This is a genomic window from Amycolatopsis sp. CB00013 (assembly GCF_001905755.1).
Classification (GTDB): Bacteria; Actinomycetota; Actinomycetes; order Mycobacteriales; family Pseudonocardiaceae; genus Amycolatopsis; species Amycolatopsis japonica.
In genome coordinates this window covers 4,957-118,060 of the sequence record NZ_LIWC01000003.1, presented here as the reverse complement: position 1 = coordinate 118,060, position 113,104 = coordinate 4,957, and the positions used below count along the sequence as shown (strand labels likewise).

General features: G+C 69.0%; 106 protein-coding genes and 3 tRNA genes (1 of these 109 cut by a window edge). 46 read left to right on the top strand and 63 right to left on the bottom strand.

Annotated features, from left to right (window positions below):
• Positions 1–3,823 carry the 3' portion of a HAMP domain-containing protein gene (locus tag AMK34_RS20225; protein ID WP_038524094.1) on the top strand. 803 nt of this gene lie to the left of the window's left edge, so only the last 3,823 of its 4,626 coding nucleotides appear in the window; its start codon lies beyond the left edge, outside the window; the stop codon is at positions 3,821–3,823.
• A gap of 145 nt (positions 3,824–3,968) precedes the next feature.
• Here the strand turns inward: AMK34_RS20225 and AMK34_RS20220 are convergent.
• Positions 3,969–4,042 (bottom strand) — tRNA-Gly (locus tag AMK34_RS20220).
• Positions 4,043–4,126: 84 nt separating this feature from the next.
• Here AMK34_RS20220 and AMK34_RS20215 point away from each other — a divergent pair.
• The 9 genes from AMK34_RS20215 to AMK34_RS20175 all read left to right on the top strand — a co-directional run bounded on the left by AMK34_RS20215 (position 4,127) and on the right by AMK34_RS20175 (position 12,295).
• Positions 4,127–4,200, top strand: a tRNA-Pro gene (locus AMK34_RS20215).
• A gap of 216 nt (positions 4,201–4,416) precedes the next feature.
• Positions 4,417–4,857, top strand: coding sequence for a GNAT family N-acetyltransferase (locus AMK34_RS20210; protein WP_073847126.1), 441 nt, complete (start codon positions 4,417–4,419; stop codon positions 4,855–4,857).
• A 60-nt stretch (positions 4,858–4,917) separates the two neighbouring features.
• A complete protein-coding gene (locus tag AMK34_RS20205; protein ID WP_073846424.1) occupies positions 4,918–6,084 on the top strand; it encodes an ROK family protein in 1,167 nt (388 codons plus the stop codon).
• Positions 6,085–6,174: 90 nt separating this feature from the next.
• Positions 6,175–7,194 carry an ABC transporter substrate-binding protein gene (locus AMK34_RS20200; RefSeq protein WP_038517331.1) on the top strand — a complete coding sequence of 340 codons (1,020 nt, stop codon included), beginning with the start codon at positions 6,175–6,177 and terminating at the stop codon, positions 7,192–7,194.
• Positions 7,191–7,952, top strand: a complete 762-nt coding sequence (locus AMK34_RS20195) for an ABC transporter ATP-binding protein (protein WP_073846423.1) — start codon at positions 7,191–7,193, stop codon at positions 7,950–7,952. Before AMK34_RS20200 ends, AMK34_RS20195 begins: the two co-directional genes overlap by 4 nt.
• Positions 7,952–8,791, top strand: a complete 840-nt coding sequence (locus AMK34_RS20190; RefSeq protein ID WP_073846422.1) for an ABC transporter permease — start codon at positions 7,952–7,954, stop codon at positions 8,789–8,791. The genes AMK34_RS20195 and AMK34_RS20190 overlap by 1 nt, the downstream gene beginning before the upstream one ends.
• Positions 8,788–10,110: an LLM class flavin-dependent oxidoreductase gene (locus AMK34_RS20185; RefSeq protein WP_274534438.1), complete on the top strand. Its 1,323-nt coding sequence runs from the start codon at positions 8,788–8,790 to the stop codon at positions 10,108–10,110. Before AMK34_RS20190 ends, AMK34_RS20185 begins: the two co-directional genes overlap by 4 nt.
• Positions 10,107–11,009: a TauD/TfdA dioxygenase family protein gene (locus AMK34_RS20180; RefSeq protein ID WP_073846421.1), complete on the top strand. Its 903-nt coding sequence runs from the start codon at positions 10,107–10,109 to the stop codon at positions 11,007–11,009. The genes AMK34_RS20185 and AMK34_RS20180 overlap by 4 nt, the downstream gene beginning before the upstream one ends.
• Before the next feature lie 71 nt (positions 11,010–11,080).
• On the top strand, positions 11,081–12,295 hold the full coding sequence (locus AMK34_RS20175; RefSeq protein ID WP_073846420.1) for an RNA polymerase sigma factor: 1,215 nt from the start codon (positions 11,081–11,083) through the stop codon (positions 12,293–12,295).
• On the opposite strand, the gene AMK34_RS20170 is transcribed toward AMK34_RS20175, so the two are convergent.
• Complete coding sequence (locus tag AMK34_RS20170) at positions 12,292–12,738, bottom strand: nuclear transport factor 2 family protein (RefSeq protein WP_038517344.1); 447 nt, start codon at positions 12,736–12,738, stop codon at positions 12,292–12,294. The two genes, AMK34_RS20175 and AMK34_RS20170, sit on opposite strands and share 4 nt — an antisense overlap.
• A gap of 3 nt (positions 12,739–12,741) precedes the next feature.
• The gene (locus tag AMK34_RS20165) at positions 12,742–13,617 is read right to left on the bottom strand and encodes a TIGR03619 family F420-dependent LLM class oxidoreductase (protein WP_073846419.1); all 876 of its coding nucleotides are present in this window, start codon (positions 13,615–13,617) and stop codon (positions 12,742–12,744) included.
• Positions 13,618–13,728: 111 nt separating this feature from the next.
• Here AMK34_RS20165 and AMK34_RS20160 point away from each other — a divergent pair, with 111 nt between their 5' ends.
• Positions 13,729–14,517, top strand: coding sequence for a hypothetical protein (locus AMK34_RS20160; protein WP_073846418.1), 789 nt, complete (start codon positions 13,729–13,731; stop codon positions 14,515–14,517).
• Positions 14,518–14,605: 88 nt separating this feature from the next.
• On the opposite strand, the gene AMK34_RS20155 is transcribed toward AMK34_RS20160, so the two are convergent.
• A complete protein-coding gene (locus AMK34_RS20155) occupies positions 14,606–15,415 on the bottom strand; it encodes an Fpg/Nei family DNA glycosylase (RefSeq protein WP_073846417.1) in 810 nt (269 codons plus the stop codon).
• Position 15,416: 1 nt separating this feature from the next.
• Complete coding sequence (locus AMK34_RS20150; RefSeq protein ID WP_007034718.1) at positions 15,417–15,890, bottom strand: ribose-5-phosphate isomerase; 474 nt, start codon at positions 15,888–15,890, stop codon at positions 15,417–15,419.
• 45 nt (positions 15,891–15,935) lie between these two features.
• Here AMK34_RS20150 and AMK34_RS43860 point away from each other — a divergent pair, with 45 nt between their 5' ends.
• From AMK34_RS43860 to AMK34_RS20140, 3 genes are all read left to right on the top strand, one after another.
• Positions 15,936–16,106 carry a hypothetical protein gene (locus tag AMK34_RS43860; protein WP_338020564.1) on the top strand — a complete coding sequence of 57 codons (171 nt, stop codon included), beginning with the start codon at positions 15,936–15,938 and terminating at the stop codon, positions 16,104–16,106.
• A 110-nt stretch (positions 16,107–16,216) separates the two neighbouring features.
• The gene (locus AMK34_RS43855) at positions 16,217–16,480 is read left to right on the top strand and encodes a hypothetical protein (RefSeq protein WP_338020563.1); all 264 of its coding nucleotides are present in this window, start codon (positions 16,217–16,219) and stop codon (positions 16,478–16,480) included.
• Positions 16,477–17,280 (top strand): MBL fold metallo-hydrolase, encoded by an 804-nt coding sequence (locus AMK34_RS20140; protein ID WP_073846416.1) that lies wholly within the window; start codon positions 16,477–16,479, stop codon positions 17,278–17,280. Before AMK34_RS43855 ends, AMK34_RS20140 begins: the two co-directional genes overlap by 4 nt.
• Here the strand turns inward: AMK34_RS20140 and AMK34_RS20135 are convergent.
• Complete coding sequence (locus tag AMK34_RS20135) at positions 17,277–17,897, bottom strand: mycothiol-dependent nitroreductase Rv2466c family protein (protein ID WP_037347628.1); 621 nt, start codon at positions 17,895–17,897, stop codon at positions 17,277–17,279. The two genes, AMK34_RS20140 and AMK34_RS20135, sit on opposite strands and share 4 nt — an antisense overlap.
• Positions 17,898–18,064: 167 nt before the next feature.
• On the opposite strand from AMK34_RS20135, the gene pepN reads away from it, so the two are divergent.
• Positions 18,065–20,638, top strand: coding sequence for an aminopeptidase N (gene pepN / locus AMK34_RS20130; protein WP_038517357.1), 2,574 nt, complete (start codon positions 18,065–18,067; stop codon positions 20,636–20,638).
• Positions 20,639–20,722: 84 nt separating this feature from the next.
• Here pepN and AMK34_RS20125 read toward each other — a convergent pair whose 3' ends face one another.
• From AMK34_RS20125 to AMK34_RS20110, 3 genes are all read right to left on the bottom strand, one after another.
• Positions 20,723–21,205 carry a DUF5130 family protein gene (locus tag AMK34_RS20125; protein ID WP_038517360.1) on the bottom strand — a complete coding sequence of 161 codons (483 nt, stop codon included), beginning with the start codon at positions 21,203–21,205 and terminating at the stop codon, positions 20,723–20,725.
• Positions 21,192–21,455 (bottom strand): aa3-type cytochrome oxidase subunit CtaJ, encoded by a 264-nt coding sequence (gene ctaJ / locus AMK34_RS20120; RefSeq protein WP_037347636.1) that lies wholly within the window; start codon positions 21,453–21,455, stop codon positions 21,192–21,194. The genes AMK34_RS20125 and ctaJ overlap by 14 nt, the downstream gene beginning before the upstream one ends.
• A gap of 762 nt (positions 21,456–22,217) precedes the next feature.
• On the bottom strand, positions 22,218–22,712 hold the full coding sequence (locus tag AMK34_RS20110) for an HNH endonuclease (protein ID WP_007034711.1): 495 nt from the start codon (positions 22,710–22,712) through the stop codon (positions 22,218–22,220).
• A 409-nt stretch (positions 22,713–23,121) separates the two neighbouring features.
• Between AMK34_RS20110 and AMK34_RS20105 the strand changes: the two genes are divergently transcribed.
• Genes AMK34_RS20105 through AMK34_RS20095 form a run of 3 tightly spaced genes read left to right on the top strand, consistent with a single transcriptional unit; the run spans position 23,122 to position 26,071 of the window.
• A complete protein-coding gene (locus tag AMK34_RS20105; protein WP_038517363.1) occupies positions 23,122–24,102 on the top strand; it encodes a mechanosensitive ion channel family protein in 981 nt (326 codons plus the stop codon).
• Positions 24,103–24,122: 20 nt separating this feature from the next.
• Complete coding sequence (locus AMK34_RS20100) at positions 24,123–24,518, top strand: globin (protein ID WP_038517366.1); 396 nt, start codon at positions 24,123–24,125, stop codon at positions 24,516–24,518.
• Positions 24,518–26,071, top strand: a complete 1,554-nt coding sequence (locus tag AMK34_RS20095; protein WP_073846415.1) for a glycoside hydrolase family 13 protein — start codon at positions 24,518–24,520, stop codon at positions 26,069–26,071. Before AMK34_RS20100 ends, AMK34_RS20095 begins: the two co-directional genes overlap by 1 nt.
• Positions 26,072–26,150: 79 nt before the next feature.
• Here AMK34_RS20095 and AMK34_RS20090 read toward each other — a convergent pair whose 3' ends face one another.
• Positions 26,151–27,605 carry an LVIVD repeat-containing protein gene (locus AMK34_RS20090; RefSeq protein WP_038517371.1) on the bottom strand — a complete coding sequence of 485 codons (1,455 nt, stop codon included), beginning with the start codon at positions 27,603–27,605 and terminating at the stop codon, positions 26,151–26,153.
• An 87-nt stretch (positions 27,606–27,692) separates the two neighbouring features.
• On the opposite strand from AMK34_RS20090, the gene AMK34_RS20085 reads away from it, so the two are divergent.
• Positions 27,693–28,334, top strand: coding sequence for a DUF305 domain-containing protein (locus AMK34_RS20085; protein WP_038517373.1), 642 nt, complete (start codon positions 27,693–27,695; stop codon positions 28,332–28,334).
• Here the strand turns inward: AMK34_RS20085 and AMK34_RS20080 are convergent.
• The 8 genes from AMK34_RS20080 to AMK34_RS20040 all read right to left on the bottom strand — a co-directional run bounded on the left by AMK34_RS20080 (position 28,331) and on the right by AMK34_RS20040 (position 42,043).
• Positions 28,331–28,609: a hypothetical protein gene (locus tag AMK34_RS20080; RefSeq protein ID WP_073846414.1), complete on the bottom strand. Its 279-nt coding sequence runs from the start codon at positions 28,607–28,609 to the stop codon at positions 28,331–28,333. The genes AMK34_RS20085 and AMK34_RS20080 overlap by 4 nt on opposite strands.
• A 63-nt stretch (positions 28,610–28,672) precedes the next feature.
• Positions 28,673–29,308, bottom strand: a complete 636-nt coding sequence (locus AMK34_RS20075; RefSeq protein WP_037347649.1) for a hypothetical protein — start codon at positions 29,306–29,308, stop codon at positions 28,673–28,675.
• Entirely contained in the window at positions 29,301–29,720 is a 420-nt protein-coding gene (locus tag AMK34_RS20070) for an acyl-CoA thioesterase (RefSeq protein WP_038517375.1), read from the bottom strand. The genes AMK34_RS20075 and AMK34_RS20070 overlap by 8 nt, the downstream gene beginning before the upstream one ends.
• Positions 29,720–34,693: an NAD-glutamate dehydrogenase gene (locus AMK34_RS20065; protein ID WP_073846413.1), complete on the bottom strand. Its 4,974-nt coding sequence runs from the start codon at positions 34,691–34,693 to the stop codon at positions 29,720–29,722. The genes AMK34_RS20070 and AMK34_RS20065 overlap by 1 nt, the downstream gene beginning before the upstream one ends.
• Before the next feature lie 340 nt (positions 34,694–35,033).
• Positions 35,034–37,607 (bottom strand): hypothetical protein, encoded by a 2,574-nt coding sequence (locus AMK34_RS20055; protein ID WP_073846411.1) that lies wholly within the window; start codon positions 37,605–37,607, stop codon positions 35,034–35,036.
• A 16-nt stretch (positions 37,608–37,623) separates the two neighbouring features.
• Entirely contained in the window at positions 37,624–39,300 is a 1,677-nt protein-coding gene (ettA, locus tag AMK34_RS20050; protein WP_007034699.1) for an energy-dependent translational throttle protein EttA, read from the bottom strand.
• Positions 39,301–39,396: 96 nt separating this feature from the next.
• The gene (locus AMK34_RS20045) at positions 39,397–39,825 is read right to left on the bottom strand and encodes a single-stranded DNA-binding protein (protein ID WP_241832812.1); all 429 of its coding nucleotides are present in this window, start codon (positions 39,823–39,825) and stop codon (positions 39,397–39,399) included.
• Positions 39,826–40,015: 190 nt separating this feature from the next.
• A complete protein-coding gene (locus tag AMK34_RS20040; RefSeq protein WP_038517383.1) occupies positions 40,016–42,043 on the bottom strand; it encodes a cytochrome c oxidase assembly protein in 2,028 nt (675 codons plus the stop codon).
• A 42-nt stretch (positions 42,044–42,085) separates the two neighbouring features.
• Between AMK34_RS20040 and AMK34_RS20035 the strand changes: the two genes are divergently transcribed.
• Entirely contained in the window at positions 42,086–42,724 is a 639-nt protein-coding gene (locus AMK34_RS20035) for a histidine phosphatase family protein (RefSeq protein ID WP_073846409.1), read from the top strand.
• Here the strand turns inward: AMK34_RS20035 and AMK34_RS20030 are convergent.
• Both AMK34_RS20030 and AMK34_RS20025 read right to left on the bottom strand, forming a co-directional pair.
• Complete coding sequence (locus AMK34_RS20030) at positions 42,698–43,825, bottom strand: sensor histidine kinase (RefSeq protein ID WP_443111212.1); 1,128 nt, start codon at positions 43,823–43,825, stop codon at positions 42,698–42,700. The genes AMK34_RS20035 and AMK34_RS20030 overlap by 27 nt on opposite strands.
• Before the next feature lie 110 nt (positions 43,826–43,935).
• Entirely contained in the window at positions 43,936–45,114 is a 1,179-nt protein-coding gene (locus AMK34_RS20025) for an MFS transporter (protein ID WP_073846407.1), read from the bottom strand.
• Positions 45,115–45,235: 121 nt separating this feature from the next.
• Between AMK34_RS20025 and AMK34_RS20020 the strand changes: the two genes are divergently transcribed.
• From AMK34_RS20020 to AMK34_RS20010, 3 genes are all read left to right on the top strand, one after another.
• Positions 45,236–46,285, top strand: coding sequence for a LacI family DNA-binding transcriptional regulator (locus tag AMK34_RS20020; protein WP_073846406.1), 1,050 nt, complete (start codon positions 45,236–45,238; stop codon positions 46,283–46,285).
• Between the two features lie 188 nt (positions 46,286–46,473).
• Complete coding sequence (locus AMK34_RS20015) at positions 46,474–46,863, top strand: peptidase inhibitor family I36 protein (protein WP_073846405.1); 390 nt, start codon at positions 46,474–46,476, stop codon at positions 46,861–46,863.
• A 242-nt stretch (positions 46,864–47,105) separates the two neighbouring features.
• Positions 47,106–47,179, top strand: a tRNA-Arg gene (locus AMK34_RS20010).
• A gap of 307 nt (positions 47,180–47,486) precedes the next feature.
• Here the strand turns inward: AMK34_RS20010 and AMK34_RS20005 are convergent.
• The gene (locus AMK34_RS20005) at positions 47,487–47,843 is read right to left on the bottom strand and encodes a hypothetical protein (protein WP_143202526.1); all 357 of its coding nucleotides are present in this window, start codon (positions 47,841–47,843) and stop codon (positions 47,487–47,489) included.
• 282 nt (positions 47,844–48,125) lie between these two features.
• On the opposite strand from AMK34_RS20005, the gene AMK34_RS20000 reads away from it, so the two are divergent.
• A complete protein-coding gene (locus AMK34_RS20000; protein WP_073846403.1) occupies positions 48,126–48,782 on the top strand; it encodes an MFS transporter in 657 nt (218 codons plus the stop codon).
• On the opposite strand, the gene AMK34_RS19995 is transcribed toward AMK34_RS20000, so the two are convergent.
• A complete protein-coding gene (locus AMK34_RS19995) occupies positions 48,753–49,163 on the bottom strand; it encodes a MarR family transcriptional regulator (protein WP_038517397.1) in 411 nt (136 codons plus the stop codon). The genes AMK34_RS20000 and AMK34_RS19995 overlap by 30 nt on opposite strands.
• Before the next feature lie 87 nt (positions 49,164–49,250).
• On the opposite strand from AMK34_RS19995, the gene AMK34_RS19990 reads away from it, so the two are divergent.
• The 4 genes from AMK34_RS19990 (at position 49,251) to AMK34_RS19975 (ending at position 52,442) form a co-directional block, all read left to right on the top strand.
• On the top strand, positions 49,251–50,327 hold the full coding sequence (locus AMK34_RS19990) for a substrate-binding domain-containing protein (RefSeq protein ID WP_274534437.1): 1,077 nt from the start codon (positions 49,251–49,253) through the stop codon (positions 50,325–50,327).
• Positions 50,328–50,411: 84 nt separating this feature from the next.
• Positions 50,412–50,921: an AmiS/UreI family transporter gene (locus AMK34_RS19985; protein WP_338020562.1), complete on the top strand. Its 510-nt coding sequence runs from the start codon at positions 50,412–50,414 to the stop codon at positions 50,919–50,921.
• 27 nt (positions 50,922–50,948) lie between these two features.
• Positions 50,949–51,947 carry an aliphatic amidase gene (locus tag AMK34_RS19980; RefSeq protein WP_073846401.1) on the top strand — a complete coding sequence of 333 codons (999 nt, stop codon included), beginning with the start codon at positions 50,949–50,951 and terminating at the stop codon, positions 51,945–51,947.
• A 30-nt stretch (positions 51,948–51,977) separates the two neighbouring features.
• Positions 51,978–52,442: an SRPBCC family protein gene (locus AMK34_RS19975; protein ID WP_073846400.1), complete on the top strand. Its 465-nt coding sequence runs from the start codon at positions 51,978–51,980 to the stop codon at positions 52,440–52,442.
• On the opposite strand, the gene AMK34_RS19970 is transcribed toward AMK34_RS19975, so the two are convergent.
• Positions 52,382–53,875, bottom strand: a complete 1,494-nt coding sequence (locus AMK34_RS19970) for an MFS transporter (protein ID WP_443111208.1) — start codon at positions 53,873–53,875, stop codon at positions 52,382–52,384. The genes AMK34_RS19975 and AMK34_RS19970 overlap by 61 nt on opposite strands.
• Positions 53,876–53,924: 49 nt before the next feature.
• Between AMK34_RS19970 and AMK34_RS19965 the strand changes: the two genes are divergently transcribed.
• Positions 53,925–54,353: a winged helix-turn-helix transcriptional regulator gene (locus AMK34_RS19965; RefSeq protein ID WP_083649928.1), complete on the top strand. Its 429-nt coding sequence runs from the start codon at positions 53,925–53,927 to the stop codon at positions 54,351–54,353.
• Positions 54,354–54,361: 8 nt separating this feature from the next.
• A complete protein-coding gene (locus AMK34_RS19960; RefSeq protein WP_073846399.1) occupies positions 54,362–55,336 on the top strand; it encodes an ROK family transcriptional regulator in 975 nt (324 codons plus the stop codon).
• On the opposite strand, the gene AMK34_RS19955 is transcribed toward AMK34_RS19960, so the two are convergent.
• From AMK34_RS19955 to ligD (AMK34_RS19935), 5 genes are all read right to left on the bottom strand, one after another.
• The gene (locus AMK34_RS19955) at positions 55,314–56,702 is read right to left on the bottom strand and encodes an amino acid permease (protein ID WP_073846398.1); all 1,389 of its coding nucleotides are present in this window, start codon (positions 56,700–56,702) and stop codon (positions 55,314–55,316) included. The genes AMK34_RS19960 and AMK34_RS19955 overlap by 23 nt on opposite strands.
• A 32-nt stretch (positions 56,703–56,734) precedes the next feature.
• On the bottom strand, positions 56,735–58,099 hold the full coding sequence (locus AMK34_RS19950; protein ID WP_073846397.1) for a pyridoxal phosphate-dependent decarboxylase family protein: 1,365 nt from the start codon (positions 58,097–58,099) through the stop codon (positions 56,735–56,737).
• Between the two features lie 85 nt (positions 58,100–58,184).
• Positions 58,185–58,712: a MarR family winged helix-turn-helix transcriptional regulator gene (locus AMK34_RS19945; RefSeq protein WP_143202581.1), complete on the bottom strand. Its 528-nt coding sequence runs from the start codon at positions 58,710–58,712 to the stop codon at positions 58,185–58,187.
• A 114-nt stretch (positions 58,713–58,826) separates the two neighbouring features.
• Positions 58,827–59,099 (bottom strand): hypothetical protein, encoded by a 273-nt coding sequence (locus AMK34_RS19940; protein WP_073846396.1) that lies wholly within the window; start codon positions 59,097–59,099, stop codon positions 58,827–58,829.
• Positions 59,100–59,159: 60 nt separating this feature from the next.
• Positions 59,160–60,077 carry a non-homologous end-joining DNA ligase gene (gene ligD / locus AMK34_RS19935; protein WP_143202525.1) on the bottom strand — a complete coding sequence of 306 codons (918 nt, stop codon included), beginning with the start codon at positions 60,075–60,077 and terminating at the stop codon, positions 59,160–59,162.
• 46 nt (positions 60,078–60,123) lie between these two features.
• Between ligD (AMK34_RS19935) and ligD (AMK34_RS19930) the strand changes: the two genes are divergently transcribed.
• The gene (ligD, locus tag AMK34_RS19930; RefSeq protein ID WP_073846394.1) at positions 60,124–61,089 is read left to right on the top strand and encodes a non-homologous end-joining DNA ligase; all 966 of its coding nucleotides are present in this window, start codon (positions 60,124–60,126) and stop codon (positions 61,087–61,089) included.
• On the opposite strand, the gene AMK34_RS19925 is transcribed toward ligD (AMK34_RS19930), so the two are convergent.
• Positions 61,067–61,462, bottom strand: coding sequence for a VOC family protein (locus AMK34_RS19925; protein ID WP_073846393.1), 396 nt, complete (start codon positions 61,460–61,462; stop codon positions 61,067–61,069). The genes ligD (AMK34_RS19930) and AMK34_RS19925 overlap by 23 nt on opposite strands.
• Positions 61,459–62,301, bottom strand: a complete 843-nt coding sequence (locus tag AMK34_RS19920) for a sigma-70 family RNA polymerase sigma factor (RefSeq protein WP_073846392.1) — start codon at positions 62,299–62,301, stop codon at positions 61,459–61,461. Before AMK34_RS19920 ends, AMK34_RS19925 begins: the two co-directional genes overlap by 4 nt.
• 106 nt (positions 62,302–62,407) lie before the next feature.
• Here AMK34_RS19920 and AMK34_RS19915 point away from each other — a divergent pair, with 106 nt between their 5' ends.
• Positions 62,408–62,821, top strand: coding sequence for a VOC family protein (locus AMK34_RS19915; RefSeq protein WP_038517424.1), 414 nt, complete (start codon positions 62,408–62,410; stop codon positions 62,819–62,821).
• A 142-nt stretch (positions 62,822–62,963) separates the two neighbouring features.
• Positions 62,964–63,779 (top strand): DUF4097 family beta strand repeat-containing protein, encoded by an 816-nt coding sequence (locus tag AMK34_RS19910; RefSeq protein ID WP_073846391.1) that lies wholly within the window; start codon positions 62,964–62,966, stop codon positions 63,777–63,779.
• Between the two features lie 280 nt (positions 63,780–64,059).
• Here AMK34_RS19910 and pip read toward each other — a convergent pair whose 3' ends face one another.
• Positions 64,060–64,998, bottom strand: a complete 939-nt coding sequence (gene pip, locus AMK34_RS19905; protein ID WP_073846390.1) for a prolyl aminopeptidase — start codon at positions 64,996–64,998, stop codon at positions 64,060–64,062.
• Positions 64,999–65,133: 135 nt separating this feature from the next.
• Here pip and AMK34_RS19900 point away from each other — a divergent pair, with 135 nt between their 5' ends.
• On the top strand, positions 65,134–66,231 hold the full coding sequence (locus AMK34_RS19900) for a carboxylate-amine ligase (protein ID WP_038517433.1): 1,098 nt from the start codon (positions 65,134–65,136) through the stop codon (positions 66,229–66,231).
• A gap of 11 nt (positions 66,232–66,242) precedes the next feature.
• Here the strand turns inward: AMK34_RS19900 and AMK34_RS19895 are convergent, their stop codons facing one another.
• The gene (locus AMK34_RS19895; protein ID WP_038524115.1) at positions 66,243–66,848 is read right to left on the bottom strand and encodes a response regulator transcription factor; all 606 of its coding nucleotides are present in this window, start codon (positions 66,846–66,848) and stop codon (positions 66,243–66,245) included.
• A gap of 457 nt (positions 66,849–67,305) precedes the next feature.
• Here AMK34_RS19895 and AMK34_RS19890 point away from each other — a divergent pair, with 457 nt between their 5' ends.
• On the top strand, positions 67,306–68,004 hold the full coding sequence (locus AMK34_RS19890) for an AraC family transcriptional regulator (protein ID WP_083649927.1): 699 nt from the start codon (positions 67,306–67,308) through the stop codon (positions 68,002–68,004).
• Between the two features lie 78 nt (positions 68,005–68,082).
• On the opposite strand, the gene AMK34_RS19885 is transcribed toward AMK34_RS19890, so the two are convergent.
• Positions 68,083–69,078 carry a DUF1702 family protein gene (locus tag AMK34_RS19885; protein ID WP_073846389.1) on the bottom strand — a complete coding sequence of 332 codons (996 nt, stop codon included), beginning with the start codon at positions 69,076–69,078 and terminating at the stop codon, positions 68,083–68,085.
• A gap of 421 nt (positions 69,079–69,499) precedes the next feature.
• Between AMK34_RS19885 and AMK34_RS19880 the strand changes: the two genes are divergently transcribed.
• The 3 genes from AMK34_RS19880 to AMK34_RS19870 all read left to right on the top strand — a co-directional run bounded on the left by AMK34_RS19880 (position 69,500) and on the right by AMK34_RS19870 (position 71,784).
• Positions 69,500–70,105 (top strand): response regulator transcription factor, encoded by a 606-nt coding sequence (locus tag AMK34_RS19880; protein ID WP_038517437.1) that lies wholly within the window; start codon positions 69,500–69,502, stop codon positions 70,103–70,105.
• 167 nt (positions 70,106–70,272) lie between these two features.
• Complete coding sequence (locus AMK34_RS19875; protein ID WP_073846388.1) at positions 70,273–71,052, top strand: AfsR/SARP family transcriptional regulator; 780 nt, start codon at positions 70,273–70,275, stop codon at positions 71,050–71,052.
• A 45-nt stretch (positions 71,053–71,097) separates the two neighbouring features.
• A complete protein-coding gene (locus AMK34_RS19870; RefSeq protein WP_038517440.1) occupies positions 71,098–71,784 on the top strand; it encodes a winged helix-turn-helix transcriptional regulator in 687 nt (228 codons plus the stop codon).
• Positions 71,785–71,827: 43 nt separating this feature from the next.
• On the opposite strand, the gene AMK34_RS19865 is transcribed toward AMK34_RS19870, so the two are convergent.
• The gene (locus AMK34_RS19865) at positions 71,828–72,448 is read right to left on the bottom strand and encodes an L-threonylcarbamoyladenylate synthase (RefSeq protein WP_005154159.1); all 621 of its coding nucleotides are present in this window, start codon (positions 72,446–72,448) and stop codon (positions 71,828–71,830) included.
• 355 nt (positions 72,449–72,803) lie between these two features.
• Here AMK34_RS19865 and AMK34_RS19860 point away from each other — a divergent pair, with 355 nt between their 5' ends.
• On the top strand, positions 72,804–75,125 hold the full coding sequence (locus tag AMK34_RS19860; RefSeq protein ID WP_083649926.1) for a sensor histidine kinase: 2,322 nt from the start codon (positions 72,804–72,806) through the stop codon (positions 75,123–75,125).
• On the opposite strand, the gene AMK34_RS19855 is transcribed toward AMK34_RS19860, so the two are convergent.
• The 24 genes from AMK34_RS19855 to AMK34_RS19750 form a co-directional block, all read right to left on the bottom strand.
• Positions 75,122–75,730: a response regulator transcription factor gene (locus AMK34_RS19855; protein ID WP_083649925.1), complete on the bottom strand. Its 609-nt coding sequence runs from the start codon at positions 75,728–75,730 to the stop codon at positions 75,122–75,124. The genes AMK34_RS19860 and AMK34_RS19855 overlap by 4 nt on opposite strands.
• Positions 75,731–75,973: 243 nt before the next feature.
• Positions 75,974–76,165, bottom strand: coding sequence for a hypothetical protein (locus AMK34_RS19850; protein WP_038517444.1), 192 nt, complete (start codon positions 76,163–76,165; stop codon positions 75,974–75,976).
• A 259-nt stretch (positions 76,166–76,424) separates the two neighbouring features.
• Positions 76,425–76,979, bottom strand: a complete 555-nt coding sequence (locus tag AMK34_RS19845) for a carboxymuconolactone decarboxylase family protein (protein WP_073846387.1) — start codon at positions 76,977–76,979, stop codon at positions 76,425–76,427.
• Positions 76,951–77,427 (bottom strand): DUF6187 family protein, encoded by a 477-nt coding sequence (locus AMK34_RS19840; protein WP_073846386.1) that lies wholly within the window; start codon positions 77,425–77,427, stop codon positions 76,951–76,953. The genes AMK34_RS19845 and AMK34_RS19840 overlap by 29 nt, the downstream gene beginning before the upstream one ends.
• Positions 77,420–78,739, bottom strand: coding sequence for an FAD-dependent oxidoreductase (locus AMK34_RS19835; RefSeq protein ID WP_073846385.1), 1,320 nt, complete (start codon positions 78,737–78,739; stop codon positions 77,420–77,422). The genes AMK34_RS19840 and AMK34_RS19835 overlap by 8 nt, the downstream gene beginning before the upstream one ends.
• Before the next feature lie 8 nt (positions 78,740–78,747).
• On the bottom strand, positions 78,748–79,233 hold the full coding sequence (locus AMK34_RS19830) for a DUF6423 family protein (protein ID WP_038524120.1): 486 nt from the start codon (positions 79,231–79,233) through the stop codon (positions 78,748–78,750).
• A gap of 239 nt (positions 79,234–79,472) precedes the next feature.
• Positions 79,473–79,781, bottom strand: coding sequence for a DUF6235 family protein (locus tag AMK34_RS19825; RefSeq protein WP_038517455.1), 309 nt, complete (start codon positions 79,779–79,781; stop codon positions 79,473–79,475).
• A 106-nt stretch (positions 79,782–79,887) separates the two neighbouring features.
• Complete coding sequence (locus AMK34_RS43210) at positions 79,888–80,037, bottom strand: hypothetical protein (RefSeq protein ID WP_167551721.1); 150 nt, start codon at positions 80,035–80,037, stop codon at positions 79,888–79,890.
• Positions 80,038–80,408: 371 nt separating this feature from the next.
• Complete coding sequence (locus tag AMK34_RS19820; RefSeq protein WP_321167106.1) at positions 80,409–80,585, bottom strand: acyl-CoA carboxylase epsilon subunit; 177 nt, start codon at positions 80,583–80,585, stop codon at positions 80,409–80,411.
• A gap of 27 nt (positions 80,586–80,612) precedes the next feature.
• Positions 80,613–82,154, bottom strand: a complete 1,542-nt coding sequence (locus tag AMK34_RS19815; protein ID WP_378417006.1) for an acyl-CoA carboxylase subunit beta — start codon at positions 82,152–82,154, stop codon at positions 80,613–80,615.
• A gap of 158 nt (positions 82,155–82,312) precedes the next feature.
• Positions 82,313–82,480, bottom strand: a complete 168-nt coding sequence (locus AMK34_RS43205; protein WP_167551722.1) for a DUF6222 family protein — start codon at positions 82,478–82,480, stop codon at positions 82,313–82,315.
• Positions 82,481–82,506: 26 nt separating this feature from the next.
• Positions 82,507–83,079: a flavin reductase family protein gene (locus tag AMK34_RS19810; protein WP_073846383.1), complete on the bottom strand. Its 573-nt coding sequence runs from the start codon at positions 83,077–83,079 to the stop codon at positions 82,507–82,509.
• 1 nt (position 83,080) lies between these two features.
• The gene (locus AMK34_RS19805; protein ID WP_038517464.1) at positions 83,081–83,521 is read right to left on the bottom strand and encodes an acyl-CoA thioesterase; all 441 of its coding nucleotides are present in this window, start codon (positions 83,519–83,521) and stop codon (positions 83,081–83,083) included.
• A gap of 1 nt (position 83,522) precedes the next feature.
• On the bottom strand, positions 83,523–89,342 hold the full coding sequence (locus tag AMK34_RS19800) for a type I polyketide synthase (protein WP_073846382.1): 5,820 nt from the start codon (positions 89,340–89,342) through the stop codon (positions 83,523–83,525).
• Positions 89,343–89,608: 266 nt separating this feature from the next.
• Positions 89,609–90,559: a carboxymuconolactone decarboxylase family protein gene (locus tag AMK34_RS19795; protein ID WP_073846381.1), complete on the bottom strand. Its 951-nt coding sequence runs from the start codon at positions 90,557–90,559 to the stop codon at positions 89,609–89,611.
• A gap of 2 nt (positions 90,560–90,561) precedes the next feature.
• Positions 90,562–92,214: a GMC family oxidoreductase N-terminal domain-containing protein gene (locus AMK34_RS19790; RefSeq protein WP_038517472.1), complete on the bottom strand. Its 1,653-nt coding sequence runs from the start codon at positions 92,212–92,214 to the stop codon at positions 90,562–90,564.
• Entirely contained in the window at positions 92,211–92,768 is a 558-nt protein-coding gene (locus tag AMK34_RS19785; protein WP_038517475.1) for a DUF5987 family protein, read from the bottom strand. The genes AMK34_RS19790 and AMK34_RS19785 overlap by 4 nt, the downstream gene beginning before the upstream one ends.
• 5 nt (positions 92,769–92,773) lie before the next feature.
• A complete protein-coding gene (locus tag AMK34_RS19780; protein ID WP_038517477.1) occupies positions 92,774–94,126 on the bottom strand; it encodes a cytochrome P450 in 1,353 nt (450 codons plus the stop codon).
• Positions 94,123–95,118, bottom strand: a complete 996-nt coding sequence (locus tag AMK34_RS19775; RefSeq protein ID WP_198941706.1) for an enediyne biosynthesis protein — start codon at positions 95,116–95,118, stop codon at positions 94,123–94,125. The genes AMK34_RS19780 and AMK34_RS19775 overlap by 4 nt, the downstream gene beginning before the upstream one ends.
• Positions 95,115–97,079 (bottom strand): CRTAC1 family protein, encoded by a 1,965-nt coding sequence (locus tag AMK34_RS19770; protein ID WP_073846380.1) that lies wholly within the window; start codon positions 97,077–97,079, stop codon positions 95,115–95,117. Before AMK34_RS19770 ends, AMK34_RS19775 begins: the two co-directional genes overlap by 4 nt.
• Positions 97,076–98,029, bottom strand: coding sequence for a DUF1702 family protein (locus AMK34_RS19765; RefSeq protein WP_274534444.1), 954 nt, complete (start codon positions 98,027–98,029; stop codon positions 97,076–97,078). The genes AMK34_RS19770 and AMK34_RS19765 overlap by 4 nt, the downstream gene beginning before the upstream one ends.
• Positions 98,030–98,190: 161 nt before the next feature.
• On the bottom strand, positions 98,191–99,072 hold the full coding sequence (locus tag AMK34_RS19760) for a helix-turn-helix transcriptional regulator (RefSeq protein WP_038517485.1): 882 nt from the start codon (positions 99,070–99,072) through the stop codon (positions 98,191–98,193).
• A gap of 255 nt (positions 99,073–99,327) precedes the next feature.
• Positions 99,328–100,773 carry a SagB family peptide dehydrogenase gene (locus tag AMK34_RS19755; RefSeq protein ID WP_073846378.1) on the bottom strand — a complete coding sequence of 482 codons (1,446 nt, stop codon included), beginning with the start codon at positions 100,771–100,773 and terminating at the stop codon, positions 99,328–99,330.
• Between the two features lie 42 nt (positions 100,774–100,815).
• On the bottom strand, positions 100,816–103,086 hold the full coding sequence (locus AMK34_RS19750; RefSeq protein ID WP_073846377.1) for a TOMM precursor leader peptide-binding protein: 2,271 nt from the start codon (positions 103,084–103,086) through the stop codon (positions 100,816–100,818).
• Positions 103,087–103,295: 209 nt separating this feature from the next.
• Here AMK34_RS19750 and AMK34_RS19745 point away from each other — a divergent pair, with 209 nt between their 5' ends.
• The 4 genes from AMK34_RS19745 to AMK34_RS19730 all read left to right on the top strand — a co-directional run bounded on the left by AMK34_RS19745 (position 103,296) and on the right by AMK34_RS19730 (position 106,890).
• On the top strand, positions 103,296–104,135 hold the full coding sequence (locus AMK34_RS19745; protein WP_174492052.1) for an AfsR/SARP family transcriptional regulator: 840 nt from the start codon (positions 103,296–103,298) through the stop codon (positions 104,133–104,135).
• 40 nt (positions 104,136–104,175) lie between these two features.
• A complete protein-coding gene (locus tag AMK34_RS19740) occupies positions 104,176–104,862 on the top strand; it encodes a winged helix-turn-helix transcriptional regulator (protein ID WP_038517493.1) in 687 nt (228 codons plus the stop codon).
• Between the two features lie 118 nt (positions 104,863–104,980).
• On the top strand, positions 104,981–105,559 hold the full coding sequence (locus AMK34_RS19735) for a hypothetical protein (RefSeq protein WP_073846376.1): 579 nt from the start codon (positions 104,981–104,983) through the stop codon (positions 105,557–105,559).
• The gene (locus AMK34_RS19730) at positions 105,556–106,890 is read left to right on the top strand and encodes a copper resistance CopC/CopD family protein (RefSeq protein ID WP_073846375.1); all 1,335 of its coding nucleotides are present in this window, start codon (positions 105,556–105,558) and stop codon (positions 106,888–106,890) included. Before AMK34_RS19735 ends, AMK34_RS19730 begins: the two co-directional genes overlap by 4 nt.
• Here AMK34_RS19730 and AMK34_RS19725 read toward each other — a convergent pair whose 3' ends face one another.
• Positions 106,891–107,586: a maleylpyruvate isomerase family mycothiol-dependent enzyme gene (locus tag AMK34_RS19725; protein ID WP_051972639.1), complete on the bottom strand. Its 696-nt coding sequence runs from the start codon at positions 107,584–107,586 to the stop codon at positions 106,891–106,893.
• Between the two features lie 212 nt (positions 107,587–107,798).
• Here AMK34_RS19725 and AMK34_RS19720 point away from each other — a divergent pair, with 212 nt between their 5' ends.
• Positions 107,799–108,467, top strand: a complete 669-nt coding sequence (locus tag AMK34_RS19720) for a M protein (RefSeq protein WP_073846374.1) — start codon at positions 107,799–107,801, stop codon at positions 108,465–108,467.
• Here AMK34_RS19720 and AMK34_RS19715 read toward each other — a convergent pair.
• Positions 108,464–108,826, bottom strand: coding sequence for a YciI family protein (locus AMK34_RS19715; RefSeq protein WP_073846373.1), 363 nt, complete (start codon positions 108,824–108,826; stop codon positions 108,464–108,466). The two genes, AMK34_RS19720 and AMK34_RS19715, sit on opposite strands and share 4 nt — an antisense overlap.
• 168 nt (positions 108,827–108,994) lie before the next feature.
• Here AMK34_RS19715 and AMK34_RS19710 point away from each other — a divergent pair, with 168 nt between their 5' ends.
• Positions 108,995–109,276 (top strand): metal-sensitive transcriptional regulator, encoded by a 282-nt coding sequence (locus tag AMK34_RS19710; RefSeq protein WP_007034631.1) that lies wholly within the window; start codon positions 108,995–108,997, stop codon positions 109,274–109,276.
• Here the strand turns inward: AMK34_RS19710 and AMK34_RS19705 are convergent.
• From AMK34_RS19705 to AMK34_RS19700, 3 genes are read right to left on the bottom strand one after another with little or no spacing between them, the layout of a single operon-like run.
• Positions 109,227–111,455, bottom strand: coding sequence for a heavy metal translocating P-type ATPase (locus AMK34_RS19705; RefSeq protein WP_274534436.1), 2,229 nt, complete (start codon positions 111,453–111,455; stop codon positions 109,227–109,229). The two genes, AMK34_RS19710 and AMK34_RS19705, sit on opposite strands and share 50 nt — an antisense overlap.
• Positions 111,452–111,616 (bottom strand): hypothetical protein, encoded by a 165-nt coding sequence (locus AMK34_RS43200; RefSeq protein WP_198941705.1) that lies wholly within the window; start codon positions 111,614–111,616, stop codon positions 111,452–111,454. The genes AMK34_RS19705 and AMK34_RS43200 overlap by 4 nt, the downstream gene beginning before the upstream one ends.
• Complete coding sequence (locus AMK34_RS19700) at positions 111,613–111,819, bottom strand: heavy-metal-associated domain-containing protein (RefSeq protein ID WP_038517508.1); 207 nt, start codon at positions 111,817–111,819, stop codon at positions 111,613–111,615. The genes AMK34_RS43200 and AMK34_RS19700 overlap by 4 nt, the downstream gene beginning before the upstream one ends.
• A 96-nt stretch (positions 111,820–111,915) precedes the next feature.
• Here AMK34_RS19700 and cobF point away from each other — a divergent pair, with 96 nt between their 5' ends.
• Positions 111,916–112,686 carry a precorrin-6A synthase (deacetylating) gene (gene cobF, locus AMK34_RS19695; RefSeq protein ID WP_073846372.1) on the top strand — a complete coding sequence of 257 codons (771 nt, stop codon included), beginning with the start codon at positions 111,916–111,918 and terminating at the stop codon, positions 112,684–112,686.
• Positions 112,687–113,104 lie beyond the last annotated feature (418 nt).

The following is a 113,104-nucleotide window of genomic DNA, read 5'->3' as shown; positions in this document are numbered from 1 at the left end:
GTGGCGCGACCTCACCGACTCGGTGAACCTGATGGCGGACAACCTGACCGACCAGGTCCGCAACATCGCCCAGGTGGCCACGGCGGTGGCGAAGGGCGACCTCTCGCAGAAGATCAACGTCGACGCCAAGGGCGAGATCCTCGAACTCAAGAACACGCTGAACACGATGGTCGACCAGCTGTCGTCGTTCGCCGACGAGGTCACGCGGGTGGCGCGCGAGGTCGGCAGCGAAGGCCGTCTCGGCGGCCAGGCGACCGTGCCGGGCGTGGCCGGGACGTGGCGCGGGCTCACCGATTCGGTGAACCAGATGGCCGACAACCTGACCGACCAGGTCCGCAACATCGCCCAGGTCACCACGGCGGTGGCGAAGGGCGACCTGACGCAGAAGATCACGGTCGACGCGCGCGGCGAGATCCTCGAACTGAAGACGACCGTCAACACGATGGTGGATCAGCTCTCGTCGTTCGCCGACGAGGTCACCCGTGTCGCCCGCGAGGTCGGCACGGAAGGTCAGCTGGGCGGCCAGGCGCAGGTGCCGGGGGTCGCCGGGACGTGGCGCGACCTCACCGGGTCGGTCAACTTCATGGCGAACAACCTCACCGCGCAGGTGCGCAACATCGCCCAGGTGGCGACCGCGGTGGCGAAGGGCGACCTGTCGCAGAAGATCGCCGTCGACGCCAAGGGCGAGATCCTCGAACTGAAGAACACGCTGAACACGATGGTGGATCAGCTGTCGGCGTTCGCCGACGAGGTCACCCGCGTCGCCCGCGAGGTCGGCAGCGACGGAAGGCTCGGCGGTCAGGCGCAGGTGCCCGGCGTGGCCGGGACGTGGAAGGACCTCACCGACAACGTCAACTTCATGGCGAACAACCTGACCGACCAGGTCCGGAACATCGCCCAGGTCACCACCGCCGTCGCGAAGGGCGACCTGACGCAGAAGATCATCGTCGACGCGCGCGGCGAGATCCTGGAGCTCAAGAACACCGTCAACATCATGGTCGACCAGCTTTCGGCGTTCGCCGACGAAGTCACCCGGGTGTCGCGCGAGGTCGGTACCGAAGGCAAGCTCGGCGGCCAGGCGCAGGTGCGCGGCGTCGCCGGGACCTGGAAGGACCTCACCGACAACGTCAACGTCATGGCCACCAACCTCACCGACCAGGTGCGGAGCATCGCGACGGTGACCACCGCGGTGGCGAACGGCGACCTGTCGAAGAAGATCTCGATCGACGCGCAGGGCGAGGTCGCCGTCCTCGCCGAGACGATCAACAGCATGGTCGAGACGCTGCGCGCGTTCGCCGACGAGGTCACCCGCGTCGCCCGCGAGGTGGGTACGGAAGGCATCCTCGGCGGCCAGGCCCGCGTGCCGAACGTGGCGGGCACGTGGAAGGCGTTGACGGACAACGTGAACGTCATGGCCGACAACCTGACCGGACAGGTCCGCAGCATCGCGACGGTGACCACCGCGGTGGCGCAGGGCGATCTGTCGAAGAAGATCGACATCGACGCGCGCGGTGAGATCCTCGAACTCAAGACGACCATCAACACGATGGTCGACCAGCTCTCGGCCTTCGCCTCCGAAGTCACCCGCGTCGCCCGCGAGGTCGGCACGGACGGCACGCTCGGCGGTCAGGCGGAGGTGCCCGGCGTCGCGGGCACGTGGTCGCGGCTGACCGAAAGCGTGAACCAGCTGGCCGGGAACCTGACCACCCAGGTGCGCGCGATCGCGCAGGTGGCCACCGCGGTGACCGCCGGCGATCTGACCCGGCACATCACCGTCGACGCGTCCGGGGAGGTGGCCGAACTCAAGGACAACATCAACCAGATGATCGCGAACCTGAAGGAGACCACCCGGGCGAACCGCGAGCAGGACTGGCTCAAGACCAACCTCGCGCGGCTGTCCGCGCTCATGCAGGGGCACCGCGACCTCGCGTCGGTGGCGACGCTGATCCTGTCCGAACTGACGCCGCTGGTGTCCGCGCAGCAGGGCGCGTTCTTCCTGGCCCGCGAAGACGAGCAGGAAGAAGTGGTCCTGGAGAGCATCGCCACCTACGGGCTGGCGAAATCCCAGAACGGCCTGCGGTTCTCCCCCGGCGAATCGCTCATCGGGCAGGCCGCCGTCGACCGGCGCACGATACTGGTCCACGAAGCGCCGCCGGAGTACGCGCTCATCTCGTCGGGACTGGGTTCGGCCGCGCCGGTCAACGTGATCGTGCTGCCGGTGCTGTTCCAGGGCGAGGTGCTGGGCGTGCTGGAACTGGCGACCATCAACGCCTTCAGCACCGTGCACATCGACCTGCTGGAACAGCTGAAGGAGACCATCGCGGTCAACGTCAGCACCATCCAGTCCAACTCGCGCACCGAGGCCCTGCTGACCGAATCCCAGCGCCTGGCACAGGAACTGCGCGCCCGGTCCGAGCAGTTGCAGGCGCAGCAACGGGAACTGCGGCGGTCCAACACGGATCTGGCGGAGAAGGCGGCGCTGCTGGCGCAGCAGAACCGCGACATCGAGGTCAAGAACAGCGAGATCGAGCAGGCGCGTCAGGAGCTCGAAGAGCGTGCCGGGCAGCTGACCATGGCGTCGCAGTACAAATCCGAGTTCATGGCGAACATGTCGCACGAACTGCGGACGCCGCTCAACAGCGCGTTGATCCTCGCGAAACTGCTCTCGGAGAACCCGGACGGGAACCTGTCGGAGAAGCAGATCCAGTTCGCGCGGACGATCTACTCCGCGGGCAGCGACCTGCAGCAGCTGATCAACGACATCCTCGACATGGCCAAGGTCGAGGCAGGCCACCTGGACCTGCAGATGTCCGACGTCACGCTGCCCGAACTGGTCGAGTACGTCGAATCGATCTGCCGTCCGCTCACGTCGGACAAGGGCCTGGAGTTCGCCGTCCTCATCGACCCACCGGTGCCGTCGTCGATCCACACCGACGAACACCGCGTGCAGCAGGTGCTGCGGAACCTGCTGTCCAACGCGGCGAAGTTCACCGACGAAGGCGGTGTGCGCCTGCACATCCGGATGGCCGACCCGGGCGAGGTCGAAGCCGACTCGCTGCGCAACGCCCCCGGCGTCCTCGCGTTCGCCGTGGAGGACACCGGGATCGGGATCGCGCCGGACAAACTCGCGATCATCTTCGACGCGTTCCGCCAGGCCGACGGCACCACGAGCCGCAAGTACGGCGGCACCGGGCTGGGTCTGTCGATCAGCCAGCAGCTGACGGAACTGCTCGGCGGCGAACTGCGGGTCCGCAGCGATCCCGGCAAGGGCAGCACGTTCACCCTGTATTTGCCGGTGAGCGCGTCGAACCTGGTGGTCCCGACCTCCGCCGCGGCGAGCGGTGTCCCGCTGATCATGGCCGTGCCGCAGGTGATCCCGGTGACGCCGTCGCAGCGGTTCCACGGCGAGAAGATCCTGATCGTCGACGACGACCTGCGCAACGTCTTCGCGCTGGCCGCCGTACTGGAACGCAACGGCCTGGAGGTCATCTACGCCGAGACCGGCGTCGCGGGCATCCGGGCGCTGGAACGGCACGAAGACACCGCGCTCGTCCTGATGGACGTGATGATGCCCGAACTGGACGGCAACGCCACGATCACCGCGATCCGCGCCGAGGCCGCGCACGAAGACCTGCCCGTGATCGCCGTCACCGCGAAGGCGACCGCGGAGGACAAGGCGCGGACGCTCGCTTCGGGCGCTGACGACTACGTGACCAAGCCTGTGGACACGGACAAGCTGCTGGACCTGATCGCGGCCCATCTGGAGGCGGATGCCGCCTCCAGCGGCCTCTCGCAGGCCGTGACACCCGCCGAGTCCGACTGAGCTTCGGGTCTCGCTGCTGAGTGTCCTGAATGCCCCCTTTGAGACGTTGGATGTCTCAAAGGGGGCCTTCAGGACACGCGGACTTCCGCCCCAGGAACGAAAGAACCCGCAGGCCAGAAGGCCTACGGGTTCGGATGTGGAGCTGTGGAGCGGGTGACGGGAATCGAACCCGCGTAGCTAGTTTGGAAGACTAGGGCTCTACCATTGAGCTACACCCGCGTGCCCCCGAAGTACCGGGTGCGAAAACAGCTTAGCGTGACCCGCTAGGCTGTGCGCACACCCCCCGGGAAGATCGGGGAGTCACGGGATGTGGCGCAGCTTGGTAGCGCATCCGCTTTGGGAGCGGAGGGTCGCAGGTTCAAATCCTGTCATCCCGACTCAAGGTCCTCGACCTGCGGTTTCACCGCGGGCCCGGCACCCGGATCTCGCGTGTTTCCAGCCGGATCTCGCGTGTCCGTAGCCGGAAGACACGCCGCGGACGCGACTCCGGCGTGTTCCGCCTCCAATCACGCGTGTACCGGGCCTGGACACACGAGTCACGCCGAATCCGCACACCCCTCACTCCGAGTCAGAGGCCGGGCATGATGGCGATCATGGAGATCCGCCACGCCCGCGCCACCGACGCCCCCGCCGTGACCACCCTCCTCGCCGAACTCGGCTACCCGGACAACGACGAGACCGACGTACGCGGCCGGCTCGAACGCTGGGCCCGCCATCCCGAAGGCGCCGCGTTCGTCGCCGAATCGGACGGCACCGTGGTCGGGGTCATCGCGGTGGTCGCGATCCCGCTTCTCGAGCGGGAAGGCGCCGTGGGACGGATCGTGGCCCTGGTGGTGGACGAGACCCAGCGCGGCACCGGCGTCGGACGCGCGCTGATCACCACCGCCGAGGAGCAGGCGCTGCGGTGGGGCTGCGGCGCGATGGAGGTCAGCAGTTCCCGCCGCAGGACCGGCGCGCACGCCTTCTACCGGGCGCGGGGGTACGAGGACCGTTGTGAACGCAGCGCCAAGTTCTTCCGCGAACTGACCGCCTGACCAGCTCCCGGATGCTGAGAGCCCTAGGCCCACCGCCACCCGCTTGCGAACATCGGCACCGTGACCGGCAGGCGGAGCGCCAGTGCCAGCGCGGTGCTCCGCGTGGTGCTGGACGAAGGGGCGATAGCGCGCAGCACCATCGCGCGCCGCACCGGGCTGAGTGCCGCGGCCGTCACGGGGCATGTCGCGGAGCTGATGCGCCGCGGGTTCCTCGTCGAGCTGCCCGAGGTCGCGGGCGCGGTCGGCAGGCCGTTTGTGCCGCTGGAGCTCGACACGGAGCGGTTCGTGGTGTGCGGAGCGCATGTCGCGGTCGACCATCTCACCGTCGGGCTGCTCGATCTGCGCGGGAAAGTGTTGGCACAGCTGGAAGCCCCGCATCACGGCGCCGAGCCCGCGGTGCAGGCCGCGCAGATCGCGGAGCTGCTCGACGACCTCCTCGTCGGACACGCGCCGGAGCGGACGCCGCTCGGGCTGGGGGTGGCGACCGGCGGGTGGGTCGACGAGGCCTCGGGAACGGTGGTGGAGCACGGGTTGCTCGGCTGGCGCGGGGTTCCGTTGCGCGAACTGCTCACGGAGGTCACCGGTCTCGACGTCCGCGTCGACGGGCATTCGCGGGCGCTCATCCACGCCGAACGCCTGCTGGGGCAACCGCGAGCGCGGAGCAGTGTCGTGCAGTTGTTCACCGGCAACGTGGTCGACGCCGCCTTCGCGACCGGGGACACCGTCCATCATGGACCGAGGTCGGCGGCGGGCGCCGTCGCGCATTTGCGGGTCGACGACAGCGAGGAACCCTGCCGTTGCGGGCGATCCGGCTGTCTCGAAGCGACGGTGTCCGAGCGCACGATCGCCCGTAAGGCCGTCGAAGCGCACATCATCGAAGAACCGGATTTCACCGATGTGCTCCATTTGGCGGCATCGGGGAACAAAAGCGCCATCGCCCTTTTCCAGGAACGTGCGAGAATCATCGGACAGGCCGCCGCCTTGCTGTTCGACGTCCTCAATCCGGAAATCCTCATCGTGCTCGACCAGAGTGTACGCGACGTCGAAGGATGCCTTTCCACGATCCGGGACGAGGTCGCCCAGCGCTCGTGGATCTGCCAGGACGCGGAGAAAAACGTTGTGGCGTCAAGCTTTTCGGGTACCGAGCTGGCGACGGCCGGCGCGGCGGTCATGCTGAACGCCCTCTACGAAGATCCGCTTTTCACGAACCTCGCCAACGCATCCTGAGTTACTTCACTAAATCGCAAAATTGACGCTCCGCACCGGGCCTGCGAAGAATCTTCTTCAACGACGCGAACCCGAACGAAAGAGCCCACCGTGAAGAAACCAGTGCCCTTGATCGCCGCGCTCCTCGCCGGATTGGCGCTGTCGGGCTGCGGCGCCTCCGCGACCCCGGCGGGCGTGGCCGGGCAGCCGGAGAAACTCGAACTCCGCTACCAGGGGTCGGCGAACAACGTCACCTTCCCCGAACTCGCCGAAGACCTCGGCTACTTCGGCCCGGTCAAACTCAAATGGGTCGGCAACACGATCAGCGGACCGCAGGACATCCAGTCCGCCGCGACCGACCAGACCGACTTCGGCGGCGCCTTCACCGGTGCGGTCGCCAAACTCGTCGACGCCGGCGCCCCGATCAAGGCCGTCGTCAACTACTACGGCTCCGACGACAAGACCTTCTTGGGTTTCTACGTCAAGGAAGACAGCCCGATCCGCACCGCGCGTGACCTCATCGGCAAGAAGGTCGGCGTCAACACCGTCGGCGCGAACCTGGAGGCCGCCCTCGACACCTGGCTCAAGCGCAACGGCCTCACCGACGCCGAGATCGACCAGGTACAGCTCGTCGTCCTGCCCCCGATCAACACGGAACAGGCCCTGCGCAACGGCCAGATCGACGTCGCCGCGCTCAACGGCGTCCTGCAGGACCGTGCTCTCGCGGGAGGCGGCGTGCGGCCGATCGTGAAGGACGTCGAGGCGTTCGGACCGTACAACGGCGGGCCGTACGTGCTGCGGACCGACTTCATCAAGAAGTACCCGGAGACCACGAAAACCTTCGTCACCGGCGTGGCCAAGGCGATCGAGTGGGCGCGTACCACTCCGCGCGAGGAGGTGATCGCCCGGTTCACCAAGATCATCCAGAACCGCGGCCGCAACGAGAACACCGAAACGCTCAAGTACTGGAAGAGCACCGGTGTCACCAAGGGCGGGCTGATCTCCGACAACGACTACACGCTCTGGACGGACTGGCTCAAGCAGTCCGGGTTCATCAAGAACGACCAGCTCGACCTCAAGAAGATCTACACCAACGAGTTCAACCCGTACCGCGAAGGCGGTGGCGCATGACCGTCAAGATCAGCCTGCGCTCGGTCACCAAGACCTTCGGCGCGTTGACCGCACTCGACGACGTTTCCCTCGACATCGAGGACGGCACGTTCCTCTCCCTCGTCGGGCCGAGCGGTTCCGGCAAGTCCACGCTGCTCGATCTGCTCGGCGGGCTCGCGAAACCCACCTCCGGCGAGGTCCTGATCGACGGGAAACCCGTCACCGGACCGGGACTGGATCGCGGGGTCGTGTTCCAGCAGTACGCGCTGTTCCCGTGGCGCACCGCGCGGGCCAACGTCGAGTTCGGCCTCGAAGGCGGCACCCTGAACAAACGACAGCGCGCCGAGCGAGCGCGGGAATTCCTCGACCTGGTCGGGCTTTCCGGCTTCGAAGACCACCTCCCCCATCAGCTTTCCGGTGGCATGAAACAACGTGTCGCGATCGCGAGGAGCCTCGCGTACGACCCGGACGTGCTGCTGATGGACGAGCCGTACGCCGCACTGGACTCCCAGACCCGCGAACTCCTGCAAGAGGAGCTGCGCCGGATCTGGAAACGCACCGGCAAGACCATCGTCTTCATCACCCACAGCATCGAGGAAGCCGTCTATTTAGGACAGAAGGTCGCGGTGCTCACGTCCCGGCCGGGCAGGCTCAAGGACGTCGTCGACATCGACCTCGGCGACCGCTCGAACGACGACCTGCGCTCGGCGCCCGCCTTCGTGGCCCATCGCCATCGGCTGTGGGAACTGCTGCACGACGAGATCCGGAGGGCCGCCTGATGACCGCCACCCTCGAAGCGCCGAAAGTCCACACTGGACTGAAGGCCGCCGAGAAACCCCGCAAGAAGAAGAACCCGTTACGCAAGGCTTTCCGTAGTTCGGCGGCGATCCTGCTCTTCCTCGCCCTCTGGGAGCTCGCTCCCCAGTACCTGCTCGACGAAGGCACGAGGACCTTCCTCCCGCCGCTGTCGGAAGACCTCGTCGCGCTCTGGGAGCTGATCCTCAACGGGCAGCTGGCCGACCATCTGCTGGCGAGCCTCGGCCGGTCCGCCGCCGGATTCGTCATCGCGGTGGGCGTCTCGGTGCCGCTCGGCCTGCTGATCGCCTGGTACCGGCCGCTCGCCGAGTTCCTGAACCCGTTGCTGGAACTGGCCCGCAACACCGCCGCGCTGGCCCTGCTGCCGGTGTTCACGCTCCTGCTCGGCATCGGCGAGGTGTCCAAGATCGCGCTGATCGTCTACGCCTGCGTCTGGCCGGTGCTGCTCAACACGATCGCTGGGGTGAACACCGTGGATCCGTTGCTGGTCAAGGCCGCGCGCTCGCTCGGGCTGTCGAGCCCGAGCCTGTTCCGGAAGGTGATCCTGCCGTCGGCGGTGCCGACCATCTTCACCGGCATCCGGATGGCGGCGGCGTACTCGATCCTCATCCTCATCGCCGCCGAAATGGTCGGCGCCAAAGCCGGGCTCGGCTACCTGATCAACAACTCGCAGGTCAACTTCCAGATCCAGCAGATGTACGCCGCGATCATCACGGTGTCGGTGCTGGGCCTGGCCATCAACGCGGGCTTCGTCGCACTGGAGCGGCGGTTCTCCACCTGGCGTGTCAAGGAGAAGGCGTGAAGCACTTACACCTCAACGCGTTCGTGATGCCGAACGGCCATCACGAGGCGGCGTGGCGGCATCCGAGCACTGATCCGCACCGCGCCGCGACGCTGAAGCACTACGTCGACATCGCCCGCACGGCGGAGCGCGGCAAGCTGGATTCGCTGTTCCTCGCCGACGGTGTCGCCTTGTGGGGCAACGTCCGCTACAACTCCCACACCCTGTTCGAGCCGCTGACGTTGCTTTCCGCGCTGGCCGGGGCGACCGAACACATCGGGCTGATCGCCACCGCGTCGACGACCTACAACGAGCCGTACCACCTGGCGCGGAAGTTCGCGTCGCTCGACCACCTCAGTGACGGGCGCGCGGGCTGGAACATCGTGACGTCGGCGGGCGAGGACGAGGCCCGCAACTTCAACCGCGACGCCCGGCCGGCACACGCGTTGCGCTACGAACGCGCCACCGAATTCGTCGAAGTGGCCAGGAAACTCTGGGACAGCTGGGACGACGACGCGGCGGTGATCGACAAGGCGAGCGGCGTCTACGCCGACACCGACCGCATCCACCCGATCGACCACAACGGCCCGCATTTCCAGGTCCGCGGCCCGCTCAACATCCCGCGTCCGGTGCAGGGACATCCGTTGCTCGTCCAGGCCGGTTCGTCGGAGACGGGCAAGGAGTACGCGGCCCGGTTCGCCGAGGCGGTGTTCACCGCGCAGCAGACCTTCGCCGAGGGCAAGGCTTTCTACGACGACGTCAAGGGAAGGCTCGCGAAGTACGGCCGCTCGCCGGAGGAGATCAAGATCCTGCCGGGGATCAGCCCGATCCTGGGGCGCACTGAGGCCGAAGCGAAGGAGCGCGAGGCCGAGCTCAACGCCCTCATCACGCCCGCGTACGGCGTGCGGCAGCTGTCGAACATGCTCGACCACGACCTGACGCCGTACCCGCTCGACGGTCCGCTGCCCGACGTCGGCACGTTCACCGAGGGCGCCCAGAGCCGGTTCGAGCTGGTCACGGGCCTGGCGCGGCGCGAGAACCTCACCATCCGTCAGCTGATCGAGCGACTGGCGGGCGGCCGGGGACACCGCGTCTTCGCCGGAACCGCCACGCAGGTAGCCGACCAACTGGAGCACTGGTTCACCGAAGGCGCCGCGGACGGTTTCAACGTCATGCCGCCCACGCTGCCGGGCGGCCTCGAGGAGTTCGTCGACCTGGTCGTCCCGGAACTCCAGCGACGCGGCCTGTTCCGCACCGAGTACACCGCCACGACCTTGCGCGGCCACTACGGCCTCGCCCGCCCAGCCCACCGCACCCCACTGAAGGAGCACGCCGCATGACCGCCCTCAACACCCAGGTCGAGGTCCGCAAGATCACCGGCAGGATCGGCGCGCAGGTCCTCGGCGTCGACCCGGCCAAGGAACTCGACGCCGCGACCGTCGCGTTCGTCACCGACGCCCTGCACGAGCACAAGGCGCTCGTCTTCCGCGATGTCGACCTCGACGACGCGGGCCAGCAGCGGTTCGCCGAGCACTTCGGCGAACTGACCAAGGCACACCCGACCGTCCCGTCGGTCGACGGCGAGCCCGCGATCCTGCCGGTCGACAGCGAACAAGGCCGCGCGAACCAGTGGCACACCGACGTCACCTTCGTGCACAACCCGCCGAAGGCCAGCACGCTGCGCAGCCTGGTCGTCCCTCCGTACGGCGGAGAGACGCTGATCGCGAACTCGGCCGCCGCGTACCGGGATCTGCCGGAGCCGCTCCGGGCGTTCGCCGACACGCTGCGCGCCGAGCACACCAACGACTACGACTACGCGAAGGCGCCCGAGACCCTCGACGACGCGGAGCGGGAACGCCGCGAGGTGTTCGTCTCGCAGAAGTTCCGCACGGTTCACCCGGTGGTGCGAGTGCATCCGGTGACCGGGGAACGCGGGCTGTACATCGGCGGGTTCGCGCAGCGGATCATCGGGTTGTCGAAGGGCGAGTCGCGGGACATCCTGCGGCTGCTGCAGTCGTACGTGACCCGGCCGGAGAACGTCGTCCGGGTGAGCTGGGAGCCGAACCAGCTGGTGCTGTTCGACAACCGCATCACCCAGCACTACGCCGTCGACAACTACGACGACCTCCCGCGCCGCCTGAACCGCGTCACCGTGGCGGGTGACGTTCCGGTGGGCATCGACGGCGTGCCGAGCGAATCCCTCGAAGGCGACGCTTCGCACTACTCCCCCGTCGCCTGACACCCCCGCATTTAGTCCTCTGGATGCCTACCGACCGCATCCAGAGGACTAAATGCGGTAAGACTGGCGTCGTGAAGACCGATCGTCAGGTGGAAGCGCTCCTGAGGGAGCTGGCCCCGCAGGTCATCGGGCTGCTGGTGCGCAAGCACGGGCAGTTCGACGCCTGCGAGGACGCCGTCCAGGAAGCCCTGCTCTCGGCCGCGCAGCAATGGCCGGAGCAGGGCGTCCCGGACAGCCCGAAGTCCTGGCTCGCGACGGTCGCGTCACGGCGGCTGGTCGACGAATGGCGCAGCGAAAGCGCACGAAGGCGGCGCGAAGAGAACGACGCGCTGATGGACCCGACTCCGGTCACTGTGTCCGATTCGGACGACACGCTCACCGTCCTTTTCCTGTGCTGTCACCCGTCTTTGTCCGCGCCGTCGCAACTCGCGCTCACCCTGCGCGCCGTCGGCGGGCTGACCACGGGTGAGATCGCGAACGCGTTCCTGGTCCCGGAATCGACCCTCGCTCAGCGGATCAGCCGCGCGAAACAGACCATCAAGAAGGCGGGCGCGGAGTTCGTCCTGCCGCCGTCCGCGGAACTCGGCGAACGGCTCCGCGTCGTCCTCCAGGTGCTGTACCTGATCTTCAACGAGGGCTACACGACCAGCGGCGGCCCCGACCTGCACCGCGCCGACCTGACCGCGGAGGCGATCCGGCTGACCCGGCTCCTCCGGCGGCTCATGCCCGACGAGGACGAGGTCACCGGCCTGCTCGCGCTCATGCTGCTGACCGACGCCCGCCGGGCCGCCCGCGCCGGCGACGACGGCTCGCTCGTCCCGCTCGCCGAACAGGACCGTACGCGCTGGAACGCGGAAACGATCGCCGAAGGGGTTTCGCTGGTGAGCGAGGCTCTGGAGGCGGGCCCGGTCGGGCCGTACCAGGTGCAGGCCGCGATCGCCGCCGTCCATTCCGAGGCGGCCACCGCGGCCGACACGGACTGGCCCCAGATCCTCGCGCTCTACGACGTCCTCGAAAAGGTCTCGCCCGGGCCCGTCGTCACGCTCAACCGCGCCGTCGCGGTCGCCGAGGTCAACGGGCCCGAAGCGGGCCTGGAACTGCTGGCCACGCTCGACGACGACAGCCGGATGAGCCAGACGCACCGGCTCGATTCCGTCCGCGGGCACCTGCTGGAACTGGCCGGGGACACCGGCGCCGCGCGCGAGGCCTACCTGCGGGCCGCCGGGAAGACGGCCAGCGAACCCGAGCGGCAGTACCTGACCCGGCGCGCGGAGCGGCTCTCCTAGTCTTCGGCCTTGCGGGCGGTGGCCATGGCGCGCTCGGTCTCCCAGAACGCGCGCATCGACACGATCAGCCCGTCCTCGCGCACCCGGTAGACGAACACTCCGTCGGTGTCGACGCGGTAGCCGCCGGGCAGGTACGTCGTGATCGTGCCGACGTTCGCGACCTCGTCCCCGGCCGCGTGGGAATCGCGGATGGTGAACTGGAAGCGTTCGACGTTGGCGATCGTCTTGTCCCAGAAGGCACTGATCCCGTCCTGGCCGTGATGTCCCTTGCCCTCCTCGTCGAACATCGACGGGCCGACGGGGTCTTCGACGACGGCGTCCCCGGCGAACAGGGCGAGCCAGGCGGCCTTGTCCCCGGCGGTGGCGGCGGTCATCGAGCGGAACGCGGCCTGCCGCGCGGGCGGCTGCTCGGTGGCCGGATCCCAGCAGACGTCGACACCCATGGTTCAGTCTCCGATCTTCGCGATGATCTCGTCGCCGAACTTCTTGATGGAATCGAGCTTCGGGCCGACCTCGGCGTCGAAACCGAGGCCGTCGAACACCCACGGCATGGTGATGATGTCGGTGACGCCGATGTCGCCCTGCTCGCGATAGCCGTCGAGACCGAACTTGTCGATGCAGACGGCCTGGTACTCGAAGGGATCTTCGGCGCGGCCCTGGTCGGCCAGCAGCCCGCGCAGCTTGGCGATCGTGTCTCGGAGGTCGTCGAACTTCATCATCGCCGAAGACCAGCCGTCGGCGACGCGCGCGGCCCGGCGCAGCGCGACGTCGGTGTGTCCGCCGATGTAGAACGGCACCCGCGACGGCGGTGTCGGGCTCATGCGGAGCTTGTCGAAGTCGAAGAACTCGCCGTGGAACTCGACCATCCCGCCGTCGAGGATCAGGCGCAGCACCTCGATGGCCTCGTCGACGCGCTTGCCACGCTTCTCGTACGGCGCGCCGCACCAGCGGAACTCCTCCGGCGACCAGCCGACGCCGAGCCCGAGCCCGAAACGGCCGCCGGTCAGCGCCGCGACCGAGTTGACCTGGCGGGCGAGCAGGACCGGGTTGCGGGAGCCGAGTTTGAGCACGGAGGTGTAGAAGGTGAGCCGTTCGGTGACCGCGCCCATCGAGGCGGCCGCGACCAGCGGATCGGCCCAGGGCGTCTCCTCGGTCCAGAAGCGGCTGCCGTCGGGCGTGTACGGATAGTCGGCCGAGACCGTTTCGGAATAGAACAGGGAATCCGGGAGCGCGATCGAGGAGAAACCCGCCTCTTCGGCGGCCCGGGCGAGCTCGCCCAGCTGATCGAGCGGATTCATCGCGATCGACAGGGTGAACTTCATGGAGCCGAACTATAACGTGTTCTAGTTTCGCCCGCCAGTGCGCGCGGGAACCCCCGGCGGGTCCGCCGCGTTGATCCGGTCAAAGGCCGAACGATTCCTGGAGTTGAACCCATGGGCACCGCGATCTTCCTGATCGTGCTCCTCGTCGTCGTGGTCGGCGGCGGCATCTACTTCGCGAAATCCCAGGCGGCGGCCAAGAAGCGCCAGCTGGACGACGCGAAGGCGGACGCACGGCGCCTCGTCGAACGACTGGGCGGTCAGGTCATGAACCTCACCGGCACGGACACCGCCTCCCAGCAGGCGATGGCGGACGCGTCCGAACGTTTCACCGCCGCCGGCTCCCAGATGGAGCAGGCGCAGACCGTCGAGCAGGCCCGGCTGGTGCGCGAGACCGCCATCGAGGGTCTCTATTACGTCCGCGCGGCGCGGCTCGCGATGGGCATGGACCCCGGTCCGGAACTGCCCGGCAGCGAAGAGCGCGATCGGGCGGGCAAGGTCACCGAGTACCGCTCGGTGGACGTCGAGGGCGAGCACTACGAGGCTTCGCCGGACCCGAGCCAGCGCACGCCGCACTACTACCCCGGTGGCCGCGTCGCGGGCCGTCCGGTGCCGCAGGGCTGGTACAGCGAGCCGTGGTGGAAGCCCGCGCTCGTCGCCGGTGCCTGGGGTCTCGGCTCGATGCTGCTGTTCAGCGCGATGTTCTCCGGGATGGCGGGGATCGCGAGCGCGTCGGCCTGGGAGTCGGGTTACGACGCGGGCCAGGAGGACGCGGGTGCCGGCGGTGACGCGGGCGACGCCGGAGGCGACATGGGCGGGGACGCCGGTGGGTTCGACGGCGGCGGCTTCGATGGTGGCGGCTTCGACGGCGGCGGGTTCGACGGCGGAGGCTTCGACTTCTAGCCCGCGCCCCGTCCCGCAAACGCCATGAAAGGTCCTTTCCTTGCAAATTTCGCAAGGAAAGGACCTTTCATGGCATCCGGGTAGTCCCTCAGGCGGGCTGGCAGGTCGGGCACCAGAAGAGGTTCCGCGCCGCGAGATCGCTCCGCAGCACCGCCGTCCCGCATACGAGACACGGCATCCCCTCGCGGCGGTAGACGTAGACCTCGCCGCCGTGCCGGTCCTGCCGCGGCGCGCGGCCGGTGACCTCGGGCAGATGCTCCGGCGCGACCGTGTCGATCCGTCCCACCCGGACACCGTGCCGCATGAGCGTCACGAGATCCGCCCACAGGTCGTCCCACAGCCCGCGATCGAGCGCGCGGCCCGGCACGAGCGGGGCGACACCGTGCCGGAACAGCACTTCGGCGCGATACACGTTGCCGACGCCCGCCAGCACCGACTGGTCCATCAGCAAGGCCGCGATCGACGTCTTCGACCGCGAGATCCGCTCCCATGCCTTGTCCGGCTTGGCGTCACGCCGCAACGGATCCGGGCCCAATCGTGCCTTGATCGCGTCGACCTGCGGCGTGTCCAGGAGTTCACACCGGGTCGGGCCGCGCAGGTCGGCGAAATGCGTCGGGCCGGCCAGCCGCATCCGCACCTGCCCGACGGGCTCGGGAGCGGGCAGCGGCTCGTCGGAGAACGTGCCGTAGAGGCCGAGGTGGACGTGCACCGTCCCGAGTGGACCGTAGTCGTGGAACAGGTGTTTCCCGTACGCCTCGGCCTTCACCAGCACCCGGCCGTCCAAACGGGACGCTTCGGCGGCGAACCGTCCCTGCGGGCTGGACACCTCGACCGGGTGACCGGCGAAGCGGCGTTTGTGCAGACGTGCCAAGCGATGGAGCGTATGCCCCTCGGGCATGTCAGTGCTCGGGAAGCGGCGGCGGCCAGCCGGTGTTCTCGTAGTCCAGGATCTGCTGGACGCGGCGGCCGTGGCGCTCGTCCGGGCTCGGCGGGGTCGCGAGGAACGCCTCGACGATCTCCGTGGCCTCTTCGGTGGTGTGCATCCGCGCGCCGACGCCGATCAGCTGGGCGTGGTTGTGCTCGCGGGTGAGCTTCGCGGTCTCGACGCTCCACGCGAGGCCGGCGCGAGCGCCCTTCACCTTGTTGGCCGCGATCTGCTCGCCGTTGCCGGAGCCGCCGACGACGATGCCGAGGCTGCCCTCGTCCGCGACGACGCGGCGGGCCGCCTCGATGCAGAACGCCGGGTAGTCGTCGGCCGCGTCGTAGACGAAGGGGCCGACGTCCTCGACGTCGTGGCCCTGCTCCTTGAGGTGGGCCACGAGGTGGTTCTTCAGTTCGAAACCGGCATGGTCGGAGCCAAGGTAAACACGCACAGCGCGGAGTCTGCCATCACGTTCCGGCGCGGGCATGCTGTGGGGGTGGACATCAGGCTCGAATGGGGATCCGAGGGTGTCGCCGCCTTGGGCGCGGACTGCGCCGTACTCGTCGTGGTCGACGTGCTTTCCTTCTGCACCACAACGGATCTCGTGCTGGGCAACGGCGGCCGCGTGCTGACGCGCGAAAGCAGGAGACGCCATCCTGGCGGGTGAAAGCGAACGGACTTTGCGACCTTCGTCTGTGACGGAAATCCCTTCCGGCACGCTTCTGACGCTGCCGTCTCCCAACGGCGCCACGCTCTGCGACGCCGCCGCCACGACCGGTGCCGAAGTCCTGGCGGGCTGCCTGCGCAACGCGTCCGCCGTCGCCGCACGCCGGCGAATGTTGGGGCATCCGCCTGTCCGCCGAAGCCCGTCTCGCCGCCGTCGCGGCAAAAGCGATCGACATCGCCGAAGCACTGACAGAGTGTTCTTCAGGGCGCGAGCTCGCCGCGGCCGGGCACGCGAACGACGTGGCCCTCGCCGCCGAGCTCGACACGAGCGGCACGGTTCCCGTGCTGCGCAACGGAATTCTGGAGGATTCGTGACTTGGCTCGAACTCGCGGACGGCGTGTACGCCCGCCGTTACGAGGAGCTGGACCTGACCGTCGGCCTCGTCGTGGGCGGTGAACGCTGCCTGGTCGTCGACGTGCGCGGTGACGTCGACCAGGGTGCCGAACTGGCCGCGGCGGTGCGGGAGATCACGCCGCTGCCGTGGTCGGTCGTCTACACCCACGCGCATTTCGATCACGCCTTCGGCACGACGGCGTTCCTGCCGTGCGACGTCTGGGCGCACGAAGGGTGTCTGACCGAGCTGACCACCTACGGCGACGGCGCACGGCTCAAATGGATTCAGCACTACCTCGGCGAGAAGCGCCCGGAGATGGCGGAAGCCCTGGAGCGCACCGAAATCACCCTGCCGGACAAACCCGTCGTCGACACCGCCGAGATCGACCTCGGTGGCCGTACCGTCGTGCTGCGCTTCCTCGGCCGGGCCCACACGGATCACGACCTGTTCGTGCACGTGCCCGACGCGGGCGTGATCTACGCGGGCGACGCCGTCGAGAACGCCGAAGCCGGCTTCAGCGCGTTCTCCTTCAACGACGGCAGCTTCCTGGCCGAATGGCCGGACGTGATGGACGCGATCCTCGCGCTGGAGCCGAAGACCATCGTCGCCGGGCACGGAGACCCCGTCGACACCGCCTTCATCGAGAAGCACCGCGACGGCCTGCGCGAACTCGTCGCACTCAAGAGCGGGATCGCGGCGGGAGACCTCACGACGGACGAAGCCGTCGCGAGGTCCTCCTACCCCGAAGATGTCACCAGGGGCGCCCTGGAAACCCCTTAATCGAAGTTCAACTCACCGGACCGGGTGCGCTTCAGCTCGAAGAAGTCCGGGTAGCTCGCCAGCGCGCGGGCGCCGTCGAACACCTTGACGGCGTCCTCGCCCCGCGGGATCGAGCTGAGCACCGGGCCGAAGAACGCGACACCGTCGATGTGGATGGTCGGGGTGCCGACGTCCATTCCGACCGGATTCATACCTTCGTAGTGACTCTTTTTGAGCGCTTCGTCGTACTCGGTCGACTCGGCGGCCTCGGCCAGCTCGGCCGGGGCACCGATGGCCTCGAGGGTCTCCTTGATGACCTTCGGGATGTCCTTGTCGCCCTGGTTGTGGTGGCGCGTGCCGAACTCCGTGTAGAAGTCGCGCAGGGCCTCTTCGCCGTTCTTCTGCGCCAGCGCGGTGGCGACGCGGACGGGGCCCCAGCCACGCTCCAGTAGCTCCTTGTACTGCTCAGGCAGGTCCTCACGGCCGCTGTTGAGCTCGGACAGGCTCATGATCCGGAACCTCAGGTCGAGGTCGCGGTGCTTCTCCACTTCGAGGATCCAACGCGAGCTGATCCAGGCGAAGGGGCAGATCGGGTCGAAGTAGAAGTCGACCTTGGTCTTCTCGGACGGGGCGGTCATCAGGTTCTCCCAGTGCCATCGTCTTGGGGTGGTCCGGTACACACACAGTGCTACACAGCGGCCAACATCGCCGCCGTCGGCGTTGTTCCCGTCGTCAGCACGGGCTCCGACATGATTGGATGCCTGTAGTTGGAAACCAAAACCGATACCGATGACCAGAGGTGCCAGTGCCCGCCCCCAACCTGACCCGAGACCAAGCCAAGCTGCGCGCGGAACTGCTCGACGTCGAGTCCTACGACATCGAGCTGGATCTGACCGACGGCCGTGGCGGTCCCGGTGAGAAGACCTTCACGTCGAAGACGACGATCAAGTTCGCGAGCGCCAGAAGCGGCGAAGCGTCGTGGGTCGACATCGTCGCCGAGGGGATCGAGTCGGCCGTCCTCAACGGGACGGAACTCGACGTCAGCGGGTACGTCGAGGACAAGGGCGTCGAGCTGCCCGGGCTCGCCGAGTCGAACGAGCTCGTCGTGGACGCGGTCTGCCGGTACATGAACACCGGCGAGGGCCTGCACCGGTTCGTCGACCCGGTCGACGACGGCGTCTACCTCTACACGCAGTTCGAGACCGCGGACGCGAAGCGCATGTTCGCCTGCTTCGACCAGCCCGACCTCAAGTCGGTCTACCGGCTCACCGTGATCGCGCCGAAGGACTGGAAGGTCATCTCGAACGCGCTGATCGAATCCACGGAGGAGACCCCGGAAGGGGCCGTCCGCACCGTGTTCAAGGTGTCCGAGCGGATCTCGACCTACCTGGTCGCGCTGATCGCGGGCCCGTACAGCGAGTGGCGCGACGAATTCTCCGACTCCCACCGCACGATCCCGCTGGGCATCTACTGCCGCGCCTCGCTCGCCGAGCACATGGACGCGGACAAGCTGTTCACCGAGACCAAGCAGGGTTTCGCCTTCTACCACGAGAAGTTCGCGACCCCGTACCCGTTCTCCAAGTACGACCAGCTGTTCGTGCCGGAGTTCAACGCGGGCGCGATGGAGAACGCCGGCGCGGTCACCTTCCTGGAGGACTACGTCTTCCGCAGCCGCGTCACCCGCTACGCCTACGAGCGCCGCGCCGAGACGCTGCTGCACGAGATGGCGCACATGTGGTTCGGCGACCTGGTCACCATGCGCTGGTGGGACGACCTGTGGCTGAACGAGTCGTTCGCGACCTTCGCGAGCGTGCTGGCCCAGGCCGAGGCCACCGAGTACAAGAACGCGTGGACCAGCTTCGCGAACATCGAGAAGTCGTGGGCGTACCGGCAGGACCAGCTGCCCTCGACGCACCCGATCGCCGCGGACATCGTCGACCTGCACGCGGTCGAGGTGAACTTCGACGGCATCACCTACGCCAAGGGCGCGAGCGTGCTGAAGCAGCTCGTCGCCTATGTCGGGCTGGAGCACTTCCTCGAAGGCCTGAAGGTCTACTTCGGCAAGCACGCCTGGGGCAACGCGACCCTGGCGGACCTGCTGGGCGCGCTGGAAGAGGCCTCGGGCCGCGACCTGTCGTGGTGGAGCGCGCAGTGGCTGGAGACCACCGGTCTCAACTCGCTGAGCCCGCGCTACGAGATCGGCGCCGACGGCACGTACTCCGCGTTCGCCGTCACCCAGACCGGCGCCAAGCCGGGTGCCGGTGAGCTGCGCACGCACCGCGTCGCGGTCGGCGTCTACGACGAGGACGAGAACGGCAAGATCGTCCGCAAGCACCGCGTCGAGCTCGACGTGGACGGCGAGCGCACCGAGGTGCCGGGGCTGGTCGGTCTCCCGGCGGGCAAGCTCGTGCTGGTCAACGACGACGACCTGACCTACTGCACGATGCGGCTCGACCCGGCGTCGCTGACCACGCTGATCGACCGCATCGCCGACATCACCGAACCGCTGCCCCGCACGCTGTGCTGGTCGGCGGCATGGGAGATGACGCGCGAAGCCGAGCTCAAGGCCCGCGACTTCGTCACGCTGGTGCAGCGTGGCGTGCACACCGAGACCGAGGTCGGCGTGGTGCAGCGGCTGCTGCTGCAGGCGCAGACGGCGCTGAACTCGTACGCGAAGCCGGAGTGGGCGGCGGACAAGGGCTGGCCGGAGTTCTCCGCGCGGCTGCTGGAACTGGCGCAGGGCGCCGAGGCCGGTTCGGACCACCAGCTCGCGTTCGTGAACTCGCTCGCCGGTTGCGTGCTCGACGACAAGACGCTGGCGATCATCGCGGGCTGGCTCGACGGCACGGCGCCGCTGGAGGGCCTGACCGTCGACACCGACCTGCGCTGGCGGCTGCTGCACGCGCTGGTCGCGCACGGCAAGGCGGAGAACCCCGAGATCGACGCGGAACTCGGCAAGGACGACACCGCCGCCGGACGGCGCCAGGCGGAGCGCTCACGGGCGCTGCGGCCGACCGCCGAGGCGAAGGCCGACGCGTGGCAGCGGGCGGTGTACGACGACGAGCTGCCCAACGCGGTCAGCGACTCGCTCATCACCGGCTTCTCCCACCCGGGCCAGAAGCACCTGCTGGGCGACTACGTGACGCGCTACTTCGAGGTCATCGACGAGGTGTGGCAGCGGCGCTCCAGCGAGCGGGCGCAGCCGACCGTGGTCGGGCTGTACCCGTCGTGGGCCGTCGAGCCGGCGACCGTCACGGCGTCGGACGAGTGGCTGGCCGGGGAGCACCCGGCGGCGCTGCGCCGTCTCGTGTCGGAAGGCCGGGCCGGGATCGTGCGGGCGCTGGCCGCCCGTGAGTTCGACTCGCAGGCCGGCAACTAGTCCCGTAACGCAATGAAAGGTCCTTTCCTCGCAAATTTTGCGAGGAAAGGACCTTTCATTGCACTTGAAGCGGGTTGAAGAGCGTCAGTGCTGCGGAGCGCCCGCCTGGTCGCTCAGCATGCGGAGGGCGTTCACGAGGCCACCGACGAGGTCGCCTTCCTTGAACGAGGCCACCATGCTGGCCACGGCGAGCTTCGCGCCGCGGTCGGGCAGACGGTGCCGGGCCTGCGAGCCCGTCACGACCTCGATCGCCCGCTGACCGGGCGACACGGCGATGACGACACCGTCGGCCGCGTTGTCCGTCGAGGCCAGCAGACCTTCGGCGGTGGCGCGGGTGTCCTCGCCGAGGTCACCCAGGTACACACTGAAGTCCAGGCCGGTCTCGCGGCTGGCGAGCGTCAGCGCCTCGTCCAGCCGGGCGAGCTGCTGGGTCGTGAATGGGCTGATCGGACCAGCCGGTTCGTACATCTTGGCGGCGGAAATCCGGCCGCTCGAGGTAACGGCGGCGCCGTAACCGGGCTCTTCGTCAACAGCGGTGGACGAATGGGTCAGTTCACCAGTTGCCACGAGCGCCTCCCGTCACCGTCGCTCCGTCCGCGGCGACGACGGCGGTCGCGCCGCCCTCGTTCGCGTGCGAATGCCTCGCGCCGACACCGTCGGGGTTGGCGCTCCACCACATGGCCGGGTACTCCCACGGCTGCCCCGGCCGGTACCGGGCGACGCCCGCGCCCTTCGACCGCAGCGTGGCCACCCCGCACAGCGCGTAGATGGCCAAGGGGATCACCGCGAAGACCAGGATCGTCTCGACAAGGTTCACGCGCGTGAGCGTATCCGATGGCGTGTGGCCGCACCCGCTCGCACGGCCTTGCGCCTCGGTACCTACCGCTCGTCGTCCGGAGGGGGCCGTCCGCCGCTTGCCGCGAAAGCGCTCCCACGTTGGGGCGAAGCCCTCAAGGCCGAAAGGTTGCAACTCAACGTACGGGCGGCCGCACCCGGCGCTGTCGTCTTGTCGCGGCCTTGAAATCCTCGTAGCTTTTTCACCTGTACGGGCCTTGCGCCCAGCTCCCCCACCCCAGCAGGTAACGCACCGGTCGCAGGAGGATATGTCATGCAGAGCACCCAGACACCCGGCCAGGCGATCATCGACGACATTTCGTCACTCTTCGAAATTGGATTCGTCCCCGGTACGCGTGTGACGGCGGGCACACGGGTTACGCGCGGTACTCGTGTCACTCGCGGTACGCGGGTCACCGCCGGCACCCGGGTCACCCGCGGAACCCGCGTCACGCGTGGCACCCGCGTCACCGCCGGAACCCGCGTCACCCGTGGCACGCGAGTCACCCGAGGCACCCGCGTGACGGCCGGCACCCGCGTCACCTGCGGCACGCGTGTCACTCGCGGCACCCGGGTCACCCGTGGCACCCGCGTCACCTGCCAGAGCGACTTCTCTCTCGCCGCCTGAGTCCGAGCACGACCGGTTCGTAGGGGACGGCGTACTCGTAGCGAGCTTCACCACGGCGTCATCGGCCCGCCCCGGCCGCCGAAAGGCAGCCGGGGCGCCGACGTGTTCAGGACCGGGTCAGGCCGCGGTTCCCAGGTACGGCCGCCACAACGGGTCGGCCTCCTTCGAATGCGCGAGCAGCCGCCAGTGCGGCCCGTGCGGGGCCCTCGGCACGACGCGCAGGCGCCAGCCGATCTCGGAAAGCAGCTTGTCCGCCTTCCGGTGGTTGCACTTGGCGCAGCACGCCACGCAGTTCGTCCAGCTGTGGGGACCTCCGCGACTGCGCGGGACGACATGGTCGATGGTCTCGGCCCGCCCTCCGCAGTAGGCGCAGCGGTACCGGTCGCGGTGCATCAGCCCGGCCCGGGTCAGCGGCACCTGCGCGCGGTAAGGCACGCGCACGTAGGTGCTCAGCCGGATCACCGAAGGCACGGGCAGCGAGACCGTGGCGGCGTGCAGTTCGAGCCCCGCCGGGTCTCCGTGCACCACCTCGGCCTTGCCGCACATCACGAGGACCACCGCGCGCCGCAACGGCAGCGCCGTGAGCGGTTCGAACGTGGCGTTCAACAGCAATACCCGTCTGCGGCCCCACGACGTCGTAGTGGGTGCCGCCGTAGTCGACGGATCCCGCCCTCTACGCTGTCCGGGCGGGCGGGCAACACCCCCTGGCCGCGTTCCCGGCCCGCCCGGTGGAGCCCCGTGCGAGGGGGCACCTCCCGGATGGGCGCGCAACACGACCTCCGGCGCCTGTCCGGCCACGGCTTGGCTCGGGACGCCGAGGGGGATGGGTTGTCGGTCTGGCACTCGACCACCTCCACCGGTGCAGGCATAGTCGACCACAGATCAGCCCCAAAGTGCACGTGTGTTACTGGACGTGTCACATGCGCGCGACCCGGCGGCCACATGAAGTTGGGTGTTTCGCATCCGCCGGGGCGTGTGGCGTGACCGATCCCCGCCGAGTACGAAAGGACATTTCCTCTCCGTGAACCTGCTGCCCACCGAACCCCCGGCCTGCACGCGCGAAGCCGGCAGCCTGTGCTACCAGGTGTTCCAGGTCACAAAGAACGAATGGCTCTCCGCGTCGGCAGGCTGGCTGCTGACGAAGCCACTCAGGATCCTGATGATCGTCGCCGTGGCGTTCCTGCTGCGGTACCTGGTGCGGCGTCTGATCAACCGCGTGACGCGGATGCCCGGCGGCGGCTCCTCGAAGCTGCCCGCGCTGTTGAGACCGCTGCGGGAGAGGGCTCCCGAGGTGCTCGGGTCGGCGGTGATGGAACGGCGCCGTCAGCGCGCCGCCACCATCGGCTCGGTGCTCAAGTCGATGGCCACGTTCCTGATCTACGGCCTCGCGTTCATCCTGGTGCTGGGCGAACTGGGCATCGACCTCGCGCCGATCATCGCTTCGGCGGGCATCGTCGGCGTGGCGCTCGGGTTCGGCGCGCAGAACCTGGTCAAGGACTTCCTGTCCGGCATGTTCATGATGATCGAGGACCAGTACGGCGTCGGTGACGTCGTCGACGTCGGTGAGGCGTCCGGCACCGTCGAGGCCGTCGGCCTCCGGATCACCACCCTGCGTGACATCAACGGCACCGTCTGGTACGTCCGTAACGGCGAGGTGCTGCGGGTCGGCAACTCGAGCCAGGGCTTCGCGGTGGCCGTCGTCGACGTCCCGCTCAGCTACTCCGCCGACGTCGAGAAGGCCACCGAACTGATGGCCGAGAAGGCGAAGACGCTCCTGGAGAGCGAAAGCCTCTCGCCGAACGTGCTGGAACCGCCGGAGATGCTCGGTGTGGAGACCGTCACGCCCGAAGGCATCAAGCTCCGGCTGACGGTGAAGGTCCGGCCGGGCAAGCAGTGGTCCGTGCAGCGCGCGCTGCGGGCGCACCTGCTCGCCGCGCTCGACGAAGCAGGCTTCGAGCCACCTCTGGGGCGCTTTATGTCGTCCGGCCCGGCCTCGCAGTAGGACAAGGGCAGAATGGAGCTGTGTCCGTGACCGAACCTGATCCCACCACCTTGTACGAAGCCATCGGCGGTGAACCGGTGTTCACCCGGATCGTCGCGCGGTTCTACGCCGAAGTGGCGGTCGACGAGGTGCTTCGCCCGCTGTATCCGGAGGAGGACCTCGGCCCGGCCGAGGAGCGTTTCCGGCTGTTCCTCATGCAGTACTGGGGCGGCCCGCACACCTACTCCGACCAGCGCGGTCACCCGCGGCTGAGGATGCGGCACGCCCCGTTCAAGATCGGCCCGATCGAACGCGACGCCTGGTTGCGCTGCATCAAGATCGCGGTCGACGAGGAGAACATCGAGGAGCCCTACCGCGGGCAGCTGTGGGCGTACCTGGAGATGGCCGCCAACAGCATGATGAACAGTTTCGTGTGATGGAACGCGACGTGGCTTGGTGGGCCCAGGCGGTCTTCTACCAGGTCTACGTGCGCTCGTTCGCCGATTCGGACGGGGACGGCGTCGGTGACCTCGAAGGCATCCGCGGCAAGCTCGGGTACCTGGAGCTGCTCGGGGTCGACGCGCTGTGGCTGACGCCGTTCTACCGCTCCCCCATGGCCGACCACGGCTACGACATCGCCGACCCGCGCGACGTCGACCCGATGTTCGGCACCCTCGGCGATTTCGACGTGCTCCTGACCGAAGCGCACAAACGCGGCATCAAGGTCACCGTCGACGTCGTCCCCAACCACACCAGCAACACCCACGCCTGGTTCAAATCGGCGATGGCGGCGCCGCCGGGCAGCCCCGAGCGGGATCGCTACATCTTCCGTGACGGGCTCGGCCCGCGCGGCGACCAGCCGCCGAACAACTGGGTCAGCTCGTTCGGCGGCCCGGCGTGGACGCGGGTGCCGGACGGCCAGTGGTACCTGCACCTGTTCTCGCCGCAGCAGCCGGATCTGAACTGGGCCAACCACGAGGTCGCCGCCGATCTGGAGCGGACCCTGCGGTTCTGGCTGGACCACGGCGTGGACGGTTTCCGCGTCGACGTCGCGCACGGTATGGCGAAACCGCCGGGCCTGCCGGACATGGACCCGCGGGTGAACCCGCTGGGGCCGAGCGAGTTCTACGATCCGCGCTTCGACAACGACCGCGTCCACGAGATCCACCAGATGATCCGCAAGGTGCTCGACGAATACCCGGGCACCATGGCCGTCGGCGAGATCTGGGTGACCGACGAGGAACGCCTCGCCCGCTATCTGCGGCCGGACGAGCTGCACCTGGCGTTCAACTTCCGGCTCGTGCTCACGCATTTCGACGCGGACGCGCTGCGGACGGCCATCGAGCGGTCCCTGGCGGTGCCGAAGGCCGCCGGGGCCCCCGCCACCTGGACGTTGAGCAACCACGACGTCTGGCGCCAGGTCAGCCGGTACGGCGGCGGCGAACGCGGCGTCCGGCGCGCCAGGGCGATGGCGCTCGTCGAACTGGCGCTGCCCGGTGCGGTTTATCTGTACAACGGCGAGGAACTGGGGCTCGGCAACGTCGACATCCCACCCGACGCGGTCGCGGATCCGCGCGCCAAGATCTCCGGTGCCGAGTTCGGCCGGGACGCGTCACGCGTGCCGCTGCCGTGGGAAGGCGACCTGCCGCCGTTCGGTTTCTCGCGCAACCCGAGGACGTGGCTGCCGATGCCCGCCTCGTGGGCGTCGGTGACCGTCGAAGCGCAGCTGGAGGATCCGGCGTCGACGCTGTCGCTGTACCGGCGGGCGATCGAGATCCGCAAGTCGCACCAGGCTTTCCGCGGGGACGAGCTGGAGTGGTACGGCGCCCCGGCCGGCTGTTTCGCGTTCCGGCGGCGCGGTGGCGGGCTGGTCTGCGCGCTGAACACGTCGGCGAGCCCGATCGCGTTGCCGCCGGGCGAGGTGCTGCTGTCGAGCGTGCCGTTGGTGAACGGGAAACTGCCCCCGGACGCGGCCGCCTGGCTCGTCTGAGCCCCTCCCCCGCGCGCCATGAAAGGTCCTTTCCTTGCAAATTTTGCAAGGAAAGGACCTTTCATGGCGCGTTACCGGGTCAGTTGTTGTTGAAGCCCGGGTGCAGCTTGTACTGCGTCTGGGCGTTGAACTGGTTCTGCCGGACGAGCTTCGCCGGGAAGGTCCGCCAGTCGTTGAGGTCCAGGACGTCCAGGCCCTTCACGATGTCGGACGAGAAGATGTAGCCGTTGTACCAGTACGTCGACCACGTCCCGCCGCCGACGAGCTTCTCGTTCGAGAGCGGGCCCCGCTCCCAGAACGCGATCTCCTTCGGGTTCTTCGCGTCGGTGAAGTCCCACACCGAGACGCCGCCCTGGTACCAGGACTGGACCATGATGTCCTTGCCCGGCACCGGGATCAGCGAACCGTTGTGCGCCACGCAGTTCTCGGTCTCGGACTGCAGCCGCGGGATCTTGTAGTAGCTGACGAACTCCAGCTTGCGGTCGTCGCCGCGACCGGTGATCTGGTAGATGCCGTTGGCCCCGCGGGTGGAGCCGAACTTCTCCAGGCAGGTCGCCATCCCGCCGCCGCCGAGTTCGTCGGTGAAGACGATCTTGGTGGCGTCGTTGTTGAAGGTGGCGCTGTGCCAGAACGCGAAGTTCACGTTGTCCTGGACCCGGTTGATGACCCGCGGCTTGAGCCGGTCGGAGATGTCGAGCAGGACGCCGTCACCCATGCAGGCACCGGCCATCAGGTCCTTCTCCGGCAGCGCCGTGAGGTCGTGGCAACCGGTGGTCGCCGAGCGGCGGGTGCCGTCGGGGTTGGCGCCGCCTTCGTTGCCACCGTCCGGGAACAGCACCGGCGTCGCGACCAGCGAGGCCTTCGCCGGGTCCTTCACCGGGACCTTGATGATGGACAGCTTGTCGTGCGGCGGCTGGCAGTCGGGCAGGTTCGCCGCCGGCGCGTACGACGAGACGTAGATGTAGACGTCCTTGCCGCGCTTGTCCGGCACCAGGGTGTTGGTGTGCGAACCGCAGTCGGTCTCGATCGCCGCGACGTACTTCGGCGCCGCGAGGTTCGAGATGTCGAAGATCTTGATGCCCTCCCACGCCGACTTGTCCGACGCGGGCTTCGAGACGCTGTTGCACGAGTTGTCGCTGCGCGACGAGTCGGTCGACAGGAAGAGCAGGTCCCCGGAGATCGACACGTCGTTCTGCCCGCCGGGGCACAGGACCTGGCTGACGATCTTCGGGCGGTACGGGTTGCGGACGTCGAAGACGTTGAACCCGTCGTAAGTACCGATGATCGCGTGGCCCTTGGTGAACGCGATGTCGGTGCCGGTCGAGTCCTTGGTGAACGGTCCCTGCTGCGGGACGTTCGCGATCGACCGGAGATTCGGGCTGTGGACGATCTCGTCCACACCCGGGATCGCGGTCGCCGACGGTTCGGCGACGACGGCCGGCGCGGCGAGCGCGCTGGAGGCCCCGAGGGCGGCGACCGCGGCCGCCGACACGAAGACCCTGGTCAAGCGACGTTTCAGCCCAGGCTGCAGCACGATATGGCTCTCCTTCCACCCAGCTTTACGCGCACCTTATTCCTTATTTAGGCTCAGCAGATACCGACCAACGGAGGAACTCCCGGGATGCGAAAAAGTTTGACATCGGCGCTGGTCGCCGCCGCTTTCCTCGTCTCGGGCTGCACCGGTGACGCGGAGCCCGCCGCACCGGCCCAGAGCGCGCCGGTGATCGCCCCCGGCAAACCCGGCGAACAGGCGAGCACCGGCTCCCGCGGTCCGGTGAACCGCGATCAGCCCAACGAGGCCGACGTCGAGTACATGACGATGATGATCCCCCACCACCAGCAGGCGAAGGTGATGACCGACCTGGTGCCGGGCAAGACGGCCAACGAGCAGATCCGGGCGATCGCCGGGCGGATCTCGGTCGCGCAGGACGGCGAGATCACGATGATGAAGACCTGGCTGGCCGATCGCGGCAAGCCGGTGCCGGGCGAAGGGCACGCGGGCCACGGGGGCGGGCACGATCACGCGCTCATGCCGGGGATGGCGACCGAGGCCCAGCTGGCGGATCTGCGCGCGGCGAACGGGGCGGCGTTCGAAAAGCTGTTCCTCGACCTGATGATCGCGCACCACCAGGGCGCGCTGACCATGGCCGAAGCCCAGCTCGGCAAGGGCGTGGAGATCAAGGCGCAGGAGATGGCGCAGGAGGTCATCACCGGACAGACCGCCGAGATCGAGCGCATGAAAGCGATGCGCGGAAAGCTCTAAGCCTCGCCCGAGCCCATGTCGCCGAAACCGGAGTCACCGGAGTCGTCATCGAGGGTGCCCGAGACGATCCAGGTCGCCAGCGCGGCGGCCTGGACGTAGGGCGCCGCCTTCGCCGCGGCCCGCCCGGCGCTCTTGGCGCGGCTCCACTTCTCCGGGCGTTCGGCGCGTTCGGGCGCCTCCTCACCCGGCGGGCGCTCGGTCCGCCACGGCGTCTCCTCCGGCCGGACCTCGGCGAGGAAGTCCGCGGTGGGGTCGTCCCCGTCCTTGTCGTTCATGGAGACAGCATGACGCCGCGGGCGGCCGGAAGCCACCCGCGGCGTCATGCGGTAAGAAACCCGTCAGAACAGCAGCGGCAGGAGCGCGTGGCGCCGCTTGAGGACTGCGCCGTACCGCGCGTCGATGCGCATCCACGAATCCGTCGCGGTCACCCGGACGACGTCGCCGTCGATCGACGAGTCCACGAAGCCCATCCCCGACAACGCGAACAGGCACCGCATCTGGACCTTGATCTCCAGCTCGTTGCCCGAAACGGTGAGCACCGCCTGGTCCATCAGCGACGCCGGCGGCGTGCCGTGCGGGCCCACGTTGTCGCGCGCGAGGGTGACCCCGCGATCGGCCAGCTCCGAGATCACCGTCGCCGGCAGTTCGTCCACCAGCTGCCAGCGGCCGGGGGCGGGCAGCTCGGAATGCCACATCAGATCGCGGGCGGGGCCCGGATCCATCCGCTCGCCACCGGCGACGGTCAGCGCGGCGAGCAGCTCGTTCCCGGACACGGTGATGTCCGACGGCGTGATGTCACCGGCGACGGCCCTGGTGGCCAGGACCTCGAACGGCGTCGCGCACCACGCCTCGACGACACCGTCACCGCGCTGCCGCAACCGCACCAGCGTGTTCTGGTCGAGCCGGACCGCCCTGGCCACGAACGCGCCGAGCGTTTCGCGGTCGCCCGCGTCCGGGATGACGAGCTCAGGCATCCGCGAACCCCTTCTCCAGGAAGGCACGTTCGTCCTCGGTCAGCCGACGGGGCCGCTCGGACGCGGTGTCGAACGGCGCGAGCACCGTCTCGGCGGTGACCGCGACCTTGTCGGCCTCGGCGGGCCCGGAGTGCACCCGGTAGCCGAGGGTGAAGCTGGCGTGCTTCAAGTCCTTCAACGAGATCTCCACCCGGATGTCCTGATCGGACACCACGATCGGCGAACGGTAATGGACGGCCAGCTTCACCACCACGATGCCCTTGGGCAGTTCGGTGAGCCCGGCCCGGACGGCGTCCCCGAACAACAGCGGGATCCGCGCCTCTTCGAGCAGGGTCACCATGTTCGCGTGGTTGACGTGCCCGTAGACGTCCATATCCGACCAGCGCGGCCGGATCAGGGAAATGTAGCTCACTACCTCACCGTGCTCCGGATCTGCCTCGCCGCCACCGACAGCGTCGCCAGGTCGAGCTTGCCGAACTGGCTGATCTCGTCCAGCGCGACCCGGGCCCGCTGCAGCCTCGAGGCGTTCGTCTTCTCCCAGTGGGCGATCTTCTCGTCCGGGTCGGTGCCCGAATCGCTGTGCCGCAGGGCGTCCAGCGTGATCGTCCGCAGGGAACCGTAGACGTCGTCCCGCAGCGCCAGCCGCGCGAGCGCGTGCCAGCGGTTGCCGCGTTCGAGACCGCTGATCGACGTCAGCATCTTGTCGATGCCGAGGTGGTCGGAAAGCGCGTAGTACAGGCCCGCCGTCTCCGTCGGGGTGTGCACCGCGTCGATCCCCGCCTGCTGCTCGGCCAGCTCCGCGACGTCGGTGACGTCGAGCAGGCCGTAGGTGTGCAGCAGCAGCGCCACCCGTCCGGCGAGTTCCGCCGGGACGCCCTTCCCGATCAGCCGCTCGGTGTTCGCGTCCACCGAAGCGCACTCGACACCGCGAAGCAGCTCGTGTGCCCTCGGGGCCAGCTCGCCGACGACCCGGCCGAACCGGTTGATCTCGGCGAGCGGGGCCAGCGGCTGCGGCCGGTTGGTGAGGAACCAGCGGGCGGCCCGGTCGAGCAGCCTGCGGGTCTCCAGCATCATCTCGTCGGCGACCTCGGTCGGCACGACGTTGTCCAGCGCGTCGATCTGCGCCCACAGCGAGGGCAGGTCGTACACGTGGGTGACCACGGCGTACGCGCGGACGGCGTCGGTCGCGGTCGCGTTCATCTCCTCCATCAGGCGGAAGACGTACGAGATCCCGGCGCCGTCGACGACCTCGTTGGCCACCATCGTCGTGATGATCTCGCGCATCAGCGGGTGCTGGAAGATCGCGTCGCCGAAGCGCTCCCGAAGCGGCTTCGGGAAATACTCGGGCAGGCGGCGCGAGAACACCTCGGAGTCCGGCAGTTCGCTGGCGAGCAGTTCGTCCTTGAGGTCGAGCTTGACGTGCGCGAGCAGCGTCGCCAGCTCCGGCGAGGTGAGGCCCTCGCCCGCCTTCTCCAGCGCGCGGAACTCCGCCGAACTCGGCAGCGCTTCGAGCTTGCGGTCGAAGGCGCCCTTCGCGACCAGCGCCGCGACGAGCCGCTGGTGCACCGAGACCATCGGGCCGGCGTGCGCCCGGCTGACCCCGAGCACCGCGTTCTGCCGATAGTTGTCGGCCAGCACCAGCTCGCCGACCTCGTCGGTCATCTGCTCCAGCAGTTCGTTGCGCTGCTCGGCGTCCAGCGATCCGGTCGAGACCAGGTGATCCAGCAGGATCTTGATGTTGACCTCGTGGTCGGAGCAGTCCACGCCCGCCGAGTTGTCGAGGGCGTCGGTGTTGATCTTGCCGCCCGCGCGGGCGAACTCGATCCGGCCGAGCTGGGTCAGGCCCAGGTTCCCGCCCTCGCCGACGACCTTGACGCGAAGCTGGTTGCCGTTGACGCGCAGGGCGTCGTTGGCCTTGTCGCCCGCGTCCGCGTGGGTCTCGTTCTCGGCCTTGACGTAGGTGCCGATGCCGCCGTTCCACAGCAGCTCGACCGGCGCCAGCAGGATCGCCTGCATCAGGTCGTTGGGCGCCAGCTTCGTGACGTCCTCGCCGAGGCCGAGCGCCTCTCGGACCTGCGGGCTGACCGGGATCGTCTTCGCCGACCGCGAGTAGATCCCGCCGCCCTCGCTGATCAGCGAGCGGTCGTAGTCCTCCCACGACGAGCGCTGCAGATCGAACAGCCGACGCCGTTCGGCGAACGACGTCGCCGAATCCGGGTTCGGGTCGAGGAAGATGTGCATGTGGTTGAAGGCGGCCACGAGCCGGATGTGCTTCGAGAGCAGCATCCCGTTGCCGAAGACGTCACCCATCATGTCGCCGATGCCCACGACGGTGAAGTCCTCGGTCTGGGTGTCCTTGCCCAGCTCGCGGAAGTTGCGTTTGACGCTCTCCCAAGCGCCCTTCGCGGTGATGCCCATGGCCTTGTGGTCGTAGCCGACCGAGCCGCCGGACGCGAAGGCGTCGCCGAGCCAGAACCCGTAGTTCGCCGAGACCTCGTTCGCGATGTCGGAGAATTTCGCGGTGCCCTTGTCCGCGGCGACCACGAGGTAGCTGTCGTCGCCGTCGTGGCGGACCACGCGCGGCGCCGGGACGGTCTTGCCCTCGACGCGGTTGTCGGTCACGTCGAGCAGGCCGGAGATGAACATCCGGTAGCAGGCGATGCCCTCGTTCAGCTGGGCGTCGCGGTCCAGGCCGGGGTCGCCCGTGGCCGTCGGCGGACGCTTCACGACGAAGCCGCCCTTCGCGCCGACAGGCACGATGACCGCGTTCTTGACCGCCTGCGCCTTGACCAGGCCGAGGATCTCCGTGCGGAAGTCCTCCCGGCGGTCGGACCACCGCAGGCCACCGCGCGCGACGTCGCCGAAGCGCAGGTGCACACCCTCGATCCGGGGCGAGTACACGAAGATCTCGTACTTCGGCCGCGGCTCGGGCAGCTCGGGCACCGCGCTCGGGTCGAGCTTGAGCGCCAGGTACTGGCGGGAGTTCCCGTCCCCGTCGGTGACGTGGTAGTTCGTCCGCAGCGTGGCGAGGATGACCGACATCAGCCGTCGCAGGATCCGGTCCTCGTCGAGGCTCGTCACCTCGTCGACCAGTTTGCCGATCTCGGTCGTGAGCTGATCGGCCTGCGACGCGCGGGCCTCGTCGCCGAGCGCGAGGTCGAAGCGGGTCTCGAACAGCCGCACCAGCGCGGTCGCGATGTCGGTGTGCGCGAGGACGGTGTTCTCGATGTACTCCTGCGAGAACGGGATCTTCGTCTGGCGCAGGTACCGCGAATAGGCCCGCAGGATGGCCGCCTGGCGCCAGGTGAGCCCGGCGCGCAGGACGAGACCGTTGAAACCGTCGACCTCGCAGTCGCCGCGCCAGGCGGCGTGGAAGGCGTCCTGGAAGCGGGTGCGGAGATCGCTGTCCGCGTGGTCGAGGACCTGCGGGTCGATCCGCAGGCCGAAGTCGTAGATCCAGGACCGGCCGCCGTCCTCGCGGCGCAGTTCGTACGGCCGCTCGTCGACGACCTCGACACCCATCCGCTGCAGGACCGGGAGCACCTGGGAGAGGGTGACGCCCTCGCCGCGCAGGTACAGCTTGAAGCGCCGCTCCCCCGCCTCGGCGTCGGCCGGCAGGTAGAACGACATCGACAGGTCGCCCTCGTCGGTCAGCGACTCCAGGGCACGGAGGTCCGCCAGCGCTTCGAGCGCGGTGAAGTCCTCCTTGTAGCCCTCGGGGAACACCGCGGCGAACCGCTGCCCCTGTTCGCCCGCGGACTCCTCGACCAGCAGGCCGATCGCGACGCCACTGTCCCCGGCGCGCTCGCGGCGCTCGGCGAGGATCGCCTCGACCATCCGGTCGTCCCAGCTGCGAACGGCTTCGTTGAGCCGTTCCTGGATGCGCAGGGTGTCCGGCTCGGAGCGCTGCGACGGATCGGTGTGCACGATGAAGTGCACCTGCGCGAGCACGGTCTCGCCGATGCGCGCGCTGTACTCCAGTTGCGTGCCTTCGAGTTCTTCGAGCAGGACCTCCTGCATCGCGAGCCGCGAACGGGTCGTGTAGCGGTCACGCGGGAGGTACACGAGGCACGAGTAGAAACGGCCGTACGGGTCGCGGCGCAGGAACAGGCGCAGCCGTCTGCGATCCGAAAGCGTGATCGCGCCCGTCGTCGTCGAGTACAGCGAGTCGGTGTCGGCCGAGAACAGGTCCGCGCGCGGCCAGTTCTGCAGGACTTCGAGCATCCGCTGGCCGGAGAAGGATTCCATCGGGAAGCCCGCGCGGTGGATGACCTCGCGGACGCGGTTGCAGACCACCGGGATGTCGAGCACGTTCTCGTGCAGCGCGGTGGTGGTGAACATGCCGAGGAACCGGTGCTCGCCGGTGACGTTCCCGTTGTCGTCGAACGTTTTCACGCCGACGTAGTACGGATACACCGGGCGGTGCACGGTGGACGGCGCGCTCGCCTGGGTCAGCACCAGCAGCGTCGGCGCGAGCGCGGAGGCCGCGGTGTCCGGCCCGGCGGTGAGGCTGCGCGCGGCCAGGCTGTCCTGGCGCAGCACGCCCAGCCCGGTGGCGAGGACCGCGCGCAGGGCGGGCTCGTCGCTGTCCGGGTGCGGATTGTCGATCAGCTCGTAACGGCGGTAGCCCAGGAAGGTGAAGTGGCCCTCGGCCAGCCAGCGCAGCAGCCGGGCGCCTTCCGCGACCTCGTGCCCGGGCAGCCGCGGCGGGTTCCCGTCCAGCTCGTCGGCGAGACGGCGGGCCGTCTCCGTCATCTTGTCGGTGTCCTCGACGACCTCGCGGACGTCACCCAGCACCGAAGACAGCCGGTTGTCCAGCTCGCGGGCGCGGTTCGGGTCCGTGACCAGGTCGATCTCGATGTACATCCACGACTCGGCCGCCGAATTCGCGGGCGGCTCCGCCGGGTCGGCGTCCGGGTGGACCTCCAGCAGCTCACCGGTCAGATCGCGGCTCACCACGACGATCGGGTGCACGATGCGCTGCACCTGCACCCCGTCCCGCGCGAACTCGGCCGCGACGGAATCCACCAGGTACGGCATGTCGTCCGTGACGACCTGCACGACGGTGGCCTCACGCGTCCAGCCGTCTTCGGGGCCCGTCGGGTTCAGCAACCGCACCGCGGGACGGCCGGGCATCCGGTCCTTCGCGAGCTGCAGATGCGAGCGGACGGCGCCGACGAGGTCGACCGGGTCGTCACCGAGAATCTCTTCGGCCGGGATGTGCCGGTAGTAAAGGCGGATCAGGTCGCCGATCTCCGGGGCGTACGCCGCGGCGGCGTCGATCAGGTCGTCCCGGATCTGCTCCGGGTTCGCCGACCGGCGCCGGGCGCCATCCTCGGTGCCGACATCTTTTCCGGGCAGGGACGAGACTCCCGTCGAGCTCATTTGAGGCAACTCTCCACTGTAGCGAGATTGACACCGCGACCGGCACGACTCTGTACCGGCCCAGACCCAACCTACAGCTCCGGACAGTCGGCTCCACAAGGCCGGGTCATTCCCGCCCGTCGAAGATTTCCCTGCTCAGATACCGGAATCGCCGTGATCGGTTCAGCTACTCGCCGGTCACATCGGCGGTCTGTCCGGACCCTCCCACGCCTCGCCGCACCGGGGTGACCAGCACCCATTGCCGCGCGATGCCCCGACAGGCGACCTGAGCGGGTCAGCTGAATCGTTCAAGCCAAGTGTGGCTCCCAGCGAGGGAGCAAGGGACCTTTGCTACCGCGGGTCAGTCGCTCCCGTTGGCGCGGTGCCGGTCGTGACCGTTGACCGGACGCTTTCCCGAGTCCTGGGAACCGAGCTGCTTCACGAGCGCGGCAGCGCTGGCGGTGCCCGCCTGGTGCTCGGCGAGCGCGCGGGCGAGCAGGTCGGCGAGACCGGCGTCCGGCGGCGGTTCCTCCTCCGCGATCGCGCGGGCGTAGCTCTCCGGGAACGGCGTGATCGGCCGCCAGGAACCGGTGTCGGTCAGCGGGTCCAGCGCGGGCGGCATCCGCAACCGCGGCAGCCACGGATCCGCGACCTCTTCCTTGGCGGCCGGACGAGCGCTTTCCTGAGTCTGCGAAGGCGCGGGATCTTCCCGCGGTGGCGGGGCGAGCGGGACGGCGGGCTCGCGGTACTCGACCGGAGGCTGTTCCCGGCGGGTCTCGGCGCGTTCTTCGGCGACGGGTTCGGGGTGCACGGGATCCGCGGCGGCGTCCGCACGACGACGTCCGCCGCCGTGTCCACCGGCGCTCGAGATCCCGAGCCGGTCCAGCACCGATTTCGCCGCCACGGAACCGTGTTCGGCGTCGTGCCGGGTCTTGCGCGAGACGGGCGCCGACGACCGGCGGGCCCGCTCTTCGGCCGCCCATTCGTCGCTCTCCCACAACGGGGCGGCGGTGCCGGGCGGACGCGGCGGCGTGGCCTCCGCCGCCATCCGCGGCCGGGGCTCGGCGGCGGGCTCGGGTGCGAGAAGCAGTTCCGGGACCATGGGTTCCGAGGCCACCACGGGCACCGGCTCCTCGGTCCGGGCGGGCGCTTCGGCTTCGGCCCGCCACCGTGCGGCCGGAGCCGGGGTTTCGGGTCGAGCGACCACGGGTTCGGCAACGGTCTCACGCGCCGCGGGTGTTTCCGGACGACGACGGCGCCCAGGCTCCGGCTCGGGACGCGACACCGGCGCGGGTTCCGGTTTCGGCGGCGGCATCAGTTTCGGCGCGGCGGGTTCGGCCTTGGGCTCGAACCTGATCGACGATTTGGCCTTCTTCGGCACCCGACGCCGCCAGTCGCTGTCGGACTCCGCCACTTCCCGGGCAGGTTCCGGACGGGACGGCGGCTTCAACACCGGTGCTTCGCTCTTTTCGGCGACCGGCGCCGCGGGCCGCTCCGCCGGACGCGGTGGCTCGGCAGGAGGCACAGGCTCGGCGGGACGCACAGGCTCCGCGGGACGTGAAGGCACAGCCGCGCGCGCAGGCTCGACCGGCGCCTGCCGCACCGGCGCGGGCTCCGGCTGCCTGCTCTGCCGCACGGGCTGCGGCTCACGACGAATCGGCGGCTCGGCCGCAGCCCGCTTCGGCGGGGCCACGTCGATCGGCGGGATCACCGCGGTCACCTCGGCCGGTTCCGGCGCCGGAACGGCCGCCGGCGTGGACGCCGCCGCGGCCGACCGCGCGGCGACGGCCCGCAAGACGTCGTCGAGGTCGACAGCGGCGTTCTCGGCCGAGCCGAACTCGCCGACCAGGACGTTGCACGCCTGCCTGCGCGCGCGGGCGTGCAGATGCTCGGCGGCCCGCGAACGGTGCAGGCAACCGATGGCCTCTTCGGCCCGGCCCAGCCGTTCCTCGATCTGCGCGAGCTCCAGCCACAGCCGTGCCGTGACGGCGTGCAGGTTGTGGTCACCGGTCCCGGCGACCGCCTCACGGACGAGCATTCCGGCAGCCTCGCCGGATCCCGCCGGCAGCAGGACCCGGGTGGCCACCGCCAGCCGCAGCCAGGCGGCAGGCGCGATCCCCGCGGCCCGGACGGGGGCGTCGAGGATCGGCTGCGCGACCTCCAGCGCCATCTCCGTGTCGCCCCGGTCCAGCAACGTGCAGACGAGTTGCAGGATCAGCCTGATCCGGACGAGACCGCCGTCGTCGTCCGGGTTTCCGAGCTTTTCGAGCATGCCCAGCCCGGTCCGCGCGGCATCGGCGGCCGCTGTCAGGTCTCCGTGCCGACGGCGGTGCGCCGACACCCCGACCCGCAGCATCGCGCGGATCAGCAACTGCGAGTCCGCCGTCATCGAGCCGTCGCCGAGCACGAGCTTGTCCGCTTCGGCGAGCACCCGGTCCAGTTCCGCCTTCCGGCCGAACTGCGCCAGGCAGCCGACGAGGTGGCACAGCGCCTCGGCCCGGTGCGACGGCGAAACCGCCGGATCCGCCAGCAACGGACGCAACGCGGCCAGCCCCGTCAACGGGATGCCGACGCTGCGCGCGCAGACCGCCAGGTCGATCCTCAGCCGGGCGGCGATGTCGCCGTAGCCCGCGTGTTCCGCGGCGCGCAGGGCGGCCACGGCGCGGCCGACCGTCCGGGGACGGCCACCGAGCCGCACCCGGGCGCTCACCACGAGGCTCTCCGCGCGGATCCACTGTTCGTCGGCTCCGGCGGCCTCGGCGAGCGCGGCCGCGCGCTCCCCGAGGACCAGGGCGAGCTCGGGCGCCCTCAGGTGCAGGGCGTCCGCGCGTTCGATCAACCTGCCGACAGCGGACAGGGTTCCCCCGGTGGCAGCCGTCCGCCCACCCACCATGGTGGTGGGCGAGCCCGGCCGTTGGCGCTTGCTGGCTTCCACGGGGAACCCCCGGCCCTCAGTCGCGGGTCAGCTTGCGATGGGTGACGCGGTGCGGACGAGCCGCCTCGGCACCGAGACGCTCGACCTTGTTCTTCTCGTAGCCCTCGAAGTTACCTTCGAACCAGAACCATTGCGAGGGGTTCTCGTCCGTGCCTTCCCAGGCGAGGATGTGCGTCGCGACCCGGTCGAGGAACCACCGGTCGTGCGAGATGACCACGGCGCAGCCGGGGAACTGCTCGAGAGCGTTCTCCAGCGAGCCCAGGGTCTCGACGTCCAGGTCGTTCGTCGGCTCGTCGAGCAGGATCAGGTTCCCGCCCTGCTTGAGGGTCAGCGCCAGGTTCAGCCGGTTGCGCTCACCACCGGAGAGCACGCCCGCCGGCTTCTGCTGGTCCGGACCCTTGAAACCGAACGCGCTGACGTAGGCACGCGAGGGCATTTCGGTCTGCCCGACGTGGATGTAGTCCAGCTTGTCCGAAACCACCTCCCATACCGTCTTCTTCGGGTCGATCCCGCCGCGGTTCTGGTCCACATAGGACAGTTTGACCGTCTCGCCGATCTTGACCCGGCCGTCGTCCGGCTCCTCGAGCCCGACGATCGTCTTGAACAGGGTCGTCTTGCCGACACCGTTCGGCCCGATCACGCCGACGATGCCGTTGCGCGGCAGGTCGAACGACAGCCCGTCGATCAGCACGCGGTCGTCGAAACCCTTGCGCAGCTTCTCGACCTCGACGACCACGCTGCCCAGCCGGGGCCCCGGCGGGATCTGGATCTCTTCGAAGTCGAGCTTGCGGTGCTTGTCCGCCTCCGCGGCCATCTCCTCGTAGCGGTCGAGCCGGGACCGCGACTTGGTCTGACGCGCCTTGGCGTTGGACCGGACCCATTCGAGCTCGGACTTCAGGCGCTTCGCGAGCTTGGCGTCCTTCTTGCCCTGGACCTCGAGGCGCTCGCGCTTCTTCTCCAGGTACGTCGAGTAGTTGCCCTCGTAGCCGACGACGCGGCCGCGGTCGAGCTCCATGATCCACTGCGCGACGTTGTCCAGGAAGTACCGGTCGTGCGTGACGGCGAGGACGGCGCCGGCGTAGTTCGCCAGGAACTGTTCCAGCCACAGCACGCTTTCGGCGTCCAGATGGTTGGTGGGCTCGTCGAGGAGCAGCAGGTCGGGCGCGGACAGGAGCAGCTTGCACAGCGCGACCCGGCGGCGCTCACCACCGGAGAGGTGGGTGACCGGCTCGTCCGGCGGCGGGCAGCGCAGGGCGTCCATCGCCTGCTCGACCGTGGAGTCGATCTCCCACGCGTCGGCGTGGTCGAGCTCCTCCTGGAGCTTGCCCATCTCCTCCATCAGCTCGTCGCTGTAGTCGGTCGCCATGAGCTCGGCGACCTCGTTGAAGCGGTTGAGCTTGACCTTGATGTCGCCAAGGCCCTCTTCGACGTTCTCGCGGACGGTCTTTTCCTCGTTGAGCTCCGGCTCCTGCATGAGGATGCCGACGCTGGCGCCAGGCTGGAGGAAGGCTTCGCCGTTACTGGCCTGCTCGATCCCCGCCATGATCTTCAGAACGGTGGACTTACCCGCGCCGTTCGGCCCCACCACGCCGATCTTGGCGCCGGGGTAGAACGCGGTGCTGACGTCGTCGAGGATGACCTTGTCCCCGACGGTCTTGCGCACCTTCTTCATGGTGTAGATGAACTCGGCCATACAAGCGATCGTAGAGCGAGCCGATCGCGGCCTTGACGGCGGTCACCACCGAGCTACCGACAGTCAGCCCGATATCACTGAGTGAGCACCGGCACCTCACGCCACGGGTGCGTCCTCCAGCGCGATGACCATGGGATTCCCCGCGGGCGGCGGGGCCGACGGGATCGCCCTGGGCCGATCCCGTCCCAGCCGGTGGATCTCGGCCGAACACCGTGCGAGGTTGGGGCCGATGGAGAAGGCCTCAAGCTCAGGTAGACCCAGAGGTGCCGGGATCTCCTCTGCCGTCTCGGCGCCGCGCAGCCGCCCCGCCACGATCACCGGGTCGCCTTTGCTCAGGCAGGAGAACGCCGCCATCGCCAGCTTGCGCCAGCAGGTGACCTTGACCGCGAGTTGCCGTCCCTCGCCCCACTCGCCTCTTTCCTTGTCGTACCGGCGTTCGACACTCCGCAGGCCGAACGACACGACATCGTGCCCGTGCACCCGCTCCGAATGGTGGACCGGTTCGCTGGTCAAGTTGCCGATCATGGTCACCCACGTTTCGCCCATCGCCATCACACTCGCCCTTCTCCTCGGCCCCGGGACCTTCCCGGCGTTTCCCTTGAGCACAGATTGCCGCGGATCAAGGGTGGAAAAGGGACGCGAACCGGATCTGTGGACAACTCCGGGCGTTGTGGACAACTCGAGGCGGAGCGCCGAGCTTTGTGGGCGGGGTGTGCTAGGAGCCGGACCCCGGCCCCCGCCCCTGATCGGCGAGTTTCTTCAGCATCGCGTTGTAGGCGTTCAGATCCGCGTCGCCCGAGGCCTCCTCGCGGCGATCCCTGCGCCGTGCCTCTCGCTCGTCCTGACGCGCCCACTGCACCAGCAGCGCGACGAGCACCAGCAGCACCGGCAACTCACCGGACGCCCACGCGATCCCGCCGCCGAGCCGCTGGTCGGTCAGCAGGTCGGTGACCCACGGCAGCTTCAGCCCGCGGTAGAAGTCCTGCCCGAGCACGGTCTGCATGCTCATCAGCGCGATCCCGAAGAACGCGTGGAACGGCATCGCGGCGAACATCATCCCCAGCCGCCCCAAATGCGGGAGCCGGCGCGGTGCCGGGTCGACCCCGATCACCGGCCAGTAGAAGACATAACCGGCGAGCAGGAAGTGCGCGTTCATCGCCAGATGCGCCCAGTGGTAGTTCAGCGCGGCGTCGAACAGGCCCGAGAAGTACAGACCGTAGAAGGAACCGACGAACAGCAGCAGCGCGACGATCGGATGCGTCAGGAACCGCGAAAGCGGCGAGTGCACGAACGCGAGCAGCCATTCACGCGGCCCGGGCGGGGCGTCCTTGCCCGCCGTGGGCAACGCGCGCAGGGCGAGCGTCACGGGTCCGCCGAGCACGAACAGCACCGGCGCCACCATGGACAGCAACATGTGGTTGCCCATGTGCACGCTGAACATCGCGGGCGCGTACCGCCCGATGCCGGACGACGTCGCGATCAGCAGCACGAAACAGCCCGCGAGCCACGCGACGATCCGGCCGGTGGCCCAGGTGTCACCGCGCCGACGCAGCCGCCGGACCCCGGCGAGGTACAGCCCGGCGAGAACGATCGCGAGGGTGCCGTAGACGAGGTCGAATCGCCAATCCGTGAGCAGCCGGAACACGGTCGGCGGACCGTAGAGGTCGTAACCGATCAACAGTTCCGTGGTCGACGGCTGGGTGAGCGATTCCTGCGGCGGAGGGGTCTTCGCGAGCCCGGTGGCGATGCCGATCGTGATGAACATGATCAGCACCTCGACCGCGGCGAGCCGCAGCAGCTGACCGCCGCCGGCGCCGTTCACCAGCCCGGCGACGCCCTTCTGCCGCTGCTGATGCCCGAAGACACCGAGCAGCAGCAACGCGACGATCTTCGCGACCACCAGCAGGCCGTAGTCCGTGGTGAACAGGTCGGCGATCCTGATCCGCACCAGCGCGTTGACGATGCCGGAGACCGCCATCACGATCCAGCAGACCAGTGCCAGCTTGGAGAACCGGGTCGCGGCGAGCTTGAGGTTCTCGCCGCGCCGCCAGCCGAGCGCGAGCAGCGCCACGAGCCCGCCGACCCACAACGCGGCGGCGACCAGGTGGTACAGCAGGCTGTTGGTCGCCATGTCGTGCGAGCCGCCGCTCGCGGAATGCCCCGTGACCGCGACCGGCACGAGACCACCGACGGACAGGAAGAACACGACCGTCGTCCAGCCCCAGGTGAGCGCGAGACGGCAGCCGAGCGCGACCAGCAGCGCGATCAACGCGGTGAACAGCCAGGCCTTGGGCTGCTCGATGGCGTCCACGAGGTCGATCAGCACCTGCGGCGACAGCACCTCGGTGAAGGGACGCCCCGCGCCGTCGGCCGCTGAGAAGAAGATCGACGCGGCGGCCGCGAAGAACCAGACCCACGCGGCGGCACCCGCGACGCGGATGGCCGCGTAACCGTCGGCCGCGAGCGTGCCGGATTTCTGCGGCGGGACGAGGAACGCGGCGAGCAGCAGCGAACCCACGCACAGCACCGAAGCCGCCTCGGCCAGCACGCGCACGACGGTGATGCCGTAGCGCGTCACCAGGCCCGGGTCCGGGAGTCCGGCGATGACGTAACCGGCGCCACCGGTCAGCGCGACCAGGCCGACGGCCACCACCGCGGCCAGGAGCGCCCCGATCGACACCAGCGGCAGGACACCGGCCTTCCGCGCGGATGGGGCCGGTTTCGTCTCGGGGTCTGAAGGCACGTCACGAGGGTATGCCGGACGCGCAACCGGCAAGATGGCGGCGTGCGGATCATCCTGCTGAGGCACGCCGAGTCGCTCGGCAACGTCGACGAGCTCGCCTACACCCGGATCCCCGACCACGCCCTGCCGCTCACCGAAGCCGGCCGCGAGCAGGCCAGGCTGGCGGGCCCGGAGATCGAGGATCTCCTCGATGGGCAGCGTCCGGCGGTCTATGTCAGCCCGTACCTGCGGACGCGGGAAACGTTGCGGCTGATGGACATCCGTGACTCCTGCGAGCGGATCGTGCCGGAGCCGAGACTGCGGGAACAGGACTGGGGCAACCTCCAGGATCCGCGTGAGCAGGAGGTCCAGAAACAACGGCGCCACGAGTTCGGGCACTTCTTCTACCGGCTGCCGTTCGGCGAGTCCGGCGCGGACGTGGACGACCGGGTCGCCGCGTTCCTCAGCGAACTGGCGGCCTGCGGCGAAGATCACCCCGAAACCGTGCTGGTCGTCTCACACGGGCTGACCATCCGGCTGTTGTGCCGCCGTTTGTTCGGCTGGAGCATCGAGCTGTTCGAGTCCCTGTCCAACCCGACGACCTGCGAGTACCGGGTCGCGGAGCGAGTGGGCGACAAATGGACGCTCGACCGCCCGTTCCGTCAGTGGCGGGACTCACCCGACGGGGAGACGCAGGACTGAGGGAGCGAGGAGCACCACTCTCGTTCCCAGTCCCGGGCTGGATTCGATCCGCGCGAAACCGCCGATCTCCGCCATCCGCGCGATGATCGAGTTCTCGAGGCCGAAGCCACGCCGCCGGTCACCGACGTCGAATCCGGCGCCGTGATCACGCACGGTCAGGGATACCCCGCCACCGATCTCCTCCACGCTGACCACGGCCCGCCTGGTCCCGGAATGCTTCAACGTGTTCCGCAAGGCCTCCCTGACCGCATCGTGCAGTGCCACGGCCGCTTCCTCCGCGAGTTCCGGAGCGCAGTCGTCCTGGATGACGACCTCGGCGCGCAGCCCCTCCGCGGCCATTTCGGCGGCCAGCAGCCGCAGCCGCTGATGCAGTCCGATCCCTTCGGCGGGTTCGTGTTCGAGACTGATCCGGAGGCGCATCGCCTGGGCGCGAGCCGTCCGGCGGACGCGGTCGAGGCTGGCCGCCGGGTCGAGTTCGTCGGCGGGCGCGGGGATCGCGAACGACTCCATCACCTGCAGGACGGTGTCGTGGACGTCGCGGCGATGCCGTTCGCGTTCCGCCGCCCGGCCCTGCTGCTCCCCGAAGCCGAGCGCGAACCGCATCGAAGCGCCGACCACGCCGACGATCGCGAGCGACGCCGCCAGCGCGGTCGCGAGGGTGAGCAGGAGACCGAGCGGCGAGCCGAGGTGCAACACGACGTTCAGCAGCACCGCTCCCCCGATGGCCGACGCCCCCGCGAGCGCGCCACGCAGCAGGGCGCAGATCATCACCGTGCCCATCAGATGGGTCCAGGTGATCGACGTGATCGCGCCGTCCTGCGTGAACGGCGCGGCTGCCAGGACGAACAGCGCGGCGAAGCCCGCGTCCACGACGGGAACCAGCCGCGTCCCGGCCGGAGGACGGCGGAAGATCCAGACGGCTTCGGCGACGTTCGGCACCAGGTGCAGCAGCACGAACATCCACAGCACCGAACCACCGGTGCCCGCCGTCCACAGCGCCTGCGCCAGCATCACCAGCCGGAACGCCACCGGGACCAGGATGAGCCAGGGCAACGTGGTCTGCACCAGCCGCGCCGGAATCCCGGCGCCCCCTCCGAGCATCAGCACCCTCACGCCGCTCCTCCCCCGGATCAGCCTTCCTGAAATGACGACAAAGTCGCATTCATTTCAGTTTACCGAGCAATCAGCTTGCCCGGGCCCCGGCGAGGATGTCAACGGGCGACGGGTTCGGCGGCCTCCTCCCGTTTCCGCGCCCGCGCCGCGGCCACCGCGGACGGCACGATCAGCGCGGCGGTCAAGCCGACGAACAGGAACGACACGGAAAGCGACGTCACCTGCGCGATCCCGCCGATCAGCGGCGGGCCGGCGAGGAAGCCGGTGTAGGCGATCGCCGTGACGAACGCCAGTTCCCGCTCGCCTCCGGTGCCGTCGGCGCGTTTCCCGGACGCTCCCGCGAGGCTCAAGGCGATCGGGAAGGCGGCGGCCAGCCCGGCACCCGCCAGGGCGAAGCCGATGAACCCGAACACCGGCAGGCTCGCCACCGCGGCGAGCACCAGACCCGCCGCCGCGATCCCGGCGCCGACCGCCAGCGCCCGCGTCGCGCCGAAACGGTTCTGCAGCCAGGCACCCGCGAGCCGGGCAAGCGCCATGGCCAGGGCGAACCCGGAGTAGGCGAAGGCCGCGGCGCCGTCGCCGACCCCGTGCACGGACGTCATCAGCAGGGCGGACCAGTCCGAACTCGCGCCCTCCGCGATCGCCGAGAATAACGCGATGGCGGCGAGCAGCCAGAGGACGGGACGTTTGATCGGCGGCACACGCGGCTTCTCGACGGGCTCGGTGTGCACGGGCCGCGCGCCGGGCACGGCCGTGACGACGAAGGCCAGCACGACCAGCGCGGACAGCGCGGCGACCGTGAGATGCCGTCCCGGCGACCATTGATGCGACGCGGCGAATCCGGCGGCGACGGATCCCGCCAGCGCGCCGAAGCTGAATCCGGCGTGCAGGATCGGCATGATGGCCCGCCCGGATCGGCGTTCCACCTCGACTCCCGCGACGTTCATCGCCACGTCCAGCGCGCCGACGCTCGCGCCGAGGACGAACAACGCCCCGGCGAGCAGGGCGACCGACGTCGAGAAGCCGATCATCGGCAATGCGGCGCAGGCGATGATCGTGCTGCCCGCGACCACCGCGCGGGCACCGTGGCGTTCGATCAGCCGCCCCGAAACCGACGCCGCGATCAGCATGCCGACGCTGGCGCCCAGCAGGGCCAGCCCGAAAACGCCCGGTGAGGCGTTCACCCTTTCCGACAACGCCGGAGTCCGCGGCGCCCAGGAGCCGAGCGCGGCCCCGTTGAGCGCGAACACGACGAAAACGGCCGTACGGTCACGCATAGACCCCAGTCTCCTTCCGATTCCTCTTCCCACAGAATGACTTAAGCGCTTCAGAAAGTCCACCGGCGAAGGCCGGGACTACACTGCGCCGGTGACCAGCACGCGACGGCGAAGGCCGACGTTGGACGATGTCGCCGACGCCGTCGGGGTGTCGCGGGCGACCGTGTCCAACGCCTACAACCGGCCCGATCAGCTGTCCGCCCAGCTGCGCGAAGAGGTGCTTCGCGCGGCCAAGAAGATCGGGTACGCGGGGCCGAACCCGACCGCGCGCAGTCTCGCCACCAGCCGCACCGGCGCGATCGCCGTCCTGCTCGACACGAACCTTTCGACGGCGTTCTCGGATCCCGCGTTGTCGCTCACTCTCGACGCGCTCTCGACCGTCGTCGACCCCGAGGGCCACGCCCTCCTGCTGCTTCCCGGCGACGGCGAGAGCGGCGGCCCGCGTGCGGAGCGGATCCTGACCGCGCAGGCCGACATCGCGGTGGCGTATTCGCTGGCAGACGGTGCGCCTGCGCTGAACGCGGTCCGCGACCGCGGGATGCCGCTGGTGGTGATCGACCAGCCGCATATCCGCGGTTCGGCCAGGATCGGCGTCGCGGACCGGGCGGGCGCGGCCGCCGCGGCCCGGCATCTGGTGGAACTCGGGCACCGGCGGATCGGGATCTTCTCGGCACAGTGCCTCTCGGCACCCCGTGGCGGGGAATTGAGCGTGGCCGAGGCCGGGAACAGCCGGTTCCACGACAACCGCGAGCGGATGGCCGGCTACCTGGAGACGCTGGCCGAGGCTGGAATCCCGGCGGCGGACGTGCCGATCTGGGAGGCGTCCGGGCTCTCGGTCGAGGGCGCGCTGCCGAGTGCGTTCGGCCTTCTCGACCGGCACCCGCGGCCGACGGCGCTGCTGTGCATGTCGGATCTGCTGGCGCTGGCGGCGATCTCGGCGGCCAGGCATCTCGGCCTGTCGGTGCCGGGTGATCTTTCGGTCGTGGGCTTCGACGACGTCCCGCCCGCCCGGTGGTCCGAACCACCGCTGACGACCGTCCGGCAGGATCTCGCCGCCAAGGGCCGGGCGGCCGGTGAACTGGTGCTGGGCCTGCTGCGTGGAGAGAAGGTCCCCGCCCCCGCCGAGATACCCGCCGAACTGGTCGTCAGGGACTCCACCGCGCCCGCGTAGCAGCCGATTTCGGCGAACACAAGGCGCTCCCGGCGATATGTGGACAACTCGCCCCGATCGAGCGGCGCACAACTACTTATCCACAGAAGTAGAAATGCGGGCAGACAAAGCCTTCCCCGCGCGCCATCGTGGAATCACACATTCACCGACGGCGATCCAGCCGCCGATTCACGGGGGAGAACCCAGCCATGCAACGACGTTTGACGAACCTGCGCGCCCGCCTCCCGCACGTGCTCCTGCTCGCCCTGGCGGGCTTGCTGACCAGTGCCGGAGTCGCCGGTGCCGCCACCGCGCCGCCCCAGCCCGACTGCCAGAAGGGCGAGTTCTGCGTATGGGGCGCGGAGTCGTACGGCGGCGCAGTGCACAAATTCGACCTGCGCACCGCCAATCCCGAGGAATGCATTCCCCTGCCCGAAGGCTTCGACGGGCATTCGTTCGTCAACCGGCTGAGCCGTGACGTGACGATTTACCAGAGCGAGGAATGCACGACGGAGGGAGATTTCATCACCTATCCGGGTGGCGGCACCTACGTACCCCAGGGACCGTTCGTGATCCGCGCCCTCAAGATCTGGGACTGACCACCCCGGCGGTTCGTGCCGGTCGCTCGCGGGAGAGTCGACTCGCGACCTGCACGAACCCAGGGGCCGCTCCCCCGAAGCGGCCCCGGCCCGTGAGCGCGTCACCCCGCGTCGTGACGCGCTCACGGGTGTTCCAAAAAACGGTGGGCTCGACCTGAAACGATCTGGCGGTGTCGAACGATCGACAGGTTGGCGACGGCTAAGCTGCCGATGCTGGGCGACACCCAACGTCGCCGACGTCGGCCCTCGTAGCTCAGCTGGATAGAGCAAGAGCCTTCTAATCTCTAGGTCGCAGGTTCAAGTCCTGCCGGGGGCACGTCGCAGACAGGGAAGCCCTGGTCACACAAGTGGCCAGGTGCTTCTCTTCCCTGGCCACCACAGCCGCCCGTCTTCACCGCGAAACCGGCCGCTCACCACGCCCGTCCGTCCAGATCACCGTCGTCGGCGACCTGGGAGTTGTCCGGACCTCTGAGCACGCCCCCGTGACCCGGATCACTGCACCGCAGAACGGCCGACTCCTCGGTCAAAGCCCGCCGAGATTTCCCAGTCCATTGCCAGTAATTCACCGATACCGCGTGCGCGTCTTTGTCCGGCGATTCCACCAAGAACCACGCGAATTCCGTTCAGCCGGCCACGATCAGCCAGTCGACGACCACGACAACCGCGAAGACCACCACACCCACAGCGAGCCCAAGCCACCGCGACCTACGTCGCCGATCGAAGTACGCGACACAGGACCAAGCGAGAGCGATCGACGCGACCCACCCGGTCAGCGGAAGCCAGAACGCGACGGTCTGGCCAGTGCTAGTACACAAGAACGACTCTTCGCCTGGTCGGCACGAGTCACTGCTCATCGCCCCACCCAAACCCAGGATGAACGCGATCAGCCCGCCGACCGCCACCAACACCATGCAGGCCATCACGAACAGCGCGCGTGGCGCAGATGATGCGTCACCGCGGTCGAGCCCGAATGTATTCACCCGGTACCGCGAATCTTGCCGACCACCACCTGATAACCCGGCACAAACGCCTCCCCACCGTCGGTAACCACTCGCCACCCTACGACAGCGCCGCGTATCCATCCACCCTGTTAGGCCCCTGTGAACAGCGAAAACAGTGCTTCGAGCAGATCCACCCACGACTAGTCGGGCAGTAGCTACTCGATCGCGAGCACGACCGCCGTGTACGTCGAAGAAGTCCGGCCGCACGCGGTTCCCGCGAAGTCGGTCCAACCGCGGCGCCGGGCGCTATAGGTTGTGCGCATGTACGTGCCGACGCCGACGCAGCGCGCCTCCCAGCCGACCACAGGGCCCTGGTGGCTGCTCATCGGCCCAGGGTTCGCCGCGCTCATCGGTTTGTTCCTTCTCACCGTGATCTACCGCTTCGACGGCGAGTCGCCACTGCAGATCGACCTGGGCATATCCAGCCAGTCCCTGCTGCTGAACGGTGTCGTCGCGTACGTCGTCGCGGCCGCGCTCGCCTTTCCGGCCGGTCTGCTGCTCGGTGGGCGCTTCCCGACGTCGGTGACCGTGCCCGCGCTCGTCTTCATGCTGCTGGGCGTGGTGCTGGTCGCCTTCATGCCCAGCAGCGGCCTGCTCCTGGTCGGCCGGGTGCTGAACGGGCTCGGTGCGGGCGCCGTCCTCGGCGTGACGGTCGCGCTGATCCGCCGGCTTAAGGCCGGTCGCGGCGTCGCGGCCGGGGTGACGGCCGGACTTGGTGTGCTCGCCTTGGTGATCGCGCCGGTCCTCGGTGGTCTGCTGTCGGACGCCACCGGCTTCCGGGTGGTCTTCGTCGTGGCCGCGTTGTTCGTGTTCGTCGCGCTCGTGGTCGCCGGGATCCTCGGCATCGTCGCGCTGGCCAAGCCGAAACCGCTGCCGTACGCCGGACCTTCAGTCTCCGAGACCCCGCAACGCCACTAGCACGTCGTCCGGCACGGCGAGACCGGCTTCCACTTCCGACACCTTCGTGGCCACGCGGCGGTACGTCGCGCGGCCACGGGCGCTGAGGTGGACGAGCACGCGACGTCTGTCGGCGGCGTCGACCTCGCGGTAGGCCTGCGCGGTGGTGACCAGCTTGTCGACCACCCTGGTCAGCGTCGGGGCCGTGGCGAGCGTCCGGTCGGCGAGGTCGGCCATGGCGAGACCGCCCTTGCCGCTCAGCGCGTCCAGCACCAGCCACTGGTCCAGGGTGAGGCCTTCCTTGGCGAGCACCTGCTCGACCCTGGCGGCGACGGCCCGGGCGGCGCGGGTGAGCGAGCCGGTGAGCGACGTTCCGGCGGTCGTGACGCCGCGTGTCCCCATATCCCGTCCCCTTGCCAAAACCGGACACCCTCGCAATACTTCCAGGTGAAAGCACTTTGACCTTACCGGGCCACCGCACGGAGCGCCATGCCCCTACGCCTCGCCACCCGGCCCCGCGACGACACCTGGCGTGTGGCCATGGTGGTCCCGTTGCAGGGGCCCGCCGGGCTGTTCGGCCCGTCGTGCGAGGCGATCACGGACCTGGCCGTCCACGAGCTCAACGAATCCGGCGGCATCCTCGGCAGGCAGGTCGAGGCCGAAGTGGTCGACGGCGGTGGCACCCCTGCTGAAGTAGCCGGCGACTTGCGGCGGCTGGTCGACACAGGACGAATCGACGCGGTGAGCGGCTGGCACATCTCGTCGATCCGGCACGCGCTCGCGCCGGTCGTGGCCGACCGGATCCCGTACGTGTACACGTCGCTCTACGAAGGCGGCGAGCGCCGCTCGGGCATCTTCTGCACGGGCGAGACTCCACGCTGCCAGATCGAGCCGGCGTTGCGCTGGCTGCGCGATCATCTCGGCGCCCGGCGCTGGTTCGTCGTCGGCGACGACTACGTCTGGCCGCACCGGTCGACCCGCGCGATCCGGCAGTACGCCAAGGATCTCGATCTGCGCATCACCGGTGAGGCGTTCGTCGGGCTCGGCGCGGGCGATATGTCCACAGTGGTCCGCAAGATCGAACAGTCCACAAGCGACGGTGTGCTCATGTTGCTGGTCGGGCAGGACGCGGTGCGCTTCAACCGCGCCTTCGCCGCGCACGGACTCAGCGATCGACTGGTCCGGTTCAGCCCGTTGATGGAGGAGAACATGCTCCTGGCGAGCGGCGCGAACGCCACCGGCAACCTCTACGTCTCCGCCGCCTACTTCCGGTCCATGGTCACCGCCGACGCGATGGACCTGCTCGGCCGCTACGTCGACCGCAACGGTCCCGGCGCCCCAGCCTTGAACAACGCCGCCGAATCCTGTTACGAGGGGCTGCACACGCTGGCGGAACTCGTCCGCCGGGCCGGGACGTCGGAGCTTCCCGCGCTCAACGCGGCGATCGACGGCGTCGCCTATCACGGCCCTCGCGGCACGATCGAATTCCGCGGACAGCAGGCCGATCAGCACGTCCATCTCGCGGTCGCCGACGGCTACGACTTCGAAGTCCTCACCCGGCTCTGAGCAAGCACTCTTGACTCACCCCCGGCACACCACATACTTTCATTTGAAATTATTCCATGTGACGTCGATTACGCGGAGGTGAGCGTGGGCAACGTGGGCCTGCTCTACGTCGGCGCCGCTCTGATGATCAACGGCCTGATGCTGCTCGGCCGGATACCGCCCCGGTCGGCGGCGGTGCTGAACCTGTTCGTCGGCGCGCTCCAATGCGTCACCCCGACCGTGCTGATCGTGCAGGCGGGCGGCGACCAGGACGCGATCCTCGCCGCGTCCGGCCTGTACCTGTTCGGTTTCACCTATCTGTATGTCGGCATCGCGAACCTCGCGGACCTCGCGCCCGAGGGCATCGGCTGGTTCTCGCTCTTCGTGGCGGGTGCCGCCGTGGTGTACGCGGGAATCGCCTTCTGGCACAACGGCGACCCCGTGTTCGGTGTCATCTGGCTGTCCTGGGCGCTGTTGTGGACCTTGTTCTTCCTGGTTCTCGGCCTCGGAAAAGAACATCTGACGCGGTTCACCGGCTGGACCGCCCTGCTGCTCAGCCAGCCGACGTGCACGGTGCCCGCCTTCCTCGGCCTCACCAGCGTTTACCCGTCCTGAAAAACCGTTCGGAGAAAAGGAGTCTTCATGCGACACGGTGACATTGCCGCCAGCCCGGACACGGTCGGCGTCGCGGTGGTCAACTACAAGATGCCGCGGCTGCACACCAAGGCCGAAGTCCTCGCCAACGCCCGCAAGATCGCCGAAATGGTGGTGGGCATGAAATCCGGCCTTCCCGGCATGGACCTCGTGGTGTTCCCCGAGTACTCGACGCAGGGCATCATGTACGACCCCAAGGAAATGTACGAGACCGCCGCGACGATTCCCGGCGAGGAGACCGAGATCTTCGCCGCCGCGTGCCGTGAGGCCCAGACGTGGGGCGTCTTCTCGATCACCGGGGAGCGGCACGAGGACCACCCGAACAAACCGCCGTACAACACGCTCGTGCTCATCAACGACCGCGGCGAGATCGTCCAGAAATACCGGAAGATCCTGCCGTGGTGCCCGATCGAAGGCTGGTATCCCGGCGAGGACACCTACGTCAGCGACGGCCCCAAGGGCATGAAGATCTCGCTGATCATCTGCGACGACGGGAACTACCCGGAGATCTGGCGCGACTGCGCGATGAAGGGCGCCGAGCTGATCGTGCGCTGCCAGGGCTACATGTACCCGGCCAAGGAACAGCAGATCCTGATCGCCAAGGCGATGGCGTGGGCCAACAACTGTTACGTGGCCGTGGCGAACGCCGCCGGTTTCGACGGCGTGTACTCGTACTTCGGCCATTCCGCGATCATCGGCTTCGACGGGCGCACGCTCGGCGAGACCGGCGAGGAGGAATACGGGATCCAGTACGCGCAGCTTTCGGTTTCGGCGATCCGTGACGCGCGGACCTACGACCAGTCGCAGAACCACATCTTCAAGCTGCTGCACCGCGGTTACACCGGAGTGCAGGACGCGGACGAAGGCGACAAGGGTGTGGCGGACTGCCCGTTCGACTTCTACAAGCTCTGGGTCACCGACGCCAAGAAGGCGCAGGAGAAGGTGGAGTCGATCACCCGCGACACCATCACTCCTCGGCATCCCTGACGAGGCGTGATGGGCCCTAGACTCGGGCCCATGGACAGGATCGACAGCGGCAGCCGGACGATCGCCGCCCCGCCCGAGACCGTCTACCGGGCACTCCTCGACCGGGAGTCCCTCGAAGCCTGGCTGCCGCCCGAAGGTATGCGCGGCCGGATCGAGCACTGGGATCCGCGGCCCGGCGGCGGTTTCCGGATGACCCTCACCTACCTCGACGCGTCCGCCGCGCCCGGCAAGTCGTCGGACGCGACGGACGTCGTCGAGGTCGGGTTCGCCGACCTGGTGCCCGCGGAACGCGTGGTGCAGAAGGCCGTCTTCGAATCCGAAGACCCGGCGTTCGCGGGCACCATGACGATGACCTGGGAGCTGGCAGCCGCGGGTGACGGCACCGAGGTGACCGTCACCGCGACGGACGTGCCGTCCGGCATCGGCCAGGCCGATCACGAGGCCGGGATCGCCTCCTCGCTGGCCAATCTGGCTTCCTTCTCCGAGACGCGCTGACGGCCGGACGCGATGATGATCGCGGCGAGCACGGCCATCACCAGCGGCACGACGAGCGCCGCCCGGTAACCGCCGAGCGCCGCCTCGGGCGAACCACCAGCGCCAAGGGCGACGACGTTGACGGCGGTCACCGCGGACAGCCCGAGCGCCGCGCCGAACTGGAACGCCGTGTACAGCAGACCGCCCGCGAGTCCCTGTTCGTCCTCGGCGATCCCGTCGGTGGCGACGATCGTCAGCGGACCGTAGGCGAGCGCGAAGCCCAGACCCAGGATGATCATCGACGGGAACATCGCCGCGTACGTCCAGTCCATGCCCAGCGGCAGGAAGAGCGCGTACGACACGGCCGCGAGCACGAACCCGCCGAAGATCAGCCGCGTGTTGCCGAACCTCGCCACCAGCCGCGGGGTGAGCGTCGGCGCGAGGATCGCGTCGATCCCGACCGCGAGCAGCGCCAGGCTCGTCTCCAGCGTCGACCAGCCCCGGAGTTCCTGCAGGTACAGCGTGACCAGGAACTGGAACCCGAAGAACGAGCCCGCGAACAGCAGGGCGCTGACGTTCGCCCGCACCAGCGGCCCCGACTTCAGGATGCCCAGACGCACGAGCGGCGCGGGAGAGCGGCGTTCGACGGACACGAAGGCCATCAGCGCGGCCACTCCCCCGGCGAACGAGGCGACGGTCCAGCCCCAGCCCTGCCCTGGGTGTTCCAGCCGGACCACGGCGTAGGCGATCAGCAGCATCGCCATCGTGACGGTGACCGCTCCGGCGAAGTCCAGGCGACGCGGGCCGCGTTCGTCACGAGCGGGTTCCTTGATCAGCCAGAGCGCGGCGAGCAGGATGACCGCGGACAGGATCACCGGCGTGAAGAACACCCAGCGCCAGTCGATCCTGGCCAGCAGGCCGCCGATGACGAGGCCGAGCGAGAAGCCGCCCGCCCCGGTGCCGGCGTAGAACAACAGGGCCTTGTTGCGCTTCGGGCCCTCTTCGAAGCTCGTGGTGATGATGGACAGGCCCGCCGGGGTCATGAAGGCCGCGGCGACTCCGGTGACGAACCGGGCGAGCAGCAGCATCCAGCCTTCCGTGGCGAAACCGCCCAGCCCGGAGAAGACGAGGAACACCACCAGCCAGCCGACGAACATGCGGCGACGGCCGTACAGGTCGGCGGCGCGCCCGCCCAGCAGCATGAATCCGCCGTAGCCGAGCACGTAGGTGCTCACCACACCGCTCAGCGTCGCGGTCGACAGGCCGAGTTCGGCCCGGATGGACGGCAGCGCCACGTTCAGCATCGCGACGTCGATGCCCTCCAGGAAGATGGCGCCGCACAGCACCAGGAGCACGCCCCAGGCCCGCCCGCCCATCCGGTCGGCGCGCGGAAGCGTTTGCGAGTTGCTCAAGATCGGATCTCCCTCAGTGAACGGGAACCGACGGTTACTCATCGGCCGGTCGGTTCCCTCTTGTAACCAAGGGGATCTTCCGTCACCATCGATGACCATGGAAGAAGGCACTTTGAACTCACCTAGTCGTTGTGAACTCACCGAGGAGGACTACGAGGCCTTCCAGTGGGACACGCGCGAGGACTGCGAGGTCCGCCAGATCCTGGACCGGGTGGCGGACAAGTGGTCGCTACTGGTGATCGCGCTGCTGGACCGCAACACCCTGCGGTTCACCGAGCTCAAGTACAAGATCGACGGCATCAGCCAGCGCATGCTCACCACCACGCTGCGCCATCTGGAACGCGACGGGCTCGTGAACCGGACCGTCTATCCGGTGGTGCCGCCCCGGGTCGAGTACGCGCTGACGCCGCTGGGCATGACGCTGCACCAGACCATCCAGTCGCTGGTCACCTGGACCGAGGACCACCAGAGCGAAATCGCCCTCGCGCGCGCCCAGTACGACAAACGCGTCACCGCCTAGGGAGTCGCATGGCCAGGCTGTCCGGAGGGGATCCATCACTGCTGCGGCGGCTCAACGCCATCGCCGTCCTGCGCGCGCTGTACGCGGCCGAGGAACTCACCCTCGCGGAACTGGTCAAGGCGAGTGAGGTCTCCCGGCCGACCGTCGAGGAGATCGCCGCGGACCTCGGCGAACAGGGCCTGGTCGAGGAGGTCCCGCTCTCCCCCGGCGCGCCGCGGCCGCGGGGCAGACCCGCCAAGCGGTACCGGTTCCGCCAGGAGTCCGGGCACGTCGCCGGCCTGGAGATCGGCCCGCATCAGGCGTTGTGCCTGGTCGCCGACCTGCGGGGAGACGTCGTCGGACGGGCGAGGGCCGGGCTCACCCCGGAAACGGCCGCCGCGGACCGGCTCGGCGCCGCGCACCGGGTGCTCGGCACGGCCGTCCAAGGCCACGCCAACGTGCGGATGCTCGGCATCGGCACCGCCGGTGTGGTGTCCGGCGGCAAGGTCGTCCACAACTACCGGCTTCCCGGCTGGACCGGCGTCGACCTGCCCGCGGAGTTCGGCGGCGGCTGCCCGGTGCTGGCCGGGAACGACACCGACCTCGCGACCTTGGCCGAACACTGGCGCGGCGCCGCGCACGGCCTCGACGACGTCGTCTACGTACGGGCCGGGGCCACCGTCTCGCTGGGCCTGCTGCTCGGCGGGAAACCGCACGCGGGCCATCACGGCGCGGCGGGCGAGATCGGCGCCCTGCGGCAGGCGGCCGGGTTCGTCGAGCTCGTCGCCGCCACGGTCCTCGCCGTCGACCCCGAGCTGGTGGTGATCGGCGGCTCGGACGAGGAGTTGACGGCGAGGCTGCGCGCCGAACTGGCCCGGCTAGCACTGTTCCCGGTGCGTGTCGAGACGTCGGCGCTCGGCGAAGACGCGGTCGCGCTCGGCGCGGTCCGGCTGGCGCTGAGCCGGGTGGAGCGCGAACTGTTCAGCGTCGCGGACGTCGCCTGAGCAGGCTGATCGCCACGATCAGCACGGCCACCGCGCCACTGGTGAACAGCTGCGTCCGCGCGTCGGCGTCCGTCCACATGAGAACGAGGACGCCCGCCATGGCGAGCAACGCGACCCAGCTGAGCCACGGGAAACCCCACATCCGCACCGGCAGGTCGGCGGCCGTGCCGTCGCGTTCCGCCGCCTTCCGCAACCGCAACTGGGAGACGGCGACGAAGATCCAGACCAGCAGGATGTTCGCCCCGATGGCGTTGAGCAGGAACGGAAGCACGTGTTCGGGGGCGAGGAAGTTCAGCAATACGGCCACGAAACCGAAGGCCACCGACGCGAGGACCGCCGTCCGCGGGACGCCCGCGCCGGACAGTTTCAGCATCGCGCGCGGCGCTTCACCGCGTTCGGCCAAGGAGAACACCATCCGCGACGCGCCGTAGAGGTTCGCGTTGAGCGCCGAGAGCAACGACGTCAGCACGACGAAACTCATCAGCAGCGCCGCCGACGGCACCCCGATCTTCTCCAGAATGGTGACGAAGGGGCTGGTGTTGGCCGAAGCGGATTCCCACGGCAGCAACAGCACCATCAGCGCCACGGAACCGATGTAGAACAGCAGCAGCCGCACGATGACCGTGCGCGTGGTGCGGCGGATCGAACCCGCCGGGTCGTCGGACTCGGCGGCCGCGATGGTCACCAGTTCCATGCCGCCGAAGGAGAACGCGACCGCGAGCAGACCGGTCAGCACGCCTTGGAGGCCGTTGGGCAGGAAACCGCCGTGCCCGGTGAGATTGCTCAGCCCGACCGGCGTCGTCCCCGGCAGGATCCCGAACACCGCCAGCGTGCCGAGCACGAGGAAGGCGACCACGGCGGTCACCTTGATCGCGCCGAACCAGAACTCGAATTCCCCGAACGAGCGCACGGCGAACAGGTTCACCACGGTCAGCACAGCCATGAACAGCAGCACCCAGGTCCACTGGGGAACCTGGGGCAGCAGCCCGTTCGCGATCCCGGCCGCCGCGGTCGCCTCGGCGGCGACCACGACCACCAGCAGCGACCAGTACAGCCAGCCGACGGTGAACCCGGCCCAGCGGCCGAGCGCCTTCTCCGCGTACACCGAGAACGAGCCGCTGCTCGGCTCGGCGGCCGCCATCTCGCCCAGCATGCGCATCACGAGCACCATGAGCAGGCCCGCGACCACATAGGACAGCAGGATGCCGGGGCCCGCGGTCTTGATCCCCGCGCCGGTGCCGACGAACAGCCCGGCGCCGATCGCCCCGCTGATGGCCAGCATGGTGACGTGCCGCCGCCGGAACCCGGTGCCGAGCGATTTCGTCTCGATCGCGGTCACGGGTTCGGCGGGACCTGGTGCGGGCATGGCGGATCCATTCGTCTGCGGTACTGGCGAGCTCAACCGCGGGACAACTCTTCCAGCCGTTCGTGCAGCCGGTCGACGTGGTCCTCGCTTTCGGGCTTCATCAGCACGCTACGCAGGATCCTCGCGCCGTCCGCATCCGCGTCGACCCCGGTGTGACGCAGACCGAACTGCGCCTCGCCGATCCGCAGCGTGCTGAGGAACACCGGCTCCCTGGCCGCGGCCATGCCGGTGCGCAGGATCCGCGCGCTCTCCTCGTCGATCCTCGACAGCGAAAGCGGATCCGTCCGGGGGAAGTAGGTGACGATGTCGAGTTCCGGTGGCTGGTACAGGTCGAACCGCTCGGAGTCCTCCAGCAGCTTCGCCCACCGCAACGCCGCGCGGCGACCGGCCGCGAGCACCCGGCCCAGTCCGTCGGGGGTGGGCGGCAGGACGCGGAAGGTGAGCCACAACGCGGCGGCGGCCGCGCCCGCCCGCGAGCATTCGAGGCTGATCTCGCCGAGATGCAGGTCTTCCGACGTGAAGTAGGTGTACGGCGAATCGTGCAGGAAGAACCGGCCAACCCCGGGGTCCTTGAACAGCACCGCGCCGCAGCCGTAGGGCTGGAGGCCGTGCTTGTGCGGATCGATGACGATCGAGTCGGCTTCGGCGATGGCCAGCCACGGGGCTTCGGGCAGCCCCTCGGGACCGTCCAAACCGGACAGAAGCCGGAAGAAGCCCCCGTAGGCTGCGTCGACGTGCACCCGGACGCCGTAGCGCTCGCGCAGCGCCAGCGCTTCGTGGATCGGCTCCACCGTGCCCAGCGCGGTCGTCCCGGCGGTGAGGACGACGGTGCCGACCTTCCCGGTGCGCAGCAGCTCTTCGAGCGCGTCGAGGTCCATCGCGCCGCGCGCGTCGACGGGCACCGTATGCCCCTCGACACCGAGGACGCCGCACATCCGTCCATGCGTGTAGTGCGCCTCGGCGCTGTACGCGATCCCCTTGCCCGGATGCGTTTCCCGCGCGACGAACAGCGCCTCGAGGTTCGCGATCGTGCCGCTGGTGGTCAGATGCCCCAGATGCTCCCGGTAGCCGAACATCGTGGCCAGTGCCTGGACGACCTCGCGTTCCATCTCGGCCGTCGCGGGACCGCCGTCGAGCGCGTGGTTGTTGGGGTTGACCAGCATCGCGGTCAGGTAGCCGACCACGGCGGCCGGATGCGGCGGTTTGAGCATCTGGCCGGCGTAGGACGGGTGGAAGAACGGGTAGTTGTCCTTCAGGCGCTCGGTGAGCTCCTCGAACGCGGTCTCGAACCGCCCGTCGGAGATCTCCAGCGACGGATGCGGCCGGACGGGGGTGAACGTCTCCGCCCACGCCTCGTTCGACGTCAACGCCTGACCGAGCCAGTACCGGAAGTCCATCAAGGGCGCCCTTCGCTTCGTTCGGCTCCAAAAAACGTAGGAGTCGCCGGAGGTCCCGCGCAACCGTCTTCGGTAGGGGCCGGTTCTACCGGGCCCGCCGCTCTTCACCCTTCTCCTCCAGTTGCCGGACGATCTCCCGCAGCGAAGCGGCCAGCTCGGTGCACTTCTCGGAGCTGAGCCGTTCGGTGACGAACGCTTCCTCCTGGTTGAACTCCGGGAAGAGCTCCCGCATCAGCCGCTCCCCTTCCGGCGTCAGCGCGAGCAGTACCAGCCGCCCGTCGACGGGGTGTTTGCGCCGGGTGACCAGGCCGTGCGCCTCCAGGGTCTTCATGACCCCGGTCAGCGTCCCCTTGGTGATCCCGGACTCCGCGGCGACGTGCCTGGTCTCCTTTTCGCCGAAGATCCACACCACCCAGAGCACCACGAACGCGGTCCAGGTGAGGCCCGCGGTGCGCAGTACCGAGTTCTCGAAATGCAGCCGGACCGCGATCGCGGCGCGGTGGAGGTTCGCCACCGCCTCCATCCGCTCCCACAGCAGCGGGATACCGCCCAGTTTGGCCCGGACGGCGTTCTCGGTCTCGGCCAGCGTGTGATACCCGGTCAACAGCCACATCCTCACCGGCCCCGGAGGCACCAGCCCGGTGGGCGCGCACCCCCGCGCACCCGCTCCGCAGATCGTATGCGGAACGGGCGGGAGTCCACAGTGGTCTTTCCGGGTTGCTCTTCGCTAAGCGGCGGACGCCAAGGGCTCCAGCAGAACCTGTCCTGTTTCGGACAATTCCGCGGGTACCCGGGTGCCGGGAACGCCACCGTCCGGCAGCCGGATCAGGCCGGCGTGGGCGAGGCGGTGGGCCGTGCTCTGGTCACTGCACGGCAGGCCGTCGACGTAGAGATCGGGCTCCAGGCTGACGGTGATCTCGGCCCTGCCCTGTGCCACGGCTCGCAGCATGGCCAGGGCTCGCGCTGACCAGCCTTCGGGGTCTTTGGTGTTTTCGGTCATTCGGGGTCACTCCTCTGACCTGAGGTTTTCCCGGCGGACGCGGTTCAAACATGACTCGGGTCACCGTTGGGGCACGGCCACGCGATGCTCGGCGATGTCGCCGAACAGGTCACCCATCTCCTCGACGCGTTCGAGCACCTGCTCGGCGGTGAACAGCAGGTCGGCGGCCTTGCGGCAGGCTTCGACCTCCTCCCAGGTCACCGGCGTGGAGACGGTCGGGACGGCGCGGCCGCGCAGCGAGTACGGCGCGATGGTGGTCTTGGCGGTGTTGTTCTGGCTCCAGTCGATGAACACGCGGCCGGGGCGGATGGCCTTCGTCATCTTGGCGACGATGGTCTCCGGTGACCGGCGCGCGAGCTCCTCCGCGACGGCCTTGGCGTACTCGGAGGTGCGTTCGCCGGAGCGCGTGCGCACCGGGCAGTACAACTGCATTCCCTTGTTGCCGCTGGTCTTCGCGTACACCGTGAGACCGTCTCCGATGAGCAGGTCGCTGAGCGTCTCGGCCACCCGGCAGCAGTCGACGACGTCCGCGGGCGGCCCGGGATCGAGGTCGAACACCAGCAGATCGGGTGATTTCCGGGCGCCGCGCGGGCCGACGGTCCACTGTGGAATGTGCAGTTCCAGCGCGGCGAGATTGGCCGCCCACATCAGCGTCGGGAGATCGCCGACCACCGGGTAGTCGAGCGTCTCCTCCCCGCCCCGGCGGCCGCGGTTGGTGAGCCGCGCGGTGCGCACCCAGTCGGGCGCGTGACGGGAAACGTTCTTCTCGTAGAACGGTTCGCCGTCGACACCGTCGGGGAACCGGCGGAAGGTGGCGGCGCGGTCGCGCAGATGCGGGAGCATCACCGGGGCTATCCGGCGGTAGTAGTCGAGGACCTCGCGTTTGGTGAAACCGTGCGCGGGATAGAGCACCTTGTCCAGATTGGACAGCCCCAGCCGCCGACCCTCGACCTCGACCGTTATCCGCTCCTCAGGCACCCTTCGACGATAGATCACCGACGGGGTTTCCGGGGTACCGTGAGGCATGAGCACCGTGCCGGACGCGATCGCCCCGATGCTGGCGACCGACGGCGACCTGCCCACCGGCGGGTGGGGGTACGAATACAAATGGGACGGCTACCGCTGCTGCCTGCGTGTCGCGCGCGACGGCGAGACGCGGCTGACCAGCCGCCGCGGGCTCGACATCACGGCGACGTACCCGGACGTCACCGGCGAAGCGCTCGATGGTCGCGAAGCCGTCCTCGACGGCGAGATCGTCGTGCTCGACGAGCAGGGCAGGCCCAGCTTCCCGCTGCTGCAGACACGGCACCTGCGCACGCCGGACGCGTCGCTGCTGGAACGCAGCCCGGTGCACTTCTTCGCCTTCGACGTGCTGTTTCTCGACGGCGACGTCCTGCTCGACGAGCCGTACGAGGCCCGGCGCGAGGTGCTGACGTCCTTGGGTGCCGGCGGCCGCATCGCCATCCCACCGGGGTACACCGACGAGGACATCTCCCCCGATCAGCTGCTCGACGTCGTCCGGCAGCACGGGCTCGAAGGCTTGATCGCGAAGAAGCTCGACAGCCGCTACTACCCCGGCAAGCGGACACGGCAATGGATCAAACGGGCGCTGTGGCATACCCAAGAGGTCGTGGTCGGCGGCTGGCGTCCCGGCGACGGACGGCGCTCGGGAACGCTCGGCGCGCTGCTGCTCGGCGCCCATGACGACGCCGGCGACCTGCGGTACATCGGCGACGTCGGGACCGGGTTCAGCGACAAGGTCCTCGAAGACCTGCATGCCCGGCTCACTCCGCTGGAGCGGAAGAAGCCGCCCTTCGCCACGGAGGTCCCGCGCGATCGGGCGCGGCGGGTGCACTGGGTGGAGCCGGAACTCGTCGGTGAGGTCGTGCACCGGAACTGGACACCGGACGGCCGTCTGCGGCATACGACGTGGCGTGGTTTGCGGGCGGACAAGACGCCTGAGGACGTCAAGCTTCCGTCCTTTGGATGAAGCGCAGCAGATTGCCGGAGGGGTCGAGGAAGGCGCAATCGCGTACACCTCCTGGCCGGTCTATCGGTTCCTGCATCACTTCCGCGCCCGCGGCCTCGATGCGCTCGAAGGTGCCGTCGCAGTCGTCGGTCGCGAAGACGAGCCGGTTCAGTAAGGCCTTGGACATCAGGTCCTCGATCGCGGACCGGTCGGCCGGTGAGGCACCGCGGTCCGCGTCGGGTGGTTCGAGGACGATCCGCACGTCCGGCTGCGAAGGCGGTCCGACGCTCACCGGTCCGTCACCCCACACGGTGAAACCGAGCACGTCACGATAGAAGCCGAGCGCGCTGCCGAGATCGTGGACGGCGAGCGTGCACGAGAAGAACCGGATCATTTGGCGCTGAGGAAGGCGATTTCAAGACCGCGGAGGCGTTCCGGGTCGGTGTCGATGTCGATCCTGGTGATCTTCCCGTCGTGAACGCTGAACGTGAAGACGGCCTTCGCCTCGCCGCGATGCGACCAGACGGCCGACGGATCCCCGCCGACCAGGGCCAGCCGGGCCGCCTCCGCGCGTCCGGAGAAGAAGGCCGCGACCGCGTGGCCGCCGCGGACCTCGCCGACCACCGCGTCCGGGTCGAGCACTTCGAGCAGGGCTTCGAAATCACCGTTTCGAGCTGCGGCCAGAAAGGCGGCGATGACTTCCCGCTTCGGGGATCGCGCGGCGTCGGTCTCGTCGGAAGCGGTCTGCACCCGGCGCCGGGCCCGGCTCGCGAGCTGCCGTGCGGCCGCCGGCGAACGGCCGAGGACGGTGCCGATCTCGCCGAACGACACGGCGAACACGTCGTGCAGGACGAACGCGAGCCGCTCGGCGGGGTTCAGCTTGTCCAGCACCACCATCAGCGCGACACCGACCGAATCGGCCAGCAGCGCCTCGTCCTCCGGGTCTGCCTTGGCGACATCCGGCACGCCGGGCTCGGGCGGCATCGCCCCCGCGGACTCCTCCCGTCTGGCGCGGCGCGCTTCCAGCATGTTCAGGCAGACCCTGGCGACGACCGTGGTCAGCCAGCCCGCCGGATTCTCGATGTCGTCGGTGTCCGCGCGGCTGACCCGCAGCCACGCCTCCTGCACCGCGTCCTCGGCCTCCCCTGGCGAGCCGAGTATCCGGTAGGCCACCGCCCGCAAGCGACCTTGATGCTCGGCGAACCGCTCGCTCACCCAATCCTGCTCGGCCATCTGTCACATTCCTCCGTCCGGGTCTGTCACAGCGAATGACCGGCGAACCCGTCCCGATGTGACATCGCCGGTCCGACCACCCGTTTCGAATCCCCAGGAGACCATCATGAAAGCGCACGTCAGCTCGATCCTCCTCGGCGTCAAGGACCTGGCCACGTCCAGGGCGTTCTACACCGAGGGGCTCGGCTGGAAGATCAAGGACGACTACGGCGTCTCGGTGTTCTTCGAACCGGACGGCGGCTCGCGGGTCGGCTTCTACGGCCGCGAAGGCCTCGCGGGCCAGGTGGGCACGAGCCCGGAAGGCAGTGGCTTCAGCGGGCTGGTCCTCACCTACGTCGTCCGCAGCGAGGCACGCGTCGACGAGGTCGTCGCGGAGGCGGAGAAGGCGGGCGCCACGATCCTGAAGCCCGCGGGTGCTCTGCCGTGGGGCGGGTACGGCGGCACCTTCGCGGACCTGGACGGCTACATCTGGAGCATCGGCTACAGCGCGAAGGGCACTGATCAGCCGTACGCGGAGTGATCTCCCGGTGAGCCCTGGGCCCCTCGTGTTCTCGCGAGGGGCCCGGTGTCTCCGGCGTGTCAGCGCCGTGGCGGTTCGGTGTCAGGCGGGTCGGCGATCGTTGCCTCAACAACGAGAGATCACCACCACCAAGGAGTTCGAGATGTCCGTCTTCCCCACCCCGCAGCCGATCGCCGCCACGCTGACCGTCGCCGGCGCCCGGGTTCGCCTCACCGCGAGCGACCGCACCGACACGGTGGTGCTGGTCGAGCCGATCGACGCCACGAGCAAGTCGGACGTGAAGGTCGCCGAGAACACCAAGGTCGGCTTCGACGGCGGAAAGCTGTCGATCGAGACGAAGAAGGCCGGCGGCAAGAACGGCTCGGTCGCCATCACGATCGAGGTGCCCACCGGTTCCGAGCTGGTCCTGAACACGGCCTGGTCGGACGTCGAGGCCGACGGCCGGTTCGGCGATTGTGTGCTGGAGATGTCGTCGGGACAGGCCCGGATCGAGCGCGTCGCGGCGGTGCGGGGCAACCTCGCGGCCGGCGACATCGCGATCGGGCACATCTCCGGGACCGTGGAACTCGACGGCGGCTCGGCCGACGTCCGGATCGGAGAGGTCGAAGGAACCGTCAAGTACTCGGGCGCGACCGGGAAGGTCTGGATCGGGCACGCCCGGTCCGACGTCGAACTTTCCGGTGCCAGCGGAAGTTTCGACATCGAGCGCGCCGACGGCGACATCGTCGCGACGGCGGCCAACTGCCCGATCCGCATCGGACGGCTGTCGCGCGGCGAGGCCGAACTGGTGAACGCGTCCGGCGGTATCGAGGTCGGCGTCGACGGGGACACCGCGTCGGTGGATGCCAAGAGCACCAAGGGATCCGTGCGCAACTCCGTCGCGACCGACAGCGAGGCCGGAGTCAAGGTCTACGCCCGCACGCGGCTGGACGACATCGTCATTCACCGCGCCGCGTGATTCCGGCGGGCGGGGTGGGGTGGGTGGCCGCAGTTAGTCGACTGATTGCGGCCACCCTCGCCCTCCGGATTACCGGCCTGGGGGCGTAAAGCGAACCCGGCCGCAACCAGCAAGGCGCGAAGGGGCCTATCGCCGCATCTGACGCAGCGAAAGCCCCTTCAGCCCAGTGACAAGACAGCGGTGCGCGCGGCGGGGATCGGTCGGAGCCCAGCCCGTTCACGGACGATCCCGTGGACCGCAACGCGACTTTGATCGCCGAGCCGAGGGATCGTCTGCTCTTCTAAGACCCAGCGAACCGGTCCAGCGCCGCGAGCTTCCAGGCCCGCTTCACGTCACTCGAATGGTGTCCCGAATCGTCGTCGATCAGCAACTCCGCGCCAGGCCAGGCGCGGGCGAGTTCCCAGGCCGTGTCCACTGGGCAGCTCAGGTCCCGGCGCCCGTGGATCAGCACTCCTGGAATGTCCCGCAACAGGCCGGCGTCGCGGATCAGCGCGCCGGGTTCCAGCCAGGCGGCGTGGGAGTAGTAGTGCGTGACGATGCGAGCGAAGGCGATTTCCCATTCGCCGATTGGACCATTGTGGACGGTCGCGCCGGGTTCCAGTGACAGCACGGTGTCCTCCCAGCGGCACCAGGAACGGGCGGCCTCGATTCGGACCCGCGGGTCGGGATCCTCCATGAGCCGTGCGTAGGCGGCGACCAGATCGCCCGGGATATCACCGCGAAAACGGGCCCATTCCTCGGGAAAGAACCTGCCCGCGCCGTGATACAGCCAGTCGATCTCGGACGGCCGTGTCGTGCTGATGGAGCTGACGACGATCTCGGTGACCCGCTCCGGGAATCGTTCGGCGTAGGCGAGCGCGAGTGTCGTGCCCCATGAACCTCCGGTGACGAGCCAGCGTTCGATCCCCAGGCGTTCCCGCAGGCGTTCCATGTCGGCGACGAGGTGGTCCGTCGTGTTGTGCCGCATGTCGGTCGCCGGATCGCTCGCGTGCGGGGTGCTGCGGCCGCAGCCGCGCTGATCGAACAGCACCGCGCGATAGCGGGCCGGGTCGAACATCCGCCGCATCCCCGGCGTACAGCCCTGCCCGGGGCCGCCGTGCAGCATGACCGCGGGCTTCCCTGCCGGATTCCCGCAGGTCTCCCAATAGAGGACGTTGCCGTCACCTACATCGAGCAGTCCCTTGTCGTACGGCTCGGCGGGCGGGTACAGATCGATCATGAACCGAGACTAGACCGTCAGTGAGGCCCCGAAACACTTTCGCCGCAACGAAGTTCAGCACACCGGCCCTTTCCTCGCCGCGCGGAAAGGGGCAGATTCAGAACTTCACCGGCGAAAACCCACGAACGGGGAACCATGGCCGTCGACGGCATGAACTACACCCTCGGGGTGGAAGAGGAGTTCGTCCTGCTCGACCCGATGGACGGCTCGGTCGCGTTGCGCGCGCCCGAGCTTCTCGAAAGCCTCGCCCCCGGACCGGACGTCACCGGTGAGCTGATGCGGTTCCAGATCGAGACCGCGACCGGGGTCTGCCGCGGCCTGGACGAGGTGCGCTCCGAGCTGACCCGGCTGCGGCACCTCGTCGCGACGGCGGCGGAAGCCGACGGCTGCCTGATGGTGGCGGCGGGAATCCCGCCCGGCGGCCTGCGGGGAGACACGCTCACGCCCGAGCCGCGGTACCGGCGGATGGCGCAGGCGTTCCCGGAGCTGATCGGCGAAGCCGGGACGTGCGCCTGTCATGTGCACGTCGGCATGCCGTCACGGGATCTCGGCGCCCGCGTCCTCGCCGGGCTGCGGCCGTGGCTCGCCCCCTTACTCGCCCTCAGCGCCAACTCCCCGGTACAGAACGGCGCCGATTCCGGCTGGTCGAGCCGGCGCTTCCCGATCTGGGACCGCTGGCCGACGGCGAAACCGCCCGACGAATGGTCCGGCGCGGCCGCGTACGACCGGAGCATCGGGGAGGCCTTGCGCCGCGGCGCCGCCCTCGACGCGGCGGGCGTGTACTTCTACGCGCGCCTTTCCCCGCGGCATCCCACGGTCGAGGTGCGGATCGCCGACGTCTGCCTGGCCGTCGACGACGCGGTGCTCCTCGCGGCGCTGGTGCGCGGGCTGGTCGCGACCTGCGCCGGGACGGCGAGTGCGCCGCGAGTCCGCGGTGCCCGGATCGACGCCGCCTTGACGGCCGCCGCGCGCCGCGGTCTCGACGGGCCGGGTATCGACGTCTTCACCGGCCGGGAGACCGATCAACGCGAACTGCTCGGCGAACTCGTCGACTTCATCCGGCCGGCGCTCACGGCCGCGGGCGACGCCGACGACGTCGACCGGGGGTTGGACTCACTGTTCGAACACGGGACCGGCGCGACCCGGCAACGCCGGTTGCTCGCGGAGGCGGCTTCTCCCGGCGAGTTCGCCGCGGATCTCGCCCACGCGACGATGAACGTCCCGGCCCGGTAGACGAGCCGTCGTCACAGCCAGCCGGACTCGCGCGCGATCCGCACGGCGTCGACCCGGTTGCGGGCGCTGAGCTTCGAAACGATCGTCGTCAGGTAGTTCCGCACGGTGCCGGCGGACAGGAACAGTTCGGCGGCGATCTCGGTCGGGTCGGAGCCGACCGACGCCAGCCGGAGCACCTCGATCTCGCGGGCGGTGAGCGGGCAGTCCTCGCTGTCCCAGGCGGCGAGTGCCAGGTCGCCGTCGACGACGCGCCGTCCGGCCGCGACCCCGCGGACCGCGTTGGCGAGCCGGTCGGCTGGCGCGTCCTTGCGCAGGAAACCGTTGACCTTCGCGGCCAGCGCCCGCCGCAGGGTGCCGGGGCTGCCGAGCGAGGTGAGGATCAGCGTGCGTACGCCGGGCAGCTGCTCGTGCAGCTCGGCGGCGGCGGTGAGCCCGTCCTTGCCCGGCAGGTCGATGTCGATCAGCGCGATGTCGGGGCGCGCGGACTGGGCGAGCGGCAGGATCTCGTCGCCACTGGCGCATTCGGCGACGACTTCGATGTCGGGTTCCAAACCGAGCAGCGCGACCAGGGCCCCCCGGACAATGTGCATGTCCTCGGCCACCAGGACCTTGATCATCGACCCCATCTGCCTTTCGCCTGCGTCTCGCCCCACGAGCCGACGATACTATCCTCACACACTCGTTCCGCGAAATGGAAACCGGCCCTTGACCGCCGTGGGGGGACGCGGTCAAGGGCCGGTTCTGTGTTGCCGCGGGAATACGTTCTTCGGACCGCGCCAACACGGCCGGGGAGGTTCCGGCGTGAATGCGCTACCAGGAATTATCCGGCCACCGGCCACCGGGATCCAGTGCGCGCACCACCGGCGCGCCATGGTTTTCGCATGCTCCTCGCCGCGTGAAATTTTCACGTCGGCGCACACATGAATCCATATCCGGCGATGAATCAAGCACTTCAGGAGAAGCCGTGACGAACACTACTGTCGGAAACCACAAAGCACGCCAGAATTCCTCGAGCGAAAGGACGGCACAATGGATGAGACTGTCCGGCGAGCCGTGGAGCGAGCCATTGGGGCCATGAACGAGAAACTGGGCGAAGAGCTCACTATCGACGACATCGCCCGCGCCGCGACCTTCAGCAAATTCCATTTCACCAGGGTGTTCCAGCAGGCCACCGGGGTCTCGCCCGGCCGGTTCCTGTCCGCGCTGCGGCTCGACGAGGCCAAGCGCCTGCTGCTGACCACGTCGATCACGGTCGCCGACATCAGCCACCGCGTGGGCTACAACAGCGTCGGCACCTTCAGCACGCGGTTCAGCAGCCGCGTCGGCCTGTCCCCGTCCGCGTACCGGCGGCAAGGCGGCTTCCAGCGCGGCCTGGCCGGCGAGCCCCGTCCCGGCCCGAAGCGGGCGACCGTCCGCGGTTTCGTGTCGGCGCCGCCGGAGATCTCGCCCGGCCTCGTCTTCGTCGGCCTCTTCCCGACGCGGATCCCCGAGGGCGCGCCCGTGCGGTACACGGTCATCGACGCCCCCGGCGCCTATCAGCTGACCGAGGTCCCGGAGGGCGAGTGGCACCTCGTCGCGCACTGCGTGACCGGCCCGCTCACGCGCCGCGGCACCGGGTACACCGGGCACCACGGCCCGATCACCGTCGAGCCGGGGGTCACCGCGCGGCTCGCGGACCTGCGGGTGCGCCCCAAGCGCCTGTTCGACCCGCCGGTCCTGCTGGCGCTGCCCGACCTGCGGCACCGGCCGGAGCCGTTCAAGCGCGCGGCCTGAGCTTCGCCCGGATGTCAGGAAAGGGTCGTTCAAGACGGAAAACGTCTTGAACGACCCTTTCCTGACGTCCACGGGGCCTCAGGCGGACAGCCTGCCCACCGAAGGGGCCAGACCGTCCCGGATGTTCCGCCGCCACAGCTCGTAGGCGGGCGTCCCGTCCGCGGCGTCCTCGGTGACCTCGGTCGAGTCCGCCAGCTCGACGGCCTCCTCGATGCTCAGCCCGGCCAGCGCACGGGCGGCGCGGCGGGTGTGCGGCGGGACGAACGACGAGAACGTCCTCGCCTTCACCGCGAACACGACGCCGAGCCCGAGGTGGTCCTGGTGCTCCCCCGACGCCTCGCGGAGCCTCACCAGCCCTGGCCGGTCGCAGCCGCCCGCGAAGGTCGCGGCCAGCCCGACCCCGCTCCACAGGTCCGGACGGCGCCCTTCCGGGAAGCGGTTCACCGCCTCGGCGACCTTCACCGGATCGCCGCCGTTGATGAACCACAGTGCCCGCCCGATGCCCTGATCGCAGGCGCGCGGGAAGTACGCGGGGGCGCCCGCCCACGGGTACGGCTTGGGGACGAACTGCTCGTCGACCCACCGCCGGGTGTCGAAGTAGGCGCGGTCGAAGGCGTACCCGTCGACGGCCAGCCAGCTCATCGTCGGATGGAACGGCACGCCGTCCAGATCCGGCAGCACCTTCTTCCACAGCGGCCGGGGCAGGCGGGCCATCGCGAACCCGATGCCGATGTAGGTCAGGAACACGTGCGGGAGCCCTGGCCCGCTCATCAGTTCGGCCGTGCGGTCCTTCCGGCCGCCGGGCATGACGTCGAGGATGGTGAACGCCATCGCCGCGCCCTCGTAGGCGAACCCGCGCATCTCCGGCTCGACCATGTCCAGCCGCCGTTCGGCCTCCCACAGCTCCGGCGCGTCGATCCCCCACTCGAAACCGCACACGACCGCCTGCGGGATCGACTCCAGCCGCGCGGTCGACGGCGTCCTCGGCACTCCGAACCCGCGCCCCTCGAAGCCGACCGAAGCCAGCGAAGGCGCGAACATGACCTTGCGCAGGGCACCCAGCAATGAGCTCATCTTACGTCCTTTGTGGATAGTGGCGGCTTCGCGCGAACCGGCTCATGCCGAGGAGACCATGCCGCGATCGACGTCCGATCGAGTCCGGCGCCGGTACCGCCGAACAGTCCATCGCCGCCTTCGAAAGGAGGGAATTCACCCGTTCGCCGGACTGATTCACCGGAATGGAACGTACTCGACAGGGAATGAAAACCACTCGAGGTAGCAATTTTACCTTCTTCTTTCCTGACAGCGAGTAATCGATCGCTCGCAGTTTCAGTACCCTCGAAGCCGCGCCATCGTCGCAGCTCACCGCCACGTTGATCAGCAAACGCAGGCCACAAGGAAAGGCGCAACCTTGGATCGTGCGATTTCGATTCACTCTTCCGGGTTCGCTATGTACACTGAGAGTTAGCGCGTTTCTGGGGAAGAGGAGGTCGGAGTGATCCGAGTCCTATTGGCCGAGGATATGCACATGGTCCGTGGCGCGTTGGTCGCCCTGCTGAACCTCGAGCAGGACATCGAGGTCGTCGCCGAGGTCTGTTCGGGCGACAAGATCCTCCCGATGGCCGCGGAGTATCTCCCGGACGTCGCGATCATCGACATCGATCTGCCTGCCAAGGACGGGCTCGCGGCCGCTTCCGAGCTCTGCCAGCAACTTCCGAGCGTCCGCACGCTGATCCTCACCTCGCTCGGCCGCCCGGGCACCGTGCGCCGCGCGCTCGACGCGAAGGTCAACGGCTTCCTGCTCAAGGACGCGCCCGCCGACAAACTCGCCAACGCCGTCCGCTCGGTCGCCATCGGCCGCCGGGTCATCGACAGCGAACTCGCGTTGTCCGCCTGGGAAACGGAAGACAGCCCGCTGACCCCGCGGGAAGCCGAGATCCTCCGCCTCGCCGCGAACGGGCGCACGGTCGCCGACATCGCGGCGGAGCTGTTCCTGTCGCCGGGGACCGTGCGGAACTATCTGGCCACCGTGGTCACGAAACTCAACGCCCGCAACAGGGTGGACGCCATTCGCATCGCCACCGAGTCGGACTGGCTCTGACGTTTTCCGCGTCTTCTCTTTTGCCACAACCGGTTCATCGCTCCAAGTCGTGACGATCGCATACGGCACAACGAAAAAATCATGGTCCACCGGGTGTTTCCGGCACTGTTCCGAAGGTTCCGCCTCTGTCACCGTCATCGAGGGGGAGTCCGCCGGAGGGGCAGGGGATGCACGCGATGACCATCGAACCGGGTGACACGGCCAGGGTGCTGGGGCCACTCGAGCTGCACATCGGCGGAGTCGATCGCGCGCCGAGCACGCCGAAACTCCTGCAACTGCTGGCGATGCTGCTCATCCGTCCCGGCAAGACGGTCCACGTCGACTCCCTCGTCCACGAGCTGTGGAACGACGCGCCGCCGCGCAGTGCCCGCCGGACCCTGCACACCTACGTCCACCATCTCCGCCGTCATCTCGACCCCGAAGGCAACGGCGGCGTGCTGGTCACCAGCCCGCCCGGGTACCGGCTCGAGATCGACGCCGGCGTGGTCGACGTGTCGGAGTTCCACCGGCTGCACCGCCTCGGCCGCGACCTGCTGGACGAAGGCGACAACGCGGCGGCCGCACACGCGTTCCGTACCGCACTGGACCTGTGGTCCGGTCCCCCGCTGGCGAACATCCACTGTGGACCGACCCTGGCCGCCTACACCGTCTATCTGCTGGAGCACCGGCGCAACGCCCGCGACCTGTGGATCGAGGCCGAGATCCGCGCGGGCAGGCACCGGGAGATGCTCGGCGTGCTGCGGTCGCTGACCACCGCCGACCCGTTCGACGAGACCCTGCACGCCCAGCTGATCCGCGCGCTGGGGCTCAGCGGACGGCGCAGCGACGCGCTGGCGTCCTACGAGTGGCTGCGCACCAGGCTCGAGGACGAACTGGGGGTGACACCCTGCGCCGAACTGCGAGAGCTGCACCGCGAACTGCTCTCCGAGGGACATCCGATCCGCTGAACGAGCACCGCCCGCCACCAGACCGAGAAAACTGAGGAGTCAAGCATGACCGCTCGCACCTACGGCCAGTTCTGCGGCCTCGCCCGCGCGCTCGAGATCATCGGGGAACGCTGGTCCCTGCTCGTGATCCGCGATCTCGTGCTCGGGCCGAAGCGGTTCGACGAACTGCAGCACGGCCTGCCGAAGATCCCGACGAGCATCCTGTCGACCCGGCTCAACGAACTCGAACGGCACGGGGTCGTCCAGCGCCGGGTGCTCTCGCAGCTCGACGCCGGGGTGGTCTACGAGCTGACCGACTACGGCAACGACCTCGACCAGATCCTGCTGCAGCTGGGCCTGTGGGGCGCCCGTTCGCTCACCGACCCGGCCGCCGACGACCTGTTCACCCTCGACGCGGCCATCCTGTCGCTGTACACGACGTTCCAGCCCGACGCGGCCCGCGGCATCGAATGCGCGTTCGAGCTGCACTACGGCGATCAGATCATCGTGCACGCGGTGATCGAGGACGGCGCCATCACGGCCGGGGAGGGCCCGCACCCGAACCCCGACGTCATCATCGAGCCGCGCGGCCCGGTCGTGCTGAAGCTGCTGAACGGCGAGATGGACGCCGCCAGCGCGCTCACCTGCGGCGCGGTGGCCATCAAGGGCGAGCCGGCGATGCTGGAGCTGTTCACCAGGCTCTTCCACATCCCGTCGGCCCCGTCGAAGGCCGACGGGCTCGTCACCCACTGAAGAAGGCCCGGTGGCGGGGACCGGACGCCGGTCCCCGCCACGGTCACTCGAAGCGCGAGGTGTCGCCGGCGCCCCGGCGCACGATCTCCGGCTCGCCCGACGAGAAGTCGATGACCGTGGTGGGTTCGACCCCGCAGTCGCCGGAGTCGATCACCGCGTCCACCACGTGCTCCAGATGTTCCTTGATGTCCCAGCCCTGGGTCATCGGCTCCTCCTGGTCGGGCAGCAGCAGCGTGCTCGACAGGAGCGGCTCGCCGAGTTCGCCGAGCAGGGCCTGGGTGACCACGTGGTCCGGGATGCGCACGCCGACCGTCTTCTTCTTGGCGTGCAGCAGACGGCGCGGAACCTCCTTGGTGGCCGGGAGGATGAACGTGTAACTGCCCGGTGTGGACGCCTTGACCGCGCGGAAGACCGCGTTGTCCACGTGCACGAACTGGCCCAGCTGGGCGAAGTCCTGGCACACCAGGGTGAAGTGGTGGCGGTCGTCGAGTTTGCGGATGCTCCGGATGCGGTCGATGCCCTGTTTGTTCCCGAGCTGACAGCCGAGGGCGAAACAGGAGTCCGTCGGGTACGCGATGAGCCCGTCCTCGCGCAGGATGTCGACGACCTGTCCGATCGCGCGTCGTTGCGGATTCTCCGGATGTACGTCGAAATACCTGGCCATGCGCAGAGCTTAGGGCCACAAGCGCTCCGCCGCCGCGAGCGCCCGTCCCGCGTGGCGCACCACGGGTGGCGTACAAAATGGAACCCACGTCTTCCATCGTGGCGTGTTCCGCGATCGGCGGCGTGGTCCGAACGTCCCACACCCGCGCGGGTGACCGCGGGGATTTTCCCAGTACCGGGCCGGGAAAACGACTCCTTGATCATCCTCCTCCCGTCGTCGGAAACGGGAACCGGGGTAACGAAGATGGGTTAGGATCCGAATCACACCGCGATGGGGGTCGTGCGACGGCCTCGGCCGTCGCAAGGGGGCTGCACGACCAAGGATCAAGACTTCTTCTGTTACCACTGGGGTGCCTGTGCCGGAACAGCTCGCGGTGACCGCCGAACCTCTGGGTACCGCCGGGGTGGACCGGCGCCCGCGGCGGGCGCTGTTCCTCGCCGGGCTGATCATCACCGTCGTCTTCGTCAACTCCTGCCTGTTCGGTCTCCTCGGCGTCCTGCTCCAGCCGGGGGTGGACTTCTGGCAGGGCCTGCTGGCCGTGCTGTACGTCGGGCCCGTGCTGGCGATCCAGCTCTTCTTCTTCAGCCGTCCGGCGGTCCGGCTCGACACCAGGCTCGCGAAGGCCATGCTGGCGGTGCAGGCGTGCCTGGCGTTCCTGTCGACCCTGCACTTCGACGCGGCGCTGAGCTCACTGATCACCCTCGCGGCGGGTAGCGCGCCGCTGCTGTTCCGGCCGCGGACGGGCTGGACGGTGTGCATCGCGTTCCTGGCCGGCACGATCTGGATCCTGTGGGCCAACGACGAAAGCTGGCTCGGCGCGGTGTTCGACAGTGTCACCGCGGTCTTCTACGCCCTGGTCGTGTACCTGCTGACCTGGCTCGCGCGGCTGGTGACCGAACTGCACCAGGCCAGGACCGAGCTGGCGAGGCGGGCCGTGGCCGAACAGCGGCTGGCCTTCGCGAGGGACCTGCACGACCTGCTCGGCCTCAGCCTGTCCGCGATCGCGCTCAAGGGCGAACTGGTGCACCGCCTGCTGCGGAAGTCACTGGACCGGGCCCGTGAGGAGCTCGCCGAGATCACCGGCATCGCCCAGCGGACGCTGTCGGACGTGCGGTCGGTGGCCAGGGGCTACCGGGAGCTGTCGCTCGACAAGGAATCGCGGACCGCGGTGTCGCTGCTCTCGGCGTCGAACGTCGCGGTGCGGGTCGACCTCCAGCAGGTCGACCTCCCGGTCAAGCTGCGCACCCTGCTGGCGAAGGTGCTCCGCGAAGGGGTCACGAACGTGCTCCGCTACACCGGCGTCGAGCACTGCGAGATCACCGTGCGCGAGAACGGCGGCCGGGTCGCGCTGGAGATCGTCCACGACGGAACGGCGCACGAGGACGTCCCCGAGGAGACGGCCGAGAGCCTGCGCGAGGTGACCGCGGAGGTCGCCGGGCACGGCGGGAAGCTGAGCGCGGGTCCCGACGCGGCGGGCCGGTGGCGGCTGCACGCCGAACTCCCGGTGCCCGAACAGGCCGAGCCCACCGAGACGGCGCTGGCCGAGGGGTCCGGGCGCTGGTCCCGGATCGACGCCAGGAACGTCCAGTGGACGATGACGGTGGTCTTCATCGTCTTCAGCCTCTCCGCGATGGCCCGTGCGGTCATGCTGACCGACGACGGCTGGTCGCTCGCGCTCATCGCCGGCTACCTCACCGCGCTGACCACGCTGCAGCTGTCCTATTTCGCCCGCCCGAACGTCCGGCTGCGCTCGCGGCAGAGCTACGCGCTGCTGTTCGTCCAGGCCTGCCTGATCTTCCTGCCGTTGATCCCGCTCGGGAGCGCGTGGGTGAGCCTGCCGAGCCTGTTCGCCGGCACCGCGCTGCTGGTGCTGCCGCCGCTGGCCGGATGGACGGCGTTCGCCGTGACCGCCGCCGGTGTGCTGATGATCCGGATCAGCTACGGCACCGACTTCCTCGGCGGCTTCTACACCTTCGCGTCCATCCTGAACACCGGGCTGATGGTGTTCGGTCTCATCTGGCTGATCCGGCTGGTGACCGAACTGGGCGAGACGAGGAAACGACTCGCCGAGGTCGCGGTCGCGGAGGAGCGGCTGCGCTTCGCCCGCGATCTGCACGACCTGCTGGGGATGAGCCTGTCGGCGATCGCGCTGAAGAGCGAACTGACCAGCCGGATCATGGACATCGACACCGATCGCGCCTCCGACGAACTGCTGGAGATCCTCGGGCTGACACGGCAGGCGCTGAGCGACGTCCGGTCGGTGGCGAGCGGTTACCGCGAACTGTCGCTGGATCAGGAGTCGCGGTCGGCGCAGGCGGTTCTGGTGGCCGCCGACGTGCAGGTGCGGCTGGAGATCGAGCACGAGGACCTGCCGACGACGGTGCGGACCGTACTGGCCGTGGTGCTGCGCGAGGGCGTGACGAACGTGTTGCGGCACAGCAAGGTCGAACGCTGCGAGATCGCCGTGCGGCGGATCGGCGACGGCGTCGCGCTCGACATCGTCAACGACGGTGTGGTGAACGGACGGCCGCCGAAGCCGGAGCAGCCGGTGCGGGTGGAGGCCCCGGGCAGTGGCATCACGAACATGTCCGATCGCGTCGCCGGGCTGGGCGGGGAACTGACCGCCGGGGTCGAGGCCGACGGGCGGTTCCGGTTGCGTGCCGTGGTGCCGGTTTAGATCCAGCCGGATTCCTTGGCGATGCGGATCGCGTCGACCCGGTTGCGCGCGTTGAGCTTCGACACGATCGTGGTCAGGTAGTTGCGCACGGTTCCGGTGGAGAGAAAGGCCTTCGCCGCGACCTCCAGGGTGTCGCGGCCTTCGGCGGTCAGCCGCAGGACGTCGATCTCCCGCGGCGTCAGCGGGCATTCCACGGTGTCCCAGGCGGCGAGGGCGAGGTCGCCGTCGACCATCCGCCGTCCGGCCGCCACCCCGCGTACGGCGTTGGCGAGTTTCTCCGCGGGGGCGTCCTTCAGCAGGAAGCCGTTCACTTTGGCCGCCAAGGCCCGCCGGAGCGTGCCGGGTCGGCCGAGGCTGGTCAGGATCAGGGTCCTGACCTCCGGGAGCTGCTCGTGGAGTTCGGTGGCCGCGGTGAGCCCGTCCTTGCCGGGGAGGTCGATGTCGATGATCGCGACCTGGGTGCCGGAGAGCCGTGCGGCGGGGAGGATCTCATCACCCGACGCGACTTCGGACACCACTTCGATATCCGGTTCCAGTCGCAGCAGCGCCACGAGCGCCCCTCTGACGATGTGCATGTCTTCGGCCACGAGAACTCTGATCACCATGGCGCCGCCCCCTCACGCACACCCCCATGGCCCCAACATAAACACGCCCGCACGGAACGCGTTCCACCGTTCGGGTGGTGAGTCGGTGAGGCCCGCCGCCGGGGCGGCCAGGCGGAAGGGGTCACCCGTTGACGGGTTACTCGGCAGGTCGGCTACTTTCCGTCGATCCGGCGGGACGTCCTCCGCACACGACACCGGCCGCCACTCGTCTTCGGGGTACGAGTGACGGCCGGAGAGGGCCACTCAGCTCGCTTCGGCCAGCGGCGGGGCGGTGCAGCAGGCGCCGGTGAAACAATTGAACGCCTCGCCGCGGTGCTGATTGGTCCAATGGTCGAACCGGTCGATCACGAGCTCGACCTGGTTCCCGGCGGAGCCGGTGTCGATCCCCCGGACGGCGAAGAGCGAGCGGACGTTGTCGGTGGCCGTGTTCCTCATCGATGGCTCCCAGGCTGGTCGGTGGTGTTCCTTCGATGAGGAAATCGTGCAGCTCAGGGTGGGTACGCGGCCAGTGCCATGCATCATCGCGGGGATGTGCTTTTCGCCTATGCCGGAAGGTTCCCTCCGGCTGCTCCGTTTCCGCGATCATGAGCACCGGACGGAGCAATGGGCACCGGTTTCGACGACGGAAAGTGGCAGGCCGAACGCAGCGCGAGACGGTGACCGTTCGTGGTCACCCCTCACCCGGATGGACCAGTCAGGGGGAATCCTCTTCGAGCAGCGTCGCGAGGCCGGCGTAGCCGCCTTCCTTCAGCCGCACACCCGAAACCTTCGCGTAGGCCGCGTCGGCGCGGATCCCGAGCCCTTCCACCATCCGGTTCATGAAGTTGAACAGGGCGCAGACGAGGACGGCGTCGTGCAGCGCGGCCTCGTCCCAGCCCGCCGCGTACACCGCTTCGGCGTCCGCGTCGGTCATCCGGGCGGGAGTGCGCGTCAGCTTGCCCACGTAGGCCAGCACGGGCTTCATCCGGTCGTCCACGGGCGAGGAGTCGAGATCGGCCAGTGCGGCCGTCAGAAGTCCTTCCGGCACACCGAAAGCCTCCGCGGTGACGGTGTGGACCCCGTGGCAGTACCCGCAATCGTTGACACCGGAGACGTAGGCCGCGATCAGCTCCCGCTCCCCGGCGCCGAACGCCGACGGCGCCCGCATGAGAAGTTCGTGGAGGTCCAGCAGTTTCACCGCGGGCGCGGGGAACTTCCGGAAGACCTGCAGCAGTGTGGCGTCAGTCGGCAAAGACCCGAGATAGGACATTCTGTGTATCGCTCCCGTTTTCCGGCGCCCGCCGGCGTGCGGCGAACTCCTCGACGTCGTCGCGACGCAGCCAGCAGGCCGCGAGGCACGCCACCGATGCCGGTCCCAGCCCGGTCACCGTGGCGGTGACCCGCGCGGTGGCGTGTTCCCATTCTCGGCGCAGGGAACCCGCCGCCGTCATCTCCGGACCTGCTTCGATCACCGGACGGACCGCGCGCCAGCGAACGATCCCGGCCTCGACGAGCGCGTCGAGGCCGAGGTCGAGCGCCTCGTGCCGGGCCTGATCGACGGCGAGCGCGACCAGCGCGGGTTCGTCGGCGAGCCGGGCCAGCCCGACCCCGGCGAGCAGGCGTTCGGCGTCCAGGCCCAGCAGGATCACCCCCGACTCGGTCGAGGGCGCGTCGTCGATCGACGGCAGGGTGAAACGGGAGTCGTAGGGTTCAGACACGGGCGACGTCCTTCGTGGCCGTCCGCAGCGGGGTGTCCCGGCGCAGGTTACCGGCGACGGCCGCCGCGACCCGGGCGGTGGCGACCCGGTGGCCGTCGATGTTGCGGGCGGCCGGGCCCAGCGCCATCCCCGCGGCCGCGCCGACCGCGAAGACGCGGGGCGCGCCGGCGTAGGCGAAAGTGCGTTCGTCCAGCCGCGGCCAGCCGCCGCGATCGAGTACGGCGTCGTCGGGCATCAGGCCGTCACCGATCGACGGCGTGGTGCCGAGTGCCAGTACGGCGTGGTCCACGGCGATCCGCGAGCCGTCTTCGAGGTGGAGCCCCACGCCCGGCGTCACCCTCGTGATCGCCTTGCCCCGATGCACGATCAGCCGCCCTTCGGCTTCGGCCGCCTCGAGCGTCGGCCGGAACTCGAACATGATCGACGCGCGCCGGAACCGGCCCATCAGTTCGAGCCGCTCGGCCCAGCTCACCCCGTCGAAGCGGGCACGGCCTTCGGGACGGAAGAACGACGAGTTGACGTCGGCGCACTGATAGCGTTCGCCCGCTTCGCGGACCACCCAATGCACCTCGCGCCCTTGGGCGAGCCCGTTGGAGATCAGGTGCGCGGCGGTGAGGCCGGCGCCGACGACGGCAAGGCGCTTCCCCGCGCCGGGAACGGGTTCGTCCCAATAGGTCACGCCGCGCGGCGGATGGCCGCCGCCCCACCAGGTGTCCGGGGCGGACCGGCGTTCCTCGCCGAGGCAGAGCACGACGTGGCGCGCGGTGACGGAGAACCGGTCGGCGCGCACGGTGACCGCGTCCGAAGTCGGCAGCACCTCGCGGACCGAGCCGCGCCAGGTCCGTTCGGTGACGTGGTGGCTCGCGGCCAGATGACGGCAATAGGCCTCGAAGACGTCGACCGGGACGACCGAACGATGTCCGGCCTGCGCCATGCGGATCTCCCGGCGCTCCACCGGTGTCAGCACCGACCAGTGCAGCCGCGCGAAGTCCAGCAGCTCGCAGTCGCGGTAGCCCTCGACGCCGGGGTGGTGTTCGTACGGCGACCGCAGCACGCGTTGGCCGAGCAGGTCGACGCGGTCGAAGAACCGGCCGCAGGGTCGGCCGTCGTGGTCGACGACGACGAGATCGCGGACGCCGTGGTGCCACAGGGCCGAAGCGACGGCGAGCCCGGCCGGACCCGCTCCGACGATGACGACGTCGGCGGAGGACGGCGGTTCGGGGGTGACCGCCGCGCGGACGCCGGGGACGACCGGCCACTCCCGCCCACGCGGCGATGCGAGCAGATGGGGCTCGGGGACGAAGGTGATCACCGGCGTGCTCAGCCGATCACGGTCACCGGGACGATCAGTTCGATCACGGGGCGCTGCTTCATCCCGTTGCCGATCAGGTCGTCCAGAGTCTGCTGTGACTGCTCGGCGGTGTCGGTGGCGATCGGGCTGTAGCGGGAGTAGGAATAGGTCGGCTTCCGCCCGCCGGCGTCCAGCGAGTACACCTTCAGCACGGCCTCGCCGGGCCGCACCTCGCCGTCGTAGAAGGTGAGACGGCGCTGATCCGGCGTCATGAAGGATTTCGAGAACTGGCGGGAAAGCACGAGGGTGTCGGCGTCGTTGACGAAGGTCGAGTCCTCGTCGGTGACGACCTGCATCGCGACCCAGGTCTTGTCGGTCAGGTTGGTCTCGGACTTGATCACCTGCCAGCGGCCGGGTTCGGGAAGGTTGACGCTGACCGAGATGTCGTGCTCGGTGGTGTCGATCGCCCCGGAGATCATCAGCACCCTTCGGCGGACGTCGGCGACCCCGGCCATCTGGATGTCACGTGCGCGCACCCGTGTGGAAACATCCAATCCCGGGAATTCAGGAGATGACATCTTTCACGCCTCCAGATCTCGACGAGCACAATTCCAGACCGGCAGATTTCCCCATCCGCAAACACTCGCAGAATTTCACGCCGAACTGGACGATGTCAAGATGAGGAACGCATGATCCACTGGTACGAAAGGCCGCCGGTACCGCTGCGCGGACTGGGCCGTTCAGCGGTACCGGATCAAGAGCCGTCGAGGTCTTCGGCCCATGCCGCGGCGGGTGTCCCGTGCTCCAGCGCGCCGATGTAGACGATCTCGAACGAGGAATCGGTCCGCTTGAGCCCGATCCGAATGACGAGATCGTGTTTCACCAGAATGATGAACTGCTGCGGATCACGACGATCTCCGAAAATGTCGTAGATGAGAAAGGCGGATCCGTCGGCTACCGCGAAGAGCGCTTCGTAGATAACATTGCGATCGGCCTGCGGAGCATTGATCGCCCATTCTTCCAACACCTGCAAACCGGACGTGAGCTGGAGGCGCATAGCCATCCGGAGGCCTCCTCGTGGTCTGGCCGGGTTCGCGGGCGATCTTCACCATTCTCGCGCGCGCGATACCGGGTGGTCTTCTTTGTCCGTGCTGTCGTACGGGGGTGAGCTAGTTGTAACCGAGGACGATGTGCTCGGCCGGGAAATCGTTTTCGGCGGCCTTCCTCGGCTCCGGGACGAACGCCGTCGTGCCTGCCTCGACGGCCCCGCGCGGGTCGAGATCATCGGTCAGGACCCAAATTCGCACCTGTGCCGCCATGGGGTTCTCCTGACCTTCGATGAACGACTCACTTGACAACAAGGATGGACCCCTCCGATCGGGGGCCGGTCGTGACGCGATCGAGGACGCCGTCGCGCGCGATGAGCAAAGGAAAAGTCGCCGCTGACGGGGTGCCGGTAGTGCCCTTGTGGTACCCCGAAACCCAAGGAGCGCGCCATGACCGAACGTCTCGACCCGTATGAGCTCTACGCCGAAGACGAGCTCGACGTCGATTTGCTGGGCCTGTCGTGGCCCGACCCCGAGGTCCCCGGGCAGCGGGACCGGGAATGAGCGCGACGGCTCGCGTGAGGACACGTCGCGAAAGCCACTTTCGGGACGTCAGGCGTCTCGAAAGTGGCTTTCGCGCGCGCTCAGCGCAGCGTCGACGTACGCCAGGTCGGCGCGGCGAGCGGCGACCAGGCCGGCCGGGCAGGCGTCACGGCCGGGGGCGCGGCCGAAGCCGCGGCGGTGAGGACGGCGACGAGCGCCGCCAGTTCGGCGTCCTCCGGGTTCCCCCGCAGGATCCGGAAGACGGGCGCAGTGTCCATTCCGGACGATGACATGGGCTCCCCCGTTCAGATGGGGTGGTTGCCGTGCTTGCGCTGAGGCGCGGCCTTTCGCTTGTCCTGCAGCATGTCCAGCGCTCTGGCGATGGCGGACCGGGTGTCCGCCGGGTCGATGATGTCGTCGACCAGGCCGCGTTCGGCCGAGTACTGCGGGTTCATGAACTCCTCCGTGTACTCGGCGACCAGGCGGGCGCGCAACGCGTCCGGATCGGGTGCGACGGCGAGATCCTTGCGGAACAACACGTTCACCGCGCCCTCGGCGCCCATCACGGCGATCTGGTTGGTCGGCCACGCCAGGGAGAGGTCGGTCCCGATGGACCGCGAGTCCATCACGATGTACGCGCCGCCGTAGGCCTTGCGCAGGATCACCTGGACACGCGGCACGGTCGCCTCGCAGTAGGCGTGCAGCAGCTGCGCCCCGTGCCGGATGATCCCGGAATGCTCCTGCTCGACCCCCGGCAGGAAGCCGGGGACGTCCACGAGCGTCACCAGCGGAATGCTGAACGCGTCGCAGAACCGCACGAACCGCGCCGCCTTCTGCGATGCCGGCCCGTCGAGCACGCCGGCGAACACCACCGGCTGGTTGCCGACCAGGCCGACCACGCGCCCGTCTATCCGCGCGAGCGCGCACAGCACGTTCCGCGCCCACGACTCGTGCAGCTCGAAGAACTCGCCGTCGTCGGCCAGTTCCGAGAACACGTCACGCATGTCGTAGGGCCTGTTCGGCTCCACCGGGACGAGTTCGGCGAATCGCGGCCGCCGGTCCTTGCCCGCGTCCCGCGACGGCTCGCGGGGCGCGGGATCCAGGTAGTTCGACGGCAGCAGCGACACCAGGTACCGGACGTCGGCGAGGCAGCTCTCCTCGTCGTCGTGCACCACGGTCGCCACGCCGGACGACGTGCCGTGCACGTCCGCGCCGCCCAGTTCGTCGTGACTGACCCGTTCCCCGGTCACGGTTTCGACGACGTCCGGCCCGGTCAGGTACATGCGGGCGGTGTCGCGCACCATGAAGACGAAATCCGCGAGCGCGGGCGAATAGGCCGCCCCGCCCGCGCACGGTCCCAGCACCACGCTGATCTGCGGGATGACACCCGACGCCTCGACCTGGCGGCGGAAGATGCCGCCGTAGCCGTCGAGCGCCATGACGCCTTCCTGGATCCGCGCTCCCCCGCTGTCGTTGAGCCCGATCAGCGGCGAGCCGGTGGCGATCGCCAGATCCATCACCTTCTGGATCTTCGCCGCGTGCGCCTCGCCGAGCGAACCGCCGAAGACGGTGAAGTCCTGGGCGTAGACGAACACGCGCCGTCCGTCGATGGTGCCCGAGCCCGCGATGACGCCGTCGGTGTACGGCCGGTTCTCCGCCAGCCCGAGCCCGCTCGCCTGATGCCGCCGGTACAACTCGACCTCGGTGAAGGAATCGGGGTCCAGCAACAGATCCAGCCGTTCGCGCGCGGTGTGCTTGCCGAGCGAGTGCTGCCGGCGGACGCCGTCGAGCCGTCCGTCGACGATATGCTCGCGCAATTCGTCGCGCTGGGTGCGCAGCAACGGCATCGTCGGTTCCGGTGGGTGCACCGGTTCGGCGCCGCGGGCGAGCGGGATCACCCGCCCGTCGGTCGGACCCGGGCCCCGAGGGCGCCGCAGCCGGTCTTCCGGCAGCGGCACCACCTCGGAGTCCTCCGCGCGCTGAGCGCCCGGATCGCCCTGCAGGGTCACGCCGCCTCCCTCAAGCGGGCCTCCCGGTCGAGCTCGTCGAGTTCGATTTCGCGCACGATGTCGCGCCAGCACACCCCCCGTCCGAGCCGGGGCATCGTGGTCACCACGGGCGGCCGTTCGGCGATGGGCGCCGGGGCGGGGGTGGTGGATTCGTTGACGGTCATGACATTTCCTCTCCCTTGGTGACCACTCAGGCCGATGCCCGTATCCGGCCGTCGACCTGGTGGTAGCCGCCGCTGTAGAAGACGAGCGAGTCCTGCGCGGTGCCGCGGCTGGAGGCGACCACCTTGCCGAGGAAGATCGAGTGGTCACCGCCCTCGTAGACCTCCGCCAGCTCGCATTCCAGCCACGCCAGCGCGCCGTCGAGCAGCGGGGCGCCGGTCTGCGGGCCTGCCGTCCAGTCCACCGTGTCGAACTGCGCGAGCCCGGCCGGGCGCCGCCAGTCCGCGAAGTACTTCGCCAGTTCCTTCTGGTCCGACGCCAGCACCGTGACCGCGTACGAGCCCGCCGTCACGATCGCCTCGTGCATCCGCGCCGCGCGGGAAACGCAGCACAGCACCATCGGCGGCTCCAGCGAGACGGAGGTGACGGCGTTGGCCGTCATCCCGTGTGCCCGTTCGCCGCCGGCGGTCAGCACGGTGACGCCGGTGGCGAACTGCCCCATCACCTCCCGCAGGCCCGCCTGCGCGGACAACCGGCGCCGGGCGACGGGCGTCGGCAGCCGTTTCAGCACCGGCCGCGACGGTTCCTCCAGCGTGCCCACGTCATTCCCCCTTGCCGTCGACCGCGTACGGGGCCAGCGCCTCACGCAGCTGTTCGGGCACCCGGCTGGGCACCGTGGCCGTGTTGGGGCCGCGCATGCACGCGATCCGCTGCCGTCCGCGGGCCACCAGCCGCTCGCCTTCCCCGGTGAGGTGGACGTAGTCGAAGGTGAACTGGATCTGGGTCTGGGTCAGCTCTTCCAGCCGCAGCCGGATGGACAGCTCGTCGAACGCGGTGATCTCCGCGTAGAACTCGCAGTCCACCTTGAGCGTGAACAGCTTGAGGTCGTGGCGGACCTCTTCGAGCACCGCGGGCGCCTTCTCCTTCAGGAACATCTCGCGGCACCGGCCCTGCCAGCGCACGTAGTTCACGTAGTAGACGTTGCCCACCAGGTTGGTCTCTTCGAATCCGACCGTGTGGAGGATCTCGTAGTAGTCGGCCATGTCAGCTCTCCTCTCCCTGGAGCACCGCGAAGACGACGGGATCGGTCCGGTCGTTGACGGTCGTCACCCAGGTGGCGATGCGGGCGACACCGTGGGAAAGCACCGCCCAGCCGTCCGGGTCGACCCGGTGCACGGTGAGCGCCTGTGTCATGTCGCCGGTCTTGCGCACGCATTCCAGCGCGCTCCAGACCCTGGTGTGCGCCACCGAAAGCGGCTCGCGGGCGTCCGCGGCCAGCAGTTCGCCCACCGCGAGCAGATCCTCGCCGAGCAGGCCTGCCCAGTCCTCCGGTGTCCGTTCGATCGCCGTTTCGACGTCGCACGCGATCCGGCCGCCGCCCGCGATCGCCAGGGTGAGGTCGGCGCTGTGCGACGCGCTCACCTCGACCCCGTCGGCCTCCGGTTTCCCGTCCGGGCGGTAGCGGATCTCCAGCGGCGCGTCGACGGCGCGGCCGGCGGCCAGTGCCGTCTGCGCCCGCCGTTCCGGCGTGGTCTCCACCGGAACGCCCACCGGGTCCGGTTCGACGACGATCGCGCGGGACGAGCCGAGCAGCCGTTCGACGGAACGCTCCAAATAGGACCCGAGCATCGACGGGACCCAGGGTCCTTCACCATCGCGCTTACGCACCGCGCGCAGCTTCAGCCCTTCCCACCGCTCGACCAGCTTCCCGTCGGGGTTGCGGACGTCGAGGTCGTAGACGTAGCTGTCACCGTCCTGCGAACGCTCGCGGGCGTCGAGGAGCACGTACTCCGGGTGCTGCTCGCCGGGTTCGGCGAGGTACAGCCGCTCGATCCCCTGCGGCAGCAGGGTCGCGTCCGGGACACAGCACTGGATCGCGTGCATCATCGCGTCGCGGGTGCCCGGGTCGGCCAGGAGCTGTTCCTGCGGGAGGAACGGGGCGAACCAGTCGACCTCGGCGCCGGTCGCGATCTCCGCGACCGCGTGCCGCGCGCTGGCCCGCCGGTATCCGGTGACCCGCTGGAATCGCTTGCCCTGGAACAGGACCGTGCCGTAGAGCTCGGTCGTCGGATCGACCGGGACCGGCGGCAGCGCGACGTCGCGGGCGACGGTGTCACCGAGCGGATCCGGCCGGGAGAAGCTCAGCCGGGCCCGGAAATGGTCGGCGCTGAAGCCGGTCTCCCCGCTGCGCAGCACCACGTCCACCGTTTCGGCGTCCCTGGCCAGCGCGGCGAGCCGGATCGTGGTCGCCCCGCCCGGCGAGACGATGATCGGGCGCAGGAACTCGACGTCGGAGAACACCGGCGCCGGCAGGGTTTCCGCGCCCAGCGCGGCCTTGGCGACCTGGGTCATCGCCTCCATGCCGATCACCGCCGGGAACAGCAGCTGACCGTCGAGCAGGTGGTCGGCCAGATACGGGTCGCTGCCCGCGGACAGGTCGGCCTCGGTGATCAGCTCGACCCCCGGATAGTGCACGACGGCGCGGTCGACGAAGCGGGTCAGCGGCAGTTCGCGCTTCTCCACCGGCAGGGTCGCCAGCCCGGCGGTCCGGCCGCAGACGACCAGCACCGACGGGGCGGCCGGGTCGCCGACGACCTGGCGGAGGATCTCGATGCCCTCCTCGGTCGGGATGGGGGTGATGCCGTCGCGCATCAAAGCGCTGACCACACCGAGCTTTTCGCCCATCCCCGTCCCGGACCAGACCGACCATTCGAGCGCGATCGCCTTGGCCCGCGGGTGTTCCCGGCCGAAGCGCACGGTCAGTTCGGTCATCCAGTCGTTGGCCGTGGCGTAGTGCGCCTCACCGCGCAGACCGGCCCGGCCGATGATGCTGCCGAAGGTCACCAGCAGCTTGATCTTGTCCTGGTCGACGGCGTCGAGGACGGCGTTGAGACCGCCGATCTTCGGGGCCAGCGTCTTGCGGAAGCTCTCCTCGGTCAAGGAGAACAGCGCGGCGGGCTCGTTGCGGCCCGCGCCGTGCAGCACCGCGGTGACCGGGCCGAATTCGGCCTGCACCCGGCCGATCGCGTCGGCGACCTGCCTTCCGTCGGTGACGTCGGCACGCTCGTAGCGGTAGGTGATACCCGCCGCCGCCATGCGGCCGAGGTTCTCCGACAGTTCGGCGTCGTCGGCCGGATCGCTCCGGCCGAGCAGCGCCAGTTTCGCACCGGAATCCTTGGCCAGCGCCAACGCGCTCTCGGCGGTGATGCCCTTACCGCCGCCCGTGACGAGCAGGACGTCGCCGGTGCCGAGCGGGGTGCCTTCGGCCTCGGCCGGGGTGAGCGCCGCGAGCTTCGGCACCGTGCGGACTCCGGCGGTGTCGTAGCGGACTTCGCTGAAGTCGGTCGTCGCCGCCACCTCGGTGACCACAGTGGACACCGCGGCGTGGAGGGCTTCGGGGTCGACGGGGTCGAGATCGGCGAGGTCGACGATCGTGGTGCGGGCCGAGGGGTCCTCCAGCCGGAGCGTCTTCGCCAGACCGGAGGCGCCGAGACCGTGCTGCACCACGACGAAGCGCGTGCCGTTGGGCGCGGCCAGCACCGCGCGGCCCGCGTCCAGGAACAGGCCGACGTCGCCGGAACCGCTGTCCGCGTTCAGGCAGAGGAGGACACCGTCGCCGACGCCCGCCGTGGCCAGTGCCGCGCGCAGCGGCTCCGCCAGCGGATGACCGGCCGGGGCGAACGCCGTCCATTCGGCGGTGGAGATGCCCGTCGCGAGATCGGGCGACGGCTTCGGCGCGACGACGTACTCCACCGCGAACGGCCGGACCCACGGTCCGACGCCGGCGACCTCGGCCTGGTTGCTGTCGGCGGGTTTGGCGGTCTGCGCGAGTTCGTCGATCATCTCGGCGAGTTCGCCGAGGCACACGGTCGCGAAGTTCGGCATGCCCTCCAGCGCCGGACGGCCGAGCGCCCTGGTCACGTCGTTGACCAGCTGGCCGACCGTGATCGAGGAAAGGTGCAGGTCGTCGAGGGGATGCGTGTCGGCGGTGACCGCTTCGAGCGGCAGCTCGACCCGCTCGGACGCGAGCTTGCGCAGCAGATCGAGAGTGCTGCTGCCGCTGCTTTCCGATGCCGTTCCGGCGGCCGCCTCGCCCGCCTCGGCGACCCGGTCGCGGGTCAGGACGGCGCCGATCGACGGCGCGGCCTCACACGGGCTGGCGAGGAACGAGAACTCGCCGTCCGAGGGCAGGGCCCGCACGACGCGGCCGTCGAACAACGCGGACGTCTCCAGCGGCGCGCCGAACGCGAACGCGGCACCGGCGACCTTCAGCACCGGAGCGAGCGTCAGGCTGTCGGTGTCGATCGAAAGCGCCGGGGTGCCGGGCGCGATCGTGTCCAGCAGTCCGGTGAGCACCCGGCCGGGGCCGACCTCGATCACCAGGTCGCTGCGCTCGGCGACCTTCGCGGCCGCCTCACGGAAGCGGACCGGCAGGACCACCTGGTCGCGCAGCAGATCGCGCAGGTCTTCGGCGGCGTGCAGGACGTCACCGGTCACCGTGGAGACGACCGGCCGGTCGAGCCGGGCGAAGTCGAACGCGGCGAGTTCCTCGGTCATCGCCTCGGCGGCCGGGACGACCGCGGGCGAGTGGAAGGCGTGCGAGACGTTGATGCGGGCGGCGTTGACCCCTTCCGCGCGGGCACGGGCGACCACGCGGTCGATCGCCTCCGCGGGTCCGGAAAGGACGGTCTGCTCGGGCGCGTTGTAGCCCGCGATGACGACCTCTTCGCCCTCGGCGAGCCTCTCGGCGACGCTCGGCGTGTCCGCGATCGCCGCCATGGCGCCGTCTCCGTCGCTGGCGGTCGCCATCACCCTGCCGCGGATCTTGGCCAGCTTGAGCACTTCGCGTTCGGTGAGCGCGCCACCCCAGTGCAGGGCGGTGAGCTCGCCGAGGCTGTGGCCCGCGACCGTGCCCGCCTCGATGCCGAGGCTCTTCAGCACCCGCAGCCCGGCCAGCGAACCGGTGACGATGCGCGGCTGCGCGACGTCGGTGGCGACCTGGTCGGCGCCGGTGGACAGCTTCGCGGCGCGGTAGATGTCGTCGACGTGCGCGAAGCGTTTGCGCACCGCGCCGACCCTGCCCTGCCCGGAACCCTGGCCGGGGAACAGGAAACCGATCTTCGGGGACTGGGAACGGGAGCCGGCGAAGATGCCTTCGTTGGCGGAGAAGACTTCCGGCTCCCCTTCACCGAGGAGGTCGAGGAGTTTGGCCAGTTTGCGCTCGGCGTCGTCCGGGCCGGCCGCGACGATCGCCGCACGGACCGGTTTCCCGGACAGTTCCGCCGAAAGCGTGCCCGCGAGGTCCGCGAGCTCGGCGAACGACAGCTTCGGCACGACCTCCAGCAGACCGGTCACCCGGCCGCGCAGCGACGCGGCGTCGTCGGCGTCGAGGAGCAGCAGTTCGCTGTCCTGCCGTCCGGCGACGAGCGACCTGGTCCGCTCGTCGAGTTCCTTGCGCCGGGCCGCGCCAGGCGCTTCGGTGACGGTGACGTGCGAGTTGATGCCGCCGAACCCCATCGCGGAGACACCGGCGCGGACCGGCTGGTCCGAGGGCCACAGTCCGGCCTCGGCGGGCACGTACATCCGCGCGGAGTCGCCGACCAGCGACTCGTGCGGTTCGTAGTGGCCGGTCGCGGGCGGGATGACCTGGTGGTAGACCGCCAAGGTCGCCTTGATCAGCCCGGCGACCCCGGCCGCGGCCTTGGTGTGGCCGATGTTGGCTTTGATCGTGCTCAGCGCGGCCCGCTCGGCGAGCGGGTCGGCGTCGCGGCGGGCGGTGGAGAGCGCCTCGATCTCGGTGGCGTCGCCCAGTGCGGTCCCGGTGCCGTGGCCCTCGAAGTAGGAAACGGTCTCGACGCCGTAACCCGCCTTGTCGTACGCCCGCTTGAGCGCGAGTCGGTGACCCGAGGCCTCGGGGCGGGTGATTCCGCCCTTTCCGTCGGACGAGACACCCCAGCCGCCGATGTTGGCGTAGATCCGCTTGCCCTGCGCGATCGCGTCCTCCTCGCGCATCAGCACGAGCATTCCGGAACCCTCGCCGGGCCAGAACCCGTTGGAATCGGCGTCGTAGACCTTCATCTCGCGTTTGGCGAGCGCGCCGGTCTTGGCGAAACCGATCACCTCGAACGGGTCAATCGACAAGTCGACACCGCCCGCGATGGCGACGTCGAGATCGCCCTCCGAAAGCGCGTTCGCCGCCGTGACCACGGAAAGCAGCGACGACGAACAGGCACCGTCCACAGTGAACCCGCCGCCGCCGAAGTCGAAGAAGTTGCAGACCCGGCCGGCGATCGTGTTCGCCAGCCCGCCCGCGAGCGTGTCCTCGTCGATCTCCGGGAAGGGGGCCTTGTACTGCGCCTCGAGATCGTGGAGGAACTCGGCGGTGTCGCCGTCGGCCCAGCCGCGCTCGGCGAGTGCCGCCGCGACCGTGCGGCGCACGTACGGCCAGCGCAGCCGCATGATGTTGGCGCGCGAGAACTCACCGGTGAGGCTGTTGCCGATGACCACGCCGGTGGCGGGCCTCGGCAGCCCGTCGCCCTCGGGGAAGCCCGCGTCCGCCAGCGCCTGCGCGGCGACGTCGAGGGCCAGCCAATGCGTGGTGTCGGTCGAGCGGAACGTGCTGCCCGCGACCTTGTACTTGATCCGGTCGAATTCGTAGTCGCGGAGGACCGCGGCCTTGTTGGCGTAGAAACGGTCCGGCGCCTTCGGGTCGGGCGAGTAGTAGTCCTCGCGGTTCATCCGCTCGTCGGGCAGGCTCCGGAACGCCCGGCGGCCGGCGAGGACGTTCTCCCACAGCTCTTCCGGGGAACCGGCGTCCGGGTATCGGAGACCGATACCGACAATCGAAATCCGCTCAACGCTCATGCCACCGCACTCCCCTAGCTCTCAACCACTCAAGTTCACGGAATCCGGTCCCAGCGCCGGCTCTGTCCCCAGATACGCGGCCGCCGTCCGTTCGCGCAGTCCGGTCAAGCATGAACCGGAGGCGGACTCGGAGTCTTCTCTCATGTTGTTGAACGGAATCGGTCATCTGGCCGACTGACCCGACCTACGACGACGCGAAAGCCACTTTCGCAACGTTCAACGTTGCGAAAGTGGCTTTCGCGTCACAACACCGGCAGTACGCCGCACTAGCCACGAAGCGGGGCGACCGAAACGGCACGGGCCGCGGCCGTGAAACTCGCCCACCCCACCAACTCGACCAGCTCCCGATCACCCAGCCCCGCGGCCGCCACCAAAGCGTCGTCCACCTGATAAGGCGCCTTCGCGACCACCAAGGCCAAGCGCACCGCGGGATCGTCGAAGGCGTCCACCCAGGACCGGCTCAATCCGGGCGGCGCACCGTCCCAAGTGGACAGCTCGCGTTTCACGACATCCCGCACGGACGAAGGCACCGGCAACGCGGCGAACGCCGACGAAGCACGCGAGAACGCGTCCTCGACCACAGGATTGCCCGCGGCCCACGCGAAATCCCGGGAACCCACCGGCAAGAGCTCCAACGAGTCTCCCGGCGAAGCCCCTGTCACCGGCCGAAGAAATCGCCCCAGGACGGCCTTCGCCTTCGCGCGCGCCGAATCCGGCACGGTCGGCGGCAGCGGTGACGGTCCGAGGAAAACGCTCACCACCCGGTTCAGGTAGTGGAACGCGAACGCGACCGCGGTCAGTTCCGCGCGGGCCCCCGCCGAAAGAGTCCCCGCGAGAGGATCCGCCACGGGACGGCCCTCGACGATCGCCGCGGCCTCCGCGGAGCGCCCGAGCGAGTCCAGCGCCATCCCGTGGACCTCGACGCAGTACGGACACGAGTTCCCTCGCGACACCAGTGTCGCGACGATCTCCCGGTCCGCCCGGCTCGTCTCCCCCGCCGCCACCAGGGATTCCCGCAGCATCACCCAGGTCGCCGCGAGCACCGTCGGTGACGGCGAATGCACCGCGACCGGCGGGGCCAGCATCCCGAAGTCGCGTTCCAGCCGGACGTAGACGTCACGCACGAGCCCGGTCGCCCGGCCGAAGGGAACCGGCCGGACGTACCGGGCGTCACGCACCGCGCGCCGCAGCGCGAGCCTCACCAGCACGGGTGCCACGCTCAGCTCCCGGCCACCAGCGACAGCTTGCCGACCGCCCGGCGCCCGGTGATGGAGCCGTCCGGAGCGGGGGCGCCATAGGTGACGTCGACACCGCGTGCCTGCAACGCCCGCACGATCCCCGGCACCGAACGCTCGGCCAGTGCCGCGATCGTCATCGCCGGGTTCACCGTCAGCGCGCCCGGCACGGAAGCGCTGTCGGTCACGAAGATCCCGGGGTGGTCGCGGAGTTCGTGGTTCGGGTGCAGCGCCGAGGTCGCCGGGTCGTCACCGATCCGGCACGAAGCCAGCGGGTGCACGGTGTACGCGCCGACGACGTCGTTGGTCCACGGCGCCACCTTCGCCAGGCCGTCCTTCTCGAGGATCTCCTTGCACTCCGCGTCGGCCAGCGCCCAGCCGTGCCGGGTGTTCGGCGTCGGGTCGTACTTCAGCGGGCCGCGGCCGAGCATCTGCTGCGAGATGCGGTAGGCGTTGCCGGTGGGCGGCGGCGCGCCGAAGACGCCCTCGTTGTCGTCCTCGGTCATCAGGAAGATGGTCAGCCAGGAGGCCCACTTCTTGAGGATCTCCTTCTTCTGCACCCCGAACCAGCGCGGTTCGTCACCGTCCGGCACCTGCGCGAGGATGGTGCCGAGCCCGGGCGGGAAGTACAGCTGCTCCAGCGAATACCGCTCGTACTCCGGCAGCGAACCGTCGAGCTTGTCCCAGTTCGCGACGGTCGGGCCCTTGCCGATGTGGTTGGCCTCGTAGACCTTCCCGTCCTCACGGGACAGCCCGAGCACCTCGCGAACGCGCTCCTCGTTGATGATGGCGGTGTTGAGCCGCTCCCCGTTGCCCGAGAAGTACCGGCCGACCGCGTGCGGCATGGTGCCCAGTGCCGCCTCCGAACGCTGCAGGATCACCGGAGTCGCGCCGGCGCCCGCTGCGATGATGACGACCTTCGCGTCGATCGTCCCGCTGCCGGACTGGAGCCGGTAGTCCTCGTCGTCGACGATGGTGAAGTGCACGCGGTAGTCGCCGTCGTCGATCCGCTCGATCCGCTGGACCTCGTGCAGCGGCCGGATCTTCGCACCGTGCGCGAGCGCCGCGGGCAGGTAGTTGGTCAGCAGCGAGCGTTTCGCGTCGAACCGGCAGCCCGCCATCATGAAGTTGCAGTTCACGCAGCGGTCGTTGTCCACCGCGACCGGCGCGGGGTTGGCGGTGCGACCGGAGTGGTTGCAGAACGCGGCCCACAGACCGCCCGCGTAGGAGACGTCGTTCCAGTCCTGTGTGGACACCGGAAGCGACTCCGAAACCCGGTCGTACCAAGGCTCCAGCGAGTCGCGCGTCAGCGCCGACGGCCACATGCGACGGCCGATGCTGCCGTGCCGTTCGAACACGAACTTCGGCGCGCGGGGCATCGCGGCGAAGTACACCACGCTGCCGCCGCCGACGCAGTTCCCGCCGAGCACGCTCATCCCGTCGCCGACGACGAAGTCGAATGCCCGGGTGTAGGACGAGCCGAGCAGATAGTCGTGCTCGAACTCCTTCGTCTCCAGCCACGGCCCGCGTTCCAGCACGGTGACCTTCGCTCCGCCCGCGGCCAGGTGGTAGGCGGGGATGGAGCCACCGAACCCGCTGCCGACGATGACGACGTCGGTCTTGTCGTAGGCGGTCATGCGGGGCTCCCGGAAGGCGTGGTGTCGGGGTGGACTCGGGCCAGTTCGCGGCGGTAGGAGAACTTCGGGAACCGCCACAGACCGTCTTCGTCCGGCGCGGTGTACCCCATCGCCAGCAGACCGGGGTGGCCCTCGGCGATGGCTTCGGCGGTGTGCTTGTGCGCCGCGCTGTCGAAGGACATGTTGCAGAACAAGGCGAGACTGACCCAGCCGTCCTTCTCCGGATGTCCCGGCGCGGTCAGCGACCGCACGAGTGCCGTCCTGTCCGCGAAGGACAGTGCGACGAACGGCGGAAGCGACTCGTCCAGCGTGACGGCGTTCTCCTTGGCGTAGACCTTCGCGTGCTCGTTGAGGGACTGCGCCAGATACGGCAGCCCGACGGTCACCCCGGTCGCCTCGGTGTGCAGCAGTTCGAGCGCGCCCGCCACGACCGCGCCCGGCCCCGGCGAAGCGCCGGCGATGGCGTGGTCATCGGGAAAGCGCTTCTCCCCCGGCACGATCGTGTCCGCGTAGGCCTCCAAAGTGGACACCTCGACCTGTTCGTCCGAATCCACGGAACCTACCTCCTGTTCCTGGTGTGCACGGTCATCGGCAGCCCGCCGCGCACCCGGAGCGACAGCATCGCCTCGGGAACCACGTCGTAGCCCGGGAGCTTTCTGAGTTCGAGATCGCGCAGGACCATCGTCAGCACGAAAACGGCCTCCATCACGCCGAGGCTGTTGCCGATGCAGAACCGCGGCCCGGCGCCGAACGGGATGTAGGCGTAGCGGGGCCGCCCGCTCGGCCGGTCCGGATCGAACCGGTCCGGGTCGAACTTCTCCGGCTCCGGCCAGAACGCCGGATGCCGGTGCAGGGTGAAGGGCACGACGACGACGTCGGATCCGGCGGGGATGTGATAGCCGCCGATCTCGTCGTCGGCCTGCGCCACCCGCGGCAGCAGCCACACCGGCGGGTACAGGCGCATGACCTCTTCGACGACCCTCGCCGTGTACGGCAACCGGTGCAGGTCCTCGTGCGTCGGCGACTGGTCGCCCAGCACCGCGTCGGCCTCGGCACGCAGTTTCGCCGCGATCTCCGGGTGCTCGTCGAGCAGATGGAACGCCCAGCCCAGCGTGCTCGCCGTCGTCTCGTGCCCGGCCAGCAGCAGCGTGATCAGCTCGTCCCGCATCTGCTCGCGGGTCCCGTCGGTGGCGATGAGGCGTGAAAGCACGTCCTCGCCGTTCTCGACCGGGTTGGCCAGCCGCTGCTCGACGAGCTCTTCGGCGATGCGGCGGAGGTCGGCCCGCGATTCCCGGAACCGCAGCTGTTTCTTCAGCGGCGCCCATTGCGGGACCATGCTCAGTGTCACCGCTTCGAACATCGCCTGGTCCTGCACGGCCTCGAACGAGTGCCCCAGCGAGGTGAACCCGCCGAGATCCGCGTCGAGCAAGGTCTTGCCGAGCACCCCGAGGGTCAGCCCGGTCATCTCGTGCAGGATCTCCACCGGTCCTTCGGTGTCCCGCAAGCGTTTCACGAGTCCTTCGACCTCGTTCGCGACGACCGAGGCCTGCCGCGCGATCCGCTTGGGCTGGAACACCGGCTGGATGGTCCGGCGCTGCTTCTTCCAGACGTCGCCGTCGCTGGTGAGCAACCCGTCGCCGAGCGCCCGCCTGGCCTCCTGGAGGCCGATTCCCTTGTGATAGTTGGCCGCGTTGTCCGCGAGCACGTGTTTCGCCAGGTCGGGGTGGTTCACCAGGTACATCGTCTTGGGACCGATCGCGATCCGGACGACGTCCCCGTGTGCCTCCGCCGAGTCCGACATGAGCGCCAGCCGGTCGGTGAAGAGCTTCTTCAGCAGACCGAAGGTCGCTCGGCGCGGCGGGCCGGGCGGCACGAGACGCGCCGCCCGGCTGCTTTCCGCACCGGGGGTCATGCCGCCACGGCCCCGGTTTCCGTCTCCGGCTTCTCGGCCGGCTTGGGCAGGGACGTGACCTCGGCCGCCTTCGCCTGCTCGGCCTCCCACTTCTCGGTGGCCTTCTTGGAGAAGTGCAGGCCCCACAGGAACATCCCGCGGATGAGGCAGACCAGCGCGGTGGCGAGGAACAGGCCGTAGGACACGTGCACGACCATGAAGAACCCGTACGCCAGCGCCACACCCGAACCGAACAGGATCTGCGACGCGGGCTTGGACGGGGTCGTCCCCGGGTCGGTGACCATGTAGTTCGTGTAGAGCACGAACGCCACACCGGTCATCATCCCGAGCGCGCCCGGGATCGCGGTGTCGAACACCAGACCACGGATGATCGCCTGCAGCGCGAAGGTGATCAGCCAGGCGCCGATGAGCCACATGCGCTGGGTCAGCAGCGCGTTGAGCACGGTGCCCGAGATCATGATGATGCCGACGATCAGCCAGCCGACCCACGAGTCGACCTGCTCGGTGAAGTGATACGGCGGCGCGATGCTCGCCCAGGGGAACACCAGCAGGATGATCGTGATGCCGAAGTTCGACGGGTTCATGTAGTGGCGGAGCCTGCCACGCACCGGAGCCTGCAGGACCCATTTGGCCCCGACGGCGACCACGACGCCGAACATCATGACCAGCACCTGGTCGTTGACGTAGGTGAGCATGTTCAGCGCGAGACCGGTGATATGCGCGGGGAAGAGGAATTCCACCAGTCCCTTGAAACCGTTGCCCCGGAAGCGGACGTCGCGTCCCTGGACGCGGGCCCCGATGATCTCCAGCAGGATTTCCGTGGTGTACGCCGTGGCCAGCGCGATGAACGGATAGGTGTAGGGCTGCTCGAAACCGAGCACGGTGTAGCCGATGATGTTGAAGATCGTGATCGAGATCGCGAACCGGCGAAGGGCCGTGATCGTCTTGTTGCTCTTCGGTGCCGTGAGTGTCTGCTCAGCCATGACGGTCATTTCTCCTTAGCCTGAGCGCCGAGCTGGAACGTGTGGTCGCCCGGGGTCAGCTGGACTTCCTGCGTGCGGATCTGCCCGCTCAGGTCCCGCCACTGCAGGCAGACCTTCACCGGCCCGGTGACCTTGCCCAGCCCGATCTGGATCTCGTGGCTGCGCTTGCCGGAGTGGCCGCTGCCGCCGTCGACGCGGCCCATGTACTTCTTGCCGTCGGGGGTGACGACGGTGACCTGCGCGCCGATCGCCGCGGTCCCCGCCGCCTTGAGCGGGCCGTCCGCCGAAGCCTTGTCGTGCACCAGCTTCAGGTTCAGGTACGACCCGGTGTCGGGGCTGACGTTGTGGTAGAAGATCGGCTGCTCCCACTGGCGGGCCACGGCGAAGTCGAGCTTGCCGTCGCCGTCGGCGTCACCGGTGGCGATACCGCGGGTGGGCACCGGGACCGCGAGACCGAGGCGCGGGGCCAGGTCGGTGTAGCGGCCGTCGGAGCTCTTGGCCCAGAAGTGCAGGGTGTGGTCGCCACCGACGTCGTCACCGGCGACCATGTTCGGCCAGAAGTACGGGTGCTTCAGCAGTTCGTCGTTCGACGTCGCCAGTTCCTGCAGCTGCGGCCAGCGGTTGACGTCGCCCTTGACGAAGCCGGTCGCTTGAGTGATCACCGATTCACCGCTGTTGTTGTAGTCGGCGATCTTGACGTCCCAGCCCCAGCCGGACCAGGCGGTGCCCGCCTGTGCGCTGCGGTCCACCCACGGCGCCTCGCCGCCCTGCAGACGGCCACGCAGATCCGCGGTGTCCTTGGCGGTGTTCATGAACTGGAAGTGGCTTTCCTCGATACCCCACGACGTCGTGATGTTGCTGACGTACAGGTCGTAGAGACCGTCGTGGTCGAGGTCGGCGAAGTCGACGCCCATACCCTTGAAGGAGTCGTTGCCGATCACCTTGGACTTCGGCTCGTTGGGCCCGCGAATGCCCTTCACCTCGGCGAATTCGACGTGACCGGGGCGGGACTTGTTGTACAGCAGCCGGTCGTGGCCGAAGTCGTTGCCGATGTAGAGCTCCGGCAGGTTGTCCCCGTCGACGTCGGTGGCGCTGGCCGCCAGCGACCAGCCACCCTGCGAGTCGGCCGGGATCGCCTTGTCGTCGCAGACGAACGTGGCCGTCGGCTTGGCGCCCTGGGTGGCGCCGGTGAACCGGAAGATGTACTTGCCGCCGGCGTTGTCGGCGTGCGACATCGACTTGTTCATCTCGACCCCGCCGGAGACGCGGTCGTCCAGTACCGCGCTGTCGGGGAAGTAGTTGCCGATGAAGATGTCCTGATGGCCGTCGCCGTCGAAGTCACCGACCGAGGCGGCGTTCGTGTTCCACAATGGACCGGCGTACTCACCGTTCTTGGAGTTGTTGCCCGGCACCAGTTCCACCGGCTCGTAGGCCTTCGGCTCCAGCTTCGTGGCGCCAGGCTTCGCGAGGAACAGGATCGGCGTGCGGCCCCAGTAATAGGCCAGCAGGTCGACCCGGCCGTCCTCGTTGTAGTCCGCGGGAACGCAGCCCATGGGCGCGATGTACTTGCCCATCGGCAGCGGCGCCGCGTCGAGCGCGAACGGCGCGTAGCGGTCCCCGCCCTTGCCCGGCGTCGGGGTGATCACCAGCTGGTCGCTGCGCGGGTCCACGAAGCACAGGTCGTTCGCGAGCTTGTCGCCGTCGAGGTCGTTGACCGCGATCGCCGCGCCGACCGAGGAGATCCAGGCGCGGATGTGCTCGTACTCCTTGTTCACCGTCCGGATCGACTGGCTCTTCGCCGCTTCCGGCAAGGCGATCGTCAACGGCTCGAACGCGTACTTCGAAGCCATGGTGTCGGCTTCGGCGGTCGAGACGGTGGGCAGCTGCGCCACCACGAACAGTCCCGCCATCAGCACCAGCGCCACGATGCCCGCAAGCTGCTTGCGGAGCCAGCCCAAGGTCGCGGTCATTTCCCTGCACCTCCAGAAAGAATCGCTTCGGCGATGCGCTGTCGCCAGGTTTCGAATGCCGGGAGTTCGCCGTCGACCACGGTCGCCGGGCGCACCTCCTGGGTGATGGCCGCGGCCCGCTCGGCCGGCAGCCCGCAGATCGCCTGAGTGGCGACGTCGGTCTCGGGGATCAGCAGCCCGGCGCGGACGCGGGCTTCGGCGGCGAAAGCGCTGCCCTGGGCGAGGTTCCCGCGGTGCTCGCCGGCGAATTCGGCCAGTTTCAGCAGTTCGTCACCGGTGACACCGCACGCGTAGGTCGAGGCGAGCCCGATACCGGCGTAGAGGTCTCCGTGCCGATGCTCGGGGAATCGCGCGACCGTGTCGGCGACCAGGTCGACGTCGGTACCGCAGATGAACCACAGCGCCCGCCCGATGCCCTGGTCGATCGCCCGCAGCGCGTAGCCGCCGTTTCCGGGCGGCCACGAGAAGTCCGGGTCCTGGAACCGTCCGTCGACGTACTTCGCCGTCTTGAAGTAGGCCTGGTGGAAGCCGTAGCCGTCGAGCACCAGCCAGCGCAGCAACGGGTCGAAGTCCTCGGCGGACGGCCAGCGGAAGCGCGGCAAGCGCGCCATCGCCCAGCCGACGCCGACGTAGATGATGTAGTCGTGCTTTTCGCCGGGGCCGTCGAGGAATTCCTCGATGTGACGGCGGCCGCCGCCCGGCAGCCCGTCCAGCATTCCGTACCCCATTCCCGCGCCCTCGTAGGCGAAGCCGCGGTATTTCACCGGAATGCGTTCGAGCCATTCTTCCGCCTGATCAACGGACCGTGCTTCGACCGCGTGCGCGTAGCCGAGCAGGAACTTCTCACCGACGGTCTCCAGCAATTCCTGAGCGGCCGGGCTCTTCTTGTGGAAACCGCGCTTGTCCAGTGACGTCTCGGAGACGTCCGGCGTGATCATGCGACGTCTGATCGTGCGCCAACCATTGCCCAACGCACTCTCCCCCTAACGGGTGGATTCGAATTCCGGATTTCCTCAAGGCTCACATGCGTGGTATCGACGCGACCACTCCACGGTTGCGCCCGCGGTTCTCCCGGTTTGCGAAATCGGGAGACCGCGGGAATAACCTCGCCTCAGGCCACCGCGCGGAGGTACTCGGAGGCGGGCATGGTCATCCGGTTCCCGGCCGAGCTCGGACCGCCGGCGAGGGTGATCGCCATCGGCGCGTCGGTCGGGCGCGGGGCGCGCATGGGCATCCGCAGGTGAACCCGGCCGTACCGGGTCATGTCGACGCGGCCCGGCAGCGTGCCCATGGAGAACGTGGAGGCCGCGGTCCCGGCGGCGTGCTCGGCCACCCCGATGACGGTCCAGCGCCCCTCAGGGACGTTCTGGATCTCGATGTCCGCGGACAGGACGTTCGCCCTGCCGCCGAAGGCGACGGGACCGCACTGCGGGATCGACTCGGCGAACAGTCCGATGAGGACACTCGCCGGGCCCGCCCCGCGCGGGGTCTCGACCCGCACGCTGAGCGTGCCGGTGCCGCTGCGCATGGTGGCGCTGCCCATTCCGGCGCTGTGCAACGCTTCCAGGGTCGGGAGGCGCTGGAAATGCGGGGCCAGCGCGACGAGCAGTTCGCCGACCTCGGGGTCGCGGTACTGGGTCGGGGTCATCCCGACCGCACGGGTGAAGCGGCTGGTGAACGTGCCGACACTGCTGTAGCCGACACTGCACACGATGTCCGACACCGTCAGCGATGTCGTCAGCAGCAGTCGTTTCGCTTCGAAGAGCCGGATCGCGGTGAGGTACCGGCCGGGGGTGACCCCGGTCGCCTTGGTGAAGATCCGCGAGAAGTGGAACGGGCTGACGAAGACTTCCGATGCCAGGTCGCCCAAGGTGATCGGGTCGAAGTACCTCGCGTGCATCGATGAGATGGCCTGCAGCACCGCAGGTTGCAAGGGGGGCGCCGGCTCGGGGGGCCGACCGGGTTCGGTGACGCCTTTCTCGTTCGCCGCCATGGCGACTGTTCGTAGCTGCATCAGACCAACCTCGGATTCGCTGTCGCTTTTCCTCTGTACGCCAGCAAACGCGGTGCCGATTTCGGTGTGCTCGACGAGCGATCGAGATCCGCAAGGCCGAACTCACGTGATCCAGGACGTGACACGCGTGATTGGGCGCGGAACTCGCGTGATCAGACGGCGATCATCGAGTTTCGCGCCCAATCACGCGAGTCACGTCTCCAATCACGCGAGTCGCGTGCGGGTGCACGAGGGTCAGACGAGGAGGTCGAGGACGCATTCGCCGACGCTGACCTCGGCGGGCCAGTCGAGCTTGAGCGCGCGGTCGACGCGGTCGCCGGCGTCCACCGGGACGGCGTGCGCGGCCAGCCCCATGGCGCGGGCGACGAGGTACAGCGTCTGTTGCAGCGCACCGACGTGCGCCAGCGTGGTGGCGTACGCGCCGCCACCGAGGACGGACGCCATCCGCGGCATCCGCGCGGTCACGGTGATCAACGCCGACGGCCGTCGATGGTTGCCGCCGCCGATCATCGCCATGTCGAGCATCGCGTCGAGGTCGGCCTCGTCGGCGTTGACGAGGCCGAGCCGATGCTCCAGCGGGTCGTAGTGGTAGATCCCGCGGTCCAGCCCCGAGCACCGGTTGACCGAGACGTACAACTCGAGTTCGTACAGGCAGGCGACACTGAAATACGGCCGCTGCGAAGCACTGTGGGCGGGCCCGTTCGGCAGGTGCGCGGGCCCGATCGACCGGATTCGCGCGCCGCGGAACAGGAATTCGCCGATCTGCTCGGCGGTCAGCACGCCCTCGGTGAATTCGGGGCAGGTGTGATCGTGCTCCAGCAACGCCGTCAGTGTCGGATCGGTCTCCGCGCGGTCGGCCAGATCGGGCCGGTACAGCGCATGGACCGGCCCGTCGCCGGTGGAAGCCTTGACCACCGGCGGTTTCCCGAGGCCGGGCAGGTCCGCCGGGCCGCCGGGCCGCCAAGTGCGGCTGGTGGTGTGGAACGAGAGTTCGTCCGGGGACCACAGACCCAGTTCGGGATCGTCGTCCTCGGCGAACCGGCCGTGTTCCCCGGCCACCTGCACGACACCCGCGGCGACCAGATACGACACGATCGCGCCGACCACCGAGGCGTCGATCCCGGTGGTGGACACGATGTCCCCGACCGATTTCGCCGTCGCCAGTGTCGCCGCGACGTGCACCGCCCACGGCTGGGACAGCACGACGCGGTAGCGCGCGGACGGCGACTCAAGCCCCATCCCGTCGGCGTCGGACCGCAGGGAACTGAAGCGGGACAACCGGATCGGGCGCGTGGGCGGGATCTCCACCGGCGCGAACACCGGGGCGAGCACGACCGGGATCACCGACAGCAGCGGTCCCCTGCCGTCGGCTAGCCCCAGCGAGCGCACCACGGAACCGCCGAGTTCCTTGAGCGCCTGCCGCAGCGCGTCGGCGCCTTCGGCCGTCCAGCTCAGCTCGCCTTCGAGATCGGGCTCGCGCTCGACGGGCTCCCACGAAGACGTCACGTTCGCCAGCGAGACCGGCCCCAAGGCCATCCGCCGCAACGATTCCAGCACCAGCGGTTCCGCGTTGACGAACTCGTACTCCCCCCAGCGGGTGACGACCACCAGCGAGCCGTCCTCACCGATCTCGACGAGGCTGTCGTCGGTGAGCGACCACAAGGGGATCGTTTCGGCCATGCCGCCGGGGGGATCTGTCGTCAACGGTCGCTCCAGCTTGATCTACAAGAACATGGGGAAGGGGTTCAGCCGGTCGTAAGGGGTCGGCTCGGCGAGCCTGCCCAGCCGCACCGGCACGTCGAACAGGCGTCCGGGGGCGAAGCGGCTCCAGAACGGGCGCAGCCCCGGAACGACCACCCGGACCACCGGGAGGTCGATGTCGGGTCTGGTCTGGTCGAGCACGAGCGTCTCCATTCCCAGCGCGGAAAGCTTCCGTACCAAGCACTCCACGTCGTCACGGACATCGGGCCGCCGGACGAACTTGAAGTCCGCGGCACGTTTCGCCGACCGCCCCGGTGCCGGCAGCAGATACGGCTGGTTCCCGACGGTCGCGTACTTGAGCCACGCCGACGCGTCGGGATCGTCGAGTTCGACGTCGTTCGCGAGCACCGCGGGGATCATCTGGTTGAGCTCGCTGACCGCCCGCCGCAACGCCGTCCTGGGATCCAGGTGGGCGCCGAAGCCCATCATGACGTTCTCTCGCGGCCCGGCGATACTCCTGGACAGCGCGACCATCACCGGCACACCGAGGTCCGCGGTCAGGTCGAGCACCCACAGTTCCCGGCCGGCCCGCGCGTACTGGCCGACCATCTCCTCGGCCCACGGGTCGTCGAACGACGCGATGTCGACGCCGGGCACGGGAAGCCGGTTGTACCACCACATCGCGACGGCGTCGCGTTCGACGAGTTCGAGCAGGCCCTGCAGGATCGCGTCCTCGACGCTGCTTCCGGCCGCGCAGCCGTTGGAGTCCGCGCGCATCCCGGTGAGCCCGCACTCCGGCGGCACCCCGTAGTAGAGGTACGCCGTCGGCATCAGCTTCCGCCGCTGCTGCGAGAGCGACCACAGCGGTGTCCAGTCGACGGCCGCCTCGGTGTCGAACCGGTCGGGGACGTGCTGGAAGTTCGCGTGCCTGGCGTTCCACTCGACGCGCGTTTCATACTGGCGCTCGTCGAAGAGCATGCACGAGTTCGGGTGGACGGCGTCGTCGCCGAGTGCGCGGAAGGTGTCGTGGATCCGCAGTTCGTCGCCCTGGTAGTTCGCCGAGAACCGTTCGATCGCCTCGCACAGCGCGCCGACCTCGGCGTCGATCGGGCTCGCGCCCTTGCCGCCGTTGTCCCCGCGCAACCCGGCCTGCAGCCCCGCCTCACCGCGCACCCGGCGCGCGACGTTCAGCCCGGAGCGGTACGCGTTCACGAACGCGGGCGCCCTCGGGTCGCGGGCGATCTCCTTGACGATGCCGGTGACCGGGCTGACCAGGTGGCCGTAGCGGTCGAGCACCTCGACCGGGGTGAGCGTCCGGTGCCCGCCACCGCCCGACGTCGCCTTCTTGGCCTCCCGCAGCACGACCGGTTCGGCCGTCCGTGTCGCGACGATGCTTTCGTCACCGCATTCGGGGCACTGCGGGCGACGCCGCAGTTCGTGCAGCCGCCCCTGCAGGTCGAGGGTGTCGAGGATCCACACGGCCTGCTGCCCCGGATAGCGGTGCCCCGCCAGCCATTTGGACGCTTCGAGGGAGATCAGCTGCGACGCGGCCGCGGTCAGCGGCGGCACGGCGGGCATCGGGAACGACGCGGGACCGTCGTGCCCGAGTACCTCCTGCACACAGGCCTCGGCGTGCCGGTGTCCCCACAACCGGTTCGTCAGGCAGTGCCAGCAACCGGACCGGCCGGGCTGCATGATCGGGCCGATCCACACCTGCGAACCCGACGGCCGGGCCAGCAGCCAGGGCCGTCCGGTGCGCCGGTGCTCGGCGTCGATCTCGGCCAGCCTCGGGTCGAGGTAGTCGTCGCACAGCACGATGGCCAGTTCGGAAGCCGTCTCGACCACTTCGATGCCGCTCGCGGCCAGCGCGTTCGCCACCTGCGAGGTGTCGACGCCGCGGCCGATCGCGGTCAGGCTCGCCGTCGCCGGCTTCGGACGGCAGGCCACCGCGGACGCGTCGAGACCGCACGCGTCCCAGTACGCGAGCGCGCGCTCGTCCCCGCTGAACTCGTCCGGGACGTGGACGGTGACCAGACCGGCCTCGACCAGCCGGGCCACCACACCGGTGACCTGTTCGGGGTTCATCCCCTCCGGGCAGGCGGACAGGAGCCCGTCGAGGTCACGGGTGCCGTCGAGCAGGGCGGCCACCGACGCGACCTGCGCGCCGCGGATCGCGATCACCCCCTGTTCGGAGAACAGGTAGGCACCGTTGCCCTCACTGATCTCCGCACGCAGATGCCGTTTGAATCCCAGTCCGCCGAACGAGGTGGGCGTGGACGATGCCTCGCGCATGATGACCCCCAGTAGGTCGGTTCGATTCTCGAATCTTGCTGCGCGGGGCCAGGTAGCGGCCAGTGTGCGATTCATGCGTCGGACGTGAAAAACCCATGTCCTTCCGGGAGACACGCATGCGGGCCCTGGTGGACGGCTCACTGGCCCGGTGACCGGCCGCTCTGTCACTGTCGAAGGCACGACGCGTATCGAGCTGGAGGGCGCTTGCGATGTACACCGGATCACGAGTAGCGGACAAGCACCACGGCTCGGCACCCAACCCGATTCCGGCCTCGCCCGCAAGCCCCGTCCGTTTCAGCCTCCTGGGCCCGCTCGAACTCGTGCGGGACGGGATCGACTACGCGCCGACGACGCCGAAGCTGCTGCAGGTGCTCGCCATGCTGGTCATGAGCCCGGGGAAGATCGTGCACATCGACACGATCGTGCAGGAACTGTGGGCCAACGACCCGCCGCGCAGCGTCCGCACCACCATGCACACCTACGTCTACCAGCTGCGCAAGTGCATCGACGAGAACGAACTGGCCCCGTACGGCGAGACCATGCTGGCGACGAAACCGCCGGGATACGTGTTCCGGATCGCGCCGGAGCAGGTCGACGTCTTCGAGTTCCAGGAGCTGCAGCACAAAGGCCGCGAGCTCCATCTGCGCGGCGAGCACACCGAAGCGGCGAAGGCCTTCCGGTCGGCACTCGACCTGTGGTCCGGGCCGCCGCTCGCGAACGTCCACTGTGGACCGGTGTTGTCGGCGTACGCGATCGACCTCGTCGAGCAGCGGCGCAGCACGCTGCACCTGCGGATCGAGGCGGACATCGCGGCCGGGATGCGGCACGAGCTGATCGGCGAACTGCGTTCCCTGGTCACCGCGAACCCGCTCGACGAGGCGCTGCACGGGCAGCTGATCCGCGTGCTCGGCCGCAGCGGGCGGCGCTCCGACGCGCTCGCCACGTACCGTCAGGTGCGGGCGAGGCTCAACCACGAACTGGGCGTGGAACCCTGTGACGAACTGCAGGTCCTGCACCACGACCTGCTTTCCGAAGGTGAACCCGCGTGAACCCCGCTCCCGCCACGGAAACGAAAGTGAGGATCGACGGATGAGCAGTCGTACCTATGGACAGTTCTGCGGTCTGGCCCGCGCGCTGGAGATCATCGGCGAACGCTGGTCGCTGCTGATCGTCCGTGACCTCGTCCTCGGCCCGAAGCGGTTCACCGAACTGCAGGCGGGTCTGCCCAAGATCCCGGCGAGCACGCTGTCCGCGCGGCTCAACGAACTCGAGCAGTCCGGTGTGCTCCGCCGCCGTCTGCTCCCCCAGCTCGACGCCGCGGTGGTCTACGAGCTCACCGAGTACGGCAGCGAACTCGACCAGATCGTGCTGGACCTCGGGCTCTGGGGCGCGCGTTCGCTCGGGCGGCCGGCGGCCGAGGACGTCTTCACCCTGGATTCGGCGATCCTGTCGCTGTACACGACCTTCCGGAGTGAAAAGGCCAAGGGCGTCCAGGTCACCTACGAGCTGCGGTACCCGGGCGACATGGTCGTGCACGCGATCGTCGAGGACGGCGCGCTCAAGGTCGCGGAGGGCGCACACCCCGGCGCCGACGCGGTCATCGAACCGCTGGGCCCGTTCATCAAGGATCTGCTGAGCGGGGATCTCACCGCCGCCGACGCGACGCGGACCGGGAAGATCCGCATCGAGGGCGCCTTCGAATATCTGGAACTGTTCACGGACCTGTTCCATATTCCCGCCGCTCCGAAAATGCCGGACGGAATCGTCGTCCGCTGAGCCATCCGGCGTACTACCGCAGGTCGGATCAGGCAATCCGGAGTAACGGAAATCCTCGAAGCGCGGGATATCGTCGACATCCGTCACCGGTCGGTCTTTCGCCACAAGGAGCCCCTTCATGGCCGCACTCGATTCGCCTCGCCCGGGTCTGCTCGCCTCGCTCAACGGGAAATACCACCGCGCGGCGCTCCTCACCTTCGCGGTGGTCGTCGTGGCCCACTGGGCGGAACACCTCGTGCAGGCGTTCCAGATCTACGCGCTCGGCTGGAAGACCCCGGACGCCCGCGGCGTGCTCGGGATCCCGTTCCCCAAGCTGATCAGCTCCGAATGGCTGCACTACGGCTACGCCATCGTCATGCTGATCTTCCTGTTCGCCCTGCGCAAGGGTTTCGCCGACCGCTCGCGGCAGTGGTGGAACCTCGCGCTCGGCCTGCAGTTCTGGCACCACATCGAGCATCTGCTCCTGCTGATCCAGGCGCAGACCGGCTGGCGGCTCGGCGGCGGCACCGCGCCGAGCAGCATCATCCAGCTGTTCATCCCGCGCGTGGAACTGCACCTGTTCTACAACACGGTCGTCACCATCCCGATGATCATCGCGATGCTCGTGCACCGGAAGGCACCCGCCGCCGAGCGGGAGCTGACCGGCTGCACGTGCTCGCCCGTCAGCCGGCGTGAGCTGGCGACCGCGGCATCGTGACCGGGAGACTCTTCGCGCTCCTGGCCCTCGTGGCGGCGTGGTTCGGGGTCGCGGTACTCGCCGCGGCCCCGGCCTCGGCCCATGTCGAACTCCTCTCCTCGAATCCCGCCGACGGCGCCCGGCTCACCTCGGCGCCGGCGCGGGTCTCGGTCACCCTGTCGGAGAACATCGGCATCCAGCCGAACTCGATCAAGGTCGTCGACCAACAGGGCACCGACGTGGTGTCCGGCCCGGTGTTCCAACCCGGCGAAGTCGCCGAAGAGGTCGCCGTCGCACTCGAACCCGACCTTCCCGACGGCAGCTATCTCGTCGAGTACGCCTTCGTCTCGACCGACTCGCATCCGGTGCGCGGCACGATCGCCTTCGTGATCGGCACCGGTCCCCTGATCACGTCGGCGGGCGCGGTGTCCGCCTCCACCGGGACCGACCCGGTGACCGACGCACTGTTCACCACCTTCCGCTGGGGGTCCTTCGGCGGGGTCGCGCTGCTCGGCGGGCTCGTGTTCCTGCTGGTCTGCCGTCCGGGCGGCCGGACCGACCCGGCGGCACGGAAGCTGATCACCGCGGGCCTGTGGCTCTCGGGTGTCACGGCCGTGGCCGGGTTCCTGCTGCAAGGCCCGTACGTCGCGGGCCGCGGCGTCGGCGCGATCTTCGACGGGGCGCTGATCGAGGCGACCTTGCGGGTGGCGTACGGGAAGCTCCTGCTGCTGCGCCTGGCCGCGATCATCGCGCTCGCCGTCATCGTGCGGCGGCTGCTGGCGGGCGACCTGCCGGACCGGCTGCGGTCGCGCCACGAGAACCTCGGCATCGCGGCCGGGTTCATCGTGATGCTGAGCTTCTCCGCGACCGGGCACGCGGTGGCCGACAAGATCATGTTCCTCTCGGTCAGCGCCGACCTGGCGCATTTCGGTGCGATGGCCGTCTGGGTGGGCGGGCTGATCCAGCTGGCCGTGCTCCTGCGCGGCAAGTACTCGGCGTCGGAGGCCGAGCCCGCGCTGGCGCGGTTCCATCCGATCGCCACCCGGTCGATCGTGATCATGGTGGTCAGCGGCGCCTACCTGGGCTTCCGGCTCGTCCCGTCGGTGGAGGCGCTCTGGACGTCGGCCTACGGCATCGTCTTCGTGCTGAAGCTGACCGGGTTCGCCGCGCTGCTGCTGGTGGCGAACCTGAGCCGCACGGCGGTGCGCCGCGGGATCTCCGGCCGGGGCGGCACCGGCGTGGTGACCGCCGACCTGCGGAAACTGCGGGTCAGCGTCGGCGTCGAGGTGCTGATCGTGGCCGTGGTGCTCGCGCTGGCCGCGGCGTTGTCGTCGATGTCCCCGACCGGCTGATCACCGCTCGATCTCCGCTTCCGGCGGGGTGAACGGTCCCCAGGTGAAGGCGCGGAGCCACGGCTCGGGATCGCCCAGCCAGTCCATGGCGGCGATCTGGGCCGGGCTCCGGCGACCGGCGAGCGTCCGGTACAGGTCCGCGGGCGCGCCCGAGAGCACCGCCGCGACCGGCTCGGTGCCCGCGATCCAGGTCGCGCCCTCGGTCTCGAGCCGCATCCCCGGCAGTCCGTGCCTGCCCAGCGAGGCGCCGAGCCCGCTGACGAGCACTTCGAATCCCCGCAGCCAGGCCGCGTGCGCTTCGGGCGGCGGAGCGCCGAGCGCGTACCGGATGTCGAGTTCGTGGGTGAAGGCGTCCATCACCATGATGTCGCCACGGCTCTTCCCGCCACCGTCGGCGGCGAGGAGGGTGTCGGCCTCGGGACCGCGTTCGAGCCAGAGTTTCAGCAATTCGACGGCCGACGCGGATTCCGGGATCGGGCAGGCCTCGCCACCGAACCGGGTGATCACCCGATCGCAGATCTCGGTCAGATGCGCGATCAGGTCGCGCACGGTCCACTGTGGACAGGCCGGGACGGCCCGCTCGCCCGCCCCCGCGTGATCGGCGACCAAGATCGCGATGTTCTCCCTGACCTGCCGATATCCTTCGGCCGCTGTCGCCGTATTCCAGCCAGGGACCCGAATTCGGCTGCTCGTCACGCGGCCACCTCCCGTCGGATATGCGATGGCCGTCCATTCTCCCACCGCCGGGAGACTTCACCCTTCTTCCCGCTTGCGGCGGACCGTTCACCGCAAAGACCACCCACCCGTGGCGCGTGTCGTCGCGGCTTCAGGCACACTGGTCGTTGAAAGCCCCGTGTGGCAAAGAAAAGCGCCCAACGGTGACACATCGACCACTGTGGAGGTGACCAATGGAGATGCCCGGCTTCGATCTGGCGTGGCGTGGTTTCCATCGCGCCCAGGTCCGGGAATTCGTCCGCGAGGTGGAAGCCGAACTACGACGAGTGGAAGCCGAACGCGACGAAGCGATCCGCCGTGGGCAGGCTCTCGCCGGCGAGCTCGCCGCCACACAAGAGGAAAATCGCGAACTGAAAGCCAGCGTCGACCGGATCAGCCGCGTGCCGATCGCACCGGACGCGTTGCAGGAACGCTCGCGCCGGATGCTCGAACTCACGCGCGAGGAAGCCGACGACATCACCGCGCGCGCCGCCGAAGAGGCCGCCAAGGCCGAGGCGGAACGAAAGCGGATCGCCGAAGACTTCGAGCGCGCCATGACGCTGCGCCGCGCGGAGGCGATGCGCGCGCTCGCCGCACGGGACGAAGCCGCGCAGGCGAAGGCGCGGAAACTGCTCGACGACGCCGCCGAAGAGGGCGAGCGCCTGGTCGCCGAGGCGCGGCAGAAGGCCGATGTGGCCCTCCGCCTGCGCGACGACGTGCTGAAACAGCTGGTCGGCTGCCGCGAACTACTCACCGAAGCCGGCGTGGTGCTGGCCGTACCGGACTCACCGAAACCGGAAGTGCCCGTTCAGCGCCGGAGCAGGCCCGAAGCCCGCACCGGCACCGAAGCGGCCGCCACCTAAGCGGGGTCACCCGAAGAAAAGACCACCGGCCGGATCTCCATCGCGTTGATGTGCGCGTCCGGGATCTGGCCCGCGATCTCGATCGCCCGCTCCTTGCTGTCGCATTCGACCAGGTAGAAGCCGGCCAGGTACTCCTTCGACTCCGCGAACGGGCCGTCGGTGACCACCGGGACGCCGTCACGCACCCGGACCACCGTACTGTCCTTCGGCTCCGCCAGCGCCTGCGTCCCGAGCAGTTCGCCGCTCTCGGTGAGCTTCTTCATGAAAGGGTCGATACGGGCGACCACCTCGTTGCGCTCCTCTTCGGGGAGGGCGTCCCAGGCGGTGGGGTTCATCGTGATCATGATCATGTACTTCATCGGTGTTCCTCCTGGTCGTGCGGCCGGCGCCCGGCCACTCACGCAGGAGTCGGAGCGGCCGGATCGTTCTCGACATCCTGACACCCACTTTTTTCCGCTCTCCGGCCGCATACGTGGGGAGGGTATAGTGGGAAGACGACAGGGAACGACGAGAGAACGGGTGCGGGAATGACGGGCTACGGCACCGAGCGGGAGGCCTACCTCAAGCGCCTGCGCCGGATCGAGGGGCAGATCCGCGGTTTGCAGCGGATGGTGGAAGAGGACAAGTACTGCATCGACATCCTGACCCAGGTGTCCGCGGCCACGAAGGCGCTGCAGTCGTTCTCCCTCGAACTGCTGGACGAGCACCTCGCCACCTGCGTGGTCCACGCGGCCGCCGCGGGCGGCGAAGAGGCCGACCTCAAGGTCCGGGAGGCGTCCGACGCCATCGCCCGGCTGGTCCGGTCCTGAAGCGTCGCAACCGCAGGCTGTTGGTGACGACGAAAACCGACGAGAACGCCATCGCGGCCCCGGCGATCATGGGGTTGAGCAGGCCGAGCGCGGCCAGCGGCAGGGCGGCGACGTTGTAGGCGAACGCCCAGAACAGATTGCCCTTGATCGTGCCGAGCGTGCGGCGCGCGAGCCGGATGGCGTCCACGGCCGCGCGCAGGTCGCCGCGCACCAGGGTGAGGTCGCCCGCTTCGATCGCGGCGTCGGTCCCGGTCCCCATCGAGAGGCCGAGGTCGGCCTGCGCGAGCGCGGCCGCGTCGTTGACGCCGTCGCCGACCATGGCGACCACGTTGCCTCGCGCTTGAAGGCGCTTGACGACGTCGACCTTCTCGGCGGGCAGCACCTCCGCGACGACCTCGTCGATCCCGACTTCGGCGGCGACGGCCTCCGCGGAACCGGCGTTGTCCCCGGTCAGCAGCACCGGCCGGAGGCCGAGCGCCTTCAAACCGGCCACGGCCTCGGCGGAAGTCGGCTTGACCGTGTCGGCGACGACGACCACACCGCGTGCCTCGCCGTCCCAGGCGACGACGACCGCGGTCGCGCCGCGTTCCTCGGCGATCTTCTTGGCCTGGGTGAACTCGTCGCCGACGGCGATGCCGTGCCGGTCGAGGAGAGCGGACCGCCCGGCCAGGACGGTCTTGCCCTCGACCTCGCCGACGACACCCAGGCCCTCGACGTTGCGGAACCCGCCGACCGGCGGCAGCTCACCCAGCCGCTCCTCGGCGGCCGCGACGATCGCGCGGGCGATCGGATGCTCGGAGCCGTGCTCGACCGCCCCGGCCAGGCGCAGGACCTCGGTCTCGTCGTCGCCGAATAGGTCGGTGAGGCTCATCTTCCCGGCGGTCACCGTGCCGGTCTTGTCCAGCACGACGGTGTCGACGGCGCGAGTGGACTCGAGCACCTCCGGGCCCTTGATGAGGATGCCCAGCTGCGCGCCGCGGCCGGTGCCGACCAGCAGCGCCGTCGGCGTGGCCAGGCCGAGCGCGCACGGACAGGCGATGATCAGGACCGCGACGGCGGCGGTGAAGGCGGCGTCGGCTCCGCTGCCCGCGCCGAGCCAGAAGCCGAGCGTGCCGACCGCGAGGGCGATCACCACCGGGACGAACACCGCCGACACCCGGTCGGCCAGGCGCTGGACCCGCGCCTTGCCGTTCTGCGCGTCTTCGACCAGCCGCGCCATCTGCGCGAGCTGCGTGTCGGCGCCGATCCGGGTGGCGCGGACGACGAGCCTGCCGCTCGCGTTGAGCGTCCCGCCGACGACGGCGTCCCCGGCCACCACCTCGACCGGGACGGCTTCCCCCGTCAGCATGCTCAGGTCGACGGCCGATCCACCGTCGGTCACCACGCCGTCGGTGGCGATCTTCTCCCCCGGCCGCACGACGAACTCGTCGCCCGTTTTCAGCTCGCCGATCGGGACGCGGCTCTCGATGCCGTCCTTCAGGAGCGCGACGTCCTTCGCACCGAGTTCGAGCAGCGCACGCAGCGCGGCGCCGGAGCGGCGCTTGGACCGGGCCTCGAAGTAGCGGCCCGCGAGGAGGAACGTGGTCACCCCGGCGGCGACCTCGAGATAGACGTTGCCCGCGCCGTGCCCGCGCTCCATGGTCAGCTCGAAGCCGTGTCGCATGCCGGGTGTCCCGGCGGTGCCGAACAGCAGCGCGTACAACGACCAGAGCGTGGCGGCGACGACGCCTAGTGAGATCAGGGTGTCCATGGTGGCGGCGCCATGGCGGAGGTTCGTCCAGGCCGGGCGGTGGAACGGCCACGCACCCCAGGTGACGACCGGTGCGGCCAAGGCCAGCGAGACCCACTGCCAGTAGGGGAACTGCCAGGCCGGGACCATCGCCAGCACGATCACCGGCAGGGCGAGGACAGCGGAGACCACGAGACGGGTTCGCAGGGAGCCGGTCTGGTCCTCGTCCTCGTCGGGTGTGGGCGGTTGGGCCGTGTAGCCGGCGGACTCGACGACGCCGACGAGGTCTTCGACCGAGACCGCGGCGGGGAAGTCGACCTGTGCCTTCTCGGTGGCGTAATTGACCGTGGCGGAGACGCCGTCGACCTTGTTCAGTTTGCGTTCGACCCGCGCGGCACAGGACGCGCAGGTCATCCCGCCGATGGCCAGTTCGACCCGCTGGGATGTCACGGCGCGCCTCCCGGGTGGTGCCTATGGTGCTCGCTGGTCGGTGCCGGCCGGGGCGGCGGCTCCTCGTCCAGCGGCCCGACGGCGGAGCCGATCGCCCAGGCGACGGCGAACACCGCGACCAGAGCCGCGGCGAACGCCGACACCTTGACGACGGTGCTCACGAGACGAGCTGGTAACCGGCCTCGCTGACGGCCGCGTCGACGGCTTGGACGTCCAGCGGGGCGTCGCTGGTGACGGTGACCTTGCCGCTGGCGACGTCCACGTTCACGGCGCTGACGCCCGCGATCTCGCTGACCTCTTCGGTGACAGAGGCGGCGCAGTGCCCGCAGGACATGCCCTTGACGATGTAGGTGGTTTCGGCCATCGGTGCGAACTCCTCTACAGGACAGGTGGAGCGATCACTTCCTTTATACCCCGTGGGGGTAGGGGTGTGCACAGAGGGTGCGGGGACACTGCGGAAATGAGGAAGATCTCCGCCATCGGCATCGGCGCCGGCGACCCGGACCACCTGACCGTCCAGGCCATCCGGCGGCTCAACGAGACCGATGTGTTCTTCGTGCTCGACAAGGGCGCGGAAAAGCAGGACCTGGTGGCTCTGCGCCAGGAGATCCTCGACCGCTTCGTCGAGCAGCCCGGCTACCGCGTCGTTCGGGCACCGGACCCCGAACGCGACCGTACTCCTGATGACTACCGGAAGGCCGTCGCCGACTGGCACCGGCTCCGCACCGACGTCTACGAGACCATGATCGCTTCCCTGGGTCCCGACGAGCGGGGTGCGTTCCTCGTCTGGGGCGACCCGGCGCTCTACGACTCGACCCTGGCCCTGCTGGACGCGGTGCTCGACCGCGGGAACGTCGAGTTCGAGTACGACGTCATCCCCGGCGTGAGCAGCGTGGCCGCGCTGACGTCACGGCACCGGACCACGATGAACCAGATCGGCCGTCCGGTCCTGGTCACCACCGGCCGCCGCCTCGAGGCCGGCTGGCCCGAGGACGTGGACGACGTCTTCGTCATGCTGGACGCGGGGTGCACGTTCTCGCGGTTCGTCGATACCGGCCTGGAGATCTACTGGGGCGCGTACCTCGGCACCCCCGACGAGCTCCTGCTCTCCGGCCCGTTGACCGCGGCCCTCGCCGAGGAGATCCGCACCGTCCGCGCCTCCGCCCGCTCCCGCAAGGGCTGGATCATGGACATCTACCACCTACGCCGCCCCGCCCCCTCCCGCATTTAGTCCTCTCAATGCGGCCGCCACGGGCCGGGCCCCGTCTCGCATTTAGTCCTCTAAATGCGCCGGGCTCTCCCCACCTCCACGTGCCTCATCCCGTCACTCGCGTGATCGAGGCCGTGACTCACGTGATTGAAGGCGGATCTCGCGTGTTTGGGGAGGGATCTCGCGTGATCAGACGGACGACACGCGTGATCAGGTGGACGACACGGCGCCCGGTTGTGTCGTCCGTGGGATCACGCGTGTTCCGCCTTCAATCACGGGTGATCGGTGTCTGATCACGGGTGTGGCGGGTTTCGGGTATGAAAAAAGGGCTTGGGCCCCGGGAGAACTCGTGGTTCTCGACCGGGGCCCAAGCCCTCTTTTAATGTTAGTCCGGCGGTGTCCTACTCTCCCACAACCCTTCGGTTGCAGTACCATCGGC

What these genes read in the sequence shown, in the direction of transcription:
- AMK34_RS20210 (WP_073847126.1), top strand. Translation starts at nt 4,417, where the DNA reads ATGGAGATCCGCCACGCCCGCGCCACCGACGCCCCCGCCGTGACCACC.
- AMK34_RS20195 (WP_073846423.1), top strand. Translation starts at nt 7,191, where the DNA reads ATGACCGTCAAGATCAGCCTGCGCTCGGTCACCAAGACCTTCGGCGCG.
- AMK34_RS20190 (WP_073846422.1), top strand. Translation starts at nt 7,952, where the DNA reads ATGACCGCCACCCTCGAAGCGCCGAAAGTCCACACTGGACTGAAGGCC.
- AMK34_RS20180 (WP_073846421.1), top strand. Translation starts at nt 10,107, where the DNA reads ATGACCGCCCTCAACACCCAGGTCGAGGTCCGCAAGATCACCGGCAGG.
- AMK34_RS20170 (WP_038517344.1), bottom strand. Translation starts at nt 12,738, where the DNA reads ATGGGTGTCGACGTCTGCTGGGATCCGGCCACCGAGCAGCCGCCCGCG.
- AMK34_RS20165 (WP_073846419.1), bottom strand. Translation starts at nt 13,617, where the DNA reads ATGAAGTTCACCCTGTCGATCGCGATGAATCCGCTCGATCAGCTGGGC.
- AMK34_RS20160 (WP_073846418.1), top strand. Translation starts at nt 13,729, where the DNA reads ATGGGCACCGCGATCTTCCTGATCGTGCTCCTCGTCGTCGTGGTCGGC.
- AMK34_RS20155 (WP_073846417.1), bottom strand. Translation starts at nt 15,415, where the DNA reads ATGCCCGAGGGGCATACGCTCCATCGCTTGGCACGTCTGCACAAACGC.
- AMK34_RS20135 (WP_037347628.1), bottom strand. Translation starts at nt 17,897, where the DNA reads ATGACCGCCCCGTCCGAGAAGACCAAGGTCGACTTCTACTTCGACCCG.
- AMK34_RS20095 (WP_073846415.1), top strand. Translation starts at nt 24,518, where the DNA reads ATGGAACGCGACGTGGCTTGGTGGGCCCAGGCGGTCTTCTACCAGGTC.
- AMK34_RS20085 (WP_038517373.1), top strand. Translation starts at nt 27,693, where the DNA reads ATGCGAAAAAGTTTGACATCGGCGCTGGTCGCCGCCGCTTTCCTCGTC.
- AMK34_RS20080 (WP_073846414.1), bottom strand. Translation starts at nt 28,609, where the DNA reads ATGAACGACAAGGACGGGGACGACCCCACCGCGGACTTCCTCGCCGAG.
- AMK34_RS20075 (WP_037347649.1), bottom strand. Translation starts at nt 29,308, where the DNA reads ATGCCTGAGCTCGTCATCCCGGACGCGGGCGACCGCGAAACGCTCGGC.
- AMK34_RS20065 (WP_073846413.1), bottom strand. Translation starts at nt 34,693, where the DNA reads ATGAGCTCGACGGGAGTCTCGTCCCTGCCCGGAAAAGATGTCGGCACC.
- ettA (WP_007034699.1), bottom strand. Translation starts at nt 39,300, where the DNA reads ATGGCCGAGTTCATCTACACCATGAAGAAGGTGCGCAAGACCGTCGGG.
- AMK34_RS20045 (WP_241832812.1), bottom strand. Translation starts at nt 39,825, where the DNA reads ATGATCGGCAACTTGACCAGCGAACCGGTCCACCATTCGGAGCGGGTG.
- AMK34_RS20030 (WP_443111212.1), bottom strand. Translation starts at nt 43,825, where the DNA reads ATGCTCGGAGGGGGCGCCGGGATTCCGGCGCGGCTGGTGCAGACCACG.
- AMK34_RS20025 (WP_073846407.1), bottom strand. Translation starts at nt 45,114, where the DNA reads ATGCGTGACCGTACGGCCGTTTTCGTCGTGTTCGCGCTCAACGGGGCC.
- AMK34_RS20015 (WP_073846405.1), top strand. Translation starts at nt 46,474, where the DNA reads ATGCAACGACGTTTGACGAACCTGCGCGCCCGCCTCCCGCACGTGCTC.
- AMK34_RS20000 (WP_073846403.1), top strand. Translation starts at nt 48,126, where the DNA reads ATGTACGTGCCGACGCCGACGCAGCGCGCCTCCCAGCCGACCACAGGG.
- AMK34_RS19995 (WP_038517397.1), bottom strand. Translation starts at nt 49,163, where the DNA reads ATGGGGACACGCGGCGTCACGACCGCCGGAACGTCGCTCACCGGCTCG.
- AMK34_RS19990 (WP_274534437.1), top strand. Translation starts at nt 49,251, where the DNA reads ATGCCCCTACGCCTCGCCACCCGGCCCCGCGACGACACCTGGCGTGTG.
- AMK34_RS19980 (WP_073846401.1), top strand. Translation starts at nt 50,949, where the DNA reads ATGCGACACGGTGACATTGCCGCCAGCCCGGACACGGTCGGCGTCGCG.
- AMK34_RS19975 (WP_073846400.1), top strand. Translation starts at nt 51,978, where the DNA reads ATGGACAGGATCGACAGCGGCAGCCGGACGATCGCCGCCCCGCCCGAG.
- AMK34_RS19970 (WP_443111208.1), bottom strand. Translation starts at nt 53,875, where the DNA reads ATGAGTAACCGTCGGTTCCCGTTCACTGAGGGAGATCCGATCTTGAGC.
- AMK34_RS19965 (WP_083649928.1), top strand. Translation starts at nt 53,925, where the DNA reads ATGACCATGGAAGAAGGCACTTTGAACTCACCTAGTCGTTGTGAACTC.
- AMK34_RS19960 (WP_073846399.1), top strand. Translation starts at nt 54,362, where the DNA reads ATGGCCAGGCTGTCCGGAGGGGATCCATCACTGCTGCGGCGGCTCAAC.
- AMK34_RS19955 (WP_073846398.1), bottom strand. Translation starts at nt 56,702, where the DNA reads ATGCCCGCACCAGGTCCCGCCGAACCCGTGACCGCGATCGAGACGAAA.
- AMK34_RS19950 (WP_073846397.1), bottom strand. Translation starts at nt 58,099, where the DNA reads ATGGACTTCCGGTACTGGCTCGGTCAGGCGTTGACGTCGAACGAGGCG.
- AMK34_RS19945 (WP_143202581.1), bottom strand. Translation starts at nt 58,712, where the DNA reads ATGTGGCTGTTGACCGGGTATCACACGCTGGCCGAGACCGAGAACGCC.
- AMK34_RS19940 (WP_073846396.1), bottom strand. Translation starts at nt 59,099, where the DNA reads ATGACCGAAAACACCAAAGACCCCGAAGGCTGGTCAGCGCGAGCCCTG.
- ligD (WP_073846394.1), top strand. Translation starts at nt 60,124, where the DNA reads ATGAGCACCGTGCCGGACGCGATCGCCCCGATGCTGGCGACCGACGGC.
- AMK34_RS19925 (WP_073846393.1), bottom strand. Translation starts at nt 61,462, where the DNA reads ATGATCCGGTTCTTCTCGTGCACGCTCGCCGTCCACGATCTCGGCAGC.
- AMK34_RS19920 (WP_073846392.1), bottom strand. Translation starts at nt 62,301, where the DNA reads ATGGCCGAGCAGGATTGGGTGAGCGAGCGGTTCGCCGAGCATCAAGGT.
- AMK34_RS19915 (WP_038517424.1), top strand. Translation starts at nt 62,408, where the DNA reads ATGAAAGCGCACGTCAGCTCGATCCTCCTCGGCGTCAAGGACCTGGCC.
- AMK34_RS19910 (WP_073846391.1), top strand. Translation starts at nt 62,964, where the DNA reads ATGTCCGTCTTCCCCACCCCGCAGCCGATCGCCGCCACGCTGACCGTC.
- pip (WP_073846390.1), bottom strand. Translation starts at nt 64,998, where the DNA reads ATGATCGATCTGTACCCGCCCGCCGAGCCGTACGACAAGGGACTGCTC.
- AMK34_RS19900 (WP_038517433.1), top strand. Translation starts at nt 65,134, where the DNA reads ATGGCCGTCGACGGCATGAACTACACCCTCGGGGTGGAAGAGGAGTTC.
- AMK34_RS19895 (WP_038524115.1), bottom strand. Translation starts at nt 66,848, where the DNA reads ATGATCAAGGTCCTGGTGGCCGAGGACATGCACATTGTCCGGGGGGCC.
- AMK34_RS19890 (WP_083649927.1), top strand. Translation starts at nt 67,306, where the DNA reads ATGAACGAGAAACTGGGCGAAGAGCTCACTATCGACGACATCGCCCGC.
- AMK34_RS19885 (WP_073846389.1), bottom strand. Translation starts at nt 69,078, where the DNA reads ATGAGCTCATTGCTGGGTGCCCTGCGCAAGGTCATGTTCGCGCCTTCG.
- AMK34_RS19875 (WP_073846388.1), top strand. Translation starts at nt 70,273, where the DNA reads ATGCACGCGATGACCATCGAACCGGGTGACACGGCCAGGGTGCTGGGG.
- AMK34_RS19870 (WP_038517440.1), top strand. Translation starts at nt 71,098, where the DNA reads ATGACCGCTCGCACCTACGGCCAGTTCTGCGGCCTCGCCCGCGCGCTC.
- AMK34_RS19865 (WP_005154159.1), bottom strand. Translation starts at nt 72,448, where the DNA reads ATGGCCAGGTATTTCGACGTACATCCGGAGAATCCGCAACGACGCGCG.
- AMK34_RS19855 (WP_083649925.1), bottom strand. Translation starts at nt 75,730, where the DNA reads ATGGTGATCAGAGTTCTCGTGGCCGAAGACATGCACATCGTCAGAGGG.
- AMK34_RS19850 (WP_038517444.1), bottom strand. Translation starts at nt 76,165, where the DNA reads ATGAGGAACACGGCCACCGACAACGTCCGCTCGCTCTTCGCCGTCCGG.
- AMK34_RS19845 (WP_073846387.1), bottom strand. Translation starts at nt 76,979, where the DNA reads ATGTCCTATCTCGGGTCTTTGCCGACTGACGCCACACTGCTGCAGGTC.
- AMK34_RS19830 (WP_038524120.1), bottom strand. Translation starts at nt 79,233, where the DNA reads ATGGCCGGGGTCGCCGACGTCCGCCGAAGGGTGCTGATGATCTCCGGG.
- AMK34_RS19825 (WP_038517455.1), bottom strand. Translation starts at nt 79,781, where the DNA reads ATGGCTATGCGCCTCCAGCTCACGTCCGGTTTGCAGGTGTTGGAAGAA.
- AMK34_RS43210 (WP_167551721.1), bottom strand. Translation starts at nt 80,037, where the DNA reads ATGGCGGCACAGGTGCGAATTTGGGTCCTGACCGATGATCTCGACCCG.
- AMK34_RS19820 (WP_321167106.1), bottom strand. Translation starts at nt 80,585, where the DNA reads ATGGACACTGCGCCCGTCTTCCGGATCCTGCGGGGGAACCCGGAGGAC.
- AMK34_RS19815 (WP_378417006.1), bottom strand. Translation starts at nt 82,154, where the DNA reads ATGCCGTTGCTGCGCACCCAGCGCGACGAATTGCGCGAGCATATCGTC.
- AMK34_RS43205 (WP_167551722.1), bottom strand. Translation starts at nt 82,480, where the DNA reads ATGACCGTCAACGAATCCACCACCCCCGCCCCGGCGCCCATCGCCGAA.
- AMK34_RS19805 (WP_038517464.1), bottom strand. Translation starts at nt 83,521, where the DNA reads ATGGCCGACTACTACGAGATCCTCCACACGGTCGGATTCGAAGAGACC.
- AMK34_RS19800 (WP_073846382.1), bottom strand. Translation starts at nt 89,342, where the DNA reads ATGAGCGTTGAGCGGATTTCGATTGTCGGTATCGGTCTCCGATACCCG.
- AMK34_RS19790 (WP_038517472.1), bottom strand. Translation starts at nt 92,214, where the DNA reads ATGACCGCCTACGACAAGACCGACGTCGTCATCGTCGGCAGCGGGTTC.
- AMK34_RS19780 (WP_038517477.1), bottom strand. Translation starts at nt 94,126, where the DNA reads ATGACCCCCGGTGCGGAAAGCAGCCGGGCGGCGCGTCTCGTGCCGCCC.
- AMK34_RS19775 (WP_198941706.1), bottom strand. Translation starts at nt 95,118, where the DNA reads ATGACCGTCATGGCTGAGCAGACACTCACGGCACCGAAGAGCAACAAG.
- AMK34_RS19770 (WP_073846380.1), bottom strand. Translation starts at nt 97,079, where the DNA reads ATGACCGCGACCTTGGGCTGGCTCCGCAAGCAGCTTGCGGGCATCGTG.
- AMK34_RS19760 (WP_038517485.1), bottom strand. Translation starts at nt 99,072, where the DNA reads ATGGCGGCGAACGAGAAAGGCGTCACCGAACCCGGTCGGCCCCCCGAG.
- AMK34_RS19755 (WP_073846378.1), bottom strand. Translation starts at nt 100,773, where the DNA reads ATGGCCGAAACGATCCCCTTGTGGTCGCTCACCGACGACAGCCTCGTC.
- AMK34_RS19750 (WP_073846377.1), bottom strand. Translation starts at nt 103,086, where the DNA reads ATGCGCGAGGCATCGTCCACGCCCACCTCGTTCGGCGGACTGGGATTC.
- AMK34_RS19745 (WP_174492052.1), top strand. Translation starts at nt 103,296, where the DNA reads ATGTACACCGGATCACGAGTAGCGGACAAGCACCACGGCTCGGCACCC.
- AMK34_RS19740 (WP_038517493.1), top strand. Translation starts at nt 104,176, where the DNA reads ATGAGCAGTCGTACCTATGGACAGTTCTGCGGTCTGGCCCGCGCGCTG.
- AMK34_RS19735 (WP_073846376.1), top strand. Translation starts at nt 104,981, where the DNA reads ATGGCCGCACTCGATTCGCCTCGCCCGGGTCTGCTCGCCTCGCTCAAC.
- AMK34_RS19720 (WP_073846374.1), top strand. Translation starts at nt 107,799, where the DNA reads ATGGAGATGCCCGGCTTCGATCTGGCGTGGCGTGGTTTCCATCGCGCC.
- AMK34_RS19715 (WP_073846373.1), bottom strand. Translation starts at nt 108,826, where the DNA reads ATGAAGTACATGATCATGATCACGATGAACCCCACCGCCTGGGACGCC.
- AMK34_RS19710 (WP_007034631.1), top strand. Translation starts at nt 108,995, where the DNA reads ATGACGGGCTACGGCACCGAGCGGGAGGCCTACCTCAAGCGCCTGCGC.
- AMK34_RS19700 (WP_038517508.1), bottom strand. Translation starts at nt 111,819, where the DNA reads ATGGCCGAAACCACCTACATCGTCAAGGGCATGTCCTGCGGGCACTGC.
- cobF (WP_073846372.1), top strand. Translation starts at nt 111,916, where the DNA reads ATGAGGAAGATCTCCGCCATCGGCATCGGCGCCGGCGACCCGGACCAC.